The organism is Roseomonas alba (assembly GCF_019430885.1).
In the GTDB taxonomy this organism is placed as follows: domain Bacteria; phylum Pseudomonadota; class Alphaproteobacteria; order Acetobacterales; family Acetobacteraceae; genus Neoroseomonas; species Neoroseomonas alba.
This window is the reverse complement of record NZ_JAHYBZ010000009.1, coordinates 1-110572: the sequence shown is the minus strand read 5'-3', so window position 1 is coordinate 110572 and position 110572 is coordinate 1. Positions and strand designations below refer to the sequence as shown.

Here is a 110572-nt window from a genome sequence, read left to right as displayed (position 1 = left end):
CCAGCACCAGCCCCGGCAGCGTGTCCAACAGCCCGAGCACCCGCAGCACCTGGTACAGCGGCACGGCCAGCACGATCGGCGGGGTCAGCTTCACCAGCAGCACGAAGACCAGGAAGACGAGATCGAGCCGCCGCGGAAAGCGCAACCGCGCGAGCGCATAGGCCGCCGGATAGGCCGCGAGCAGCGCCAGCAACGTCGTGCCCGCCGTGACGATCAGGCTGTTCACCACCGCCCGCCCGACCCGCGCGCCGGCCACCGCCTCGTAATGCATCAGCGTCGGATGGCGCGGCCAGAGCGAGGCCGAGGCCGCCGCATACTCCCCCGGCGGCTTGAAGGACGTCCCGAGCATCCACAGCAGCGGCAGCGCGAAGATCGCCGCCGCGACGATGCCGCCCGCGATGCGCCAGGGGCCGGCCGGGCGATCCATCACGCCGGCGGCCGCATCAACTGCCGCGCATAAATGGCTGCGAGCCCGCCCGCGACCACCACCATCACCAGCGCCGCGGCACTCGCCATGCCGATGTCGAAGAAGCGGAAGGCCAGGCGCTGGACGAACATGGACAGCGTCTCGGTCGCATTGCCGGGCCCGCCGCCGGTCATGGCATAGACCTTGTCGAACAGCTTGAAGCTGTCGAGCGTCCGCATCAGCCCCGCGATCAGGATGTAGGGCCACAGCAACGGCAGGGTGATGTCGCGGAAGCGCGCCCAGGTGCCGGCGCCGTCGATGCGCGCCGCTTCATGCAGGTCGGGCGGGATGGACCGCAGCCCGGCATACAGGATCAGGAAGCAGAAGGGCGTCGCCTGCCAGAGATCGGCCAGCGCGATGGACGGCAGCGCGAGCACGGGGTCGAACAGCCAGGGCACACCCGGCAGCCCCACCCCGCGCAGCGCGGTATTGAGAAAACCGACATCGTAGTGGAACCAGGCCCGCCAGATGGCCCCCACCACGATGGTCGACAGCACATAGGGCGCGAGCAGCACCAGCGTGACCAGCCGCCGCCCGCGGAAGGCGCGGTCCAGCAGCAAGGCGAGGGCGAGGCCCAGCACCACCTCCCCCACCGTCGCCATCACCGCGAAGGCGACGGTGTTCCAGGCGGCACGGCGGAAACCCCGGCCCTCGGCCAGTTCCGCGAAGTTCGCCAGGCCGACGAAATCCGCGCCCTCGAAGCCGTAGTCGGAATCGGTGAAGGCCAGCAGCAGCACCCGCAGCAGCGGATACAGCGTCAGCAACGCGAACAGCACCAGCGATGGGGCCAGCAGCACGACGAGCAGGCGTGTGCTGGCCCGCATCGCCCGGTCAGCGCGCCAGCGCGCGCTGGATCTGGCGGTTCGCCTCGCGTAGCGCCTCGGCGGGCGTGGCCTGGCCGACCAGCGCGATCTGCAGCTGCTCGCCGAGGATCGCCTCCACCCGGTTCCACTGCGTGATGCGCGGGCGCGGCTGCGCGGCCTGCAACGCGGCAAGCTGCGCCGGATACCAGCGGAAGCGCTGCACCAGCTCCGGATCGTTGTAGAGCGCGGCCAGCGTCGGCGGATTGCCCGTCTCGAGCGCGATGCGCTTCTGGTTCTCGGCGGATACGACGAAGCGGATGAAATCCGCCGCGCGCGCCGCGTTCGGGCTGTCGGCGGCGACACCCAGCAGCCAGGCGCCCAGCATCGGCGCGGGGCCGCTGCGCTCGCCCGGCGGGGCGACCAGGGTCACCTGGCCCACCACGCGCGACCGCGCGGCATCATCCAGCGTGCCGGCCCAGCCGGGCCAGAATTCCAGGGCGATGGCGACGCGGCCCTGCTCCATGGCCTCACGCACCTCGGTCGCGTTCCAGGTCTCGACGCCGCGCGGCAGATAGGGCTTCAGCGACAGGAAGTATTCCAGCGCCGCGAGCGCCGCCGGGCTATCCAGCGCCGCACGCCCCTGCGCATCCACCACCGCGCCGCCGAAGGCGCCGAGCACCGGCATGAACCCGGTCACGATCGGGTTGCCACGCACGCCGCGGAAGGCGATCGGCGTGATCCCCGGGTCGCGCTCGCGCAGCGTGCGGGCCGCCGCGGCGACGGCGGTGAAGGTCGTGGGCGCCGGCAGGCCCGCCGCCCGGAACAGGTCGGCGCGATAGGCGAACATGGCCACATTCCCGACCATCGGCGCGGCCAGCCGCTGCCCGTTCGCCCCGCGCGACACGGCATCGGCCGGCCCGACGAAATCCCCCGGCACGCCACCCAGCGTGTCGAGATTGGCCAGCCAACCATTGGCCATGAACTCCGGCGCCCAGATGTCATCCAGCATCAGCACGTCGAGCGCCTTGGTGCGCTCCCGCGCATTCACCGCGATGCGCTCGTAGAGCGCACCGCCGGGCAGCTCGAGCCGCTCGATGCGCAGGCCCGGATTGCGGGCCTGATAGGCCTCGACCATGCGGGACAACGCATCGCCGAAGGCGGCATCGCGGCCGGCGATGACAAGGCGCTCCTCAGCGCGCGCAGGCAGGGCGGCAAGGGCAAGCATGGGGGCAACGAGGCACAGGCGGCGCAGGATGCGCATGCGGGAATCCTCCTCGGGGAGGCGCACTGCCTGCCGGGAGCACGTGACACCGGCATGTCGGTTTGGCTGCGGGGGCGTGAACACTATGGTGGGCACACCGGGAACGGCGCCGCCCCAAATGCGCGAAGACCATGGCAATCGCGGAGCGGGGAAGGGCTCTGCCCTCCCCCGGACCCCCACCCGCCAAAGGCCACAGGGCCTTTGGAAACCGATACCGGGTCTTGAGCAGCACGGGCTTTCCCGGCGTCGGCGCATGCGCCGGGCTCATCGGCTGGGCCGCCAGGCCCGAGGCGGGGCAGCGGAATCCGGGGGGCGTCAGCGCGCCTTGGGCAACAACGGCGCCAGCCGCCACATCGCCACCGCCCCAAGCAGCGGCCCGATGCCCAGCAGCGCGAAGGCCGGCCCCGGCCCCATCGCCGCCATCAGATAGGGCAGCACGCCAATGACGACCGCCGTGAGCAGAAACCCCATCGAGGTCTGCACCGTCAGCATCGTCCCCACATAGTCGGGCGGCGACAGGCTCACGACACAGGCCGAGAACTGCGCCGAATCCGCCACCACCGTGAACCCCCACAGGAAGGCGAGCCCCAACGCCAGCCCCGGCCAGGCGGAAGCCGCCCCGATCAGCAGCGCGCAGCCCCCCGACACCACCATGCACAGCGCCGCCACATGCGCGCGGCTCCAGCGATCCGCCGCCAGCCCCGCCAGCACACACCCCGCCGATCCCGCCGCCATGACGCCGAACACCCAGGCCCCGACCTGCGCCCGCCCCAGCACGCCGGACAGGAACACCCCGATCCAGGCCCACATGGCATAGAGCTCCCACATGTGCCCGAGATACCCCAGGTTCGCGAGGCGCAGCCCCCGGTTCCGCCACGCCTCCAGCATCTGGCTGGGATGGAAGGGCGGCCGCACCCCGATCGCCGGACCGGGCCGGAACCCCAGCACCATCAGCCCACCCAACGCGGCCAGCACCCCTGCCCCGCCATAAGCCACGCGCCAGTCCACCGAACCGACGAGCCCCGGCAGCAGATGCGGCAGCGCCGACCCTAGCGTCAGCGCCCCCACCACGATGCCGATCAGCAGCCCGAGATCCCCCTTCGCCCAGGATGCGGCGAGCTTCATCCCGACCGGATAGACGCCCACCATGGTCGCCCCCGCGACGAAGCGCAACAACAGCGCGGCCACGCCGGAGGGCGCGACCAGCGTCTGGGCCGCCGTCGCCACCGCGGCGACCAGGGAGCAGGCCAGGAACAGCCGCCGCCCATCGAGGCGGTCGGCAAGCGACAACGCCGCGCTCACCAGCGTGCCGACCACGAAGCCGAGTTGCACCGCCGCGGTCAACCAGGCCGCCCGGCCCGGCGTCACCAGCCCCGCGCGGATCAGCCCCGGCACGGCGACGGTTCCCGCGAACCAGACCGACAGGACCAGGACGAGCGCCGCGGCCAGCAGCGCCAGATACAGGCGCTTGCCGGCCGCGGCCCCGGTCATGCGCGCAACGTCGCGCCCGTCGCCTTCGCCACGGCGGCGACGACGCGGTCGGCGATGTCCTCGATCTGGGTGTCGGTCAGCGTCGCCTCCCGCGGCTGGATCGTGACCTGGATGGCGAGGCTCTTGGCCCCGTCCGGCACGCCCTTGCCACGATAGACGTCGAACAGCGCGACGTCCGTGATCAGCGTCTTGTCGGCACCGCGCGCGGCACGCAGCAGGGCTTCGGCCGCGACGGCATCGTCCACGATGAAGGCGAAGTCGCGGCGCAGCGGCTGGAAGGACGGCAGGTCGGGCGCGCCCTTCTTGCGGCGCTTGGGTTCGGGAACGGCATCGAGGAAGACCTCGAAGGCTACTGCTGGCCCGGGCAGGTCCAGCGCCTCCAGCACCTTGGGATGAATTTCCCCGAAGGTGGCGAGCACGACCTTCGGCCCCTGCCGCACCACGCCCGAACGGCCCGGATGGTAGAAGCCCGGTGCATCCGCGGTGACCTGCAACGCCGCCATCGGCACCCCGAGCGCGGCGAGCACCGCAATGGCATCACCCTTGGCATCCATGGCGTCTATGCCGCGTGCCGGTTCGGCCCAATGGCGCGACGTCGACCCATGCCGCACGCCGGCAGCGACGGCCGCCTGACCGTCCGGCGTGATGTCGCGATAGGCCGCGCCGAGTTCCGCCAGCGCCACATCCCCGAAGCCACGCGCCGCGTTGCGCGACGCTGCCAGCAGCAGGGACGCCACCGGCGTCGGGCGCATCTGGTCCAGATCCGCCGCGATGGGGTTCACGAGGCGCAGCGCCTCCGGCGTCGCACCGAACAGCGCGGCGGTCTTCGCTTCCATGAAGGCGAAGGTCACGCTCTCCTGCATGCCGCGCGCGGCCAGCACGCGACGCGCCAGAGCGGCACGCGACTGCTTCGCCGTGAAGGCGGCCGGCGGGATGATGGCCGTGGTCGGCAGCGAGACCGGCGGCACCGCATCCAGCCCGCCGAGCCGCAGCACTTCCTCGACCAGGTCGGCCTCCGGCTCGATGACCGCGCAGCCCTCCGCGGCCTTCGCGGCCTTGGCCGGATCCAGCCCCGCGAACTGCGTCAGCGCCCCGCCGCCGGCCCGATAGGCCGAGAGGTCCGACGCCACGTCGTTGCGCCAGGACGGCACCGCGACGGTGACCGACGCATCGTCACGCGCCTGCACCGCGAAGCCCAGCCGCTCCAGCCGTCCGACCGATTCCTCGGCCGGCAGGTCGAGCCCGCCATAGCTGCTCACGCGCTCGAAGCGCAGCGTCGCGCTGCGCGCCCAGGCGGGCTCGGCACCCGCCGCGCTGATCTCGCTCGCCTCGCCGCCGCACAGTTCGATGATCATGCGCGTCGCCGCTTCCAGCGCATCCGGCAGGAAGGCAGGATCGAGGCCACGCTCGAAGCGCGCCCGCGCATCGCTGCGCAGGTCGTGCCGCCGCCCGGACAGCGCGACGCGCACCGGGTCGAACAACGCGCATTCGATGAAGCACTCGGTGGTGGTCTCGTCGCAGCCCGACGGCTCGCCGCCCATCACGCCGCCCAGCGCCTCGGGCCCCGCCTCATCGGTGATGATGCCGTCCTCGGGCGTCAGCGCGTATTCCTTGCCGTTCAGCGCGTGCAGCGTCTCGCCTTCGCGCGCCATGCGCATCGCGAGCGTCTTGCCCTTCACCTTCGCCACGTCGAAGACATGCAGCGGCCGGCCGAGGTCGAAGGTGAAGTAGTTGGTGATGTCCACCAGCGCGCTGATCGGCCGCAGCCCGATCGCCGTCAGCCGATCCTGCATCCACTTGGGCGAGGGCCCGTTCTTCAGGCCCCGCACTGCGCGGCCCAGCACCCAGAGGCAGGCGCGCGGGTCCTCGATGGTCCAGGTCAGCGGCGAGGGATAGGCCGCCGCGGCCTTCGGCGCCGCCCACGGCTTCAGCGTGCCGAGCCCTGCCGCCGCCAGGTCCCGCGCCACGCCGCGCACCGACAGCGCATCGCCGCGGTTGGGCGTGATGCTGATCTCGATGATCGGATCATCCAACCCTGCCCACTTCACGTAAGACCCGCCGACCGGCGCATCCTCCGGCAGGTCGACGATGCCGCTATGGTCGTCGCCGAGGCCCATCTCCCGCATCGAGAGCATCATCGCCTCGGACTTCACGCCGCGGATCTCGCCGACCTTCAGCGTCACGCCCGTGCCCGGCACGAATTCGCCGGGCAGCGCGGCGACGCCGACCAGCCCCGTGCGCGCGTTCGGCGCGCCGCAGACGACCGAACGCTCGACGCCATCGCCGATATCGACGCGCAGTTGGCGCAGGCGATCGGCGTTGGGGTGCTGCACGGCCTCGATGACGCGGGCGATGCGGAAGTTGGCGAGGGCGGCGCCGCGATCCTCAATGCCTTCGACCTCGAGGCCGATGGCGTTCAGCGTGCGGGCGATCTCGTCGACGGAAGCGTCGGTGTCGAGATGGTCCTTGAGCCAGGAGAGCGTGAACTTCATCGCGGCAGCCTCGTGGGGCTTGGCCCCATTCGTGTCAGTTGAAGGTTGGAGGGGCTTTGCCCCTCCAAACCACCATCATTGTTCGAAGGGGCTCCGCCCCTCCGATCCACCCGGCAAAGGCCGAAAAGCCTTTGGAAACCATCACTTGGTGCGGTGCGCGGTATGCGGCGATCGTGTGTTCCGGTCGCGTCCCGCGCATCAGTCCAACGGACAAAAATAGAAGGGGGATTCGGGGGAATACTTTCCCCCGATGGGAGGGGTTTGGGGAGGGCGAAGCCCTCCCTGACCTCACACCCCGTCATGCAGCGTCGCCGGCGCCAGCGGGCTTGCCGCGTAATGCTTCAGCCAGCGGATATCTGCCTCGTAGAACGGCCGCAGGTCCGGGATGCCGTGCTTCAGCATGGTGATGCGTTCGATCCCCATGCCGAAGGCGAAGCCCTGCCACTCGCGCGGGTCGATGCCGCAATTCGCGAGCACCTTCGGGTGCACCATCCCCGAGCCCAGGATTTCCAGCCAATCCCCGCCCTTGCCGAGCTCGCCGGTCTTCTTCGACCAGCCGATGTCCACTTCCATCGAGGGCTCGGTGAAGGGGAAGTAGGAGGAGCGGAAGCGCACCGGCAGGTCGGCGATGCCGAAGAAGGCGCGCAGGAAATCGATCAGGCAGCCCTTGAGGTGGCCGAGGGTGATGCCGCGGTCGATCACCAGGCCTTCGACCTGGTGGAACATGGGCGAGTGGGTCGCGTCGTGGTCGGCGCGGTAGGTGCGGCCGGGGACGATGACGCGGATCGGCGGTTCCTGCCCCAGCATGGTGCGGATCTGCACGGGGGAGGTGTGGGTGCGCAGCACGGGGCGGCTGCCGCCGGCCTCGGGCAGGTAGAAGGTATCGTGGTCCTGGCGGGCAGGGTGGTGGTCGGGGATGTTGAGCGCCCCGAAGTTGAACCAGTCGCCTTCGATGTCGGGCCCTTCGGCGACCTTGAAGCCCATGGCGCCGAACAGGGCGGTGAGTTCCTCGGTCGTCCGCGCGATGGGGTGGATGCCGCCATCGGAAGCGGTGCCCGGGGCGGAAGCGCGCGGCGGCAGGGTCACGTCGATGCGCTCGGCGGCCAGGCGCGCATCCAGCGCAGCGGCGTCGAGCACGACGCGGCGGGCTTCCAGCGCGGCCTCGATGCTGCCCTTCAGCCGGTTCAGCGCGGCGCCGCGCTCCTTGCGCTGTTCGGCGGGCACGCCGCCCAGGCCCTTCAGCAGGCCGGTGAGGCTGCCGGACTTGCCGAGGACGCCGACCCGCACCGCGTCCAGCGCGCGCAGGTCGGTGGCGGCGGCCAGGGCCGTTTCGGTCTCGGCCTGCAGGGTGGCCAGATCGTCTGACATCAGTGTCTCGTCCGTCCCAGGATGTCGTCGATGAGAGGTCGTGTGTCGCGCTCGGCCGTCTCGGTCATGGGGTCGCCGAGATCGGCACCCTCGCCGGCCTCGAAGGCCTCGAAGACCGCGCAGAAGAGGTCCGGACGCCGATTTTCGTCGTCCCGATCCAGCCAGACATGCCAGATCACGGCGTTCACGACCCTGTCGCAGAAATCGAAGTCGAGCGTTCGCGACGCGAAGCCCCGCGCCAGGTGAAGCCCGAGCGCGTCCAGCACGTCCCCGCGGTCCAGGCCGCTCTCGGCCTGCCAGGCGTCGAGGTCGACGTCCTCGACCGCAAAGGCCTCGCCGTCATTGTCGAAGCGGATGCGCAGTTCATCGACGATCCTGGCAATGGTCATGGCGGTGTCTGGGCTTGGCTCAAGCACGAAGGGCCGCGCCCCGGTCACCCGGGATGCGGCCCTCTGCTAAACGCTGAAGCGGTCCGGGGGAACCCCCCGGGCCTGGGCGGTCAGGCCAGCTTGGCCTTCGCCTGCTCGACCAGCGCCGCGAAGGCCGCCGGTTCGTCAAAGGCGAGGGCCGCCATCACCTTGCGGTCCATCTCGATCCCCGCCGCCTTGATGCCGGCGATGAAGCGGGAATAGGTCAGGCCATGCTCACGGACCGCGGCGTTGATGCGCTGGATCCAGAGACCACGGAACTCCCGCTTCTTGTTGCGGCGGTCGCGATAGGCGTACTGCAGCGCCTTCTCGACGCGCTCGAGCGCGGGGCGATAGGCGGTCGAAGACCGGCCGACATAGCCCTCGGCGAGCTTGAGGACCTTCTTGTGACGGGCGTGCTTGGTAACGCCGCGCTTTACACGAGCCATTGCTGCGCCCCTTCCTTACCGGTCCAGCCCATAGGGCAGCCACTGCTTCACGGTATCGCCGTCCTGCTTGTCGAGGACGAACATGCCGCGGTTCTGGCGCTTCATGGTGGTGGTCTTGGCGGTCAGCATGTGGCGCTTGTTGCCGGCGCCGGCCTTCACCTTGCCCGTGGCGGTCAGTCGGAAGCGCTTCTTCACGCTCGACTTCGTCTTCATCTTGGACATTTGGCCCTCCTTGCGGGGTGGGTGCGTCCCGGATCGCCACACCATGCGGCGGGGACGCGTCTTCCCGGCCGGGCATGTCCATGGGGCCACGACGCGGGAGGCGGGCGTATAGACCCCTGCCCCGCCCATGGCAACCGGACCTTCACGCTTGCCGGTGTTTCCTGTCGTTTTCCCGCCGATCCGACGGAAGGCCATGCCCTTGGACACCGCCCCCGCCTTGCCGCCCGACAGCCTCGACCAGGCCCTGGCGCCGCATTTCGCCGCCCTGCGCGCCTTTGTCGACCGCCGGATCGCCGAACTCAGCGCCGAGGTCTCCGCCTCGGTCCAACTGATGGGCATGACCGAGGAGGCCCTCGGCAACCGCATCGCCGAGGTCCATGCCCAGATCGCCCGGCTGATCGCCATCCCGGCCAGCGGCGCCCGGAATTCCGGGCTGGAGCTGGAAGCCGTGGTCCAGGCCACGGAATCGGCCGCCGACACCATCCTCGAAGCCGCGGAGGCCATCCAGACCTGGCTCGACGACGGCGGCAACGACGCCACCGCCCTCGCCGCCCTGACCGAGCGGGTGAACACCATCTTCCAGGCCTGTTCCTTCCAGGACCTGACCGGCCAGCGCATCCGCCGCGCCATCAAGCAGCTCCAGCAGGTGGAAACCATGCTGGAAGGCCTGGTGCCAGGCATCGGCACGCCTGACGCGCCGCGCGTCGAGATCCTCGGCCACGCCCCCACGGTGGAACCGGCCGCCGCCGCAGGCCCGGACCTCGCCCAGGCCGAGATCGACCGGCTGCTGAACGGCTGAAGAATCGTTCGGAATGCACCGTTCGGCGCATTTCAGTGTCCGGCCCGCACGCCCACCAAGCCACCCAGTTCAGCATACTGTCCTTGGGTTGCCGGTCAGGGGTACAGGCCGTGCCACACGTTTCAATACGGTCCCTGACCCCTGGCAAATCCGGAACGGTCGCTCCAAAATACATCCCGCAACCGGAGGCAACGGCGCCGTCATGCGGGATTTCCAAGCCATCTTCGCCCTCGCGGCCGCACGCAAGGGCGGCCCCGCCGCGCTCGAGGCCATGCTCGCCGAAACCGCCCCGCGCAGCCCCGCCGAGATCGCCGCGACACCCGATGACCGCATCCTCGCCGAGATGACCCGGCGCATCTTCAACGCAGGCTTCTCCGCCAAGGTCATCGCCGACAAATGGCCGGCGTTCGAGGCCGCCTTCGAAGGCTTCGACCCCCGCCGCAACGCCTTCATGACCGAGGAGCAATTCGACGCCCTGCTCAAGGACCGCGGCATCGTGCGCAACGCGGCCAAGATCCGTGCGGTGCAGGTGAATGCGCAATTGCTGCTCGACCTCGCCGAGAAGCACGGCAGCGCCGCGCGCTTCTTCGCCGACTGGCCCGACAGCGACCATGTCGGCCTGCTGGACCTTCTCCGCAAACGCGGCGGCCACCTGGGCGGCGACGCCGCCGGGCGCTTCCTGCGCGGCATCGGCAAGCCCGCCTTCATCGCCACGCCTGACATGGTCGCCGCCCTGGTCCGCGAAGGCGTGATCGACAAGGCCCCCACCGCAAAGCGGGACTTCGCGGCGGTGCAGGCGGCGTTCAACACCTGGGCCGAGGAGTCCGGGCGGGACCTGACCGCAATCAGCCGCGTGCTCGCGATGAGCGTGGACAGCCCCGGGCATTGATGGCGGCCGGAGAGGGGCTTTTCCCCTCCCCGGAGCCCCCTAGGCCGAAGGGCCCTTGGAAGCCTCGACCAGGCGCCGTGCGCCGCTGGCAGAATGGTGCCGAAACACGCGTTCGCGCAGGAACGGCGCTTCAAGGGGACGGCGTACGCTCTCGGCCCATCGCCAGACGCCTGCGGCCCAGGTGCTCCAAGCACCTGGCAGGGGAGGACTGGAGGGGACAGCGTCCCCTCCAGTCCCGCGCTCCTCAGCCCCGCGCCCGCCAAGGGTTTCGGCCGGCCGGCCGTCGCTCTATATGCGCTGGTGAGATGATCCCCTTCCGCAAGATGCACGGCCTGGGCAACGACTTCGTCGTGCTGGACGGGCGCGCCGCCGCGCTGCCGGTCACGCCCGCGCGCGCCGCGGCCGTGGCCGACCGGCATTTCGGCATCGGCTGCGACCAGTTCATCGTCATGGAGCCCCCGCCGGCGGGTTCCGACGTCTTCATGCGCATCCTGAACCCGGACGGTTCCGAGGCCGGCGCCTGCGGCAACGCCACGCGCTGCATCGCCTCCCTGGTCGCCGAGGAGCGCGGCGCCGACCGTGTCGTGGTCCGCACCATCGCCGGCGAACTCCCGGTCGAACGCCTGCCCGGCGGACTGTGGCGCGCCGACATGGGCCCCGCCCGCCTCGGCTGGCGCGACGTGCCCCTGGCGCGCGAGGTCGACACGCTGCACGTGCCGCTCGCGCTCGGCCCGGTATCGGACGCCGCGGCCTGTTCCATGGGAAACCCGCACGCGACCTTCTTCGTGGACGACCTCGACGCCAGCGACGTCGCGACCATCGGTCCGAAGCTCGAACACGACCCGGTCTTCCCCGACCGCGCCAATATCGGCTTCGCCCAGGTGCTGGCCCCGGACCATATCCGCGTCGTCATCTGGGAACGCGGCGCGGGGATGACGCTCGCCTGCGGGTCGGGCGCCTGCGCGACCATCGTGAACGCGGTGCGCCGCGGCCTGACGGCGCGGCGCGCGACCGTCTCCATGCCCGGCGGTGACCTGACCATGGAATGGCGCGAGGCCGACGGCCACGTGCTCATGACCGGCCCCGTCGCGACCGCCTTCAGCGGCATGCTCGACCTCGAAAGCTACGCGGCGTGACGGTCGAAATCCTCACCTTCGGTTGCCGCCTCAACACCTATGAGTCCGAGGCAATGCGGGATCTGGCGACGAAGGCGGGCCATGCCGGCGCCATCGTCGTCAACACCTGCGCCGTTACCGCCGAGGCCGAACGCCAGGCCCGCCAGGCCATCCGCAAGGCCCATCGCGACAATCCGGGCGCGCGCATCATCGTCACCGGCTGCGCCGCCCAGATCGCCCCGGAGACGTGGGCCGCCATCCCCGGCGTCGAACGCGTCATCGGAAATGGCGACAAGCTGAAGCCCGAGACCTGGGCCGCCCTCGACGCGCCCCCCGCCCCCGTCACCGACATCATGGCGGCGACCGAGACGGCGGCACATCTGGTGACCGAATTCGCCGGCCGCGCCCGCGCCTTCGTGCAGGTCCAGCAGGGCTGCGACCATCGCTGCACCTTCTGCGTCATTCCCTACGGCCGCGGCCCGTCCCGCTCCGTGCCGATGGGCGCAATCGTCGAGCAGGTCCGCGCCCTGGTGCAGGCCGGCTACAGCGAGGTGGTGCTGACCGGTGTCGACATCACCTCCTACGGTCCCGACCTGCCGGGCCGGCCGACGCTCGGCCAGATGATCCGCCGGCTGCTCGCCCTGGTGCCGGAACTGCCGCGCCTGCGGCTATCCTCGCTGGATCCCGTGGAAGTCGATGACGACCTCTGGCGCCTGATCGCCGAGGAACCCCGCCTGATGCCGCACCTGCATCTCTCGCTGCAGCACGGCTCCGACATGATCCTCAAGCGCATGAAGCGGCGCCATCTGCGCGCGGACGCGATCGCGCTCGCCGACCGCGCGCGCAGGCTGCGCCCCGATGTCGTCTTCGGCGCCGACCTTATTGCGGGCTTCCCGACCGAGACGGACGAGCACTTCGCCGACACCCTCTCGTTGGTCGAGGCCTGCAACCTCTCCTTCCTGCACGTGTTCCCCTATTCCGAACGTCCCGGCACCCCGGCAGCGCGCATGCCGCAACTGCCGGTGCCCCTGCGCAAGGAACGCGCGGCCCGGCTGCGGGAAGCCGGGGCCAAGGCAGCCGCGCGCCTGTTCGCCGCGCGTATCGGAGCGGAGGAAACCGTGCTCTTCGAACATCCCGACCGAGGCCACACCGAACACTTCGCCCCCCTTCGCCTGGCCAGCGGCGCCGCGCGCCCCGGCGAGATCCGCCGCCTGCGCGTGACGGCGGCGACGAACGACGCCTTGCTGGCCGAGGCCGCCTGATGGCGCTGCGCGACCTGTGGACCCGCCTGCGCGGCGGGTCGGACCCGGTGCCGGACCAGCCAGGCCCACCGCCTGCCCCCCTGCCCGAGGCGCCGCCCCCCTCGCCCCCGCCCAGCCCGCCCCCGGAAAACCCGCCTCGCCCCCCCGAGCCGCCGGCCGAACCTCCGCCGCCGGTCGAGGAACCGATCCCGGAGCATCCCTCCGAGACGCCCCCGCCCTTCCGGGACCCGCCCATCGAGGCCCCGCCGGTCGAGCTGCCCCCGCCCGCGCAGCTTCCCCCCGCCGAGGCCCCGCCGCCGATGATGCAGGAGCCAGCCCGCCAGGGCTGGTTCTCCCGCCTCAAGGCCGGGCTGGCGCGCTCCACCGCGAAGCTCACCGACAGCGTCACCGGCATCTTCACCAAGCGGAAGCTGGACGATGCGGCGCTGGAGGAACTCGAGGAGACACTGATCGCCGCCGATCTCGGCGTCGCCGCGTCGCACCGCATCGTCGAGGCCTTCCGCCGCACCCGCTTCGGCAAGGAAGTCACCGATGAGGAGGTGAAGGCGACGCTGGCCGACGAGATCGCCGCCATCCTCGCCCCCGTCGCGCAGCCGCTCATGCTCGACACCTCGCGCGCACCACATGTCGTGCTGGTGGTTGGCGTGAACGGCACCGGCAAGACGACGACCATCGCCAAGCTCGGCAAGCAGTATCGCGACCAGGGGCTGAAGACCGGCTTCGTCGCCGGCGACACCTTCCGCGCCGCCGCCGTCGAGCAGCTTCAGGTCTGGGCCGACCGCACCGGCGCCCGCTTCTTCCCGCCTGCCAAGGCGGGCGCCGATGCGGCCGGCCTGGCCTTCGACGCGCTGACCACGGCGCGCGCGGAAGGCCTCGACGTGCTGCTGGTCGATACCGCCGGCCGGCTGCACAACAAGTCGGCGCTGATGGAAGAACTGCGCAAGGTCATCCGCGTCATCCGCCGCGTGGACGACACCGCACCGCATTCCGTGCTGCTCGTGCTCGATGCCACCACCGGCCAGAACGCCGTGCAGCAGGTGAAGGTGTTCAAGGAGATGGTGGATGTCTCCGGCCTCGCCGTGACGAAGCTGGACGGTTCCGCCAAGGGCGGCGTCGTCGTCGCGCTGGCGCAGGAATTCGGCCTGCCGGTCCACGTCGTCGGCGTCGGCGAGAAGGCCGAGGACCTCCGTCCCTTCGCCGCGCGCGACTATGCGCGGGGGTTGCTGGGTCTGGACTGACCCACGATTCCGGCGTCATGGTCCGCGCCTCTCATGAGGAACGCCATGACGAAGAAGCCAATCGCCCGCACGCCCATTCCTGACGTCAACACGCTGCCCGAGGACATCCGCACGCGCATCCTGACCGTGCAGGAGAAGTCCGGATTCATCCCCAACGTCTTCCTGATGCTCGCGCACCGGCCGGAAGAGTTCCGAGCCTTCATGGCCTATCACGACACCTTGATGGACAAGTCGGAGGGCCTGACCAAGGCGGAACGCGAGATGATCGTCGTTGCCGTCTCCGCGCTGAACCAGTGCCAGTATTGCGTCGTCGCGCACGGGGCGATCCTGCGCATCCGCGCGAAAAACGCGCTGATCGCCGACCAGGTCGCCGCCAACTGGCGCAAGGCCGACATCACCGACAAGCAGAAGGCGATGCTGGAATTCGCCATCAAGGTGACGCTGCGCGCCAATGAGGTGAACGAGGACGACCACAAGGCCCTGCGCAAATCGGGGTTCGATGACGAGGCGATCTGGGACATCGCCGCCATCGCCGCCTTCTTCGGTATGTCCAACCGTCTGGCCAACGTCACCAATCTGCGGCCCAATGACGAATTCTACGGCATGGGAAGAGGGTGAGATGACTGAAGTCCGCTGGGAACGCCTGACGGCGCCGCAATTGCGCGCGCTCGCCGAACGCGACGCCGTTGTGGTCGTGCCTGTCGCGAGTCTCGAACAGCATGGCCCGCACCTGCCGGTCTGGACCGACAGCTTCATCGGCCATTCCGTTTCCGTCCGCGCTGCGGAGCTCTGCGAGGACCTCCCGGCGGTCGTCCTGCCGCCGATGTGGCTCGGCCTGTCCGAGCATCACTTCCCCTTCGGCGGCACGATCAGCGTGGACTACGCGACCTTCGCCGGCATCCTGCGCTGCATCGTGCGCTCGCTGCTCGCGGACGGCTTCTCCAAGGTCATGCTGTTCAACAGCCATGGCGGCAACATCGATCCGCTTGCCGTCTCGGCGCGGGAACTCGCGCATGAATTCGGCATTCCCGTGCTGACCACGACCATCACCAAGGTCGCGCCCGCCGCCATCTCCGCAGCCCTCACCGCGCAGAAGGCGATCCACCACGCCTGCGAGGGCGAGACCAGCATCTGGATGCATCTCGACCCGTCGCAGGTGCGCATGGAGGAGATCGCGAACTCCGTCTCTCCCGGCAATTTCGACGCCGGCAGCCAGGCCTCCTCGCGCTTCTGGTCCTTCTCGGAACGCGCCCCGGTCACCGGCGTCCGCGGCGACGCCCGCGCCGCCACACCCGAAAAGGGCAAGGCCATCTTCGAAGCCATGGCCGAAGGCCTCGCGCGCGAGCTGCGCGACACCGCCAACTGGTCCCCGCCCGACGATGTCTGGCGGCGCGGCCGCGCGCAGGGACCGCGGTGATCCCACCCTTCCACGGGCAATGGGAATCGGCGGAACGTATCGGCGAGATCCTCGCCGGTACGCTCCGCGCGGCGGACGATCCGCTCTGGCCGCGTTCCGGCGCGGCCGGCGCGGCGGACTACGAACGCTGGGCGGACCATCTCTGCGGCGTGGCCTGTCTGCGCATGGCCCTCGCCGCCCAAGGCATCACCCCGCCCCGCGCCTTCGACCTGGCGCGGGAACTGACGCATCGCGGTGGCTACGTGCTGCGGCCCGACGGGGACATCCGCGGCCTGATCTACGCCCCGGCCGTCGCCTGGCTGCGCGACGCGCACGGCATCGCCGCCGAGGTGCGCGTGGACGTCGCCGCCGAGGCCATCCCGGAGATGCTCGCCGGCGGGGGCCTCTTCATCGCCTCGGTGCATCCGGCCATCCGCCGCGCGGGCGCGGGCGCGGAGCCGCCATCACAGGGCGGGCACCTCGTGCTAGTGTTCGGCGTGCAGGGCGGCCTGCTGCGGTTCCACAACCCGTCCGGGGACAGCAAGGAAACCCAGATGGATGCGCGGCTGCCACTGGCGGAATTCGCACGGTTCTACGCCGGGCGCGGCATCGCCCTGCGGTGACGGTGAGGGGCTTTGCCCCTCCCCGAACCCCACCCCACCAAAGGCCGCAAGGCCTTTGGAATCCTTGAGTTGGGCTGGCAGTCCGCTGGACAGGGGACGTCGTTCTTGATATGTTCCTAGATCAAGGCGGCGCAATTTGTCCAAAACAGCACACGCCGACGTGAGATCCACTTCGGCACCCGACAACGGATGACGGTTTCCAAAGGCCCTGTGGCCTTTGGTGGGCTTGGCGGCACTGCCGCCAAGGTCTGGAGAGGGGCAAAGCCCCTCTCCGGTCCGTACGCGCCAAATTTGGAGCAGAGCCCCGCCAACTTGCGCCCTTACCCCGACCGCGCCATGTCCACGCCCATGCCTGACCTCCTCCGCGTCCAGCCCGACCCGACCGATCCGCGCCTGACGCGCCGTGTCACTGGCATCGACCAGACCGGCGCGCCGATCGAGACGAGCGTCACGGTGGAACGCCCGCTCACGCTCTACCTGAACGGGCAGGAGATCGTGACGATGATGACGATCCTCGACCGGCCGGAGGATCTCGCCATCGGCTACCTGCTGAACCAGGGCATGCTGAAACCCGACGCCGAGGTGACGGGCGTCGACTACGACGACGACCTCGGCGTGGTGGTGGTGCGCACGCCGGAACGCACGGATTTCGAGGAGAAGCTGCGCAAGAAGACGCTGACCTCGGGCTGCGCGCAGGGCACGGCCTTCGGCGACCTGATGGAGGGCTTCGCCCAGGTCCGGCTGCCGAAGACGGAGCTGCGGACCTCGTGGCTTTATCGCCTGCTGCACCGGATCAACACGCTGCCGACGCTGTATCTGGAAGCCGGCGCGATCCATGGCTGCGCGCTGTGCTGGGAGGACCAGCCCGTCGTCTACATGGAGGATGTCGGCCGCCACAACGCGGTGGACAAGATCGCCGGCTGGATGTTCCGCAATGGCGAGACGGGCGGCGACAAGATCTTCTACACCACGGGGCGGCTGACCTCGGAGATGGTGATCAAGACGGTGCGCATGGGCATTCCGATCCTGGTCTCGCGATCGGGCTTCACCGCCTGGGGCGTGGAGCTGGCGCGCGAGGCCGGGCTGACCGTCATCGGCCGCTGCAAGGGCAAGCGCTTCATCGCCCTGTCGGGCGAGGACCGCATCGTCTTCGATGCTGACCTGCACTACGTCGAGGAGGAATCCGCGAAGCATTGGCGCAAGAACAGCGCCGAGGCGATGGCTGCGGGCGACGATGCGGGCTGACACGCTGGGCGTGGTGCTGGCCGGCGGGCTCGCACGCCGCATGGGTGGCGGCGACAAGCCGCTGCGCATGCTGGGCGGCCGGCCGATGCTGGACCATGCGCTGGACCGCCTGGCGCCGCAGGCGGCCGCGGTGATCCTGAACGCCAATGGCGATCCGGCACGCTTCGCACCCTATGGCCTGCCGGTGGTCGCGGATGGGCTGCCCGATCATCCCGGTCCTCTGGCGGGAATCCTCGCCGCGCTCGACTGGGCAGCGGAACAGCGACCCGACCTGCCCTGGGTGATCTCGGTCCCGGGCGATTCCCCCTTCATCCCGGCCGACCTGGTCGCGCGCCTGCACAGCACGCGGGAGGCTGCCGGCCTCCCCCTCGCCTGTGCCCGGTCCGGCGGCCAGACGCATCCGCCGGTCGGCCTCTGGCCGGTCTCGCTGCGCCGCGACTTGCGTGCGGCGCTGATAGCCGGCGAGCGCAAGATCGACCGCTGGACCGCCCGCCATGGCTGCACCCATGCCGACTGGCCCGACACGCCGGTCGACCCGTTCTTCAACGCCAATGCCCCCGAGGACCTGGCGGAAGCCGAGCGCCTGCTACCGCTGTTGCAAAGCGCCGACCCGATCGCCATAGACAAAGCGTGAATTGAACGCGGGAAGCGCCAGTCATGAAGGCCATTCTGTTCGGGATCGTCATCGCGGCCCTGGTCGCCGTCGGTGCGGCCTATGTGCTCGACACCAAGGTGCAGGAAACCGCGGCGGTCGCCTTCACCTCCAACGCCGCGCGCCTCTGACGCGGCCGGGCGTCAGCGCAGCGCCTGCGCGGCGCCTAGGCCCAGCAGACCCAGCCCGACCACGAAGGGCAGTCCGGGTCGGGTCGGCAGATCGATGCGCGTGGGCTCGGACGGATCGTAGAGCAGCGGCACCGCGCCCTCCCCTTCCCGCCGCGCGATCAGGCGGAGATCGGTGGTGACGATCTCGATCGTGCCGCCGGCCGGCAGGGTGAAATCGATCCGCCAGGACGGCCCGGAGGCCGTCGGCAGGAAGACGATCCGACCGATGGCGCGCCGCCAGGTCAGCCGCCGCACCAGCCCGTCCAGATCCCGCCGCAGCAGCACCAGACCGAGCACGCACAGCAGCAGCGCGGAGGCCGTCCCGTCGATCACAACAGGCCGGCGAAGGGCAGCACCATGATGCGATCGCCGGGCGCGACGGCGGTCACGTCCTCGGGCAGTTCGGCGAAGCCGTCGGACTCCGTCAGGGAGGAGAGCAGCCCGGCCCCTTCGCGCGGGAACTTGCGCGCCTGCGTCACGCCATCTGCCTCCGCCAGCGTCACCCGCACATATTCCCGCCGCCCCGGCTTCTTGCGGTAGGCGAAATCCGCCACGGCGCCGAAGCGCGCCAGGGGCGTGCCGGCCGCGCCGGCCAGGCGCAGCAGCAGCGGCCGCGCCAGGTGCAGGAAGCAGACGACCGCCGCCACCGGGTTGCCCGGCAGCCCGACGACCGGCGTGCCGCCCACCATGCCCATCGCTGCCGGCCGGCCCGGCTTCACCGCCAGGCGCCAGAAGACCAGCGTCCCGCCGGCCTCGATGGCGGCGCGGACATGGTCCTCCTCCCCGGTCGAGACGCCGCCGCTGGTCAGCAGCAGGTCATGGGTGCGCGCGGCCTCGGCGAGCGCCGCCGCCGTGCGGCCAGGATCGTCCGGCAGGATGCCGAGGTCGCTCGCCGCGCAGGGCAGCCCGCCCAGCAGCGCCAGCAGCGTGAAGCGGTTGCTGTCGTAGGTCTGTGCCGGGCCCAGCGCCGCGCCGGGCTCGGCCAGTTCATCCCCGGTCGAGAAGACCCCCACGCGCGGCAGAGGACGCACCGCGAGATGCGTCCGCCCAAGCGCCGCGGCGAGTCCGATCTCCGCCGGCCCGATCCGCCGCCCGGCCTCGAGCGCGACCGCGCCCTGCGCCACATCCTCCCCCGCCGGCCGCGCATTGGCGCCACGCTTCAGCCCGGGCGGCACGAGGATGGCGCCGCCGTCGCGCGAGACGTCTTCCTGCATCACGCAGGTCTCGGCGCCCGGGGGCATGGGCGCGCCGGTGAAGACGCGCACCGCCTGGCCCGGCGCGACGGGCGCGGCCGCCACATGGCCTGCGGCCACCCGTCCGGCTTCGACGAGCCGCGTCGGACCATCCTCGCGCAGATCGGCATGGCGGAAGGCCCAGCCATCGACGGCAGCGTTGGCGAAAGGCGGCAGCGGCAGCGGCGCAACCAGCTCACGCGCCAGCACCCGCCCGCGCGCGGCGGCCAGCGCGACCAGTTCCTCGCCCTCGGCCGGCGGAATGCGCGCGGCGATCAGCGCCTGCGCTTCCTCCACCGCCATCAGCGCGCCGCCGAAGGCAAAGCAGTCGTCGCTGAGCTGCGCCACTCAGGCCTCCTGCCGCTCGGCCCAGGCGATGGCGTCGAGCGGCTGCGCATGCGCCATCACCAGGCCGGCGATGGCCTCGATGTCGTCCAGCGCCGCGCGCGGCAGGTCATAGGGTGGCGGCACGTCGGACGCGACCGCCACGATCCCCGGCATGTCCGGTCGCATCCAGGGCTTGCCGTTCGCCACGCGGTGCACCTCGATCTTGGGGTGGGCGTCGCGCTTGTAGCCTTCGACGATGATCAGATCCGCCGGGTCCATGCGCGCGACGAGTTCGGGCAGGGTCGGCTCGCGGGCCGTGCGGAGTTCGGTCATCAGCGCCCAGCGCGCGCCGGAGGCAACCATCACCTGCTGCGCGCCCGCCTGCCGGTGCTCCCAGGAATCCTTGCCCGGCTGATCCACGTCGAAGCGATGATGCGCGTGCTTCAGCGTGGAGACGGACAGCCCGCGCCCGATCAGGCAGGGCAGCAGCTTGACCATCAGCGTCGTCTTGCCTGCCCCGCTCCAGCCGGCGAGGCCGATGATGCGCGTCACGTCAGAACTCCCGGAAATACGACGGGCGCATGACAACCGCCATGCGCCCGTTCCATCTGCGTCCGGTGCGGCCCAGGGTCAATCGCCGCCGGTCGGTTTCGCCCGCACCGGCGGGGTGGCGCCGCGTCCCTTGGCGAGTTCCTGCTCGACCCAGAGGTTGTGGTGCTGCTTCGCCCAGTTGAGGTCCACCTGGCCGGTGGTCATCGCCTCCACCGCGCCGTCCATGCCGATCGTGCCGATGTAGATATGGGCCAGCATCACCGCGATCAGCAGCACCGCCGGGATGCTGTGCAGCATGTGGCTGAGCTGCATGCCCTGGATATCGGTGAAGAAGAACGGGAAGATCAGCATGTAGCCGCTGGCCGCGACCAGCGCGCCGCCCAGCACGGTGATCCAGAAGATCCCCTTCTGGCCGGCGTTGAAGCGGCCGCTCGGCGGTTCGCCATGCCCGACCAAGCCACCACCCGCCTTCAGCCAGCGGATGTCATTGCCGTTCGGGATGTTGTCCTTCGCCCAGAGCAGCAGCATGAACAGCAGGCCGAGGGTGAAGGGGAAGGCCAGGAAGTTGTGGGCGTACTTGCCGATCTCGGTGACGGTGGTGAAGGCCGAAGGCCCGATCAGCGGCAGCAGCACATGCCGCCCGAAGGTCAGGTTGAGGCCCGACAGCGCCAGCACGATGAAGCAGGAGGCGACCATCCAGTGGTTCGTGCGCTCGAACAGGTCGAAGCGCAGGATGGTGCGGCCCGAACGGCCACCCTGGATCGGGATGCGCCCGCGAATCAGGTAGAAGGCGGTCAGCAGCACCAGCATGCCGACCACCGCGATGCCGCCCACCCAGGCCAGGGTGACGTTGTGGAATTCGCGCCATTCCCGCCCCTGCGGCTGGATCAGATTGGCGGCGCGCTGGTCTGGAATGGTCACCCGCCCGTGCACGGTATTGCCCTGCAACAGCGCCTGGATGGCGAGTTCATCGGCGAGCGGCGGCGTGCCCGATGGCTGTTGCTGCGCGAAGGCAGGCGTACCGGCCAGCAGCGCGGCGAACAGGAGGAGGATGCGGATCGACATGGCGTGCCTCCTCAGATCGTCACGGTTTCACGATAGGCGGTGCGCCAGCCCCAGGCGCCGGAGCCATAGCCGCGCTTGACCACGCGTTCGCGATAGATCTGGGCGATCACCTCGCCATCGCCGGCGAGCAGCGCCTTGGTCGAGCACATCTCGGCACAGAGCGGCAGCTTGCCCTGCGCCAGGCGGTTCGACCCGTACTGGATGAACTCGGCTTCCGAATTGTCCTCCTGCGGGCCGCCCGCGCAGAAGGTGCATTTGTCCATCTTGCCGCGGGTGCCGAAATTGCCGATGCGCGGATACTGCGGCGCGCCGAAGGGGCAGGCGTAGAAGCAGTAGCCGCAGCCGATGCACAGATCCTTGTCGTGCAGCACCACCGCATCCGCCGTGGTGTAGAAGCACGACACCGGGCAGACCGCCTGGCAGGGCGCATCCGTGCAGTGCATGCAGGCCATGGAGACGGAACGCTCCCCCGGCTTGCCGTCATTCAGCGTGACGACGCGCCGGCGGTTGATGCCCCAGGGCACCTCGTTCTCGTTCTTGCAGGCGGTGACGCAGGCGTTGCATTCGATGCAGCGGTCCGAGTCGAGAAGGAACTTCATGCGGGCCATGGTCGTGTCCCTCCCTTACGCCGCACGGATCTGACAGAGGGTGACCTTGGTTTCCTGCATGAAGGTCACCGGGTCGTAGCCGTAGGTCGTGACGGTATTCACGGATTCGCCGAGGACGATCGGGTCCGTCCCCTGCGGGTATTTGCTGCGCTGGTCTTCCTGCATGAACCAGCCGGCGAAGTGGAAGGGCATGAAGGCGACACCCGGGCCGACACGCTCGGTCACCAGCGCCTTCACCTTCGTCCACTTGTCACGCGGCATTTCTGGGCCGGCCACCAGCACCCACTGCCCATCGCTGATGTTGCGCGACGCGGCATCCGCCGGGTTGATCTCGACGAACATCTCCTGCTGAAGCTCGGCGAGCCAGCGGTTGGAGCGCGTCTCTTCGCCGCCGCCCTCATATTCGACCAGACGGCCGGAGGTGAGGATGATCGGGAAGTTGGGCGCCAGCTCCTTTGCCCGGTTCTGCACCGACTGGCCGAGATGCGGCAGACGGAAGCCGCGCCGGTCGGGCAGCGTCGGGTACTGCGCGATCAGGTCGGTGCGCGGGGTGTAGATCGGTTCGCGATGCACCGGGATCGGATCGGGCAGGTTCCAGGCATTGGCGCGTGCCTTGCCGTTGCCGAACGGAATGCAGCCATGCGCGATGGCCACGCGCTGGATGCCGCCCGACAGATCGGTGGACCAGGACACGCTGTCGATGTTCTCGCCGAAATAGCGGCGGATGTTCGCGAGTTCGTCGGCGGTCAGTTCCTCGAACCAGCCGAGCCGCTTGAGCACCGCGATGGTGAATTCCGGATAGCCGTCGGTCAGCGCGCTGTCCTTGGAATAGGACCCGTCGGCGAGCAGCGAGACGCCATTGCGTTCCACGCCGAAGCGGGCGCGGAAGGTGCCGCCGCCATCCTTCACCGCAAGGTTGGTGTTGTAGAGGATATGCGTGCCCGGATGCCGGAACTCCGGTGTGCCCCAGCAGGGCCAGGGCAGGCCGTAAAAGTCGTTGGCGATCTCGGCCGGCGCATCCGCCTTGGCGCGCAGCGTCACCAGGTCGAATTTGTCCTGGTGCTGCATGTGCAGCTTCAGCCGCTCCGGCGACTGCCCGCAATAGCCGGTGGACCAGCCGCCGCGGTTGATCTCGCGCAGGATGCTCTCGGGGCTGGGCTCCTGGCCCTTCACCTCGATATTCCTGAACATCTCGGCCTGGAAGCGGATCGGCATGTTCCGCTTCTCGGCCGCGCGGTCGAGCGCGCCGCAGAGGCGATACATCGCCTCGTAGTCCGTCTTGCTCTCGAAGATCGGGTCGACGATCTTGTAGCCCCATTGCAGCGAGCGGTTCGACGCCGTGCGGCTGCCATCCGTCTCGAAGTTGGTGCAGATCGGCAGCAGGTAGGTGTTGTCCTTGCGCCCCGACAGAACCGAGAAGGTCGTCGGATGCGGGTCGCACACCACCAGCAGGTCGAGCTTCTCGAGCCCCTTCACTGCGTCCGGCATGCGCGTGACGGTGTTGCCGCCATGCCCCATGACGAACATGGCCTTGAAGTTGTCGCGCTGCTCGACTTGGTCCTTCGGCAGCGTCACCGCGTCGAAGTACCGCGTGGTCGGGATGCCCGGCGTCTCCATCATCGCCTTGCTGTCGAAGCGCGCGACCATGCTTTCGTAGGAGACATCCCAGACGCGGGCCCAATGCTTCCAGGCCCCGTCGGCCAGGCCATAGTAGAGCGGCAGCGACGTCACATCGAGGCCGAGATCCGTCGCCCCCTGCACATTGGTGTGGCCGCGGAAGATGTTGGCCCCCGTGCCCGCCGCGCCGACATTGCCGGTCGCCAGCAGCAGGATCGAGTAGGCGCGGACATTCGCCGTGCCGACGGTCTTCTGCGTGGCGCCCATGCACCAGATCAGCGTCGAAGGCTTCTGCGTCGCGAAGAGTTCCGCGACCTTGCGAAGCTGCGCGCCGGGCACGCCGGAGACACGCTCGACCTCCGCCGGCGGCCATTTCGCGACCTCGGCCCGGACCTCATCCATGCCGTAGACACGCTGGCGGATGAATTCCTTGTCCTCCCAGCCATTCTGGAAGATGTGCCACAGGATGCCCCAGATCACCGGAATGTCGGTGCCCGGGCGCAGCCGGACGTATTCGGTCGCGTGCGCCGCCGTCCGCGTGAAGCGCGGATCGATGACGATCATGTTGGCGCGGTTGATCTCCTTGCCCGACAGCACGTGCTGCAGGCTGACCGGATGCGCCTCTGCCGGGTTGCCGCCCATGATGATCATGGTCTTGGCGTTGCGGATGTCGTTGTAGGAGTTGGTCATCGCGCCGTAGCCCCAGGTATTGGCTACGCCCGCGACGGTCGTCGAATGGCAGATGCGCGCCTGGTGGTCGACGTTGTTCGTCCCCCAGAAGGCCGCGAATTTGCGGAACAGATACGATGCCTCGTTGGTGTATTTCGCGCTGCCCAGCAGGAACACCGAATCAGGGCCCGAGGCCTGGCGGACGGCCATCAGCTTGTCGCCGATCTCCTCCATCGCCTGGTCCCAGCTCATGCGCTGCCATTGGCCGCCCACGAGCTTCATCGGATATTTCAGACGCCGGTCGCCATGCACCAGCTCGCGCACCGACGCGCCCTTGGCGCAGTGGGTGCCGCGGTTGATCGGGCTGTCCCAGGACGGTTCCTGCCCGACCCAGACGCCGTGTTGCACCTCGGCGGTGACCGTGCAGCCCACCGAGCAATGGGTGCAGACATTCTTGATGCGGGTGACCGGCTCGGCATGGTTCACCGGCCCGGCCGCGGCGGGGCGCACGGTGGTCAGCGGAATGGCCCCGAGGGCCGAGAGGCCCACGCCCGTCACTCCGGCCTGCTTCAGGAAGGCGCGGCGGTCGAGGCCGCCTGAGGACAGCCCGGCATAGGCCGCTGCGAGGCGCTGTTTCCCGGCGCGCGCTTCGGAACGCTTGATCAGCATGGGGTTTCGCTCCCTCGTCTCGCCGCGCTCAATCGCCGTAGCGGTTGGTGCGGTAGAAGGCCTGCACATCGGCCGCATTGGCCTGGTAGCGGGCCTTCACACGTTCGGCTTCGTTCTCCTTGCGGGCGAGGCCGGATGGCACGGAATCGGCACGCTGGTAGCCCGCCGGCTCGGCCGCTTCCGCGACGCCCACGGCCGCCGCAGCGGCAACGCCACCGAGGCCGAGCGTCCTCAGAAAGCCTCGGCGTTCCGCCGCGCTCTTGTCTGTCCTGCTCATGGTTCAGCCACTCCCGGTCCCATCATGCCGGCAGCCCGGAGGCTGCCTGTTCGATCTCGATCGCCGTGCGGCCGAGCCGCCCGACTGCGCGGTAGAAGCGCGCGGCCTGCGCCGATTCGAGATCGGTGAAGAAGCGCCCCGCCCAGGGGCGGAGATGCGTGTCGAAGAAGGATGCAGCTGCGTCCGGCCCGCCGTCGAAGCTGCCCGAAAGCAGCCCGGCATAGACCTCGCAGACCGACCCGATCTGGTCCTCCGGCTCCGCCACGCCCGCCGCGCGCTCCAGCCCCAGCCGCGCGAGGGTCGCGCGCAGCTCGGCGAGCGGGCGTTCATGCAGGAAGCCGGTCAGGTAGTAGGAGGCGAAGGGCAGCAATTCGCCGCGCGCGACGCCGATGAAGAGGTCGTGGAACTCGCGCTCGACCGCCACGCTGTCGGTCTCGATGGCGGCCTCGGCGACCACGCCATAGGCCTCGCCGAGCGGGGTGCGATCACCGCGCAGCGCGGCGAGCGCGAGGAGCAGCCGCGCATCCGGCGCAGCCACCAGAAGACGCCCGAGCAGCGCGAAAAGCCGCGCGCGCTCGGTCGTCATGGCCTGGTCCTCGATGTCGGCGACGCCCGGTGCGGACATGCCGAACGCTCTCCCTGCTCCCAATCCCGAGGATTCTACTCTGGATCGCAATCGCAAAACAACGCATTGAAATCATTGCGTTTTGTTGCGAGTCATTCTCAACTCGGAAGGGCGGAGCCGTGGCGGCGGGGGATGGGGTCTTCGCTGCGTACGGGGGCGGATTCCAGGGCCTCCGGTGCGGGGATCGGCACAGGAGCCTCGGCAAGCACGATCGGTGTCTCGTCGCCGGTCGGCAAGCCCGCGTCCGGTGCCTCCGCTTCGGGCGCCGGCTGTTCCACCTCAGCCGGCGGCCTCTCGGCATCGGCGAAAAGCCGCGCGACCATCTGCTTCACATCACCCGACAGGTGCAGCGCCCCGCCCGGCACGCCATCCGACGCGTTGTAGTCCCAGGCGTAATCCGCCAGGCCGATGAAATCCCGGATCGCCGGATCAAGCGTCCAGGCCTTGCGCAGCGCGGCGCGCTTCAGCGCCTCGGGCACCGCCTTGTGCAGGAAGGCGGCGAAATCGCTCTCGGCGGTCAGGCTTTCGATGGATGGCAGCGAGGCGAGGTCGAAGGGGGGCTCCTCGACCTCCTGCGGCGCAGCCGGCGCGGGCGCTTCGGCGGGCGCGGGGGTCTCGACCGGCGCGGCCTGCGGTTCCTCGACCGGGATGCCGGCCTCGGCGGCGCGCTTGCGGCGCGACCAGCGCGACAGGAAGCCTTCGTCGCTCATGGCTCCTCCACCGGCGCCCGGCGGCCCAACGCCTCGGTATCGGCGCGGTCGCGGCGGCGCTTGTGGAAGGTACGCTCACGATGGTGCTCGGCGATGAAGCGTTCGAGGATCAGGCGCAGACCGCGCGGCAGGGGCAGGGCCTCGACCAGGTCGTCGCCGGCCTCGGTGAAGATCTGCGCCTCCCCCGCATCGAGGGTTGCGGCCTGGAGGCGGTAGCCGGGGGCTTCCTCGACCGGGCGCAGCACCACCCAGATGTTCGGCGCCGCCTGCTGGAGGTTGTGGATGTAGTTGTCGGTGTCGCTCGGATAGAGCGCGATCTCGGCCACCCCGGCGAAGAACAGGGTGCGGCCGGCATCCTCCCGCAGGACCGACCAGGGGGCGACCGGGGGGATGTCCTCCAGCACATCCACCGCCGCCCAGGCATGTTCGGCCCAGGGAGTCACGCCGGGCCGGCGTTCCGCCAGCACGGCGACAGGGATGCGGATGCTGCCCGGAACGTCGAGGGTCATGCCGCGTCCTCCTTCGCTCGCAAGGGCAGGCCGGCGACCAGGTTCTGCGGCTTCATCCGCAGCCGGTTCGCCGCATCCATCGCCAACGCCAGATAGACCGGCCGCCCGGCGACGCGCGGCAGCACGCGCGCAGTGTCGGCGAATTCCAGCACGCCGAGCCAGAGGATGCGGGCCAGCCGTTCCTGCTTCACGCTGCGCCCGTTCCACAGGTCGTTGGCGATGGCGGTGGCCTCGGCATCCAGGCCGACATGCCAGGTCCAGGCGGCGTCGTCGATCACAGGCACGGCGCGGATGGTCACCACCTCGCCGAAGAGATGCGCGATGAAGCGTTCCAGCGCGCGGGCCAGGCCACGCTGGCCGTCGCGGCCCTCTGCGATGTCGAGGGCGAAGTCGTGCCCGTCGGAGCGCCCGTGATAGAGATGCGCATTCTCCGCGGCGAGCACGTCGAGTTCGACCTCGCGCGGCGGCGCGCCGGCCTCCACCAGCAATTGCCCGAGCGCGCCGAAGCCGCCGTCGCGGCCGCGCATCTCCACCACTTCCTCATCGGCCAGCAGCATCGCGCCCTGGTGGATGCCGACGCGCTGGGTGCGGAAGAACAGTTCGCCGGCGCGCAGGGCGAAGGGATCGCCCTCCCCTTCCAGCGCCGCGCGGGTGACGAGGTGGGTGAGCATCTGCAGCAAAATCGGCGGAATGCCGGCCACGCCGTCGCGATACAGCGCGATCCAGGCGGCCTCCAGCGAGGGCTCCGCCATCACGCGGTCGCGGAAGGCGAGGAAATGGCCGAAATTCTCCCGCGCATCCGGGTCGGCGAGGGCCGTGAGGCGGTCGGCGACCACCGCCTGCACGGGGTCGTCCATCAGCGCGGCATGCAGCGCGCGCTCGGCGTCGCAGGCTTCCTCGGGCGGGATCAGCTCCGGCCGGGCGAGGAAGGCGCGCCACAGATCGGGCGTCGCCGCCAGCCGCCCATGCTCCACCACGTCACAGAGGTGATGGCCGGAGGCGACCCAGAAATCGCCGGGGGAAAGCAGGTCGTTCATGGCGTGCGCCGCGCCATGCGGGCGAGGTCGGGGCGGATGGGTTCCTCCTCCTCACCCACCACTTCGACCGTGGCGAAGACCGGCAGGGTCTCGACGCGCTGCGGCGCGCGATCGTGCAGGGTGCGGAAGCGTTCGCGCAGTTCGCCGGCCTCGATGCTGCGGGACAGGGCGACGATGGTCCCCGGCGCGTGCTCGCAGAGCGATTCGGCGAAGGCGATCTCGTCCTCGGCCGCGGCGCGCGCGGCCGTGTCGTCGGGCGCGCCGTGGGTAGTCCGCAGATGCACCGCGAGAGCCGTCACCGCCGCCGCGCGGTCCTCGGCGCTGGCCTCCGCGACCGCGACCAGCGTCGACCAGCCGAAGGACCCGAGGCCCAGGAATCCCGCCCGGAAGGCCTGGCGCCGCTTGCCGGACAGCGTCGAAGGGTCCTCGTCCCAGAAGCAGAAGCCGCCCGGCACGGCCCATTCGCCGGGCTCGGCCGCCGCCGGGAAGACCACAGCATCGGAGGCATCGAGCCGAATGGTGCGCAGCAGCCGCGTCATGCCGGCACCGCCAAACGGAGCCGGCCCGCGTGCCACACCAAGTCCCCCGTGCCGGGATCGAGATGCGCCCCCGCCGCCAGCGTCGGATCGAGCCGCGCCAGGTAGCGATGCGCGAGCGCGTCGAAGCCGCCCGCCTGCCAATCGGCCAGCGTCGCCATCAGGTGCCGCGCCCAGGCGGCGGTGAGCTCGGCGGGCGTCGTTTCGACATAGCCTTCCTCATACAGCGTGGTGCGATCCGGGTCGCGACCGGGTTCGACCGCCAGCTTCGCCGCGAAGGCCAGTTCGATGCCGACGACCAGCCAGTCGGGCACGGCATCCTCGGCGCAGCCGGGCGGTGCCGCGAGCCGCGCCGCACCAACCGTGCCGCTGTTCACCCGGATGGTGGCGGGCCAGTCGAAGGTCAGCGGCATTTCCGGCGTGCCATGCGGCGACAACGCATCGGCCGCGGCCGACACGGCGGCGAGTAGCGCCGCCCGCGCCACGGCGAGCGGTTCTTCCGGTTCGAGCACGATCGCCGCCTCGACCCGCGCCCAGGACCGCACCCAGACCAGCGTGCCGGCGCCATGTTCCGGCGCCATGGCGATGGCGCGCGTCATCGCGTCCCCGCCCTCGCGCAGCGCGACGATGGGGGTGAAGACGCTCGGCAGGTGTGGCAGGCCCTCGGACACGCCGCTCCCTCGCAAGCTGCTGACAAGGGCCATATATGCGGCCCGCCCCACAGGTCCAATCGGGGCGCCGGGGAGAGTCGAGGGTTCATGAGCGGAACGGCTGGTCGGATTGCCCTGGTGTGCAGTTGCGAAGACACGATGCGCCTCGACGGGAAGGCGATCGCCCGCGGCTGCGGCGCCGAGTTGCGCACGGCCGAGCAGCTCTGCATGGCGCAGCTCGATCGTTTCATGGCCGCGCTCGCCACCGGCCGGCCGCTGACCGTCGCCTGCACCGCCCAGGCGCCGCTGTTTGCCCAGGAAGCCGCCGAGGCCGATGCCCCGACGCCGATTTTCGTCAATGTCCGCGAACATGCCGGCTGGTCCGCCGAGGGCCGCGCGGCCGGTCCCAAGATGGCCGCGCTGCTGGCCGCCGCGGCCGAACCCATGCCGGCCACGCCCCTGGTGCCGCTGGAAAGCAAGGGCGTCACGCTGGTGCTCGGCCGCGATGCCGTGGCGCTGGAGGCCGCGGCGAAGCTGCAGGACCGGCTGGACCTGACCGTGCTGCTGGCCGGCGCCGAGGAGGTCACGCCCCCGCGCGCGGCCCCCTTCCCGGTGATGAGGGGCCGGGCGCGGACCGCGACGGGCTGGCTCGGCGCCTTCGAGGTGACGGTGGATGGGGCGGCGGTACCACGCCCGTCATCCCGCGCGCGATACGAGTGGGGGCCGGGCAAGGATGGTGCGGTCAGCCGCGCCGACATCGTGCTGGACCTGACCGGGGCCGCGCCGCTGTTCCCGACGCCGGAGGTGCGGCAGGGCTATCTGCGCGCCGATCCGACCGACGCCGCCGCGGTCGAGCGCGCCATCACCGCCGCATCCGATCTGGTCGGCACCTTCGACAAGCCGCGCTTCATCGCCTTCGAGGGGTCGCTCTGCGCCCATGCGCGCAATCGCCGCAACGGCTGCACGCGCTGCATCGACCTCTGCCCCACCGGGGCCATCACGCCCGGCACCGGCAAGCTGCGCGACCAGGTGGTGATCAGCGCGGAAATCTGTGCCGGTTGCGGGGCCTGCGCCGCCGTCTGCCCGACCGGGGCGGCGACCTACACCCTGCCGCCGCCGGCCGCCCTGGCGCGGCGCCTGCGGCGGCTTCTGCTGGCCTATCGCGAGGCCGGCGGCGACGCGCCGGTGGTCCTGTTCCACGATGAGGCGCAGGGCGAGCCGCTGCTCGACGCCCTGGCGCGGCATGGCGATGGCCTGCCCGCCCGCGTGCTGCCCCTGCGGGTGAATGAGCCGACCGCGCTCGACCTGTCGCTGATCGCCGGCGCCTTCGCCTGGGGGGCGAGCGCCATCCGAGTGCTGCTGCCCGGCCGCCATCGCCATGGGGTCGAGGGCGTGGCGCGCAACATCGACTATGCCAATGCGGCGCTGGACGGTCTGGGCCTCGGTCACGCCACCCCGCGTGCGGGGATGATCGAGACCGACGATCCGTTCAGCCTCGGCGAGGCGCTGGCCGTCCTGCCCCGCGCACCGTTCGGCTTCGCGCCCTCCACCCATGAGGCGATCGGCAGGCCGCGCGAGATGGCGTTGCAGGCCCTCCGTGCCCTGCGCCACGCCGCCGCCGCGCCGGCCGAGACGGTCGCGATGCCGGCCCTCGCGCCGTTTGGTGTCGCGCAGGTGAATGCCGAGGGCTGCACGCTTTGCCTCGCCTGCACCGGCGTCTGCCCGACCTCAGCCTTCAGCGCGAATCCGGAGCGGCCGCAGCTTCGCTTCCTCGAGGATGCCTGCGTGCAATGCGGCCTGTGCGCGGCGACCTGCCCGGAGAAGGTCATCACCTTGGAGCCGCGGCTGAACTTCTCCCCCGCCGCGGCGAGCCCGCGCGTGGTGAAGGAGGAGGAGCCGGCGGCCTGCGCGCGCTGCGGCACGCTGTTCGGCACGAAATCCTCCATCGCGCGGGTGAAGGCGAAGCTGTCGGCGCATTGGATGTTCACCGACCCGGCGCGGATCGCGATCCTCGACCTGTGCGAGGCCTGCCGCATCGACCAGGCGACCTCGGGCGGGCTCGATCCCTATGCGGGACCGGCACGGCCGGTGACGAAGACCTCGGAAGACTATCTGCGCGAGGCCGAGCGCAAGCGGCGCGGCGAGGGGTAAGCCCCGCACACGCAAGGATGCGGGATTGGAGGCAGCTTTCTTGGAGGCGCCGGCCTGGCGCTCCTTTCATGCCTTTCGGAGGGCTGTGCCAGCGAAGCGGTGCCGCCCTCAGTTCCGGGGCAGCCGTGCGACGCTCGGCGCATCCGGGTTCTGCGCGCGATGCCGCAGCAGATGGTCGGCCAGGACGATGGCCAGCATCGCCTCCCCCACCGGCACGGCGCGGATGCCGACGCAGGGGTCGTGGCGGCCCTTGGTCTGGACCTCGACCTCCCGGCCCTGGCGGTCCACGGAGGCGCGCGGGGTCAGGATGGAGCTGGTCGGCTTCACGGCGAAGCGCGCGACGATGGCTTGGCCGGTGCTGATGCCGCCCAGGATGCCGCCCGCGTGGTTGGACTGGTAGGCGACCGTGCCATCGGGGTTCATGCGCATCTCGTCGGCATTCTCGGCGCCGGTCAGTGCGGCGGCGCCGAAGCCGTCGCCGATCTCCACACCCTTCACGGCGTTGATGGACATCAGCGCGGCGGCAAGGTCGGCATCGAGCTTGCCGTAGATGGGCGCACCGAGGCCGGGGGGGACGCCCTCGGCCGTGACCTCGATGACGGCGCCGACCGAGTTGCCGGATTTGCGGAGATCGAGGAGCTTCTCCTCCCAGCGCGCGGCCGCCGCCCGGTCGGGGCAGAAGAAGGCGTTGTCGTCCACCGCCGACCAGTCCCAGGCGGCGGGGTCGACCCAGTCGCCGCCGATGGCGACCAGGGCGCCGCGGATGCGGATGTCGGGGCCGAGCACCCTGCGCGCCACGGCGCCGGCGGCGACGCGCATGGCGGTCTCGCGCGCCGAGGACCTTCCGCCGCCGCGATAGTCGCGGATGCCGTATTTCAGCTCATAGGTGATGTCGGCATGGCCGGGGCGGAAGCGCTCGGCGATGTCGGAATAGTCCTTGGAGCGCTGGTCCGTGTTGTCGATGTGCAGCGCGATGGGCGTGCCGGTGGTCTGGCCCTCGAAGACACCCGACAGGATGCGGACCTGATCCGGTTCCTGCCGTTGCGTCACGAATTTCGACTGGCCGGGGCGGCGACGGTCGAGGAAGGGCTGGATATCGGCCTCAGTCAGGGCGAGGCGCGGAGGGACGCCGTCGACCACGCAGCCGATGGCCGGGCCGTGGGATTCGCCCCAGGTGGTGACGCGGAAGAGGTGGCCGAAGCTGTTGTGCGACATGGGGTGCTCAGGGCGCGGCGGGGGTGGTGGGGACGCCGGCGGCGCGCGAGGCGGGCGTCGTGGTCGGGACGGTCATGGCCTCAACGGTCCGGGCGGGGCGCGCCACGATAAACGCAGGTCAGCATGCCCAGCGGCGCGGTGGCCCCCGGATTGGCGGGCGAAGGCGCAACCTCTTCGGTCATCCGCTCGACCACCACCGATCGGGCGAGGTCGCAGTAGCGGGCGATGAAGGCACCGAAAGGCTGGCCGGTATCGGTCAGGAAGACCAGCGCATCGCCCTGCCGGCAGTGGATGCGCGCCCGCTCATCCGCTTCGCGCTCGCTGACCCGCATGGTCTCGGGGCCGGTGACGCGGATGGCAACCCAGCAGCGGGCTTCGTCGGGAAGCTGGGCGCGCGCCGGCAGCACCGCGCCGGCGCCGAGCAGGACAGCCAGAACGGCAAGGCGCAGCGCTGGCAGGCGGATCGTGGAAACCATCAGGCGCCGGGTTAGCCCGGACCGGCCGGCGCCTCAATGGGCGGGTCGTTGCTCAGGCGGAAATGCGGCCTGGCCGGCGGGTCAGCCCTTCTCCACCGTGATGTCCGGCGCGTCGGGGTTCTTCATGCCGACGATGTGGTAGCCGGAATCGACGTGGTGGACCTCCCCCGTCACGCCCTGGGACAGGTCGGAAAGCAGGTAGAGGCCCGAGCCGCCGACCTCCTCGATGGTGACGTTGCGGCGCAGCGGGGCATTGTACTGGTTCCACTTCAGGATGTAGCGGAAATCGCCGATGCCGCTCGCCGCCAGCGTCTTGATCGGGCCGGCCGAGATCGCATTCACCCGGATGCCGCGATCGCCGAGATCGGCCGCCATGTAGCGCACCGAGGCCTCGAGCGCCGCCTTGGCCACGCCCATCACGTTGTAGTGCGGCGTGACGCGCTCGGCCCCCAGATAGGACAGGGTCAGCAGCGACCCGCCTTCGGCCATCAGCGCGGCCGCCCGCTGTCCGACCGCAACGAAGGAGAAGCAGGAGATGTCCATCGCCTGCAGGAAGGCCGCCCGCGGTGTGTCGAGGTAGCGGCCGCGCAGGAACTGCTTGTCCGCATAGCCAATGGCATGGACCAGGAAGTCGATCCTGCCCCAGGCCTTCTCGACCGCCGCGAAGGCCGTGTCCATGGAGGCATCGTCCGCCACGTCGCAGGGCAGCAGCATGGTCGAGCCGACGCTCTCGGCGAGCGGCCGGACGCGCTTCTCCAGCGCCTCGCCCTGATAGGTGAAGGCGATCTCCCCGCCCTGGGCCGCGACGGCCTGGGCGATGCCCCAGGCGATCGAGCGATCATTCGCCACGCCCATGATCAGGCCCCGCTTGCCCTGCATCAGGGTGCCGGTGGCGATCCGGGGCTCTGGCGCGGCGTCATTCATTGTCTGGGGGCCCGTGCGATTGCTGAGAACGGGCGTGGTGCCATGGCAGGGGGTGGCGAGCAAGAGGTTCCCGCCCCTTGCCTGCCCCGCCCAGCCCCCCGATACAGGCGCGGCAAGGAGCAACCGCGCATGGCCGCCACCGAGGACCCGATCGCCGCCTTCCAGGCCTGGATGGAGGAAGCGGCGAAGACCGAACCGAATGACCCCAATGCCGTCTGCCTGGCGACCGCGACGCCGGAGGGCATTCCCTCCGCGCGGATGGTCCTGCTGAAGGGCGTCGATGCGCGGGGCTTCGTCTTCTACACCAACCTCGAAAGCCGCAAGGGCGGGGAACTCGCCGCCAACCCGAACGCCGCGCTGTGCTTCCACTGGAAGACGCTGGCGCGGTCCGTCCGCGTGGAAGGCGCGGTCGAGGCCGTCACGGGTGCGGAGGCGGATGCCTATTATGCGTCCCGCGCGCGCACCTCGCGCCTCGGGGCCTGGGCGTCGAAGCAGTCGCGGCCGCTGGAATCGCGCTTCGCGCTGGAAAAGGCGGTGGCGGAATACGGGCTGAAATACGCGGTCGGCGAGATCCCGCGGCCGCCCTTCTGGTCGGGGTTCCGGGTGCTGCCGCGACGCATCGAGCTGTGGCGGGACATGCCGTTCCGGCTGCATGAGCGGCGGGTGTTCCATCGCGAGGGGGACGGGTGGCGGTTGGAGACGCTGTATCCCTGATGAGGGGCAGCGCCCAGTTGGAGGGGCTCTGCCGCTCCAAACCACCCCGCCAACGGCCACAGGGCCTTTGGAAACCTCGACTTGGCGCCGTGCGCGGCGGTTCGGCCATCAAGGGGCTCGCGCGTTGTGGCGCACGCTGCGTTGCCCCGCTCCATTGGCGCCGGAATTGGAGGGGCCTTGCCCCTCCGGACCTCCCCGCCAAAGGCCAGAAGGCCTTTGGAAACCTCAAGGTGGCGCCTTGCCCCTTTGGCAAAGCGGTGCCGAAACCCGCCTTTGCGCACGAAGCGCGCTGGACAGGCGACGTGTGGCGGTTGTGCGAGGTACCAATGGATTGGGGCCCAGGCGCTCCAAGCACCAGGAGCACCCATTGGCGTTCTGAAGTAGCGTCAGGGGGACCCCGATGGCGGGGTGGTTTGGAAGGGCAGGGCCCCGCCGACCTCGTCGGCCCAGGTCGGGACCGATGATCCCGCCATCCCAGGCCGAGGCCGCCGCCTTCCTGTCGCGCCTGTCCGGCACCGCCCCGATCGAGACCCACATCTCCGCCGTCTTCGTCGGCCGCGACACGGTCTGGAAGATGAAGAAGGCGGTCTCGCTCGGCTTCCTCGACTTCACGCGGCTGGAGGATCGTGCGCGGTTCTGCGCGCGGGAGCTTGAACTGAACGGCCCGCATGCGCCCGGGATCTATCGCGATGTGGTGCCGCTGACGCGCGGCGCCGATGGCACGCTGCGGGAAGGCGGGGACGGACCGGCCGTGGAATGGGCGCTGCGCATGGCGCCGATCCCGCCGGGCGATTTCCTCGATCATGTGGTGCCGGATGCGTCGATGCTCGATGCCCTGGCGGACGCGGTCGCGGCGATGCATGGGGCCGCGCCGCGCGCGGATGTGGACACTCCAGCGGCAATGCGTGCGATTCTGGAGGGCAACGTGCCCTCGGCGCTGAATGCCGGTCTGCCGGCGGATCGGGTCGCAGCCTGGGCGGAGGCAGCGCGGGCGGAACTCGCGCGCATCGCGTCGATGCTCGCCCGGCGCGGTGCGAGCGGCTTCGTGCGGCGCTGCCACGGAGACCTGCATCTGGGAAATCTGTGCCTGTGGCAGGGCAAGCCGACACCCTTCGACGCGCTTGAGTTCGACGAGGCCCTGGCGCGCATCGATGTCGGCTACGACCTCGCCTTCCTGCTGATGGATCTCGATCTGCGGCACGGGCGCTGGGCGGCGAACCGCGTGCTGAACCGCTATGTCGCGCGGACCGGTGATGCGGGGCTGGTCGCGGGGCTGCCCTTCTGGCTGTCGCTGCGCGCGATGATCCGCGCGCATGTCGAGGCGCGTCGCGGCGGCGCCTGGGACGCGCTGCTCGCGACCGCAGAGGCGCATCTCGTTCCGATGCCGTCGCGCCTCGTCGCGATCGGCGGGCTGCAGGGCACCGGGAAATCGACGCTGGCGCGGGCTCTGGCGCCGGAGCTCGGCCGGTGCCCCGGCGCGCTGCTCCTGCGCAGCGACGAAGCCCGCAAGCGCCGCTTCGGGACCGCGCCGGAAGAACGCCTGCCCCAGGATGCCTATCGCGAGGAGGTCAGCCGCGCGGTGCATGCAGAGGTCTTCGCCATGGCCGCGACGGCGGTCGCGGGCGGCCAGGTCGTGGTGCTGGATGCGGTGTTCCTCGACCCCGCGCAGCGCGCGGCAGCGGAACAGGTGGCGCGCGAGGCAGGCCTGCCCTTCGACGGCATCTGGCTGGAAGCGCCGATCGAGGTGCTGCGCGCGCGCATCGCGGCGCGGCGCGGCGATGCCTCGGATGCCACGGAGGCGGTGCTGCTGCGCGCCGCAACCGCCGATCCCGGCACGATCACCTGGCATCGCATCGCGGCGGATGACCATGCTGTCATCGCCGCGCGCGGGGCACTTGGCATGGACCCCCCTGGCATGTGCTAGTGTGGTTGCGCTGCTCGATGCGGAGCGCAGCGTGGAAGGGATCTTCACGTCATGGCCTATCGTCGTCTCCTGCTGCCGCTGACCGGAACTGCCGCCGGGGAAGCTGCGCTCGCCACTGCGCTGATCGCCGCGCGCATCTGGGGCGCGCATGTCCACTGCCTCCACGTCCGCGTCGATGCGCGCGACGTCGCACCGCTCGCCGGCGAAGGGCTGTCGGGCGCGATGATCGAGGAGATGATGGCCGCGACCGAACGCGAGAGCGGGGAGCGCGCCGAGCGGGTGCGGTCGCTGTTCGAGCGGTTCACCTCGGGCCTCGGCGGCGTCTCGCTGGCCGACAATCCCGACACCGCGGCGAAGACGGGCGGGCCGACGCTGTCCTTCGAATCCATCGCCGGGCGCGAGGAGGACATCGTCGCCCAGCAGTCGCGCCTGTACGACATGGCGGTCGTGCCGCACCCGGAAGCCGGCGAGGACGTGTCGAGCAGCGACGCGCTGCACGCCATCCTGTTCGATTCCGGCCGGCCGGTGCTGATCGCCCCGCGCGTCGCGCCGCTCGACATCGGCAACCGCGTCTGCGTGGCCTGGAACGGCACGGCGGAGAGCGCGGCCGCGGTCGCCGCCGCCCTGCCCTGGCTGCACAAGGCGAGCGCGGTGCAGATCCTCTGCTCCGACGAATACCAGCGGCGCGGGCCGAGGGCGGAAGGCATCCAAGCCTATCTGCGGTGGCATTCCGTCCCGGCGGAGATCGTCCCTTTCAAGCCGCAGACCCGCGAAGTCGGCGCCGGACTGCTCGGCGCGGCGCGCGACTTCGGTGCCGACCTGCTGACCATGGGCGCCTATTCGCATTCGCGGCTGCGGCAGCTCATCCTGGGCGGCGTCACGCGGCACGTGCTGGAGAATGCCGAGATTCCCGTGATGATGTGCCGCTGAACGCAGCGTCATCACGCGTCTGAATGGGCGCCATCCGGCGCGCTGCGTGGCGCGCCGGAATCGCGATCGCTATGTCCGTCTGCGAACAGAAGGTCCGCCCGCGGACCGCAGACGGAGCAGACGACATGATCGAGATCCGCCCCTTCGCCAGCCTCGGCAAGGCGAGTTTCGGCTGGCTCAACGCCAACCACCATTTCTCCTTCGGCCATTACCGCAACCCCGATCGCGACCAGTGGGGCCGGCTGCGCGTGTGGAACGACGACGAGATCGCGCCGGGCACCGGCTTCGACCCGCATCCCCACCGCGACATGGAAATCATCACCTATGTCCGCGAGGGCGCGATCACCCATCGCGACAATCTCGGCAATGAGGGCCGCACCGAAGCGGGCGACGTGCAGGTGATGAGCGCCGGCACCGGCGTCGTGCATGCCGAATACAACCTGGAACCAGGCAAGACGACGCTGTTCCAGATCTGGATCATGCCCGACCGCCGCGGTGTGAAGCCATCCTGGGGTGCGAAGAAGTTCCCCAAGGAGCAGCGCGAAGCGCGCTTCGAGGTGCTCGCCTCCGGCCGGCCGCAGGATGCGGGCAACGGCGCCCTGCCGATCAACGTGGACGGCGCGGTGCTGGCGACGACGCTGAAGAAGGGGCAGACGCTGGTGCAGGGCCTCGGCGCGGGCCGCGCGGCCTATATCGTGCCGGCGCGCGGCGCGGTGACCGTGAACGGCGCGGCGGCACAGGCGCGGGACGGCATCGCGGTGCAGGACGAACGCGAATTTAGCATCACGGCGACGGAGGATGCGGAGCTCGTGATGGTGGAGGTTGCGGCGGCGTGACGCGCGCTCGGGGAGGGGCTTTGTCCTGAACGCGCGAAGAGTGCGGCGCTGGCGGATCGGGGAAGGGCTCTGCCCTCCCCCGATCCCCCACCTGCCAAAGGCCACAGGGCCTTTGGGAACCGATACTTGGCTCCGGGCGCCCCGGCAGGAATAAGGGCCGAGACCGCTCTTGCGCACGAAGGGCGCCTGGCGAGAACAGCATACCGGCTGCGCCCAGCGCCAAGAAATTGCGTTCCAAGTGCTCCAAGCACTTGGCGGGGTGAGGCTTGGAGAGGGGCCGCGCCCCTCTCCAATACCCGGCCGCGCTCCATCTTTCCTCGTATGGGGTTTCGCCCTCTCCGATCGCTCCGGTCAGTGCAGGGCCATCGGCGCTCGCCGCCGCCGGAACTGCCACCCTTCCTCCCGCATGCGCCCCGCCAGGCCGATCAGCGGCGGGTCGAGGAAGATCAGCGCGGCCTCCCGCACGAAGGATGACAGCACCAGGGACGGGTCTTCGGCACCCAACGCCGCCTGGGTGACGGCGTGAAGGATCAGCGCCTCATCGTCTGAGACATGGGAACAGTGCGGGCAGCCGACATCGACCACGCGCGTCGCCTGGACCGCGATGCCATGCATCAGCGCATGGGTCGACAATGCCAGCGTTGCGGCGCCGCCGGCAGCTTCCAGCGTGGCAAGCACGGCCGGCAACGGGTCTTCCTTCTGCCGCACGGCGGCCACCCAGGGGCGCAATCCGTTCAGCAGCAGCCAGGTCGGCGCGGGATCGAGTTGCGCGACCAGACCGGGCCAGGCGGGCGCCTGGCGCGTGAAGGCGAGGATCTGTCCCATGGGTTGGTCCCGTGTGGCGGCGGCTTGCTTCTGGCATTTTTGCGAATGCCTCGCAATCTCAAAACTCTGTCACGGAACCGTCGTTGGATGACCCGACATGCCCCGGCGATACCGCTGCGGCACGCAGCCCCTGGGGATCACCATGGAATATTCGCGCCGCTTCAAGTTCCTGCTCTGCGCCCCGGCCTTCGACGAGGCCGGCGACCTGGAAGGCGAGCGCCTGGCTCACATCACGCGGGAGATCGAGCAGGACGGTTACCAGAGGGTCCGCGCCCGGCGCGACGATGATGCGGAACTGGTCGTGCGTACCGATGCGGCGATCGGCTGCCTGATCGTCGACTGGGGCAAGAAGGGGCTGCAGGGCAAGGCGGCGCAACTGATCTCCCTGACGCGCAAGCGCGGCCTCGATGTGCCGGTCATCCTGCTGGTCCGCCGTCATCGGCTGGAAGACATCCCGGTCGAGGTGCTGGACGACGTGGACGGCTTTGTCTTCCTGGCCGAGGAGACGCCGGACTTCATCGCGAAGAACCTCGTCTCCCGCCTGCGGCAATATGCCGAGAGCCTGAAGACACCCTTCTTCGGCGCGCTGGTCGATTATGCCGAACAGGGCAACATGCTGTGGACCTGCCCGGGGCATAATGGCGGTGTGTTCTACCGCCGGTCGCCGATCGGGCGGATCTTCGTTGAGCATCTCGGCGAGGCGGTGTTCCGCGACGACCTCGACAATTCGGTGCTGCAACTGGGCGACCTGCTGACGCATGAGGGGCCGGCGGCGGCGGCTGAACGCGCGGCGGCGGAGATCTTCGGCGCCGAGCGCACCTATTTCGTGCTGAACGGCACTTCCACCTCGAACAAGGTCGTCCTGTCGGCGCTGCTGGCACAGGACGACCTGGTCTTGTTCGACCGCAACAACCACAAGGCCGCGCATCACGGCGCGCTGTTCCTGGGCCAGGCGATCCCCGTCTATCTCGAAACCGACCGCAATCTGCATGGCCTGATCGGCCCGATCTGCCCGGAAGCCTTCGACGAGGCGCGCATCCGCCAGGCGATCCGCGACAATCCGCTGGTGACGGACAAGTCCCGCGCCGATGCCCCCCGCCCCTTCCGCGCCGCCGTGGTCGAGCAATGCACCTATGACGGCACGATCCTGTCGGCCGAGCAGGTCATCGCCCGCATCGGGCACCTTTGCGACTATATCCTCTTCGACGAAGCGTGGGCCGGCTTCATGAAGTTCCACCCGCTCTATCGCGGACGCTTCGGCATGGGGCTGAAGGATCTCGGGCCGGACAGCCCGGGCATCATCGTCACGCAGTCCACGCACAAGCAGTTGGCGAGCTTCTCCCAGGCCAGCCAGATCCATGTGAAGGACAGCCACCTGGGCGACCAGCGCCGACGCGTCGAGCATCGCCGTTTCAACGAGTTCTTCCTGCTGCACGCCTCCACCAGCCCCTTCTATCCGCTGTTCGCGTCCCTGGATGTCGGCGCGCAGATGATGAAGGGACGGTCGGGCGAGGTGCTGTGGGACGACACGGTGCGGCTCGGGATCGAGCTGCGGAAGAAGATGCGCATGACGGCGCGCGACTTCGCCGGCGCGCAGGACGCCGCGAAGCGCTGGTTCTTCGATCCCTTCGTGCCGGACCACGTCACCGTCGATCGGCGCGAGGTGCGCTGGGAGGAGGTGCCGACGGATCTGCTCGCCACCGATCCCGGCCTGTGGGAACTCCGCGAGGGCGAGGCCTGGCATGGCTTCCGCCACGTCGCGCCGGGCTGGGCCATCACCGACCCCAACAAGCTGACCGTGCTGACGCCGGGCTTCGACCGCGCTGCGGGCACCTATACCGAGCACGGCATTCCCGCGCCCATCGTCGCCGAATACCTGCGCCAGAACCGCATCGTCTGCGAGAAGAACGACCTCAACTCGCTGCTGTTCCTGCTGACGCCGGGCGTCGAGAGCAGCAAGGCCGGCACGCTGCTGTCGCATCTCGTCTCCTTCAAGATGCTGCATGATGCGAATGCGCCGCTGGACGAGGTGATCCCCGACTTCGTCGCGCGCCGGCCCGCGCGCTATGGGAAGATGCGGCTGCGTGATCTCTGCGCCGGCATGCATGCGCTGCTTCGTGAGGCAGGGGTCTCCGCGCTGCAAGGCGCGCAGTTCCGCGCGGAGCACCTGCCCGAGATCGCGCTGCCGCCGCATGAGGCGGTCCGCGCGCTGACGCGCAACACCGTGGACTACCTGCCGCTGGATCAGCTCGAAGGCCGCATCGCGACGACGCTGTGGGTGGTCTATCCGCCCGGTATCGCGACCATCGTCCCGGGCGAACGCCTGACCGCGCGGGCCAAGCCGATGATCGACTACCTGCGCGCGTTCGAGCAGGCGGCCAACACCTTCCCCGGCTTCGAAAGCGAGGTGCAGGGCCTGCATCGCGAAACGCAGCCGGATGGCAGCGTGCGCTTCTTCACCTACGTTGTGCGGGAGTAGCCATCTCGGGAGAGACCGCCATGCCGACATTGCCGGACGGCACCGCCATCCCCGCCCTGGGCCAGGGCACCTGGCACATGGGCGAGAACCGCCGCGCGCGGGACGCCGAGGCCGACGCGCTGCGCCTCGGCCTCGATCTGGGCATGACGCTGATCGACACGGCGGAAATGTATGGCGAAGGCGGCGCCGAGGAAGTCGTCGGCGATGCCATCACGGGACGGCGCGAGGAGGTCTTCCTCGTCTCCAAGGTCTATCCGCACAACGCCTCCCGCCGCGGCACCGTCGCGGCCTGCGAACGCAGCCTGAAGCGGATGCGCGTCGAGACCATCGACCTGTATCTGCTGCACTGGCGCGGGTCCGTGCCGCTGGACGAAACCGTCGAGGCCTTCGAGGCGCTGCGCGAGGCCGGGAAGATCCGCCATTGGGGCGTGTCCAATTGCGATGTGGACGATCTGGAGGAGCTGGGCACCGCGCTGGCCGACTGCGCGACGGACCAGGTGCTCTACAGCCTGGAGCATCGCGGCGTGGAATTCGACCTGCTGCCCTTCTGCGAGCGGCATCGCATGCCGGTGATGGCCTATTCGCCGGTCGGCCAGGGCGGGCGGATGCTGCGCAACGCGGCGCTGATCGAGGTCGCGCAGCGGCATGATGCGACGCCCGCGCAGATCGCCATCGCCTGGACACTGCGCAGTGGGAAGGTCATCTCCATCCCGAAGGCGGCGAAGGCGGAGCATGTGCGGCTGAATGCCGCAGCAGGCGGGATCGCACTGACGGCGGAGGATCTCGCGACGCTGGATGAAGGATTTGCACCACCGACGCGGAAGCGGTCGCTCGCGATGCTGTAGGCCGAGATGCCTTGCCGGCGGCGGCACGGATAGGCGGTCTGCGTCCCCGCTCCTGTCGCCCCAGCATACCGAGACTCTGGTTCTCGGTGAGCCCTGAGACGCGCCTCGTCCGTTTCGATAGTCAACGGACTCCGCTCACGTCTGGAGGAGGATCATCTGCGGCGGAGCCGCGGACGCCGAAAGGCCGATCGGTCCGCTTGCCAGAAAAAACCCGCGACTATTAGCTTTCCACGCCTCACCTGATCCGGGAAACAATCGCCCGGCGGATCGGGCCGAACGCCATCCATCCCATCAGAGTTCGCCCACGATGATCGAACTTTTCCTCCTTCTGGTCGGCGGCCCGGTCGTGCGGCGACGATGGCGCGTCCTCATGGCACTCGGCCTCGTTTGGATGGCGGTGGGCGCCTTGCTGTTCGTGAATGCGGCGATGGAGGATCTTCGCATCCCGCCGATCTACTTCACGATACCGCTCCTGATCGACGCGGCGGTGTCGCTCATCGCCGGTCTCGGCGGGGTGGGCGCCTATCGCGGCTTGCGTTTCGGCAAGGCGACGCTTCTGGTCGCGGTGTCGCTGCTCATCGTGCTGCGCCCCGGCGGTTCGGACATTGCGATCGGCCTTCTCGTCGGCGTCATCCTCGTGGTGGATTCGATCTGGCGCGCCACAAGCGCCTATGTGGTGCGCTTTGCGGCGTGGCGCCGGTCCCTCGTGGCTGCGGGTTTCGAGTTCCTCCTGGGCATCTGGTCCTTCGTTCCCTGGCCGACGCAGTGGCAGGGCGAGGTCGGGCTCGATGTCGGCACGCTGATGATGGTGACGGGCGCCAGCGTGGCCGGCCTGGCGCTGAAGCTGCGACGGTTGCCGCCGGGCCTGCCCATATCCCGCGTCCTGAGCAATGGTTGGCCCCGCCAGAAAGTCGACGATGCCGGATCCGACGCCCTGGCCCCGCAGCGCTCCGGCAGCCTCACCGTCCATGTCTGGACGCCGACCGGCTCCATGGCGCCGCTCAGCCGCGGCGTGGCGCGCTACGTGGCGGCGCTGGACGAACACGGTGTCATCTCCACCGGCCACGCGGCCCTGGAAGCACCACCCGACATCTATGTCAGCCACTATCCGGCGGTCGAAATCAGCCGCGATCAGGCTAATTTCGCCAACGCGCTCAAGGCGACGGCCGAGAACGACGTCCCCGGGAAGTTCCAGCCGAGCTACGCCGTCGAAAGCCAGGACTGGTGTCCCTCGACCCGGCAGATCGACCTGCACAACATGAATATCGGCGCGTTGCAGGCGTTCTGGACCGAATACCGGCAGGACGGGACCTACAATCTCACCAATCGAAACTGCTCGAGCGTCGTCGCGAAATCACTCGACGCCGCGGTCGAGGGCATCTTCGCCGACCACTCCCGCTCGCCGTGGTTCCTGCTGCGCCTGTTCCTTCTCCCGGAGCTGTGGGCCGCAGGTGTCATGCGCCGGCGCGCCGCGGCGATGGCCTGGACCCCGGGCATGGTGCTTGATTACGCGCGGGCGCTGTCCTCCGTCCTCGCGCTGCCCGCGCGACTCAACCTCACGAGGCCGGGCACTTGACCGGCGCAGTTCCGGGCCGCCGCGCCCACGGCGCCGCCTTCGCGAAGAGCACCAACCTCGGAGCAAGAGCTTGCCGCAGGTAGCCCCCGGCGGCGCCCTGGCCGCACGCACCGCCATTGTCGCGGTCGCCACGATCTTCGGCCTCACCTACAGCCTCGCTGCGGCGCTGATCGCGCTCGACCTGTCCGAACGCGGGCTGAGCGAGACGCTGATCGGCGCGAATGCCGCCATGCACGCCCTCGGCGTGCTCATGATGGCGTTCCTGCTGCCGAGACTTGCCGCATTCCTCGGCCTCAAGCGGGCGGTGATCGGCGCGCTGCTGGCGGCGTCGGGGCTGTTGTGCCTCTTCCCGCTCCTGCCCGTCATCTGGATCTGGTTCGTGCTGCGCATCTTCCTCGGCGCGGCGTCGGAGACCCTGTTCGTCCTGTCCGAAACCTGGCTGAACGCGGTCAGCGCCGAATCGAGCCGCGCCCGCACGATGGCCGCCTATACGGCCGCGCTGTCGGTCGGCTTCGCGCTTGGCCCGCTCATCCTCTCCTGGGTGGGATCGGACGGCTTCGCACCCTATGGCGTCGGCGCCGCGCTGGCAGCCGGGGCAGCGCTTATCGTCATGTCGCCAGCCGTCGCCTCGGTGCGCTTCGAAGCGCCGCAGCACGCCAATCCACTGCGTTACATGCGCCTCGCCCCGATCGCGATGGCGGCGACCGCGCTGAATGCGGCGGTCGAGACCTCCGGCCTCACCTTCCTCACGCTCTACGCCATGGCAGTGGGTTGGCAGGAATCGGACGCCACGCAGCTCATGGCCTGCATGATGTTCGGCGCCATCGTGCTGCAACTGCCGCTGGGCTGGATCGGCGACAAGGTCGACCGGGAGCGGCTCATTGTCGCTCTGGCGATGCTCGCCGCGCTCGGCGCCCTGGCCTGGCCGTGGGCGCTGGGCTCGCAATGGGCCACCTATGCGATTCTGTTCGTCTGGGGCGGCATTTTCGTCGGCATCTACACGATGATGCTTGCCCTTGTCGGCAGCCGCTTTTCCGGCAGCGACATCGTCGGAATCTACGCCGCCATGGGGCTGTTCTGGGGGGCCGGCGCCCTGGTGGGGCCTTCGCTGGCCGGCATGGCGATGCAGTCATCGACCCACGGGCTGGTCTTCTTCATCGCCTTGGCGTGCGCCGCTTTCGCACTCTGTGCCGCTGCGTTCCGCGGCACGCGGAAAGGGGCGAAAGAAGGCGCCGCCGCGCTGTAGGGTCCGCGAGCATGTGATCACCGGGCTGTAGTTCCGGGCACCGGGGATACGCCATTACAGGAAGGTCGGCAGGGGCGCCTCTCTTTCGATGTCACTCGATCTTCCCCAGCGCCCGCACCACCCGCACCAGCCGTGCCGCATCCTCCGCATAGAACTGCGCGAAGGCGTCCCCGTCGCGGAAGTCCAGCGTGTTCCCGCTCGCCGCCATGGCCTTGCGGAATTCGCTGTCCGCGGCGACCAGCCGCGACGATTCCCGCACGCGGTCGATCACCGCTGCCGGCGTGCCGGTGGGGGCGAAGAGGCCGACCCAGATGTAGAACTCGCAGTCCGGGTAGCCTTTCTCGATCAGCGTCGGGACGTCCTCGAAGCCGGCGAGGCGCGTGCGGCCCCAGGTCGCCAGCGGTCGCAGCGCGCCGCTGCGGATATGGGGCGCGATCGGGCCGGGGCCGGAGGCCATGCAGTTCACCTGGCCGCCGAGCAGCGCCGTCAGCGCCGGACCGCCGCCCTGGAAGGGGACGTGCAGCATGTCGAGCTGCGCGGCCTGGGCGAGCTGCGCCATGGGCACGTGCAGCGCGGAGTAATTGCCGGCCGAGGAATAGGAGACCTGGCCCGGCCGCGTGCGGACCTCGGTGACGAAGTCCTCAAGGCTGCGGATGTGGCTGGCGGCGGGAACAACCAGTACGGTCGGATCGGCGGAGAAGAGCGCGATGGGCGCCAGTTGGTCAGGTTCGTAGGCCGGGGTGCGGCCGTTGACCCGCGCGGCCTCGGGCAGCAGGGCCATGGAGGAGAGCGCCATCAGCAACGTGTAGCCATCCGGCGCCGCGCGGGCGACGGCAGCGTTGCCAATCTCGCCGGCCGCACCGGGCCGGTTCAGGATGGGAACGGCGATGCGCCAGATACGTTCGAAGGCCGCGGCGACGGGGCGGCCCACCACATCGGCCTGGCCGCCCGGCGGGAAGGCGACGACAAGCGTCACGGGGCGGGCGGGGAATCCTTCCTGCGCGCGGGCCGTCCCCACGGCGAGGGCAGCGGCGGTCCCGGCGATCAGGGCGCGTCTTTGCATGACGTTTCTCCTCCTTGTTGTTCAGTGCAGCGTGCGATACCCCTCGAACCACTTCATCGCATCGTCCATCGCGTCGTCGGAGGTACCGCAGACGCCCGCGACCAGCGAGTGTTCGTCCACCACCCACCCCTGCGGCCCAGCCGCCTCGGCCAGGCCGCCCCGAAGCTCCTCCTCGATGACGGTGTAGAGCCCGTCCTCACGCATCAGCAGCACGAGCCGGCGCCGGCCCTCGGGATGCTCGACGATGCGCAGGCGGATATACATGTCAGGCGACCGGATTCTCCAGGACGCCGATGCCCGGCACCTCGATGCGGACGGTGTCGCCGGGCTTCAGGAAGCGCGGCGGGGTGAAGCCGATGCCCACCCCCGCCGGCGTGCCGGTCGCGATGATGTCGCCCGGTTCCAGCGTGATGGCCGCGCTGATGGTGGCGATCAGGGTGGGGATGCCGAAGATCAGGTCGTCGATGGCGGCGCGCTGGCGGAGTTCGCCATTCACCCAGGTCGAGATCGCAAGGCGCGGCGGCATGCCGGCAGCGTCCGCCGTGACGATGGCCGGGCCCATGGGGCAGAAGCCGTCGATGCCCTTGCCCAGGATCCATTGGCGATGCTTGTGCTGCAGCGTCCGCGCGGTGACGTCGTTGACAATGGTGTAGCCGAAGATGTGGGCATGGGCCTCGGCGGCGGGGATGCCGCGGCCGGGCTTGCCGATCACCACCGCGATCTCGCCCTCGTAATCCGTGCTGTTCGAGGAATCGAGGTAGGAGGGGATCGGGTCGTGCGGGCCGATCACGCTGGTGGGTGGTTTGGTGAAGACCACGGGCGCCTCGGGCACGACCTCCTTCGCCGTGGCGTCGAAGCCGCTGGAGGCGAATTCCTTGGCGTGCTCGTGGTAGTTCTTGCCGACGCAGAAGATGTTCTTCGCCGGGCGCGGGATGGGGGCGAGGAGGGTCGCGCCCTCCGCCACCGGGGCGCTGTCCGCCGCGGCGCGGGCCGCAGCAAGCGCCGCCGGGCCGCCGGCGATCAGGCCCAGCATGTCGCGCGGCAGGGCAGGATCGGCGGCGACGAGGTCGAGCACTTGCCCGGCCCCATCCAGCGCCCCGATGCGCGTGCCCCGCGCGTCCTTGAAGGTCACCAGCCGCATCGTTTTCGTTCCCTCCCCCGGCGTCCCGGGCCTTATCGCTTGCGCACGAACTCCGTGCGCAGGACCAGCCCCTTGATGGTGTCGTGGCGGCAGTCGATTTCCTCGGGATCCTCGGTCAGGCGGATCGAGCGGATCACCGTACCCTGCTTCAGGGTCTGGCTGGTGCCCTTCACCTTCAGGTCCTTGATCAGCGTGACCGAATCGCCATCGGCCAGCACATTGCCGGAGGCATCGCGCACCACCACCTTCGCGGCTTCGGCGGCTGCGGCCTTCACTTCGGAGGCCGGGCGCCATTCGCCGGTGGCCTCGTCATAGACGTAGTCATCGTCGTCGCTGGCCATGTCAGGCTCCCGGTGCGGTCGCGGCCGGATCGGCCAAGGGGACGGTTGCGGCACGTTCCAACGCGCGGGCGCCACGGAAGGCGAGATCATCGCGATAGAGCGCGGCAACGATCTGCACGGCACGCGGCATCCCCTCCCCGTCCAGGGCCACCGGCACGCTGATGGCGGGCTGGCGGGTCAGGTTGAAGGCGAAGGTCCAGGGTGCCCAGTCGCGCCACAGGGACATTTCCGGCTGCGTCGTCGGCTGGTCGGCGGCGAAGGCAGCCGTCGGCGTGCAGGCGGTCAGCACCAGGTCATAGCGCTGGTGGAAACGCGCCATGGCGTTAGCGGCCTCGAGCCGCATCGCCTCGGCGGCGAGGTAGTCCACCGCGGTCATGTCGCCGTTCTTGCGCGCGACCTCGACGATACCGGGGTCGAGAAGCTCATGCTTCTCCGCCGGGATGGTGGCGAGGACGCGGGACAGCGCGACACCCCAGACGCGGCCGAAGATGGCGCGGGTATCGGGCAGGCCGGGATCGGCGTCCTCGACGATCGCGCCCTGTTCGGCGAGCAGCGCCGCCGCGCCATCCAGCACAGCCGCGCCCTCGGCGTCGAGCGGCGGCTCGAAGCCCATGCGGCGCACCACGGCGACACGCAGGCCGGCGACGCCGTCCTCGATCCCCTGGCGCCAGTCGCGCGGTTCATCCGGCAGGCAATAGGGGTCGCGCAGGTCGAAGCGCGCCATGGCCGAGAACATCAGCGCCGCATCGCGCACGGTCCGCGTCATCGGCCCGGCCACGGCGACATGGCCGAAGGCGCCAAGCGGCCATTGCGGAATGCGGCCGAAGGACGGCTTCACGCCGACCAGCCCGCAGAAGGCCGCCGGGATGCGGATAGACCCGCCGGCATCCGTGCCGATATGCAGCGGGCCGAAGCAGGCCGCGCCGGCCGCACCGGCGCCGGAGGAGGAGCCGCCCACCGTGCGCTGCGGGTTCCAGGGGTTGCGGGTGATGCCGTTCAACGGGCAGTCGCCCGGCGACTTCCAGCCGAATTCGGTGGTGGTCGTCTTGCCGATGATGACGGCGCCCGATTCCTTCAGGCCCATCACCGCCGGCGCATCCTCGGTGGCCGGGGTGGCGTCGGTGGCGCGGCTGCCGCGCCGGGTCGGGAAGCCCGCCAGGTTCAGCAGGTCCTTCACCGTGGCCGGCACGCCGTCCAGCGGGCCGATCGGGCGGCCCGCAGCCCAGCGAGCCTCGCTCTCGCCGGCGGCCTGCAGGGCGCGGGGGTTCATGGCCGCGAAGGCGTTGACCCACGGGTTGTAGCGGGCGACGCGCTCCATCACGGCCTTGAGCACCTCGACCGGCGAGAGCGCGCGGCGGGCGTAGAGGCCGAGAAGGGTCTCGGCCGACATCAGGGCGGGGTCGGTGTCGCTCATGGGAGGCGCGGGTCGGGGGTGTGCATGGGGCCACCATGTCGCCCCGACCCGCGCGGTTCAAGTCAGCCGGAATGTCATTCCGCCGCGAGCGGCAGTCGGTCCTTGCGGCATTCCATCAGCGGCTGGATGCGCGTGCCGAATTTGTCCAGGCCTTCGAGGAAGTCGTCGAAGGTCAGCATGATGCCCTTCACGCCGGGCATGGTCGCGACCTCGTCCATCATCTTCGCGACATTGGCGTAGGACCCGACGAGCGTGCCCATGTTCCAGTTCACCGGGGTGGGGGACCGCAGCACGGCCGCGGCCATCGAGGTGTCGGCCGCCGTCGTGTCCTCGGCCGCCTTGCCATGGAGATAGGCGAGCGCCTCCTGGTCCGCGCCGTCGATGTAGGACTTCCACTTGGCCCAGGCTTCCTCGTCGGTCTCCTCGGCGATGATCATGTAGAGCATGTAGGCGCCGAGATCGCGGCCGGTCTTTTTCCCGGCTTCCAGCACGCGGGCCGGGACCGAGGCTGCCTTGGTCGGCTCGTTCACGCCCTCGCCGAGGCAGAAATTGTAGTCGCAGAGCTGGGCGGCGAATTCCATGCCGCGGTCCGATTGCCCCGCTGCGACGACCTTCACCGGCTCCTTCGGGCGGGGGGACAGGACGCATTCGTCCATCTGGAAGTATTCGCCCTTGAAGTCGGAGACGCCCGTCTCCCAGAGCTGGCGCATGATGGTCACGTATTCTGTGCTGTAGTCATAGCGCTTGGCAAAATGCTGGTCGCCGGGCCACAGGCCCATCTGGCTGTATTCCTTCGAATGCCAGCCCGAGACGATGTTCACGCCGAAACGGCCATGGGAGATGGAATCGATCGTGCTCGTCATGCGGGCGATGATGGCCGGCGGGACGGTCAGCACCGCGACCGAGGCGAAGAGCCTGATCTTCGTCGTCACCGCGGCCAGGCCGGCCATGAGCGTGAAGCTCTCCAGCCCATGGTCCCAGTATTCCGTCTTGCCGCCGAATCCGTGCAGCTTGATCATCGAAAGGGCAAAGTCGAAGCCGTAGCCCTCGGCCTTCTGCACCACCGCCTTGTTGAGATCGAAGCTCGGCATGTATTGCGGCGAGGTGGCTGAAATGATCCAGCCATTGTTGTTGATCGGGATGAAGACGCCGATATCCATGGCTCGCTCCGCTGGAGACTGCGCCACGCCGGGCCCGGCGCGACGGATTGACCCCGGTAAACTCGCAACTATCGTGCCAGCGACCTGACAGGCGGAGATCACGCATGAGCGACGGCAAGGCGAAGCCCTGGGAATGGAGCGAGCCGGAATGGCGGCGGATCGTGGGGCGCGCCCGCGGCGGCCGCTCGCTCGCGCCGGCCGCCTGGCCGGGCGGAGCGCGCTGCGCGGTCGCGCTGTCCTTCGATGCGGATCACGAGACGATCCCGCTGCGCGACGCCGATGAAAGCCCGATGCGCATCAGCCAGGGGCAGTACGGGTCCCGCCAAGGCGTGAAGCGCATCCGGGCGCTGCTCGACCGCCACGGCGTGCGGGCATCCTTCTTCTACCCCGCCGTCGCCGGCCTGCTGCATCCGGAGGAGATCCGCGCCGTGGCCGATGAGGGCCACGAAATCGGCATCCATTCCTGGATCCACGAGGCCAACACGCAATTGCCGCCCGGCGTCGAGCGCGACCTGACCCTGCGCGCCGCCGACACGCTGGAAAAGCTGTCCGGGCGCCGGCCCGTCGGCATCCGCACGGCGTCCTGGGACTTCTCCGTCGATACGATGGACATCATCCGGGAGCTGGGGCTTCTCTACGATTCCTCGCTCATGGCGGATGACGATCCCTATGAGCTGGAAGTGCAGGGCGAACCCACCGGCATCGTCGAGCTGCCGCCCGAATGGATCCGCGACGACGCGGTGTATTTCAACATGGTGCGCTTCTCGGCCCTGCGTCCCTACACGCCCCCCTCGGCCGTCGAGGAGATCTTCCGCGCGGAGTTCGAGGGCGCGCTGGCGGAAGGCGGGCTGTTCCTGCTGACCATGCACCCGCACGTCATCGGCCATCGCAGCCGCATCGCGATGCTCGATCGGCTGGTGACGCTGATGAAGGGGACGCCCGGCGTGTGGTTCGGCACGCATGAGGAAGTCGCGCGCTGGTGCGCCGAACAGGGCGGGCTGCGCTGAAGGGTTGGAGGCGTCCCGTCTCTTACGCCGGTAGCGCGGGAGAGGGGCTCTCCCCTCTCCCATGCGATACGGGACACGCGGCAAGGTCTCAGGTGCCGCCGCGCAGGGGCGGCAGGAACCTCCGGGGTGAACAGTCCCCTCCTGGGGCGGGACTTCCGCTTCGTCATTCCGATGAACCCGGACCGTCGCCTGGCCTCCTGGCGGCACCTGCTCGAAACCTCCGCCGCCAAAGGCCGGGAGGCCTTCGGCAACCATCACTCCGCGCCGAGGACGAAGGGCGCGGTCACCCTGCCTGAGGCAGGCTGACCGCCAGCCAGCCGCGGCCATCCATCTCGGCCTCGTCGCCGGCGAGCAGCAGCACGGTCGTCGTGTCGCTCTCGACGATGGCGGGGCCGCTGATCATCTGGCCCGGCGCCAGGGCGCCGAAATCATAGACCGGCACCTCGGTGTCCTGCGCCGCCAGCCGCGCGCGGCGCGTCGCCATCGGCGCCGCCTCGTGCCTGCCGGCGGCGGCCTCCGGCACCGGCATGGGCGGCAGGCGACCGATGACCGCCAGTCGCGCATTCACCAGCACCACCTCCTCCTCATGCAGCGCATAGGTGAAGAGGGATTCGTGGCGTCCATGGAAGGCCTCGATGACGCGGCCGGCGAGGCCCGGGGCCTCCCATTCCACAGCCTCCAGCGGCACGGCGATCTCGAAGACCTGCTCGCCGTAGCGCATGTCGGCGGCACGCTTCGTCTCGACCTCGCCGCCGAACCAGGAGGCGACGCGGGCACGCCCCTCGGCCTCCAGCCCCGCCCAGATGGTCCGCAGCGCGTCGTCTGCCGGCACGCCGCCGGTGCCGAGCTCGCTGCGCGCCATCTCGTAGCGCAGATCGGTGTGCAGCATGCCCCAGGCGGACAGGCCGGCCGCAAAGACCGGCACGGCCACGCGCCGCATGCCGAGTTCCCGCGCCACCGCGCTGGCATGCAGCCCCGCCGCGCCGCCGAAGGCGAGCAGCGTGAAGTCGCGCGGATCGACGCCGCGCCGCACCGTCGCGACGCGGATGCCATCGGCCATGCGGACATTGGCCAGGTGATGCACGCCTTCCGCCGCCGCCATCGGCGCGATGCCGAGCGACGCGCCCAGCCTCCCGAAGGCCGCGAAGGCGCCGTCGCGATCCAGCTTGCGCGCGCCCCCCAGGAAGTTGTCCGGATCGAGATAGCCCAGCACGAGATTGGCGTCGGTCACGGCGGGTTCCGTGCCGCCCTGGCCATAGGCGACCGGCCCCGGCACCGCCCCGGCGCTGCGCGGCCCCACCTGCAGCGTGCCCCCGGCGCCAACATGGCCGATCGACCCACCACCGGCGCCCAACGTCACGATGTCGAGGCTTTCGAGCGCAATGCGCTCACCCCCCACCGTCCGACCGCGGCCCAGCGCCGCCTCGCCATCCTGGACCAGCGCGATGTCGGTCGATGTACCGCCAACATCGAAGGTGATCAGGTCCTTGCCCAACCCGCGTTCCGCCAGCGCGACACCCGCCGCGACGCCGCCTGCCGGCCCGGACAGCGCGGTGCCCGCGGCGAGCCGCGCCGCTTCCTCAACCGGTGCAACGCCGCCATGCGACAGGATGACGAAGACCGGGCCGGTATAGCCCGCCTCCGCCAGCCGCCCGCGTAGCCGTGCGAGATACCGCGACACGATCGGCCCGACATAGGCGTTCACGCAGGCCGTCGAGAAACGCTCGAACTCCTTGATCTGCGGCAGCACTTCCGCCGAGGTCGTGACGAAGACACCCGGCAGCGCCGCGCGCACCGCCTCGGCCGCCGCACGTTCATGCGTGTCATCGCGCCAGGCATGCAGGAAGCAGACGGCGACCGCCTCCACCCCTTCCGCCTTCAGCGTCGCAATCGCCGCATCCAGTGACGCGCGATCCAGTGGCACCTCGACGCTGCCATCGGGGCGGATGCGCTCGACGACCGGCAGGCGCAGCCGGCGCGGCACCAGCGCCGGCGCGGCCGGCATGCGCAGATTGTAGCGGTCGGGCTTCAACCCCTCGCGCATTTCGATGACGTCGCGATGGCCCTCGGTGGTGAGCATCGCGACCTTCGCGCCCTTGCGCTCCAGCAGAGCGTTGGTCGCGACTGTGGTGCCGTGCACGATGCGCTCGGTGCGGGAGAGCAGCCCGGAGAGCGGCAGGCCGAGGCGCTCGGCGAGCACGGCGAGGCCATTGACCACGCCCTCGCTCTGGTCAGCGGGCGTGGACGACGCCTTGGCGAGCGTCGTCACGCCATCGGAGGCGACGCAGACCACGTCGGTGAAGGTGCCGCCGACATCGACGCCGATGCGGAAGGTGGCGCTCATCGGCCGAACTCCAAAGCATGAAAGGTCGGGGGAGAGAACTCCCCCGAGCCCCCTCCTTCTTTTGGATATTCGGAAAGGACCGCGGGGGCCGGTGCCAGGACATCAGAAAAGCGAGGGGGGTTCGGGGGGAGTTCGTCCCCCCCGACCTTCGGCGCGTGCATCACAGTAGCCCCTCTTCGGCATCCCGCGCACGAGCCGCCGGGTCGCGCTTCTCCGGCGGTCCCCATCCGCCACCGCCGCCCGCGCGGACATGCAGCGTGTCGCCGGGCGCGAGGGGAATGCCGACCTCCTTCGTCCGCAGGTCGCGCGATGTCCCGTCGGCCCGGTCCAGCGTGTAGTGGTGCGGCGCGCCATCGTGGCCGCCGAGCATCCCCGCCGCGCCATAGCGCACACCGTCGCCCGCGCTGTTCGCCACCGCCGGCCCGTCCGTCTCCAGCCGCATCACCAGCTCGCCGCCGAGCCCGCCGCGATAGGTTCCATCGCCGGCACTGCCGGGGCGGAATTCGTGCTTCGCGAAGAACAGCGGGAAGCGCGCCTCGGCCATCTCGACGCTGCCGAATTTCAGCCCGCCAGCGGAATGCCACTCGCCCGCGCTGGACCAGCCATCGCCCTGCGACGACCCGCCGCCACCGGGGCGCGCATGGAACAGGTGCCAGACGAAGGACCGCCCCGGACGTCGTGCATCGCTGCCCTTGATCGCCACGCGGAAGCGCCGGCCCCAGCCGCCCATCGCGCGGTCAGGGCAGGCATGGGACAGTGCCTTGATCACGGCCTCGACGATCTCGTTGGAGCAGTGGGAGGTGCACATGGTCACCGGCGCGCCTTCGCGCGGCAGGACGATGGTGCCTTCCTTGGCGATGATCTCGATCGGGCGGAAGCAGCCATCGTTCTTGGCAACCTCCGGGTCCAACAGATAGGCGATCGCCATGCGCACGGCGCTCGCCGTATTGGGCCAGGAGGAGTTGAGGAAGGAGGGCACCTGCGGGTCGGATTCCGTCAGGTCCACTGTGATTGCATCGCCCTGCTTCGTCACCGTCGCCCGGATCGCTATGTCGTCATGGCCGAAGCCGTCATCGTCGAGGAAAGCCTCGCCCTTCCAGGTCCCGTCCTGCCAGGTCGCGATGATGCGGCGCGCATGCGCCTCGGTCAGCGACAGGATCGCCGTGATCGCGGCCTGGGTTTCCACCGCGCCGTATTTCTCCATCACCGTCAGCAGGCGCTTCTCGCCCAGATGGGCGGCGCCGATCATCGCCATCAGGTCGCCGCGCACCTCCCTCGGCAGGCGCGAATTCGTGGTGATGAGCCGCACCAGGTCGGGCCGCGCGACGCGGTCCTGGCCCAACAGGAAGGGTGGCAGGCGCAGCCCTTCCTGGAAGATCTCGGTGGCCGCAGGATTGTAGGCGCCATGCGTGCCGCCGCCGATATCCGTGTGATGCGCGCGCACCACCGAATAGAAGACCGGCCGCCCGCCGCCGAAGACCGGCACGATGATGGTCAGGTCCGGCAGGTGCGACCCGCCGTGATAGGGATCGTTGAGCAGGTAGATGTCGCCATCCGCGATGGTGTCGCCGAAGGCCTCCAGCACCGCCTGCACCGCGAAAGGCATCGCACCCACATGCACCGGAATGTGGTCCGCCTGCGCCAGCAGCCGCGCATTCCCGTCGCAGATCGCGATGGAGAAGTCGCGCGAGGAATTCAGGATCTGGGAATAGGCGGTGCGCAGCATCGCCTCCCCCATTTCCTCGACGATCGCGCGGAAGCGGTTGTCGAGGACGGAGAGCGTGACGGGATCGGGTGCGGTCATGACAGGGCAGCGTCTTTTGCGTCGCAGCATCCGTCAAGCCTTGCGGCCCGCGCCCGTCTCGGCATCATCGCGCGCAACGTCCAAGGAAAGCCGTGCCCATGACCGTGACCATCGAATCCCCCGACCTGCGCATCGTCACCGATGGCCTGCGCTTCCCCGAAGGCCCGGTCTGCATGCCCGATGGCAGCATCGCGCTGGTCGAGATCGAATCCCGCCGCATCACCCGCGTGACCGAGAACGGCGCGAAATCCACCATTGCCACTGTCGCCGGCGCGCCGAACGGCCTGGCGCTCGGGCCGAAGGGGCTGCTCTACCTCTGCAACAATGGCGGCTTTTCCTGGCATGAGGAGCCGGGCCTGCTGCGGCCGATGGGTCAGTCGCCCGACTACTCCGGCGGCCGGATCGAGACGATCGCCCCTGCGACAGGCGCTGTCTCCACCCTTTACAGCGCCGTGAACGGCATGCCCCTGCGCGGGCCCAACGACCTGATGTTCGACGGCAGGGGCGGGTTCTGGTTTTCCGACCTCGGCAAGGTGCGCGCGCGCGACCGCGACCATGGCGGCGCCTATTGGGGTGCCGAGGACGGATCGAAGGTCGTCGAGGCCGCCTTCCCCATCTTCGGCGGCGCCAACGGCATCGGCATCAGCCCTGACGGGAAGACCGTCTATGTCGCGGAGACCGAGACCGGCCGGCTCTGGGCCTGGGATGTCGAAGCCCCGGGCGTGCTGAAGAAAGAACCCTGGCCGTCGTCGAATGGCGGGCGGATGATCTGCCAGTTCCCCGGCTATCGCCGCCTCGACAGCCTGGCCATCGCGGCATCGGGCAACATCATCGTCGCGACCCTCGTCTCCGGCGAGATCACCACCGTGTCCCCCGCCGGGGAGATCCTGCGCGTGGTGAAGATGCCCGAACGCATGCCGACGAATATCTGCTTCGGCGGGGCGGATATGCGCACCGCCTACATCACGCTTTCGACCAGCGGAAAGCTTGCCGCGATGCAATGGGACGAGCCCGGCCTGCGCCTGCCGCACGGTTGACAGCGCGAAGCGCGAAGCCGAAACCTGGCCTCAATCAAGCAAGCCCCATCGGGAGTATCGTTCATGACCGGTCCGCAGATCGCGCGCCGCGCCCTTCTGGGCACGGCGCTGGCAGCACCTATCATCCGTCCGTCCTTCGCGCAGGGTTCCGATCCCTACATCATCGGCACGCTGTTCCCGATGAGCGGCCCCAACGCCGAATACGGCTCGCTGTTCACCAATGGCGCGGCACTCGCGATCGAGCATGCGGCCGCGGACAACATGCTGCGCCGGCCGATGCGCATCCAGGCCGAGGACACGCAGGCCCTGCCGCAGCAGGGCGTGATCGGCATGACCAAGCTGATCAATGTCGACAAGGCGCATTACGTGCTGGTCGGCTTCACCTCCGTTTCCAAGGCGGTTGCGCCGGTCGCCGACCGCGGCAAGACCGTCACAGTCAATGGCGGCGCGGTGGGCCCGGACCTCGCCGGCCTGTCGCCCTATTTCTGGAACGTCATCCCGCTCGCGCATCTGGAAACCCAGGCCTTCATTCCCTTCCTGATGCAGCGGAACCTCAAGCGCATCGCGCTGGTCTACGTGGATGATCCGCTGGGTGACGCGATCCTCGGCCTGCTGCGGACCGAACTGCCCAAGGCAGGCGGGACGCTGGCCGGCACCTTCTCCATCCCGCGCACCGCGCAGCAATTCGGCCCGGTCGCGGCGCGCATCCGCCAGGCGCGCCCCGATGCGGTCTACATCGCCTCCTTCGGCGCGCAGCAGGCGCAGATCATCAAGGGGCTGCGCGACAACGGCATCCGCACGCCGCTGGTCGGCTACTCCGCGCTGTCCATCCCGACCGTGACCGCCATGCCGGAAGCCGAGGGCGTGATCTTCACCAGCCAGAAGTTCGACTACACCGGCGGGTCCGAGATCACCCGCCGCTTCGCCGCCGACTTCAAGGCGAAGTACGGCTCCGAGCCCGGCGCATACAACGCGAACTACTACAACGCCGTCCGCCTCTTCGCCCTGCTGGCGAAGGAGCTTGAGGCCGAGAACGCCACGGTGGATGGCGAGAATCTCCGCCGCACCCTGCTGCGCGTGCGGGAATTCGACCTGGTCGGCGGCAAGGGCCGCTTCGACGACCAGGGCAACATGTCCGCCGACATCCAGGTGAACGAGATCCGCGGCGGACGCGTCGTCCCGATCGCCTGAGCCTGACGTGCTGTTCCTCCAGCTCCTGCTGCAGGGCATCCAGACGGGTGCCCTGTACGCGCTGACCGCCGCCGGCTTCGCGCTGATCTTCGGCGCGACGCGCATCTTCCACTTCGCCCATGGGACCGCCTTCACCATCGCGGGCTACGTGTTCCTGGCCTGCTGGCGGATCGACCAGCCCGTGCTCGGTGCGCTCGCGGCCATCGCTGCCGCGGTGCTGTTCGGCCTCGGCATGGAACGCTTCGTCTATCGGCCGATCCAGCGGCATGAAGGGTCGTTCTTCACCGTCTTCGTCGCGGCCTTCGGCGTGGCAGTGGTGGTGCAGAACCTGGTCGGCATGATCGCGGGGCGCGGCTTCGCCTCGGTCGATACCTCCCTGTCCATGGCCGAGGAGGTGCTGCCCGAGATCTTCCTCGCGCCGATCTTCTGGGTCGCGATCTCGGTCGCCGTGGTGCTGTTCGCTGCCCTGTCCGCCTTCCTCACCCGCACCCATGCCGGTGTCGCCCTGCGCGCCCTGGCGCAGAACCCGGACCTGCTACGCGCCTATGGGCTGTCGTCGAACCGGCTCTCCATGCTGGCCTTCGCCGTGGGGTCCGCCATGGTCGCCCCCGCCGCGATCCTGACCGCCATGACCACCGGCCTGAACGAGGCCGTCGGCCATCACGTCATGCTCATCTCCATGGCCGCGACCATCGTGGGCGGCGTGGGATCGCTGCGCGGTGCGGCGCTGGCCGGGCTGATGCTGGGCGTGGCGGAATCCGTCGCGCTGCAATTCGTCGATACGCAATGGGCCGAGGGCGTGTCCTTCCTCGTGCTCTTCGCCTTCATCATCTTCCGCCCGAGCGGAATCTTCGGGGTGGCCCAGACGCGATGATCGCCTATGCCGCCAATCTCGCGACCATCGTCGCGATCTTCGCGATCCTCGCCGCGACGCTGAACTTCATCGTCGGCTATGCGGGGATCTTTTCGGTCGCCCATGCGGTGTTCTTCGGCCTCGGCGCCTATGCCGGCGCTCAGGTTGCGCTGCTGCTGATGCCCGATGCGCTGCTCGCCTGCATCGCCGGTGCCATCGTCGCGGGCGGGCTGTCGCTGTGTCTCGCCCTGCCGGCCCTGCGCGTGCGCGGCGAGTATTTCGTCGCGGCCTCGCTCGGCCTGCAGATGATGGCGACCACGCTGTTCTCCGAGGCCAAGGCCTTCACGGGCGGCATCGGCGGCCTGGTCGGCATTCCGCGCCCGACGCTGTTCGGCATCGAGGTCGGCGTGCTGCCGCTCGCCCTCGTCGCGCTGGCGCTGATCCTGTTCCTCACGGCCAGGCTGCAGCGCGGCGCCTTCGGCCGCACGCTGCAATCCGTCCGCGACGCGGAAAGTGCCGCGGAGGCGCTGGGCAAGAATGTCGCCGCGGCGAAGACGCTCGCCATGGCCTTCGCCTGTGCGGGCGCCGGCATCGCGGGCGCGCTGTTCGCGCTGCACCTGTCCTTCGTGAATGTCGAATCCTTCACCATGGACCAGTCGGTGCTGGTGATGGCCATGGTCATCATCGGTGGCACGGGCACGCTATGGGGGCCGGTCGTGGGCGCGATCATCCTGCTCTCGCTGCCTTCGGGCCTCGCCTTCCTGCCCTTCATCCCGCCAACCGAGGTCGGTGCGGTGCAGCAGATCATCTACGGCCTCGCGATGACGCTGCTGATGATCTTCCGGCCGGCCGGACTGGTCGGCGACCTCTCCAAGGGGAGGGCCACGTCGTGACCCAGGAAGTCCTGCGCACGGAAAGCCTCGCCCGCGCCTTCGGCGGCGTGCAGGCGGTCGCCGGCGTGTCGCTCAGCCTCTATGCCGGCGCGGTCACCGCGCTGGTGGGGCCGAACGGCGCCGGCAAGACGACGACCTTCAACCTCATCACCGGCAATCTGCGCGCCGATTCCGGCACGGCGCAGATCCGCGGCAAGCCGATCATGGGGCTGAAGCCCTGGCAGGTCGCGCGGCTCGGCGTCGCACGGTCCTTCCAGGACCTGCGGCTGTTCACGCATATGACGGTGCGGGAGAATGTGCTGGCCGCGACCGAGACCGCGTCCTGGTTCTGGCAGCCGGGCGGCCGCGTCGCGCGGCGGCAGCGCGAGACACGGGCCGATGCCGCGCTCGATGCAACCGGCCTGACGGCACTGGCCGATGCGCGCGCCGTCGACCTCGCCTATGCCGAGCGTAAATTCCTCTCCATGGCGCGCATCCTCGCCGCGCAGGCGGATATCTGGCTGCTCGACGAACCGGCCTCGGGGCTCGATCTCGCCTCCCGAATCCGGTTCGGGCAATTGCTGAAGGATGCGCAGGCGCGCGGCGTGGCGATCTGCCTCATCGAACACAATCTCGACGTGGTGGTGGAACTGTCCAACCGCATCGCCTTCCTCGACCAGGGCAAGGTGCTCGCCGAAGGCGACCCGCAGACCATCCTCAAGGACCCGGCGCTGGCCGCGATCTATTTCGGCGACCGGCCGCAGGAGGCAGCGTGAACGATACCGCCATCCAGGCCCTGGGCCTGTCCGCCGGCTATGGCGGGCGCGAGGTGCTGCAGGACGTCTCACTGTCGCTGAAGGCCGGCGAGATTCTGTGCCTGATCGGCCATAACGGCGCGGGCAAGTCGACGCTGCTGCGCGTGCTGTTCGGGCTGCACCGGCCTTCGGCCGGCAACATGCGCGTCTTCGGGCAGATGCCGGCGAACTACACGCCCGCAGCGCTTGGTGCGGCCGGCGTCGCGCTGGTTCCCGAAGGCCGTGGCGTCTTCCCCGACCTGACGGTCGATGAGATCTTCGGCCTCGCCCTATGGTCGGCCGGCGTCGCGAAGTCCGCGCAGCGCGAGCGCATCGAGGAAGTCCTCGAGGTCCTGCCGCGCATCAGGGAATTCCGCACCCGCCGCGCCGGCACGCTGTCCGGCGGTCAGCAGCAGATGGTCTCCATCGGCCGCGCGCTGCTGACACGGCCCAAGGTGCTGCTGCTGGACGAACCCTCGATCGGCCTGGCCCCGAAGCTCTTCCAGGACCTGATCCGCCCCATCGCCACACTGCGCGAGACCCGCGGCATGGCGATCCTGCTGGTGGAACAGAATGTCCGCGAGGCCTTCGCCATTTCCGACCGCGTGCTGGTCATGCGGTCCGGGAAGTTCATCTTCGAGGGCGCGCCGAGCGACCTCGACGACCACGCGAAGCTGATGGAGCTGTTCTAGAGCATTTCCGGCGAACTTCCGTTCACCTGCAATGCTCCAGGTGTTTGTTTTTGCAGCCATCTTCACCTGTCCAGATGAGCTCATCCGGACAGGATCTGCCCTAGAACCGTTCCTGCTCGCCCCGGCTCGCGGCAACTTTCCTGGACCCTTGTTCCTGCGAGCCTCTTCACCCGATCAGGTTAGTCCATCGGATCGGGCTCTGCTCTAGCCCTGGTGCCCCGACACCTCGGCCCCTGCATCGCGGGCCAGCCGCATGTGCAGCGGCACCGAGAGCAGCACCACCAGCCCGGCGACCAGGAAGCCGCGCGAGAAATCCACCGGCAGCAGATCCGCCCGTCCGGAAAGCTGCTGCGAGACTTCCAGCGTCGCCGTCGCCAGCACCACGCCGAGCGCCGGCGTCAATTGCTGCACCGTGCCGTAGAGCGCCGTCGCCGCCGACATCCGCTCATGCGGCACATCGGCAAAGGCGAGCGTGTTCAACGCCGTGAATTGCAGCGACCGCGCCAGCCCGCCCAAGGCCAGCAGCACGAAGATGGCGAAGGATGGCCAACCCGGCCCCACCAGGGCCAGCGCCGCCACGCCGAGGGCCGCGATCACGCCATTCGCGACGAGCGTCGCGCGGAAGCCCGTGCGCTTCAGCAGCGGCCGCACCAGTGGCTTCATCGCGAAGGCCCCGAGCGCGGTGGCGAAGGACACGAAGCCGCTCTGCGCCGCGCTCATCCCAAAACCGATCTGCAGCATCACCGGGATCAGGAAGGGCACCGCACCGGCGCCGGTGCGGAACATGCTGCCGGCCACCGCCGGGTCCCGGAAGGTCGCGATCGAGAACAGCGACAGGTCGAGCGCGGGGCGCTTCACGCTCCGGCAATGCCGCACCGCGAGCGCCCCGGTCGCCAGCCCCGCCAGCAGCCCCAGCCAGGACATCCAGCCCGGCACGACATGCCGGCCCACCGTCTCCAGCCCGAACATGACCAGCGCCAGCGCCGACCCGGTCAGCGCCAGCCCCACCAGGTCCGGTGGTCCGGGCTTCGTCGGCTCCACATGCGGAATCTTCCAGGCCACCAGCCCGAGGCCAATGATCCCGATCGGCACGTTGATCCAGAACACCGCCCGCCAGGAGAACAGGTCCGTCAGCACGCCCCCCAGCGGTGGTCCAGTCACTGGCCCCAGCAGCGCCGGCATGGTCAGCCAGGCCATGGCGGAGAGCATGTCCTTCTTCGCCACCCCCCGCAGCAGCAACAGGCGCCCCACCGGCACCATCATCGCCCCGCCCATGCCCTGGAAGATGCGGAACAGGACGAGCTCGCCGAGCCCCTGCGATCGCCCGCACAGCACCGAGGCCACCACGAAGGTCGCGATCGCCATCATGAAGACGCGCTTCGCCCCGAAGCGGTCGGCGATCCATGCGGAGAAGGGAATGAAGACCGTCAGCGCCACCAGGTAGGAGGTAATGGCCGCGCCCAGCCGCGCCGGGTCCTCGTTCAGGTCCCGCGCCATGGACGGCAGGGCGGTGGCGAGCACCGCACTGTCGAGATTCTGCATGAACAACGCCGAGGCGACGATCAGCGCAATGCCGCGATGGTCGCGGTGTCGCTCGGCGGCGCCACTCATCGCGATCGTCCCAGGACGCCGGAATGCATGATGATGAATGAGCCGGGATTGCGCATCAGTCTGACCGATCGGCCGTGCGGACAGGTGTCGGCCATGGCGCACATTGTCGGGAAGACGCCCTGACTTGGCAAATGCGGCCCCATCGGGTCAGGGCCGCAGCACCACCCTGCCGGCGCTGCGCCGTGCCCGGACCTCGGCCATGGCTTCGCGGAAGCGATCGAGCGGGAAGGCGGCATGGACTTCCGGCTTCAGCGCCCCGTCCCGCCACCAGCCCATGAGCTGCGCCCACAAGGCCCGCGCCCGCGGCGCGTAGAGACGCCGGTTGTCGCCCGGCGACCAGCCGACATAGGTGCCCCAATTCACTCCGGCGACCGCGATGTTCTTCAGCAGCAGGATATTCGCCGCGACCGTCGGGATACCGCCGCCGGCGAAGCCGACCACCACCAGCGTGCCGCCGTCCCCGAGGCAGCGCAGCGATTCGTCGAAGGCATCGCCGCCGATGGTGTCGAGCACGCAGGCCACGCCCTGCCCGCCGGTCGCCTCCCGCACCGCATCCCGGAACGGCGCGGCGCTGTCGAGCACGACATCCGCCCCGCGCGCACGCAGCAGCGCGTGCTTGGCCGCGCCGGCCCGCGCGATCACCCGCGCACCGACGGCCTTGGCGATCTCGACGCCGGCAAGCCCCACGCCGCCCGTCGCGCCGTGCACGAGCACCCAATCCCCGGCCGCGATGCGCCCGCGCCAGAGCAACCCCGCCCCCGCCGTCGGATAGGAGATCGGAAAGGCCACCGCGGGTTCGGCCGGCAGACCGTCGGGGATCGGCACGACATGGATGTCGTCCGCGACCGCCTCCTCGGCATAGCCACCCCAGTCGAGCACGGCGAAGACGCGCGTGCCGGGGGACGGCGCGTCCGCGTCCAGCGCCGCCTCGATCACCGTCCCGACCACTTCGGTGCCCGGCACGAAGGGCAAAGGCGGCCGGCGCTGATACTTCCCCGCGACGACGAGTTGCGTCGCGAAGGACACGCCCACAGCCTCGACCCGGATGCGCACGCCATGCGGGCGCATCGGCGGCGGCGGGATGTCCTTCACCTCGAGGTCATCGAAGTCCCGCCAGGATTCGCACAGGATCGCCCGCATCATTCCATCCGGATATTGGCCGCGCGCACGATGGCGCCGAACTTGTCGTATTCGCTGAGGCAGAAGGTCGCAAAATCCGCGGGGCTGTCCGCCACGGGGTCGGCGCCCAGCGTCGCCATGCGCGCCCGCACATCGGTGTCATTCACGGCGACCGCCACGGCACGCTGCATGCGCTCGGTTATCGCCGCGGGCAGGCGCGGCGGCGCCCAGACACCATACCAGGTCGAAATGACAAGGCTCGGGAAGCCCGCTTCCGCCGAGGTCGGCAGGTCGGGAAAGGCGGCGATGCGCCGGGCCGTCGTTGTTGCCAGTGCCCGCAGAAGCCCCTGTCGCACCGCGCCGGCGCCGGCCGGCACACTGTCGAACATCACCTGGATATTGCCCGCGATCAGGTCCTGGATGGCCGGCCCCGCGCCGCGATAGGGCACATGGGTCATGTCCACGCCCGCGGTCTGCTTGAACATCTCGCCCGCCAAATGCTGTGCCGCGCCAATGCCCGAGGAGCCATAGGACAGCTTGCCCGGATTGGCCTTGGCGTGGTCGGCGAGTTCCCGGAGCGAGCGTACCGGCAGGGTCGGGGTCACCAGCGCGACCAGCGGCACCATCGCCATGTTCGTCACCGGTGTGAAGTCAGCCAGCGCGTCATAGGGAATCGACCGGTTGAGATGCGGGATGATCACATGGATCGACGCATTCATCAGGAAGGTCTGCCCATCCGGCACTGCGCGCGAAACCTCCGCCGCGCCGATGGTGCCGGAGGCACCGGCCTTGTTCTCGATCACCAGCGGCTGGCCAAGCTCCTGCTGCGCGCGCTGGGCGACCACGCGCCCGACCAGGTCGGTCGGGCCGCCCGGCGGGTAGGGAATCACCACCCGCACCGGCCGCGAGGGCCAATCCTGCGCCAGCGCAGGCGTGGCCAGCACCGTGCCCAGCACGACGCGCCGCGTCATCCTCATTCCGTCCCCTTCCCTTCGCACATCTTCGCGTCAGGATAGGCGGGGACGTCCAAGGAGGAAATGCGATGGATGAGGCGATGCGGCCCTACAAGGGCCTGCGCGTGCTGGATGCGGGCCAGGGCATCGCCGGGCCCTATTGCGGCATGATGCTCGCCGCCTGCGGGGCCGACGTCATCAAGCTCGAACCGGCCGAAGGCGACTGGTCGCGCGGCCTCGGCACGGCAAAGGACGGTGTCTCGGTGATGACCGTCTGCTTCAACCGCGGCAAGCGATCCGTGGTGCTGGACCTGAAGTCGCCCGAGGGCCGCGCGGCGGCGTCGCAGCTCGCCTCCCGCGCCGATGTGCTGATCGAGGCCTTCCGCCCCGGCGTCGCTGCGCGAATCGGCCTCGGCCCCGACAATGCCAAGGCGGATGCCGTGTGCCTGTCCATTTCAGGATTCGGCCAGACCGGCCCCTATGCCGAGCGCCCCTGCACGGATTCCGTGGCACAGGCCTTCACCGGCTTCGTCGCGCTGAACCCCGGCGCGGACGGGTCCCCGCACAAGGCCGGCTGCTTCGTCGCCGACATGGCGACCGGCATCTACGCCTTCTCCGCCGTGCAAACCGCACTCGCCGCGCGCGCCCAGGACAGCACGCCGCGCCGCCGCGTGATCGACATGTCGCTGATGGCCGCGACGACGAACCTCATGACGCACCAGATCGCGGAATGGGGGTACCAGGGCAAATCCGCCGCGCCGCCCAACGTGCCCGCCGGTGCCTACCAGGCCGCGGATGGCATCTGGGTGATGGTGACGCTGGTGCGGGAGGCCGAATGGCTCGCCATCTGCGACACGCTCGGCATTCCGCATGTCGCGCGCGACCCTCGCTTCATCGACTTCGCGCAGCGCTTTGAGAATCGCGAAGCCCTCTACGCCATCTTCCGCGAGACCTTCGCCACCCGCCCTTCGGCCGAATGGGTCGCGTTGCTGCAGGGCGCGCGGCTGCTTGCCGATCGCGTGAACTCCCCGCTCGACTGGCTGGCGAACGAGCACGTCGTCGCCTACGGCGCGGCGTCGCGCGTGGCGCAGGCGCAGCTCGGCGAGGTGCCGCTGCCGATGCTGCCGGGGCTCGGGCACTGGCAGGCGCAGGCGCCGGGGCTCGGGGAACACACGGCCGAGGTGCTGGCGGAGCTGGAGCACTGACAGCCTGACGTGAGGATGCGGTGCGGGCGGCGTCGGCGACGTAAGGAACACGGCCTTTCGCGCAGGTATCGTGCACTTCGGCCGATGGCTGTGACGCGACAGGCGGGAAGAGAGGCTATGCGCTGCAGGCGAGCATCGGCGTTTCGTCCCGCCGGAGTGTCAGGACTTCGAAGCCATCGCCGGTCACCGCAACCGTGTGCTCGAACTGGGCGGAGAGCTTCCGGTCATTGGTCACGACCGTCCAGCCATCGTCCTGGGTGGAGACCTTGTGGGTGCCCTGGTTGATCATGGGCTCGACCGTGAAGACCATGCCCTCGCGCAGCCGGATCCCGGTCCGGGGCCGGCCGAAATTCATGACCTGCGGCTCCTCGTGCATCTCACGGCCGATGCCGTGCCCGCAGAACTCCCGGACGACGGTATAGCCGTTCTTCCGGGCGTGCCGTTCGATCGCGAAGCCGATGTCGCCGATGTGGGCGCCGGGGCGCACCTGGCTGATGCCCTTCCACATCGCCTCATGCGCGACACGCACGAGCCGCTTCGCGGCGGGCGAAGCGCTGCCGACCATGTAGGTCTTGCTCGAATCCGCGATGAATCCGTTCTTCTCGAGCGTGATGTCCAGGTTGATGATGTCGCCGTCCCGGATGATCTCGTCCGCATCCGGCACCCCGTGGCAGACGACGTGATTGATCGAGCCGTTGAGGACGAATTTGAAGCCATACTGGCCCTTGCTCGCCGGGCGCGCCGCGAGGTCCACGGTGATGAAGCGCTCGACCAGATCATTGACCTGCAACGTCGACATGCCCGCGAGATCCTGCCCATCAAGCATCTCGAAGACGGAAGCCAGCAGCTTGCCGGAGATGCGCATGAGCGCCAGTTCGTCCCGGGTCTTCACCATGTCAGGGCGCCGCGGCTTCGGGAAAGCGGACATGCGCAGCGGCAAACCGTGCCTTGACGATGTCATTGAAGGTGAAGGTGGGGTTGGCCTCGGCGAACATGCCGATCTTCATCCAGAACTCGGCCTGCGCATTGATCGACCGGCACATCACCGTGCTGGCGCGACGGATTTCCTCATGCAGAGCGTCGTCGATCTTCACGATGCCCATGAACAAGCCCCCAATTCGAGAATAAGCGCTTCGTATACGAATCGTATATCGCGCGCAATCCAGAGGCCGGGGACACGGCACGACGGCGCTGCCGGCGGAGCCGGACCGCAGCGCTGACATGGTGGGATGGAGGCGGAGGCTGCGCTCCCCACCAGGCACAGCCTCCGTACTCCGGCCCTACGGAGCCGGATCGGGCGCCGCGTGGCCGCGCGCCGCGAACGCCGCGCCCATCGGCGTCGTCATGGACCTTCCTCCACGAAGCCCGGTCACATCACGCCGGCTGCATCCCGATCCGTCGCACCAGCGCGCCATAGGTCTCCCGCTCCCGCGTCACCCGGTTCGCGAAGACCTCGCCCTGTTCGAAGGTCGGCGCCATCCCCATGGGCGCCATGCCGATCGCCGCGGCCGGCATCCGCAGTGCCTCTCCGACCGCGCCGGCCAGGCGATCGATCACGGCCCGCGGCGTGCCATTCGGTGCCGCGATCCCATACCAGGGCACCGCGAGTGCGTTCGGATGCCCGAGTTCCGCCAGCGTCGGCAGGTCCGGCACATCGGGGTTGCGCTGCTCGGCCAGGGTCGCGAGCCCCAGCACGCGGCCATCCTTCACCGCTGGCAGCGCCACCGGGTCGAACTGCAACTGCACGCGGCCGGCGAGCAGGTCGGTGAAGGCCGGGGCCGAGCCGCGATAAGGTACGTGTTCCAGCTTGATGCCCGTGGCATCGGCGAAGAGCTCTCCCGAAAGCTGGGTGATCGTCCCGTTACCCGCCGAGCTGAATCGCAATGCCCCCGGATTGGCCTTGGCATAGGCGATCAGCCCCGCCACGTCGCGGAAGGGCACCGAGGGATGCGCCGCGATCACGTTGTAGGCGATGGATGTCATCGCCACCGGCACCAGCGCGGTCGCGGGATCGAAGGGCAGCCGCATCACATGCTGGGCGATGACCAGCACCGCGCAGGGGAAGGCCAGGAAGGTGTGCCCGTCGCGCGACTGCACCACGGATTGCGCGCCGATCGTCCCGCCGGCGCCGGCCCGGTTCTCGACGACGATGGGCTGGCCAAGGCTGCGGCTCAGAGCCTCGACGATCGGGCGGATCGACAAGTCGGTCGTCCCCCCGGGCGGATAGGGCGCGACCATGGTGATGGGCCGGTTCGGCCAGGTCTCGGCCAGGGCGAGGCGCGGCGCGGCGAGCAGGGGCGCGGCCAGGAGCAGCCGCCGCCGCAGAGGCGTGGTGATGGTCATTCTTCCTCCCAATCCCGCCATCTCAGGCGGATTGGCCGCCACTCTAGCAGCCGGAGCCGCGATGGCGAGCCTGGAGGGCGCAGGCCCGGAGTGTTTCGCCGCACGGGCACGGTGACCAGGATCGCCGCGCCGCACGGCCGCCTGCGATAGGCCCCGGCCCGCCGTCACCACGCATCGGGACCTTTCGTGACCACCAAGACGCTTCTCGCCGCCCTGGGCCTCGCGGCCCTCTTCGCCGTGCCCTGCCGCGCCGCCAGCTTCGACTGCGCCGCCCCTGCCGATGCCTGGCAGCGCGCCATCTGCGCCGATCCGGCCCTGTCGCGCCTCGAAGGTGAGGTCGCGACATATTATGGGGACATGCAGGGCACGCCCTGGCTGCACGGGCTGCGCAGCCGGCACGAAGCCGCCATGGCCGTCCTGCGCAACCAGGCAGGAGACGCCGGCGCCCTGCGCCGCGGCCTCGAAGCCCGTCTCGCGGCGCTGCGGGAAGAAGCGGGCTGGTCGTCTGTGGAGGAGCTCGAAGGCACTCCCGACCGCCGTGTCCGCAGCCGATGCATCGGCCTCCTGCCCGAGGAGGATGACAGCCCCGCGCTGCGCCGCCGCGCCTGCCGTGTCGCGGAATTCGGCGTGCTCGGCAGCGTCGATGGCCGGCGTTACGCCTATGCCCTCTACGAATACACGCCCGATCCGCGCGGGGAGATGCCCCATGAAACCGGCGTTGTCGTCCTCGCCCCCAGCTCTCCGGGATCATGGACCGTCGAGATCGCCGAGCGCCTCGCCTATGCGGCCTGCCAGAAGCCGCGCCTGATCCCCCAGGGCGGCGAGACGCTGCTCTCGATACCCTGCGAAGAGGTCGGCACGGCCGGTGCCCCCCTGCCCCTGCTGTACCACCGCACCGGCCCGGCCTCCTTCCGCCGATGGCAGCCCATCGAGGCCGAGAGCTGGCGCGCAGCCCTCGACCGCCGGCTGCCGCCCGGCCTGGAGCCGCGCGGCTCCGGCAATCTCGATCTCGCCCGCATGATGGCGACCGTCACCCTCCAGCGCGAGACCGACCAGCCCTGCTGCCCGACCGGCGGCCGCGCCGAGGCACGCCTTGCCATCGAGAATGACCGCCTGGTGCTGCGCGACCTCGCCATCCTGCCTCCCCCGCCCCGGCGCTGAAGCATCGCGTCCCGCTCGGTGGCCGTCTCAGACGGCCGCCGATGTGAGCTTCTTCACACCGCCATCACCCCCCTGCTGCCGGATCGGCATGTCCCGTGCCATGCTGCCGCCAGCAACGCCAGAACCCGGGTCCATCATGCGCCAGCTCCTTCGCCTGCTGTTTCTCCTTGTCCTGGTCGTCCCGGGTTTCGCCTCGGCACAGAGCTTCGACCTGCCCGGCCTCGGCCGCGACTCCGGCCAATATCAACAGGAGATGCAGCGCCGCTTCCCCGCCGGCGCCTCCCCCCAGCAGCGCGCCGCCGCGGAGCAGCGCGCCATGCAGGCCGAACAGCGCAACGACTGGGCCGCGGCCGCGACAGCCTGGGAGGAGCGGATCGGGATGGGCCGCCCCGATGGCGACCAGTGGCTCGCCCTGGCCCGCGCCCAGCTCAACCGCCAGCCGCCGAGCAACCAGCGCGCCCTCCAGGCCGCCTGGCGCGCCTTCCAACTCGCCAATTACGGCGAGCCCGAGGTTCCCTCCCTGCTCGTCATCGCCGAGGCGCTGCGCCGCCTCGACCGCCCGGTGCAGCAGATCGAGGCGCTGGAAGCCGTCCTCGAACGCTCCGACAGCCCCGAATCCCGCCAGCGGCTTGAGGCCGCGCGCCGCGCCGCCGGCATGCTGGTCCGCCGCGTGACCACGGAACCCGAGGCGGAACCGGCCCGCGCCTGCCTCACCTTCACCAACCCGCCCGCGCGCCGCACCGACTGGAATCCGGGCGATTGGATTCGCGCCGACCCGCCGATCCCCTCCCTCGCGGTCGAGCGCGAAGGCGATCAGATCTGCGTCGCCGGCCTGCCCTGGGGGGCGTCCACCCGCCTGATCCTGCGCGCCGGCCTGCCGGGCGAGGACCGCCAGAACCTGCGCCAGGACACGCCGGTCGCGATCGCCATGCCGAACCGCGACCCGCGCATCGCCTTCGATACGCGCAGCTTCATCCTGCCGCGCGGCCAGGACCCGCGCCTCGGCATCGCGACCATCAACATCACCAATGTGAGGATGCGCCTGGTCCGCGTCGTCGAGCGCAACCTCGTCGCCCTCGGCCGCGACTGGACGCCGGGCGAGGCCCTGGAATCCTGGTCCGCCGACAGCATCAGCGACGATCTCGGCCGCATCCTGTGGGAGGGCCGCGCCGAGCTGCGCGGCGTGCAGCCCAACCGCACCCTGCGCTCCGCCCTGCCTCTGCCCGACGTGCTGCGCAATGCGACCCCCGGCGCCTATGTGCTGGTGCTGCGCGACGCCGATGCGCGGCGTGGCGGCGGCGAGACCGCGGTGCTGCCCTTCTTCGTCACCGACATCGCGCTGACCGCCTGGCGCGGGGCGGACGGCCTCGCCGTGCAGGCGCGCGGCTACCAGTCCGCCGCCGTCACGCCCGGCCTGCGCGTGATGCTGATGGCGCGCAACAACGAGGTCCTCGCCGAGACCCGCACGGATGCACAGGGCCTCGCCCGCTTCCCCATCGCGCTGCTGCGCGGCACCGGCCCGCTCGCCCCCGTCGCCGTGCATGCGGAGACGGATGACGACCTCGCCTCGCTGTCGCTTGAAGCCGCGTCCTTCGACCTGTCCGACCGAGGGGCGACCGGCCAGCCCCAACCGGGGCCGGTCGATGCCTTCCTGTGGCTCGACCGTGGCATCTTCCGGCCCGGCGAGACGGTGAACGCCAGCGCCCTGATCCGCGACCCGGCGGGCCGTCCGCTCGACCTGCCGATCCGGCTGCGCCTGCGCCGCCCCAACGGCCAGATCGCCGCCGAGACGGTGCCGCCGCGCCAGGATGATGGTTCGGTCTATTGGCCGCTGCGCCTGTCGGCCGGCGCGACCTTCGGCGTCTGGACGCTGGAGGCGCTGACCGACCCCGACGCGCCCCCGGTCGGCCGCACGACCTTCCGCGTCGAGGCCTTCCTGCCCGAACGCCTGGAAGTCACCGCCGGCCCGGTCCCTGGCCCGCTGGTGCCGGGCCCGAACGGCCTGCGCGTGCCGATCACCGCGCGCTTCCTCTACGGCGCCCCCGGTTCGGGCCTGACGGGCCAGGCCGAGATGCGCCTGCTGACCGATCCCGAACCCTTCGAGGCCTGGCGCGGCTGGCGCTTCGGCCTGGCGCAGGAGCAGTTCGCCCCCGACCTGATGACCTTCGAGATCCCCGAGACCGACGACCAGGGCCGCACCACCCTGACCCTCGACCTCCCCCAGGCGCCGGACACGACGCGCCCGGTGAAGGGCGAGGTCACCGTGTCGATGAGCGAGCCCGGCGGCCGCGAGACGCGCACCCGCTTCACCGTGCCGGTGCGCGCCCGCGGCACGCTGGTCGGCGTGAAGCCCGCCTTCGAGAACGACGCGATCGACGCCGGCGGCGAGGCCGCCTTCGACATCGCCGCCGTCTCGCCCGAAGGTCGCGCGACCAATGCCACGCTGCGCGTGCGTCTGGTGCGGGAACGCCCGAACTGGCGCATCGTCGTGCGCGGGTCCATCGCGCGCTGGGAGACGGTGTGGCGCGACGAATCGGTGGACGCGCAGGAAATCCGCGTCACCGCCCAACAGCCCGCCCGCTTCGCGCGGTCCCTGCAATTCGGCCGCTATCGGCTGGAGGTGTCTGACGCCAACGGGCTCGGCCTCACCTCCATCCGCTTCCGCTCCGGCTGGGCCGGGGTGGAATCGGCCGAGGTGCCCGACCGCGTGGATGTCGCTGCCGATCGCCGCGCCTACATGCCCGGCGACACGGCCCGCATCCGCATCACCCCGCCCTTCGCTGGCCGCGCATCCATCGCCGTGCTGACCGATCGCCTCGTCTCGCTGCGCGACATCGACGTCGCGCAGGGCGGCACCGAGGTCGAGGTCCCGGTCGATTCGGCCTGGGGTCCCGGCGCCTATGTCACCGTCAGCGTCTTCCGCCCCGGCGAGACCCGCAACGGCCAGCCGGCCCGCGCGCTCGGCCTCGCCTGGGTGGGCATCGACCCGGCGCCGCGCACCCTCGGCGTCGCCATCGACACGCCGCAACTGGTGCGCCCACGCCAGCGGGTCGATGTCCCGATCCGCGTGACCAATGCCTCCGGCCCGGTCTTCCTGACCCTCGCCGCGGTCGATGAGGGCATCCTGCGCCTGACCAACTTCGCCTCGCCCGATCCGGCGGCGCATTTCCTGGGCCGTCGTCGGCTCGGCGTCGATATCCGCGACGATTACGGCCGGCTGATCGCGCCGGCGGAAGGCGAACTCGCCGTACTGCGCCAGGGCGGCGACGAGGATGGTGGCGCGGATGCGCTGCAACCGCCGCAGCGCATCGTCTCGCTGTTCTCGGGCATCGTCCGCGCCGATGCGAATGGCGTGGCGACCGTCCCGCTCGACATCCCCGACTTCGCCGGCGAGCTGCGCCTGATGGCCGTCGCCTGGGAAGGCACACGCGTCGGCCAAGCGTCCAAGCCGGTCACCGTGCGCGACCAGGTGGTGGCCGAAGCGCTGCTGCCGCGCTTCCTCGCCCCTGGCGACGAGGCCCGCCTGTCCGTCCTGCTGCACAACATCGAATTGCCGCAGGGCGAGATCGTCGCGGAACTGACCACCAGCGGCGGCCTTTCCATCGTCGGGCCGACGCGCCTTGCAGCGACGCTCGCGACCGGCGCCCGTGCCCAGCCATTCACCACGCTGCGCGCGACGGAAGGTGGCACCGGCACGCTGCGCATGGCGGTGACCGGCCCGAACGGCTTCCGCGTCGAACGGGAGAGCCGCATCACCATCCGCTCCTCCCGCCCGCGTGTGACGGAAGTCGCGGGTATCGAGTTGCCGCCGGGCGTCGAGCTGCCGCTGCCCGTGCCGGCGGATCGCTTCGTCAACGGATCCTGGCGCGCCGCAGCGTCCTTCGGGGCGGCCGTGCGTTTCGACCCGGCGGCGATGCTGCGCGCGGTGGAGGACTTCCCCCTCGCCTGCCTCGAGCAGTCGGCCTCGCGCGCCCTTGCCCTGTCCGCCGGCATCGCCGAGGAAGCCGATCCCGACCGCGCCATCCGCCTGCAGCGCGCGGTGGACGCCATCCTCGACCGCCAGCGCTACGACGGGTCCTTCGGCATGTGGAGCGCGAGCGGTGAGACCCAGCAATGGCTCACCCCCTATGCCGTGGAGGCCCTGATCCGTGCCCGCACGGCCGGCGCGACGGTGCCCGATGGCGCGCTGCGCGAGGCGCTGCGCTTCCTCGACGACGCCATCGAGGACACCAGCGCCGACAACCCCGAGGAGCGTGCCGCGCAGGCCTATCGCCTCTATGCGCTCGCGCTCGCGGGCCAGCCGCGCCTCGGCGCCGCCCGCCGCCTGTTCGAGAGCCTGAACGACCTGCCGACGCAGATCTCCCGCGCCCAGCTCGCCGCCACCTTCGCGCGCGGCGGCGACACGGTGCGGGCGGAACAGGCCTTCACCGCGGCCCTCGCCGCGACCGGGCGGCGCTTCTGGTTCTTCGACTACGGCACGGCGTCGCGCGATGCGCTCGCCACCGCCGCGTTGCTGCGCGAAAGCGGCGTCATGGCCGATCGCCTGAACGCGGCCATGTCGGTGCTGCCCGGCGCCGACTTCACCCCGGCACGCAGCAGCACGCAGGAACAGGCCTGGGCGGTCTTCGCCGCACAGGTGCTCGGCCAGGGCCAGCGCAACGCCACCGTCGCGGTGAACGGGTCCGCCCTGCCGCCGCGGCCCGTGGTGATCACCGCCCTGACCGGCCCCGGCACCGCCCGCAACATGGGTGCCAACGCGGTCTGGCAGGCCGTGTCCATCACCGGCATCCCGCGCGACCCACTGCCCGCCGCGCGCAACGGCTTCCGCGTCACGCGCCGCTTCTTCGCGCTGGACGGCCAGCCGCTGAACCTGGATGCGCTGTCGCAGAACACCTCCTTCATCCTGCTGATGGAACTGCGCAGCGAGACCAACGACCGCCATGAGGCGATGATGATCCAGGGCCTGCCCGCGGGCTGGGAGATCGCCTCCCGCCTGCCGGCCGGCAACATCGCCGGCATGCCCTGGCTCGGCACGCTGACCGCCGTGGACAGCCAGCCCGCGCTCGACGACCGCTACGCCGCGGCGGTGACGATCACCCAGAGCCAGCCCTTCGCCCGCATCGCGGTGCGGCTGCGGGCGGTCACGCCGGGGGTGTTCGAACTGCCGGGCGCGGAAGTGCAGGACATGTACCGGCCAGGGGTTTTCGCGCGGCAGAATGCCGGGCGGATCACGGTGCAGCCGTGAGGGCGCTGATGGAGGGGGCCCTGCCCCCTCCAAACCTCCCCCACCACGGGATCCCATTGACGTTGCGTGCAACGTCAATGGGGACCCATCGGCCACAGGGCCTTTGGAAACCGTCACCTGGCGTCGGGCAGTACGGGCGCGCCCAAGAGCGAAAGCATGGTCGGTGCTCGACGCTTGGCCGTGATTCCGAACGCCGGGCTCGGCGCGCGTTGTCCTCGTCTGTCGAACCTTGGCGCCCGGCGCCAAGTCGAGGTTTCCAAAGGCCTTTCGTCCTTTGGCGGGGTGAGGTTTGGAGAGGGGCAGAGCCCCTCTCCAACAGCACCCCGTGAAATGGGCCTGCGCCCTCCTCGTCGCGTTGATCGGCGGTGCCTTCGCGCTCGACCGCGCCTGCCCGCCTGACCTCACGCGGCTTCAGGCCACGGGTGCCGAAGTGCTCGACCGCGACGGCCGCACCCTCACCGTCCTGCCCGCGCCGGGCGGCATCTGGCGCCTGCGCACCACCACCGCGGATGTGCCCACCGAACTGACAGACCTTCTCATCGCCGCCGAGGACCGCCGCTTCCGCAGCCACCCCGGCGTCGATCCCATCGCGCTGCTGCGCGCGTCGTTCCAATGGGTCCGCGCGGGGCGGGTCGTCTCGGGGGGTTCGACGCTGACGATGCAGGCGGCGCGGTTGCTGGAACCGCGGCCGCGCAATCTGCGCTCCAAGCTCATTGAGATCTTCCGTGCCGTGCAGCTCGAGGCGCGGTTCAGCAAGGACGAGATCCTCGGCATCTGGCTGACGCTGGCGCCGCAGGGCGGGAACATCGAAGGGGTGCGTGCCGGCAGCCTGGCCTGGTTCGGGCGGCCGCCGGCGCGGCTCGACGCTGCGGAATCGGCGCTGCTGATCGCGCTCGCGCGGCGCCCGACCTCGCTGCGGCCGGATCGTCATCCGCAGGCCGCGCGTGCGGCGCGCGATGCAGTGCTGGCACGGCGCGGCGGCCCGGCTTCCGGCATGTCGGCGTCGGATCGGGAGCTTGCGATGGCCGCCGAGATGCCGCATCGCCGCCGCGCCATGCCGAGCCTCGCGCCGCATCTGTCGCGGCAGATGGCACGGCCGGCGACCACGGTGACGCTGACGCTCGACGGCGCCTTGCAGCGCGCGACGGAACGCCTTGCCTGGGACACGCTGGACACGCTGCCCGAACGCACCGCGATCGCCATCGTCATCGCCGACATCGAAACGCGCGACATCCGCGCCCTGGTCGGCGGCGCCTGGGGCGAGGAATCGCGCGCCGGCATGTTGGACCTGACACGGGCGGTGCGTTCGCCCGGGTCCGCGCTGAAGCCGTTCCTCTATGCCATGGCGTTCGAGCGCGGCATCGCCACGCCGTCGACCATCGTCGCCGACCTGCCGCGCCGCTTCGGGACCTATGCGCCAGAGAATTTCTCGCGTGATTTCGCTGGGCGCGTGACGGCGGCCGATGCGCTGCGCATGTCGCTGAACCTGCCTGCGGTGGCGCTGCTCGACCAGGTGGGGGCGCTGCGCTTCGCCTCGGCGCTGAAGCTGGCCGGCGCGGCACCGCGGCTGCCGCGCGGGGCGGATGCCTCCCTGCCGCTCGCCTTGGGTGGCGCAGGGACGACACTGCGGGAGATGGTCGCGCTCTATGCGACGATCGCCGATGGCGGCCAGTCGCGCCCGCTGCGCCTGACGCCCGGCCCGGCCGAGGAACCGCAACAGGCCGTGGAACGCCGCGCGGCGGAGGCTGTCGCCGGTATCCTCGTGCAGAACTTCCCCGGCGGCGGCCGGACGGGCGTGGCGTGGAAGACCGGCACCTCCTGGGGCGGGCGCGATGTCTGGGCGATGGGCTTCGATGCGCGGCATATCGCCGGGGTGTGGATTGGCCGGCCCGACGGGACGGCGATGCCTGGTGCGACCGGGCGGCAGGGCGCCCTGCCCGTTCTGTCGCGCGTCTTTGCCTTGCTGCCTGAGGCGCCGCGCGAACGGCTGCGCGTGGTCGCCGACGCGCCACGCCAGCAGGCGCCGGCGGACAGGCTTCGCCTGCTTTTCCCGCCGCCCGGCGCTGCGCTCACCGCAGACGCTGGCCCGGTCACGCTGCGCGCGGCCGGCGGGCGGCGTCCCCTGGCTTTCCTGGTGGATGGCATACCCATCGAACATGAAGCGGCGCGGCGGGAAGTCGCCTGGACCCCGCCGGGCCCGGGCTTCTATCGCGTCACGGTGCTGGATGCCGAAGGGGCGGCGACCTCCGCCCAGGTGCGCGTGCGCGCCGCGGAAGAGCCGCCCCCGAACACCGTCGTGCTGACCCCGATTTCCGCCACGCCGTAACCGCGCGCCCGCGGGTCGGAACCGCCCGCCGCGCCCTCCACCAGACCCCCGGCATTCCAAAGTGCCCCGCACTGTGGCGGCGTTGGTTCGAAGGGGGCAAGGTCCCCTCCCTTCGTCCCTCAGATCACCAGTCCCAGCCCCCACATCGCCGCCACGCCCGCGAGAATTGCCGCGACCAGGCTCCCCGTGACCGCCTGTGCCGCCACCACGACCACCGCCGCGAGGAACCCCTTCGCCCCCTGGCTCGCCAGGGTCGGCGCGACATAGGCGACGAAGAGCGGCCCTGGCAGATGCTGCAGCGTCACCTCGACGTAGCGCGGCGGCCGGAAGGCACGGAACAGTGCGTAGCCGCCCGCGCGGCAGAGATAGGTCGCCAGCGCCATCCCCAGGATCGCCAGCAACACGTCGAGCCGCAGCGTCATCGCCGCCGCAGCTCCATCCAGGCGCCGAGCGCCGCCCCGGACAGCGCGCCCGCCAGCAGCGGCCAAGGCGCACCGAGCCCTATCTCCCACGCGCCCAGAGACACGGCGGCCGCCAGTATCCAGGGCAACAGGTCCCGCCGCACTCCTTGCCAGACCGGCACCAGCAGCGCGCAGAAGGTGGCGACCGCGGCGAAATACAGCGGATGTCCGGGCGGAAGCTGCACCACCGCCCCCAGCACATGGCCGAGCCCGACGGCGACCATCCAGAACATCCACAGGATCAGCGCGACGCCGAGCAGATAGCCCGCATCCCGCCCGCCGCGCCGGATCTCGGCAATCGAGAAGGCGTAGGAATGATCCACCAGCGTCGCCAGCGTCCCCCACAGCTTCCAGCCGCGCAGCCGATCCAGCCAGGGTGCCAGCGCCGCCCCCATCGGCGCGAGGCGAAGATTCACCACCAGGGCAGCGAGGCTCGCCGCCAGCACCGGCGCCGGATCGGTCCACAGTTCCAGCGCCAGCAATTGGGACGCCCCGGCGAAGACCACGCCGGACATCACCAGCGTCTCGAGCAGCGACAGCCCCTTGGCGCCGGAGATCACGCCCACCACCAGCCCGAAGGGAAAGGTCCCGATCACCAGAGGAATGCCGACCTGCATGCCCCGCAGCACCCCGGCGCTAGTGAAGGTCACGCCGCCGCCGCTCATGCCCGGCGTGCCGCGATCAGACGGTCCTCGGCCTCCGTCGGGTCCATGTCCAGGGCGCGGCGCGCCACTGGTTGCGCGAAACCGCCGCGTGCCAGTGCCGCCAGCGCCTTGCGCCGCGCTTCCACATCCGCCTCGACACGGGCGAAGGGGCCGATCCGGCGGCGGCGGCAATAGGCGAGCGCCGCGTTCAGCTCCGCCTCGGGGTCTTCAGGCAGGGCCGTCGCCGCGGTCTCGGCATCCACGCCCTTGGCGGAGAGGTGCGCCGCGATGGCCCGCCGCGACCGCCCTGCGCGGGCCAGGCGACGCGCCCGGCTCTCGGCGAAGGCGGCATCGTCGACCGCCCCGGCGGTGACCATGGCCTTCGCGACCTCCACCGCCGCGGTGCGGGCGCGGGCGGCGGCCATGGACACCTGCTCGTGCGGCTGGCCCTCCGCCTCGGCCGCGCGGGCCCAGCGATCGACACGGCGTTCCAGCACGCGGCGCAGCGCCACCTCGGTCGCGGCGAAGCGGGCCAAATGCGCGAGCGCGATCTCCCGCAGCCTGGCCTCGGTCGGGGCGTGGCCCGCCGGGCGCGGTGCCCGCCGGCCCCGCTTGTCCTGTTGTCCGTTTCCGTCGCCGGTCATGGGCGCCTTCTCGCACGGGGCGCGGCCGGGCGCCACGCAACCCCCGGGGCGCAGCGCCGTTCCCTTCCTGCCAAGACATTGCGCCGGGAGACCGCCATGCGACCGCTTCATCTGATGCCCGCGCTGCTGCTCGGCGCCGGGATCGCCACCGCCCAGCCCGTGACCCCTCCGCAGCAAGGCGGCCCGCAACCAGGCCAGGTCGATACGGTCGGCCGCGATGCCGGCCCCGCGACCCAGCCGCCGCGCACCGATTCCCCCCACGCGGTGAATCGCGGCACCGACGGGTCGGCGGCGGGACACGATAGGCCGGGTGCCACAGGCATCACGCCTCAGGGCATGATGGGCGACGCGACCGCCGGGTCGCATGATCCCGACAAGCCTGTGCCCCCGCCGCCGTCGCGGTAGCATCGCCGCCTGGACGGCTGCGCCGGGCCCGCCTATCCCGGATCATACCGATCACGGAGAGAGCGCCATGCCCCAGCCTGCCCATCCGGCCGCCATCAACGGTCTGACCCTCGCCCAGTCCGAAGCGATCGCCAATGCCGCACTTGCGAAGGGTCGCGCGCTCGGCCTGCTGCCGCTGACCGTGGTCGTGCTCGACGCCGGCGGCCAGCTCAAGGTCGCGAAGCGCGAGGACGGCGCTTCGATCCTCCGGCCGGAAGTGGCTACCGGCAAGGCGTTCGGCGCGCTGGCCATGGGCTTCGGCACGCGGGAACTCGCCCGCCGCGCCCAGGCCGTGCCGGGCTTCACCAACGCCCTGTCCGACCTGTCGGGCGGCAGGGCCGTGCCCGTGCAGGGCGGCGTGCTGGTGCGCGACGCCAACAACGTGCTGCTCGGGGCCGTCGGCATCAGCGGCGATGCCTCGGCGAAGGACGAGGAATGCTGCATCGCGGGCATCGAGGCGGCGGGTCTCCTCGCCGACCACGGCGACCCGGCCTGAATCCTGCAACCCACGGCATTGCGGGCACGTTGCGATGACATCGGATGACCACATGGGAGAGCCCCGATGTCTTTTCTGCCCCGCGCCGCCGTGGCGTTGCTTCTGATCGGCGGCCTCGCCGCCTGCGACCATCGCGGGAGCGATCCCGCGAATGTCGAGCCCGTGCGCGCCACCGACCGCGCGCTTGGCACCAACATGTCCGGCGCCTACCCGTCGCAGAGCGAGGGCACGGCGGCCAACCCGCCGGGTACGGCCGCTGGCCGCGCCGTCGACCGCGTCACGGGGACCAACATGTCGGGGGCCTATCCCTCGCAGAGTGACGGCACGCGCAGCAATCCGTCGGGCACCGCCGCGGAGCGCGCTCTCGGCACCAATCCGCCGACGCGGCGTAACCCGAACAATCCGGGTCTCTGACGCTCGTCGGCCATAGCAAGGTCAGGTCGGAGGGGCCCGCCCCTCCGAACCTCCCCGCCATCGGGGTCCCCATGACGTTGGCTCGCAACGTCATGGGGTGCACCTGGGGCCTGGAGCCCCTGATCCGCAATCTGCTGGCGTTTGGGCACCACAGTCGCACCAAACCCCTCAAGGCCCGCTTGGTGCGCCAATGCGGGTTTCGGTGTTCGTCCTGACCGCGGTGCCCGGCACCAAGTAACGGTTTCCAAAGGCCTCAGACCGGGTGGCACAGAGGGGTAAGGCCCCTCCAACGCTGTCCCGGAGGTGGCGCAACGCTGCCATGTAGAGCCAAATCATTAGGATCCTAATGATTTGTCTTAGAACGATCGTTCATGACCTCCCCCCGCCTGCGCTTCGGCCTCGCCTTCGTTCTGCTCGCCCGGCGCTGGCGACGCACGCTTGACCGCCATCTGGCCGACCTTGGCCTGACCGACGCCACCTGGGTGCCGCTCGTGCATCTCGAGGAAGCGGGCGAGCCCATCAGCCAGACCGAGCTCGCCGCGCGCGTCGGCGTCGAGGGATCGAGCCTCGTGCGCCTGATCGACATCCTGGTCGGACGCGGCCTGATCCTGCGCACCGTCGATCCGCTCGACCGGCGCACGCGCCGCATCAGCCTGACCGCCGCGGGGCGGGATTCGCTGCGCGACATCCGCCGCATCCTGGCCGAGGCCGAGGCCGAGATGCTCGCCGATGTCGGCGATGCCGAAGTCGCTGGTGCGCTCGACCTGTTTGCCCGCATCGACCGCCGGCTGCGCCTGATGGCGGAGACGCCGCGATGACCGGCGCGTCGCTCGCGCGCTGGGGCTTCGATCCGGCGCGGCTCGCCTTCGCCGGTCGCACGGCGGCGACGGCCTGCGTCGCGCTCGCCATCGCCTGGGCCATGGGGCTCGAGCATCCGCAATGGACGGCGATGACGGTCTGGGCCTCGGCCCAGCCGGTGCGCGGCATGCTGGTGGAGAAAAGCCTGTTCCGGGCGGCGGGCACGGCGATCGGCGTCGTCGCGGGGGTGGCGCTGCTGGTGCTGAGCGGCGGCGACCAGCGGCTGCTCGTGTTGGGAATCGCGCTGTGGATTGCAGCCTGCGCGGGGCTGGGCAACGTGCTGCACGGCTTCGTCTCCTATGGCGCGATCCTCGCGGGGTATTCGGCGGCCATGGTTGCGCTGCTTGAGGTCGGGCATCCGGGCCATCCTCTCGCGCTAGGGCTCGACCGGCTGCTCACCGTGCTGGTGGGCGTGGCGATCGGTGCGCTGTCCGGCCTGCTGTTCACCCCGCCCGAGGCCGAGGATGCAGTGCAAACCGCCCTGCGCGGCGAGGCCGCCCGGCTGCTGCGCGGCATGGCGCTTCGGCTGCACGGCAACGATCTTCCGACGGAGCAGATGCATGCCCTGCTCGGCGCCATGGCGGCGATCGATGAGGCGCTCGACCGGCACGGCGCGGGATCGCTGCGCAGCCGCCGCGCCGCCCGTCGCATGCGGGATCTGCTCGGCGCCCAGCTCGCCGGCTTCGCCTGGCTGGGCGACCCCGATGCGGATCGCCCCGATCCGCTCGCGGCCGAGGCCCTCGATCGCGCCGCCGCCGCGCTCGAGACCGCGGCGGAACCGGCGCTGACGCTTGCCGCGATCGACGCGGCGCTGGCGCGCGCCCAGGCGCGGCCGGCCCTGCGCGACGCGCTGATCGAGCTGCGCGCGACATTGGGACAGCGCCTGTCGCGCGCCGAGACCATGCCGCCCGCGCCGCATCTACTGCTGATCCTGCATCGCGACTGGGTGGCCGGCGGGCGTGCCGCGCTGCGCGCCGGCGTCACGCTGCTGCTGGTGGGCCTGGCCTGGCAGGTGAGCGGCTGGGCGGAGGGGCCCTATCTGATGCTCGGCACCGCGGTGATGATCTCGCTCTTCTCGACCGCGGAGAACCCGGTGCTGACGATGCGCCAGGTCGCGATCGGCCAGGCCTTCGGCGTGCTGGGCGCGCTGGCCTGCCGGTGGTTGGCCTGGCCACATGCGGGCACCGAGGCGCAGCTGATCCTGATGATGATGCCCTTCATCCTGCTGGGGGCGCTGGTCGTCGCGCACCGGCGCAGCATGGGCGGCGGGATGGACTTCAACATGGTGATGCTGCTGCTGCTGCAGCCACATCTGCCGCTGACGGGCACCGTTGCTGGATCGGTGCTGACCGGCATCGCGGTGATCCTGGCGCCGGTCATCGCCCTGGTCGCCTTCCGCCAGCTTTTCCCGGCCGATCCGGCGGACCGGATGCGGCGGCTGGTCGGCGCGATGGTGCATGACGTGCAGGGCATGGCGGCGGATGCGGAGGCACCAGGCCGCCGGCCGCTGTGGCGCGCGCGGCTGCGCCATCGGCTGCTGCGGCTCGTCCGGCTGGCGGAACGGCGTGGCATGCGTGGGGTGGCGATGGAGGGCGGCATGGCCGCGTTGCGGGTCGCCGCCGCCATCACCGGGCTGCAGGCCCGGCGCACCGAACCCGACCTGGCCCCGGGCACCCGGCGGGCCATCCTGGCGGCGCTGCAGCGGCTGCGCCGGGTCGGGGCGGATCCGCAGGCCGCCAGCCGCGCGCTGCTGGCCGCCGCGCGGCGGCTGCAGGCCAGCGCGCCGGAGGAGGCGCTGCGCCTGCGCAACGCCGCCGCCGGGCTTGCCGCGCACCCCACTTTCTTCCGTCTGGGCGGGTCCCACGGCGCAGCCTGACGCCCCGGGCGCATGTGACTTTCCCGGGACGCATGGGCGAAAGACCATCGCCGGCCTTCCGCCCGACCGGCTCTTGCGGTTAGTCTCCCGCCTTTCCTTCCGGCAGTGCCGCGATGGTCGCGGCCCTGCGCGTGGAGGAAAGACTGGAGAGTGGTTCCCCGTGATCCCCGCCCTGATGCCGACCTACAACCGTGCCGACCTTGCTTTCGAGCGGGGCGAGGGCGCGCGCCTGTGGACGGTGGATGGGCGACGATTCCTGGATTTCGGCGCCGGCATCGCCACCACCTCGCTCGGCCATTCCCACCCGCACCTGGTGAAGACCATCGCGGAGCAGGCCGCGAAGGTGATGCACGTCTCGAACCTGTATCGGGTGCCGCAGGCCGAACAGCTCGCTGCCCGCCATGTCGCCGCGTCCTTTGCGGATTCCGTCTTCTTCTGCAATTCGGGCGCCGAGGCGAACGAAGGCATGGTGAAGGCCGTCCGCAAGTACCACGCGGAGAACGGCCACCCCGAGCGGTTCCACATGATCTGCTTCGAGGGCGCCTTCCATGGCCGCACCCTCGCCATGCTGTCCGCGACCGGCAACGAGAAGTATCTCGCCGGCTTCGGCCCGCCGGTGCAGGGCTTCGAGCATGTGCCCTTCGACAACATGAATGCCGTGCGCGCGGCCATCAACAGCTCGACCGCGGGCATCATGATCGAGCCCATCCAGGGCGAGGGCGGCGTGCGACCCGCGCCGATCCGCTTCCTGCAGGAACTGCGCAAGGTCTGCGACGAGTACGGGCTGCTGCTCGCGCTCGACGAGGTGCAGACCGGCATGGGCCGGTCCGGCAAGCTCTGGGCCCATGAATGGGCCGGGATCGAGCCGGACGTCATGTCCTCGGCCAAGGGGATCGGCGGCGGCTTCCCGCTCGGCGCCATCCTGGCCAAGGAGCATGTCGCGAAGCACCTCAAGCCCGGCACCCATGGCACGACCTATGGCGGCGGTCCGCTGGCCTGTTCGGCCGGCAATGCCGTGCTGGACGTGATCCTGGCGCCGGGCTTCCTCGACGGCGTGGAGAAGGTGGCGCGCTATCTGTGGAATGCCATGGAAAGCCTCGCCGCCAACCACCCCGCCGTGGTCGAGCGCGTGCAGGGGGCCGGTCTGCTGGTCGGCCTGAAGCTGAAGCCCGAGGTCTCCAACGGCGAGATGCAGTCCGCGGCGGTCGCCGAGGGCCTGCTGACCGTCGCGGCGGGGATGAACGTGCTGCGCCTGGCGCCGCCGCTCATCATCACCGAGGCCGATGTGGATGAGGCCATCGAGATGCTCGACCGCGCCTGCCGTCGCCTGACGCCGTCCGCCGCCAAGGCGGCGGCAAAATGAGCGCCATGCTCAAGCCAGTCGGTGGGGGGCAGCCAGCCCCCCGCCACTTCCTCGAGATCATGGATTTCGACGCGCCGACCCTGCGGCGCATGCTGGATCTCGGGACGAAGACGAAGCGCGGGGAGGTCACCGACAAGCCGCTCGCCGGCAAGACCGTCGCGCTGATCTTCGAGAAGCCCTCGACCCGCACCCGCGTCTCCTTCGAGGTCGGGGTCCGCCAGCTCGGCGGCGATGTGGTGGTGCTGTCGTCGAAGGACATGCAGCTCGGCCGCGGCGAGACGCCGAAGGACACGGCGCGCGTGCTCTCGCGCTACGTGGACGCGATCATGCTGCGCACCGACGACGTGCGGAAGATCCGCGAGCTTGCGGAATACGCCACCATCCCGGTGATCAACGGCCTGACGGACGTCTCGCATCCCTGCCAGATCATGGCCGATGTGATGACCTTCGAGGAGCATTGCGGCCCGATCGCCGGCCAGGTCATCGCCTGGACAGGGGATGGCAACAACGTCGCGCAATCCTTCATCCAGGCCGCGGCGCGCTTCGGTTTCATCCTGCGCATCGCGACGCCGCCCGAACTCGCCCCCCCGGCGCAGCTCATCGACTGGGCGCGCGCGCAGGGGGCGAAGATCGAGCTGACCTCGGACCCCGAGGCGGCCGTGAAGGATGCGCGCTGCGTGGTGACGGATACCTGGGTGTCGATGTCGGACGAAAAGCCCGACGCCGGCACGATCAGCCGCCACAACCTGCTCGCGCCGTACCAGTTGAACGCCGCGCTGCTGAAGAAGGCCGCGCCGGACGCGATCGTCATGCATTGCCTGCCCGCCCATCGCGGGGAGGAGATCACCGACGAGGTGATCGACGGCCCGCAATCGGTGGTGTTCGACGAGGCGGAGAACCGGCTCCACGCGCAGAAGGGCGTGCTGCTGTGGGCGCTGGCGGGCAAGTGATCCGCCCCTGCGCCGCGCGCGTCATGCCGCGCGGCGCAGCCCGAGCCAGCCAAGGCCTGCCAGCACCCAAAGCAGGATGAGCAGGCCGACGGGAAAGCCGATCAACAGCACCAGGACCATGCCCTGGAAGCCCGCCAGGGTGATCAGCGCCGCCGCGATGACCCAGAGGCCGATCCGCAGGACAGGCCGCGCTCTCTGCAGCGCCGCCCCATGCAGCGCCATCGCCGCCCCGGCGAGCAGCCCCGCCGACAACAGCATTGCCCGCCAGAAGGCCAGCACCAGCAGCACCATGCCCCAGGCCCGGTCGGTGATGCCGCCCGCCCGGCGGAAGCCGATGGATGCGGGCTGCGTGTCGAATCCCGGGAAGGGCCCCGCCCAATCCCCGGCCAGGACCGGCGCCGGCGCCCGCGCATCCGGCGCATAGCCGGCGGAATCGGGGACCCAGACCGTCGGCCAGGGCGCCTGGCCGAAGACGAAGGCCCGGCAGGCGTCCGTCCGCGCCGCCTCAGGGCAGGACAATGCGGCCGCGACCCCCGCCGGCGTCCAGGCGAGAACCCGGCCCATCCTGTCGCGGACCTGTACCCGGACAGGGTCGGCGGCGATGAAACCGTCGCCATGCAGCAATTCGATGCGTCCGGGACTGCCATCGGGCAGCGCCAGCGGCCGAACCTCCGATACATGCGGCCGGCTGGCCGGTTCCGCCCGTGCCGCAGGCGCGGCGAGCAGGAGAAGGGCCAGCATCGCGGCCGGGAAACGCGCAGGCATCATGGCATGGCCATAGGGCGACAGCGGCGCCTCGTCGCTGAACCGCATCACGGCCCGACCCGTTTGAGGAGAAATCTTCAGATGCGCTGCGGCCGCACGCTTGGATCGCCCCCCCTGCCCGCCCTATCTAGGCGCGGTGTCCAGTCCCACCGAACCCTCCCGCACCCCTGACTTCCTCAATCATGACCGCCCGCCGGTGCCCGATCTCGTGGTGCCGCGCGGCGTGCAGCAGTTCCACCTGCGCGACAAGCCGGTGCGCGGGCGGCTCGTCCGCCTCGGCGCGCTCGCCGATGCGCTGCTGACGCGGCATGACAACCATCCGGCCGTCACCGCGCTCGCCGGCCAGGCGCTGGCACTGACCGCCGGGCTCGCCGCGGCGCTCAAGTTCCGCGGGTCCTTCAGCCTGCAGGCCAAGGGCGACGGGCCGGTGCCCATGCTGCTCGCCGACTGCACCGATGGCGGGGCACTGCGCGGCTATGCGCGGGCTGATGCCGACCGGCTCGCGGCGCTGGTTGCCGATGGCGCGACGCCCTCCGCGGCCGATCTGCTGGGCAAGGGCTACCTGGCCTTCACCTGCGACCAGGGCCCCGACATGGATCGCTACCAGGGCTTGGTCGCCATCGAGGGCGACAGCCTCACCGACATGACGGGAACCTATTTCCGCACCTCGGAACAGCTCGCGACCCATGTCCATCTCGCCTGCGCGAAGACCGATGCCGGCTGGCGCGCCGCGGCGCTGATCCTGGAGCGCGTGGCCGGCGCCGGCGGCCTCGGCCAGGCGATGGACGCGGAGGCGCAGGAGGAAGCCTGGCGCACCGCCGTCGCACTCGCCGCGACGCTGACCGATGCCGAGATGCTGGACGACGCCCTGCCCGGCGATCGCCTGCTTCATCGACTCTTCGCCCTCGAGGGGCTTGCGCTTGATCGCGCCCGCGCCCTCTCCTACGGCTGCCGCTGCTCGCGCGCGCGCCTTGCCGGCGTGCTGGCGGGATTCGGGCCGGAGGATCTCGACCACATGGCCGAGGAGGGGACGATCACGATGACCTGCGAATTCTGCAACCTTGGATTCCGCTTCGACCGTGCCGAGATCCGCGGCGCGGTGCAGGGCTGATGCCGGGGCTGGACCGCCGCGGAGCACTCGCCGCGCTTCTGGTGACCGCTGCCTGCGGCGGGCGGCGGGAGGAACCGCCACCCGCGCCGGTGGGGCCGCCTTCCTATTCCTACCTGCTGCCGCTGCGCCTCGCCGTGGCGCGGATCGAGGTGCAGCCGGCGACCGATCCCTCGGCCACGCGGACCATGCCACCGGCGCCGCTCTCGCCCGCCCAGGTGGTGCTGGCCATGGCGCAGGACCGGCTCTCGGCGACGGGCGGGCCGGGGGCGGCGCGCTTCCGCGTCCAGATCGCCACGCTGACGCGCGAAAGCGCCGGGTCGGGCGGCGTCTTCACCGATGCGACCGAGCGCCTGACCTGTGTGATGCGCTGCCGGCTCGAGGTCCTGGGCGATGACGGGGCGCCGGCCGGCTTCGCCGAGGCCGAGGTCCGACGCACCGCGACGCGCCCGGCCGGCAATGCGGGAGAACGCGGCCGCTCCGCCGAGGAGATCGTCCGCCAGACGGGTGCCGACCTGAATGTCGAGTTCGAATATCAGGTGCGTCGCAACCTGCGGTCCCTGCTGCGCGGCCCCGCCCCGGCAACGCCACCGGCCGGCGAGGCCCCGGCGGCCACGTCGCCCGGTGGCACTGGCACCGCCCCGCCGGTAATCGAGCCGGGCCCCGGCCTACGACCCCCGACACCGAGGAGCTGAACGCCCATTTGGACATGCGCCATGCGGCACATGTCCGTGTCCGGCACGGCCCACCAGCCGGCCACCCGATTCCAGCTTGCTGTCGTTGGGTGGCCGGCCGGGGGGCGAGCCCGTGCCGCATTTTCAGACTGGAGCTGAAGCATGGCGAACGTCACCTTCTCCAACCCGGCCGGCGCGCCGGTGCCAGCCTCGCGCTACTCCCAGGCCGCGCTGATCGAGGGCCCGGGCCGGCGCCTGGTCATCTCCGGCCAGATCGGCGTGCTGCCTGACGGCACGCCCGTCAGCGGGCCGGAGGCGCAGATCGGACAGGCGCTCGGCAACCTCTCCGCGGTGCTGGCGGGGCACGGCATGACTGTCGCCAATCTCGTGAAGATGACGGTCTTCCTGACCGATCCGACGCTGATCCCGCATTGGCGACGCCACCGCGACGCCTTCCTGGGCGGCCATGCGCCGACCAGCACGTTGCTGATCGTCGCAGGCCTCGCCAGCCCCGATTTCGTGGTGGAGGTCGAGGCCGAGGCCGTCGCCTGACGGCATGCGCCGCCCCGCAGGGCGGCGCGGCACCATCAATAGGGCACGCGGTCGGCCTTGTTCTTGTACTTCTTCCAGACCTCGACCGCTTCCTCCTGCATGATCTGAACGCAGGTGATGGAACGCTGCGCAATCGGCTTGCGCAGTTCGCCATAGATCATGCTGTCGTCGAAATCGCCGTATTCCAGCGCGTCCTCATTGGTCGAGGCGTAGAAGACGCGGGTGATGCCGGCCCAGTAGCTCGCGGCCATGCACATCGGGCAGGGTTCGGCGCTGGTGTAGAGCGTGGCCCCGGTCAGCTTGAAGCTGCCCACCTTCTTGCAGCCGTTGCGGATGGCCTCGATCTCGCCATGCCAGGTCGGATCGTTCTCGGCGACGACGCGGTTCGCGCCCTCCCCGATGATCTCGCCGTCGCGGACGATGACGGTGCCGAACACCCCGCCCGCGCTGTCGATCAGCGATGTCTTCTCCGACAGCGCGATGGCGCGCCGCATGAACTTCTCGTCGTCGCTGGTCATCATGGTTCCCTTATCCGGGGTTGGCGGACCGCACCGGCGGTGCGGCCGTTTATGCATCGGTCAGAACAGCCGGGAGAGCACCCCCATCTCGACCGCATAGAGGGCGACCATGACGAGCGCGCCGAGCAGCTCGCACCGCCCGCGATGGGCGGCCGGGGGATCGAGCCACCACGCCATGGCCCGCTGCGCGAGCCCGACCAGCGGCCAGGACACCAGGGCAACACTCAGCGCATTGCCGATGAAGGTCGCGACCGCGATCGGCAGGCCCGCGAGGATGGGGCTGAGGAAGCGCATCTCGAGCATCACGACGGGGAACAGGACGAGCAGCACGAGGGCGGTCTGCTTCCATGCCGGCGGTCGCCGTCCCGACTCATCCGCCGCGAACCAGGCGCCGAACCCGCCGGCGAGGCGCCGGCTGGACCAGTGCGACATGGTCGGGTCGGCGCGGTCGAGCAGCGCCCGGCGCTCGCCGGAGGCGAGCCAGGCATCGAGCTGCTGCGGCTTCGCGAAGCGCACCAGCGCCGCCCAGCGCGGCGGGTCGCCCGTGACCGGCGCCTGGACGAAGGTGCCCATGTAGCCGGGGAAGCGCGACTGGGCGGCCTGCACGCTCTCGCTCCAGGCGAGGAACTCCGCCTCGCGGCCCGGTTCCACGGCGGTGGTGATGACCTCGGCCACGGCACCGAAGGCGTGGTGGTCAGGGGCGGCTTCCTCTGTGGGATCGGGCGCGCCGGCCGCCTTCATGGCGATCAGTTCGGCCATCAGCGCCCGCCGCGGCGGATGCGCCAGCCACCCCTCCAGCGCGGCCGGCCCGGCGAAGCGTTGGATGACCTGCCATTCGGGGGAAGTGTCGTAGGTCGGCAGGATCTCCACGCTGACGAAGCCGGGCTGGGCGGAGATCAACCGCGTCAGCGCCGCCTGCCACATGGCGAAGGCGGCGACGGCGCCGGCATCGAGCCGAACACGTGTCACGATGGCGCTGATCCTCGCCTCGTCTGGTCCGATCTTCACCCTGGCCCATTCGCTCCCATCGACCGCATGCAGCTTCACGGACAATCGAGCCCGCGAGAAGGCCATAATTGCAGAGCCGGACCCAATCTCACCCGATGGTTGCGGCCTGCCGATCCACGCGTCATGACAGGGTCGACGCCCCGCGCTAGCCTGTCCGCAACGACAATGCGGGAGGAGGCCAGGATGCAGCGACGCATGGTCCTGACGGGCATGGTGGCACTGGCGGCGGCGCGCATCGCCCGCGCGCAGGAGGTCTATCCCAGCCGCCCGGTCCGCATGGTGGTGCCCTTCGCGCCCGGCGCTTCCTCGGACACGCTGGCGCGGCTGATCACGGCCAAGGCCGGCGGACCGCTCGGCGGGTCCTTCGTGGTCGAGAACCGCGCCGGGGCGGGCGGGCTGATCGCGGCCCAGGCCGTCGCGCGCGCGGCGCCGGATGGCTACACGCTGCTCTGGGGCGGCGGGACGGCGGTGACCCATGCGGTGATGCAGGCCAATCCCGGCTACGACATCTTCCGCGACTTCACCCCGGTCACCGAGATCGCCGAGAACCCGGCGGTGCTTGGCGTGCGGACGGCCTCCCCACTGCGCGACATGGCCGGGCTGATCGAGGCCGCGAAGCGGCCGCCCGGATTGCGCTACGGGTCGGGCGGCGTGGGCACGCCCGCGCACATGGCCGCGGCGGCGCTGCTGAAGGTGATCGGCGCCGAGGGCACGCATGTCCCCTATCGCGGTGCCAACCAGGCGACGCTGGCGGTCGAGCAGGGCGAGGTCGATTTCGCCTTCGCCATCAGCAACATCGCCCTGCCGCGGCAGCAGCAGGGGGCGGTGCGCGTCCTCTGCACCGCCGGATCGCGGCGCATGACCGCCCTGCCCCAGGTGCCGACGCTGGCCGAGGTCGCGCCCGGCATCCCGGCGGTGACAAGCACCTCCTCGGTCGTCGGCCCGGCCGGGTTGCCGCCGGAGGTGACGGCGAAGCTGCATGCCGCCTTCCGCGACGCGGTGCAGGGCGATCCGACTCTGCGGGCCTCCCTGGAAGCCGAGGGCGGCGAGATCATCCTGTCGGAGAGCCCGGCCGCCTATGCCGCCGCCTGGCCCGCCGAGGTGCAGCGGCTGCGCGACCTGGTGCGCATTTCGGGAGCGACCATCGAATGAACCCGGCTGCCTTCTTCGCCGATTACGACGCCTTCGGGGAACGCCGCACGGGCAGCGAAGGCGATCTCGCCGCCGCCGCCTGGCTGCGCGACCAGGCCGAAGCCATGGGTGCCGAGGCAAGGCTGCTCGACGCCCCGTTCACGCGCCTGACGCCCGGCCGCGCGGCGCTGGAGGGCACGGGATTCAGCTTCGAGGGTCTGCCGCTGTTCGATGGCGGCCTGACCGGGGAGGACGGTATCGCCGGAGTGCTCGGTCCGCTGGGTTCGGATGCGCCCATCGGCGTGGCGGAGATGGACCCCGCCGCGGCCAGCCTGCCCGGCAATGCCTTCGCCCGGGCGCGCGCCGAGAGCCGCCATGCCGGCATCGTCATCGCCCTGCGGACCAAGCCGGATGGGCTCGCGCCCCTGAACGCCCATGACGTGGAGACACCTTTCGGCCCGCCGGTGCTGCAGGTTGCAGGGCGGGACGGTGCGCGACTGCTGGAACTGGCCGAGGCGGGCATCGCCGCGCGACTGGTCCTGACCGGCCGGCGCGGGCCGTCGGTGTCGCAGTCGGTCCGCGCGGAATTGCCAGGCTCCGCGCCGCCTCTGGTGCTGCTGACGCCGCGCACCTCGTGGTGGACCAGCACCGCGGAACGTGGCGGCGGCATCCTCGCCTGGCTGACGGCGTTGAAGGCGCTGGCGGCGGCGCCGCGCGGCCGCGGGGTGGTGGGGCTCGCCACCTGCGGGCATGAGCTCGGCCATATCGGGGCACACCAGGCCTTCGCGGCGGAACCGCATCTGGCAGCCGGCGCGCCGCTGGTCATCCATCTCGGCGCCAATCTCGGCGCGGCAGAGGATGAACGGCTGACCGTCCGCTCGAACGTACCGGGGCTCGCGGACCGCATGGCGGCACTGCTCAAGGCCGCCGGCCATCCGCGCGCACCGCTCGAGGTGGTGACTGGCGGCAAGGCGAATGGCGAGGCGCATGAGATCGAGGAACGCGGCGGCCATTACCTGTCGCTGATCGGCAAGAACCCGTGGTTCCATGCACCCGAGGATCGTTGGCCCGTCAGCGTGGATTGCGGACGGGCCGGGAGCATCGCCCGCGCCGTGGCGGCCATGGCGATCGAGGCGGCAGGCTGACACGAAAGCGTTCCGCCGCACCATGAAACCCTGCCTTCGTGCGTGCGGCCTCGGGTAGGCATGATGCCCCTTCGGGCACAGAGGAGCGGGCCGTGGGCACCATCAGGACGATGCAGATGTTCGGCCCCTACACACGGCCGGACTGGGCGGGGCCGGTCACCATCTCGGACAACGACCCCTTCACGCTGTATGAGATCGCCGACGCCAATCCCCGCCGCGTCATGGGCATCATCATCCCGGTGACGACCAAGGGCCGGCCCTCGGCGCCGGTGCCGCTCAGCGGCTTCAGCACGGGCATGAACTGGGGGACGGACAAGGGGCACCTGATGGCCCTCGACCTCGGCGGGCCGGACATCTCGGCGAACATCGTCCCGCAGACCAGCCTGTGGCAGCAATCCGGCGGCTGGCGCGCGGTGGAGACCAATGCCCAGACGCTGGCCATGCAGTGGATGGGGATCGGCGGCGTCTATGACCCGGGCGAGGATATACCGATGCCGGCCGCCGCGGCCTTCCTCTCGGTCGCACCCTATTCCGAGGTGCAGGTCACGACCGGGCAGCCGCTGCAATACATCGGGACCGTGACCAAGGTGATCCCAACCGGGAATGGCTACAACGTCCACCCGGACGAGGAGACGCACATCTTCCAGATCGAGCCGGACGGCACCTGGTGGCCGCGCGGGGCGAAGGCCTGGTAGGGCCGTTGCCGAACGCCCGGCGTCGACGTCCAGGGCCATCCTGATCGCGAAGGTGGACATCGGAGGGGCTCAGCCCCTCCGAACCACCCCGCCAAGTGCTTGGAGCACTCGGAATGCAGGAACCTTGCGCTGAACGGGAAGGGCTTACCGCTCCCCCCGAAGCAGCTTGCGGGCGCAAAGGCGGGTCTCGACGCTCTTCCTGCCAGCAGCGCACCGCACCATGTATCGGTTTCCAAAGGCCTTGTGGCCTTTGGCGGGGTGGTTTGGAGGGGCAGAGCCCCTCCAATTCCGCAGCGAAAGCGGGCCGCGCGCCAGCAGCGCTCTTCAGCGATGACCGAGGTGAGGTGCGGCCCCGTCGAGCCGCCTACCCTTCCCCGGTGTGCCGGCTGCCCTGGATCATCGACAGGAATTCCCGCCGCGTCGAAGGATCGTCCCGGAAGGCGCCCAGCATGCGCGACGTCACCATGGACACGCCCGTCTTGTGCACGCCGCGCGTGGTCATGCACTGGTGCACCGCCTCGATCACCACGGCGACGCCCTTGGGCTGCAGCACGTCCTGCAGGGTATTGGCGATCTGCGCGGTCAGCTTCTCCTGGATCTGCAACCGCTTGCCATAGGCTTCCACCACGCGGGCAAGCTTGCTGATCCCCGTCACGCGCCCGTTCGGCAGATAGGCGACATGCGCCTTGCCGATGATCGGGCACATATGATGCTCGCACATGGATTCGAGGCGAATGTCGCGCAGGACGACCATTTCATCATAGCCCTCGACCTCCTCGAAGGAGCGGGCGAGAAGTTCGACGGGGTCGTCCTCATAGCCGCAGAACCATTCGCGATAGGCCTGGGCGACACGCTTCGGCGTGTCGATCAGGCCCTCGCGATCGGGGTCGTCGCCGGCCCAGCGGAGCAGGGTGCGGACGGCAGCCTCGGCGTCCTGCTGGGAGGGTCGCAGGGCGTCGGTGGCCTGGTCATCGGCGGCCGGAGCGGCGGGGCTCTGGATATTCACGGGCGGCAGTCTCTTACGCGCCGCCCCACGCCCGGGACGACTTCCTGTCACAGGGCAGATAAGCCTCTGTCGCCGTAACGCAACCCGCCGCGGTCAGTGCAGCCGGCCGGAGGGCTGGTGCGGGCTGTCCAGGCTGAAGGCCGGGATGGCGACGTCGAAGGCCTCCCCGCTGCTGGTCACCACCATGTGGTAGGCGCCCTGCATGAAGCCGGACGCCGTCGCGAGCGGCGTCCCGGAGGTGTATTCGAAGCGCCCGCCGGGTTCGAGCACCGGCTGTTCCCCGATCACGCCCGCCCCCTGGACCGTCTGGGTGCGGCCGAGCCCATCGGTGATGTGCCAGGTGCGGCGCAGGAGCTGCACCGTCTCCCGCCCCGTATTGGCGATGACGACGCGATAGGCCCAGACATACTGCCCCTCGTCGGGCTTCGACTGGTCAGCCAGATAGAAGGCGCGCACCGAGACGCGGATGTTGCGCGTGGTCGCGCTGTATTCGTCCTTGCTGGCCATCTGCGGGTCGCTCCCGACGTTCATTTGAAGCGTCGTCCTGGGGGTGTTGTCCACTGCGCTGCCATTCAGCGCAACACGGCGGCGCGCAACAGGGTTTCGAGCCAGGCCGCGAAGACCTGCAGCCGGCGCGAGAGATGCCGGCGATGCGGGTAGAGCAGCGCCATGGGCATGGGCTTGGCACGGTGGTCGGGCATGATTTCGACCAGCTCGCCGGCCGCGATGTGGCGGCGGATGTCGAATTCCGGGATCTGGATCAGGCCGAGCCCGGCGAGGCAGCAGGCGATGCTGCCCTCGGCGCTGTTCACCGTGACGCGGCTGCGCAGCGGCATGCGGTGCAAGCCGCCGGCTTCCATCCATTCCCAGGGTTCCACGCGGCCGGTGGAAGGCGAGGCATAGGCGACCGCCCAATGGACATCGAGGTCGCGGGGGCTGCGCGGCACGCCATGGCGGGCGAGATAGGCGGGGCTCGCGACATTGACCAGCGGCAGGGTGCCCAGCGGCCGCGCCACGAGGCCGGAATCCCCCAGCGTGCCGACGCGCAGGACGCAGTCGATGCCGTCCTCGATCATGTTCACCGCCCGGTCCGTCATGCCGAGGTCGAGCTCAATGCCCGGATAGCGGTCGAGGAATTCCGGCAGTGCGGGGGCGACGATCAGGCGGCCGATGCGGCCAGGCATGTCCACGCGCAGCCGGCCGACCGGCTGGGCGGGGGCCTGGCGGAACAGGGCCTCCGCTTCCTCGACATCGGCGATCAGGCGCTGGCAGCGGTCGTAGAAGGCAGCGCCATCCTGGGTGGGGGCGACGCGGCGGGTCGTGCGGTGCAGCAGCCGCGTCCCGAGCCGGCCTTCCAATTCCTGCACCGCGGCCGAGACCGAGGAGCGCGGCAGGCCAAGCGTATCGGCCGCACGGGTGAAGCTGGCGCTTTCCACCACGCGGGCGAAGATGCGGAAGAGGTCGATGCGGTCCAGGTTGCGCCCCGATTGTTCGGCAATTCCGACGAGTGATGCCAGGATGCGCGGCTTTATCCGTGAAATCCAGACGGCATGCTGCGCTTCGACACGCGGCCAGCCGGTGCGGCCGCACAGGACAGAAGGACGCTGGCCATGGCCGTTCACCGCATTGCAGGGAAGACCGTGCTGATCGCGGGCGGGGCGAAGAACCTCGGTGGGTTGCTGGCGCGCGACCTGGCCGCCCATGGCGCGAAGGCCATCGCCATCCACTACAACAGCGCCGCCGCGAAGGCGGATGCGGAGGCGACGCTCGCCGTATTGAGGGCCGACGGGGCCGAGGCCATCGCCTTCCAGGCCGACCTGACCCGCGCCGACGCGATGGAGAAGCTCTTCGCCGACACCGTCGCCGCCATCGGCCGGCCGGATATCGCGGTGAACACGGTCGGCAAGGTGCTGAAGAAGCCCATGCTCGACATCACCGAGGCCGAATACGACGCAATGAGCGCGGTGAACGCGAAGTCCGCCTTCTTCTTCCTGAAGGAGGCCGGGAAGCATGTGAACGACAACGGCAAGGTCTGCACGCTGGTGACCTCGCTGCTCGGCGCCTTCACGCCCTTCTATGCGAGCTATGCCGGCACCAAGGCGCCGGTCGAGCACTTCACCCGCGCCGCGGCGAAGGAATTCGGCGCGCGCGGCATCTCGGTGACCGCGATCGGGCCAGGGCCGATGGATACGCCCTTCTTCTATGGGCAGGAGGCGCCGGACGCGCAGGCCTATCACAAGGGCGCGGCGGCGCTGTCGGCCTTCACCAAGACAGGGCTGACCGACATCGCGGACATCGTGCCCTGGATCCGCTTCCTCGTCTCGGACGGGTGGTGGATGACGGGACAGACCATCCTGGTGAATGGCGGCTATACGACGAAGTGACGGGGGCATCCGGCAGGGGTTCGCGCATGCATATGGCGATGGTGATCGGGGGCGGGCTGGTGATGCTGGGCCTGTTCCTGCTGTTCGGCTGGTTGTGGGGGGCATCGACAGCGGCGATGGGGCTCGCCGCGCGGGCTTTCGTGCCGGCCTGGTTCATCGTGGCGGTGGTGAACCTGTGGGTCGGCGTGACCCGGGCGGGCTACACGGTGCGGGAGGAGTTGCCGATCCTGCTTCTCGTCTTCGCCGTGCCGGCGGCTGTCGCAGTGGTTGCCGCCTGGCGGCTGGCGCGATGAGCTCGGCCTCCGCGCGCCGCCCGCCGCTGCGCCACAGCAACGGCCACCACGCCCGCGTGACCTTCGAGGAACTGTTCTTCGACCTGGTCTATGTCTTCGCGGTGACGCAGCTCAGCCACGGGCTGCTGCACCATCTGAGCATCACCGGGCTGACCGAGACGCTGGTCCTGTGGTTCGCGGTCTGGCTCGGCTGGCAATACACCGGCTGGGTCACGAACTGGTTCGACCCGGAGCACCCGCGCATCCGCGGCCTGCTTTTCGCGACCATGCTCGTCGCGCTGGTCATGTCCGCCGCCATTCCGGGGGCCTTCGGGGATCGGGGGCTGGTCTTCGCCCTCGCCTATTCCGGCATGCAGGTGGGGCGCAGCGCCTGGGTGTTGTGGGAGCTGGGGCCGGATCATCCGCTGGCGGCGAATTACCGGCGCATTCTCGGCTGGCTGCTGATCGCCGCGGTGTTCTGGATCGCCGGCGGCTTGGTGGAGCATTGGGCGCGCATCGCATTCTGGGCGATTGCGGTGGCCTGCGAATATGTCTCGCCGATGTTCGGCTTTCCGCTGCCGTGGCTCGGCCGGTCGCGCACCAGCGACTGGACCATCGAGGGCGGGCATCTGGTCGAGCGCTGCGGGCTTTTCGTCATTGTGGCGCTGGGGGAGACGCTGCTCGCCACCGGGGCGAATTTGTCGCGCGCCGAGGTCTGGGACGGCGCATTGCTGTCGGCGATGCTGGCGACGTTCTTCGGGACCATCGCCATGTGGTGGCTCTATTTCGGCACATCGAGCCGCGACGCGACCGAGGTCATCACCCGCTCCGACGATCCGGGGCGGCTGGGGGCGTATCTGCACTACGTCCACGCCATCCTGCTCGCGGGCATCATCGCGACGGCGGTGGGCAACGACCTGGCGATGGCGCATCCGCATGATGTGCCGGGGATGGCGCAGCTCCTCGCCATGACGGGCGGGCCGGTGGTCTATCTGCTCGGCAGCGCGATCTACAAACGCGTGGTCTATGGCGTGGTGCCGCTGTCGCATGTCGTCGCGGCGGTGGCGGTGCTGCTCGTCCTGCCCTTGGGCGGAGGGATGGACCTGCTCGCTCTGTGCTGGATCACCACAGGGATCCTGCTGCTGGCAGGGTTCTGGGAGGGCCGCAGGCGGGCACGGCCGTGACGGTTGGCCATTGAAGGGGCGCGGACCGGCAAGCGCGAAGACGGGACTGTCGCGTCGGAGAGGGGCCTTTTGTCCCTCCCCTCACCGCGAAGCCGTGCTTCGCGCCCCAGCAAGGGCCGGAAGGCCTTTGTAAACATCACTCAGGCGCCGGGCATCGCTGCCAGAATGAAAAGCTGCGACCCGCACTTGCGCACCAAGCGCGCTTTGGGGGGCGCAACGTGACTGCTCCGCCGAGCACCAACAGATTGCGGTCCAGGGGATCCAATCCCCTGGCGGGGTGGTTCGGAGGGGCAGAGCCCCTCCGATCTCAACCTCGACTTACGCGCGACGCATCGCCGCCGTGGCGATCCCGGCCCCGATCAGCACGGTGCCGCCGCCGCGGTTGAAGGCGCGCCGCACCGACGGCCGTCGCACCGCGCCCGACAGCCGTGCCGCGAGCAGCGCATAGATCAGCGCGTTCAGCGCAGCGAGCGTCACGAAGCTGCCGACGAGCACCACCGCCTGCGCCAGGAAGGGCGCGCCGGCATCGACGAAGAGCGGCACGAAGGCGACAAAGAAGGCGATCGACTTCGGGTTCAGCGCGGTCACGACATAGGCGTCGCGGAAGGCGCGGCGGGCGGAGACGGGCGGCTGCGCACCTTCCTCCACCGGCGCGCGCCACAGCTTCACGCCGAGCCACACCAGATAGGCCGCGCCGGCGAACTTCAGCACCGTGAACAGCGCCGCCGAGGCCGCCATCAGCGCCCCCAGCCCGGCCAATGACAGCGTCATGGCCGTGAGGTCACCGAGCGCGACGCCGGCGACCAGCGGCAGCGCCGCGCGGCGCCCGGCACCGAGCGATTGGCCGATCACCAGCAGGATGGTGGGGCCGGGGATCGCCAGCATCACCGCGGTCGCGGCGAGGAAGGCCAGCCAGGTGTCGACTGCCATGCGACTACTCCGCTGCGCGGGCCGCCGGGGCGGCGGCCGCGTCGAGGGCTTCGGCCAGGTCGTCGATGATGTCCTCGACATCCTCGAGGCCGACCGACAGGCGCACCGTGCCATCGGTGATGCCGAGCCGCGCGCGTTCCTCGGCGCCCACGCGCATATGCGTGGTGGTCGCGGGGTGCGTTGCGAGCGACTTGGAATCGCCGAGGTTGTTCGAGATGTCGATCAGCCGCAGCGCGTCCATGAAGCGGAAGCACGCCTCCTTCCCGCCCTTGAGGTCGAAGGTGACGAGCGTGCCGCCGGCGGACATCTGCGCCTGGGCGAGCTTCTGCTGCGGATGGTCGGCGCGGAAGGGGTAGAGGACGCGGGCGATCTCGGCGCGTTCGGCCAGCATGTCGGCGACCGCGGCCGCGTTGCGGCACATGGCGGGCACGCGCAGGTGCAGGGTCTCCAGCCCCTTCAGGATGACCCAGGCGTTGAAGGCGCTGATGGACGGGCCGGTGTTGCGGATGAAGGGCTGCAGCGTGTCCTCGACCCACTTCTTGGGGCCGAGCACGGCGCCACCGAGCACGCGGCCCTGGCCGTCGAAATGCTTGGTCGCGGAATAGACGACGACGTCCGCGCCGAACTGCATCGGCTTCTGCAGCAGCGGCGTGGCGAAGACGTTGTCCACCACCACGATCGCGCCGGCGCGATGGGCGAGTTCGCTGACCGCGCGCAGGTCCACGATCTCCAGCATCGGGTTGGACGGGGTTTCGAGCAGCACCAGGCTCGCCGGGCGCGACAGCGCGGCCGCCCACTGGTCGAGGTCGGCGCCGTCCACGAATTCCGTCGCGATGCCGTAGCGCGGCAGCAGGGTCGAGACGATCCAGTGGCAGGACCCGAACAGCGCACGGGACGCGACGACACGATCGCCGGTCTTGAGGTGCGACAGCAGCGCGGCATGCACGGCGGCCATGCCGGTGGCGGTGACGCGGCAGGCCTCGGCCCCTTCCAGCGCGGCGATGCGGCCTTCCAGCATGGCGACGGTCGGGTTGCCGAAGCGGGAATACTGGTAGTGCTGCTCGGTGCCGGCGAAGGTCGCCTCGGCCTGGGCGGCGCTGTCATAGACGAAGCCGGAAGTGAGGAAGAGCGCCTCGCCGGTCTCGTCGAAGCCCGAGCGCATCAGCCCGCCGCGCACGAGCTGGGTGGCCGGGCGGAACGGGCGGTTCGGGGGCGACTTGGCCATGGGGCGGCACCTTCACGTCAACGGCGACGTCCGGCCCCTTCACGGGCGGCGGATGCGGGGCATCCGCACGGCCGTTTAGCGCGCTTGTTTTCCGCGTCCCGAAGGACACGCCCCGGAAGGGACCTCGCCGCAAGCTGGCCGGACAAATCGCGAGGGGCGTCACCGCCAAGGGGGTGGTTACGCCCGTGCGGGGCGAAGGGTCAAGCGGCCATCTTGCCCGACGCGGGCGGGCATGCCTATAGAAGGGCGGCTGCGGGCGTAGTTCAGAGGTAGAAACCCGGGATCGCGGTTTTCTGCGGCCTCCACTGTCAAAAATTCGGCGTGGATTTCGACCTTTGCCGGCGGGCTGGCAAAGGCGTTCTAACTTCGTTCCAGCCCATGGCACCCCTCCGCAGCACAAAAGTGTGTATCTAAACACACAATTTCTGTTGCCTGCATGCGCGATAGTGTGTATAAATGCGCACATGGACAGCAGGGCAGTCATAGCGGCTCTTAAGGCCGACGGGTGGGAGCAGGTGGCCCAGAAGGGCAGCCACTGCCAGTTCAAGCACCCCACCAAGCCGGGCCGCGTGACCGTCCCGCATCCGAAGCGCGATCTGCCGGTCGGCACGCTCCGGAGCATTGAGAAACAAGCCGGCATGAGGCTGAGTTGACCGATGGCTGAGTACATCGCCCTGATCCACAAGGACGCCGACAGCGATTTCGGCGTCTCGTTTCCGGACTTCCCGGGTTGCGTCACTGCCGGCGCCACCCTCGATGAGGCGCGAGCAATGGCAACCGAGGCTCTCGCCCTTCATATCGAGGGCATGGTCGCCGACGGTGAAGCGATCCCGGAGCCGAGCAGCCTCACTGCGGTGATGGCGGAGCGAGAGAACCGCGATGCCGTTGCGCTGCTGGTACCGGGCCCGGCCAAGGCGGTGAAGGCCGTGCGGGTGAACATCACGCTGCCGGAGGACACGCTGAAGGCGATCGACACTTTCGCCGAGAGCCAGGGCCTGACGCGGTCCGGCATGATTCTGGTGGCGACGAAGCGGATGATGGAAGCGGCCTAGCGCCGCTCTGCCGACCGAATCGGCCTCACCTCACCCCCTCGGCGCAAATGATGTTCTTGCGTTGTTCTCCCGGCTGGGGAATCAAATGGGGGCCATGGACGACCATCTCACCCCCGCGAACCCGGCTGACATCGAGGAGGCGATCCATTACGCGCTTCGGTTCGGCAGCTCGGGTAAGCCCCTGGCCAAGGGGACACGCGTCGATGCCAAGATCCTGGCGCGCAGTGTTACGGAGCAGCTCCTACGCTCGAATTTCCTGATCTTCCGCCGGCGCCATGAGCCTGGTCCGACGCCGGGACGGTGTGGCGAGCCGCCGAACCGATCATCCTGACGTTCAGCAAAGCGCCACCAGGGCGTAACCACTCGCCAGCAGTAAGTTGCGCTGCGCGGATTCGGGAGGACGGCATGTGCAACCTCTACTCAATCGTGTCGAACCAGCAGGCCATCCGCCAGCTTTCGATGGCGCTGCGGGACAGCACCGGCAACCTGCCGGCCATCCCCGGCGTCTTCCCCGACTATGCCGCGCCGATCGTGCGCAACATGCCGGAGGGGCGCGAGCTCGCCATGGCGCGCTGGGGGCTGCCCTCCCCGGCCTTCGCGCTGAAGGGGCGCACAACGGACCCTGGGGTCACCAACGTCCGGAACACCGCGTCCCCGCACTGGCGCCGCTGGCTGGGGGTCGAGCACCGCTGCCTGGTCCCGTTCACCAGCTTCAGCGAGCCCGAGCCACGGCCCGATGGCAAGCGCCCGCCGGCATGGTTCGCGCTGGCGGAGGACCGGCCGCTCGCCTTCTTCGCCGGGATCTGGGTGCCGCAATGGACATCGGTGCGGAAGGTGAAGGAGGGCGAGGTGACGACCGACCTGTTCGCCTTCCTGACCTGCGAGCCGAACCGCGAGGTCGGCGCGATCCACCCCAAGGCGATGCCGGTGATCCTGACCGAGGAGCATGAGCGCGAGACGTGGATGACAGCACCCTGGGCCGAGGCGAAGGCGCTGCAGCGTCCTCTGCCGGATGAATCGCTGGTGATCGTGGCCCGGGGCGAGAAGCGGGACGGGGCATGACGAGCAGCGCGGAACTGCCTTTGCCGGCCACGGTCGATCTGTCCCGCCGGCCGGAGCCGACGCCCACGAAGCCCGTCGGCCCTCTCGGCGGCCCGAGCTATGAGCACCGCGGCGCGGTCATCGACTGCCAGCCGGGTGGCTACATCTGCCGGCTGCTGCTGCCGGGATGCCCGCTGCACGGCCATTCATTCGGGGCGGCCGGGACGATCCCCTACCTGGTGGATCTGTGGCTCGACCATCAGCGACTGCCGCCCTGGATCAAGGCGGCGCGGCCGGCGCCAGGGCATCGCGACCCCTAAAACGACAAAAGGCGCCGCCGGGGTCTCCCCCGACGGCGCCACGCATAGCATCTGCATAATCTGGGCGGGATTTGCAGATCACCCCGTCACCCGCAGCGCCGCCTCGTACCGACGCTGCACGTCATCGAGGCCGGTCAGGCCGCCGTTGATCGCCCGCCGCCATCCCTCGACGTCGCCGGCGTCGGCGATGGGGTTGCACCCCTTCCAGCTCGCCCATGCCCAGCACGCCACCGCGGCGGCGCAGTTGGGCTGCGCGGCCAGGTCGGGCTGCTGTTCCAGCGGCAGGCCCGTCGCCGCACCCGCCTGGCGATATCCGTCCCGCCCGGTCACCTGAATCAGCCCGCGACCTCGATAGTTCCAGCCATCGCCGGACCCCTCCGGCCCGTTGCCCATGCGCCCGCCATAGGCCCGCTCGGCGATCGCGCGCTGGTCGGCGGTGCGGACGATGCGCCCGCCGACCTCCACACGCCCCATGCGCTCGGCATCGGCCGCGCTGAAGCGAGACGGCCACGTCGCCGTCAGCGCGTCCACCCTGTAGTTCAGGCTTTCGACAAGGGATGTCCCGCCGCCGCTTTCGTGTCCCACAGTCGCCGCGAAGGCCGCGACGCGCCGGCCGCCCCGGATCTCCCAGCGTTGCGCCGGCAGCGCCAAGTGCCCGGCCCACAGCTCCGGGTCCGCGAATCCGGCGGCGCGCAGGATTGCCGGCCAGTCGGGATCGCCCACAGCCTGGACCGGAATCGGCGTCGGGAACGGCACAGTGGCGGGTAGCAGCGGCGCCGGCGCTGGCGTCATGAGGCTGCGCAGCCATTCGATGAACGTCATGGAGCGACGATCTCCCTCACCGCCGAGAGCCGCGACCGGCAGTCCGCGCCGGCCTCGGCCAGATCCAGAATCCACCGCGCCAGCGCCGGATCATCGGGCGCCTCTGGCGGTATCGGTGCCGGCTGGCATCGCAGCAGGCTGGGTGGCACCACCAGGGGTGCTGGCATCCCCGCGCAGGCCGCGCAGCACAGCGCGCATGGCAGGGCTATCCACACAGGCGCGCGTGACCGGGGCGGCATCGACGGCTCTCCTGACGGTTTGCATGCGGGCGGCGCGCTCGGCGGCGTCGGTCGCCTGGCGCTCGAGCGCCGCGATGGCCAGGTCCCTGCCCTGCACCGCGGCCTCTGCCGCCGCGGTGCGCAGATCGGCGCTAATGCGTCCCGCGCGCTCGATCCAGCCCCATCCGGCCAGCCCGACGAGCACCACGCCAAGCGCGGCCCAGCGGGCGAGTGGGCTAAGCAGGAGGGCGAGCATCAGCGGCAGGCCGGCGGGATGCTGTCACCAATCAGCACGACGGCGCCGACGACCGCGCCGCACACCAGCAGGAACATCAGGCACAGAAGCGCGTGATCCCACCAGGACAACGCCGGAGTTGCCGCCGGCGGGATGAAGCCTCCGGGCGGTAGGGTGGGCGGAGGAACAATCGCCTTGACCATCACCCTGCCCCCGCCTGCACGCGCGCCAGCTCGGCCCCGCACATCGTCAGCAGCGTCTCCCGCGGCACCCGCAGTCGCGCGATAGCCGCCGGCAGGTTGTCCTGCGCATAGTCCGCCATGCGCCCGATCGCGGCCTCGACCCGCATCCCGCCGGCGATGTCCTGCACAGCCTGCTGCGCGGCATTGGCGATCGCGCCGCGCAGCAGCGTGTTGTCCGCCCCGTTGATACGCACCTCCAGGTAGCGCACCAGCAGCGGCAGCCGCGCCATCAGCAGGCCGGCCAGCGTCGTGACGGCGAGCGCAGCCGCGCCCACCGCCGCACCCGTGAGGGGCGATAGGTCGACCATCACAGCACCACCGCAATGCCATAGGCGGTCGCCAGCGCCGCAAGGGCCGGCCAGCCGGCATCGCGCAGCGCGCGCGGCTTCCAGATCCACGGCGGGATGCGGTTGCTGCCAGCCCATTCCTCGGACTGGCGGCGCTCTCGCCCGACATAGAATGCGATCGCGGCGGCGGCGCCGAGCCCGGCGGTGACGCCGAGCAGACGCGCCGGCACGCCGACAAGCAGCGTCAGCACGACGGCGATTGCCGCGTGCGCGAGGCCCGGGGGCATGGTGTCTCTCCGATGCGATGATGGTGCCGGCACCCCGCCGGCGGGCGCTCAGGTCACGCGCTTGCGCAACGCAGCCTCGAGCAGATCCAGCGCGCGGGTTCCCAGCGCGCCAGCAATGCCGGCTGCGCCGGCGACAATCAGCAGAGGCCATCCGGCGTCGCGCAGCGACGGGTCAACCCAGACCGCGATGCCCGCAGCCATGACACCGAGCGTCGCGCCGACAAATCCCTCGATCGCCAGGCGCCAGCCCCGCGATCCCCCGTGCATTGCGATCGCAATGCGGGCACTGCCACCCGCCGCAGCAGCAGCCGCGGCCATTTTCGCTACAGCCATCGTCGGTTCCTCTGCCATCAATGTCCCCTCGGAAATCACGAATCGTCAGGCCGTCGACGCGCTGTGGCGCTCATGGCTCAGGCATGGCCCAGCTCCCGCCCTGCCGGGCGGGAGGCTTGGTCAGATCGTGATCGCCCGCCGGCGCTGCATATACGACTTGACGGCGGCATAGACCGCCGTCTCCTCGGTGAGCGAGAGCGCGCGCGAGTAGATGCCGGCGAACGCCACGTGGATCGGCTCGCCCGTGGAGGCGTTGGCACCGATCCGATAGGTCTGCGCCGGATAGGGATATCGCGCGAGCGCCGAGGCCGTCGCGCCATCCTGCGCCGTGGTGCGATTGGCTACCCGCACGCCGACGCCGCCCTGCACGCGCGCGACGCACAGCGCCCACTGCGTCAGATCGGCGACCGGATAGATGTTGCGCTGGACCGTCTGCGCTGTGCCGCCATTGTTAAATGCGCCCCAACCGTAGATCGTCCCTTTCTCCGCCGGATCGCCCGCCAGCCCTTTCTGGAAATAGATCTGTGGCCCGTTGTTCGGCGCCTGCGTCGCGCTGAGCATGAATGCGAAATTCGTAACCCAGGCAAATCCCGGCGGCATCCGCGCCACCGCGATCAGCGTGCAATCCCCGGCGTCGGGCACTGCGGTTTGCAGATGGGCACTGCCGCTCAGCACCAGGTGCGTCGATGCGACCGTCGGCGTCCCGACGACCGTCGCGGCCGCCTTGCCTGGTGCGAGGTTCTTGACGGAGGCATCGAGGCTGCCGCCGAGGTAGTGCCACGCCTCCAGACCGTCCGCGACGGGCGGGATAAACGCATGCGGGACCGCCGAGAAATCAGCGCCGGGGACACGGATGATCGTTGCCACAGGGGCCTCCTCAATCGATGCTGACGGGCAGGTCGAACGCGCAGCACCAGTTGTGCAGCGGGTAGGGTTTGCCCACGAGGCTCGCGATATTCTCGCTCGCGTCCTGGCCGGAGCCCGGCGCGTAGACGTAGGTCAGCGCGGCGCGCCACGGGTCGCTGTCGCATAGGCACCCGTTGCCGTTCGCTGCTGATTTCGCGGCGTAGACCAGCGACAGAGCGCCCGACACGTCGCGGCCGAGCGTGATCATCACCGCGGTGTCGGACACGATCTCAACGTCCGCGATCCCGACCGCGCCGCCGGCGTCACGCGCCGAAAACCCCTTGCTGGCATAGTCGGTCGCCGTGGCGATCACGTAGGGCAGCGCGAATTGCAGCGGCGGCTCCGGCACGTGGAAATCGACCAGCACGCTGCGCCCACGGCGCGTGAGGCGTGTCGGATGCAATGGTCGCCAGCCCTCGTTGCGCAACAGCACCTTGGCCATGACCTTGCCGCACTGCTCGCCCCACCAGCGGTAGCCGTTGGCGGTAAGGTGGCCGTCCTTGTCGGTCATCGGATAGACTGGCCCGACCAGCCACCAGTGCGGTTCTTCCAGCGCCAATTCGAGCTGCGCCATGCCGACGGCCATCTGCTGCGCATCGGAGGTGAACCCACCACCAGTTTGATAGGTAAACACGCCGAACGGCCGCGCCTGCGCCGCAATGGCCGCCTGCACGTCGGCCCGGATATCCGCCACGAGTTGCTTGACCAGCGCCTTGTAGGCGGCGCGCGTCGTGCCGATCACATAGTCCTGCTCGCCCTGTAGGTAGATCAGCGCTGGGACGCAGTAGTCGCCGCCGGCCGTGGCCGCCACGGCCTTCGCGGCCGTCGCGCAATCCGTGACGCGCCCATAGTATCCGTTGCCTTTGCTCAGCGACGCTACCGACAGGCCAGGATAGCCGCAGGCCGAGACGACGATCTGCCGCGCCGCATCGTCGGCCGCACCCCACGCATTGTTTTGCGCGCGGCGGAACGCCAGCGAAGCCGCTTCAAGCGGCGTCTCGCCCCAATTGCCATCGCTGGGCGCCAGAGCCGCCTGCTCCGCTCCGCTCAGGAGTTCGAGGCGCCCCCCTTTGAGCACCTGCGCCGCCAGCGGCAGGAATGCCGAGGCGCCGAACGGTGCCCACGCATTGTTGCCCACGTTGCGGGTGTGCACGGACTGCCCCAGCGTCAGCAGGCCAGGATAGGGCTGCGCGGTGGTCAGCGCCGGGAACCCCTGCGCGCCCACGGACAGGCTCTGCCCGTAGCCGAGGACGTGGTTGTAGGCCGCAACGGGCCGCTGCACATCCTCGTCGCCGAGGCGTACGATCTGCGCGGAATAGGCCAGGGCGCGCGCATTGCGCTCGGCGATCTCGCTGGCCGAATAGGCCGCGTTGTCGGCGCTGGCGGCACCGCTGACCAGCGTGCCGTCCGGCAGCAGTGCGACGCCGATATAGCCCTCGTCGTCACGCCAGCCGACGACCAGATCGTCGCGGCCGACCGTCTCGTAGGACAGATCGCCCAGCGACGGGATCAGCGCATCGCCGCCAGGACCGCGCAGCGTGCCATCCGCCTCGATGCGCAGCGCGCCGATATGGCCAGAGCCGTCCTCCGCTACCGCAATCGCGGCGTAGTCGCTTTCGTCGACCACGCGAACTCCAGCAGGTCCTGCGGCCTCGGCCACCGCAGCCGCGCCGAGGTCGACGCCCTCGGCCGTCAGGTGCAGCGATCCGCCGATCGCATCAGCACGCCGCAGCAACACCGATGCATCGTCACCGCGCACCAGCTCGGCACCCGCGGTCGCGAGCACCGTGCCGTCGCCGGACAGCGTCAGCGCAGCGGCGCCCGTCTCATCCACTACCGCGAAGGCGATGCCGGCCACGTCCGGATCGCTGCGCACGGCCTCGGCCACCGCATCGACGCTGTCCACCAGGTCAGGGATCGTCGGCCCCTCGCGGGTCCATGCGCCGGACAGGTAGCGGTACTGCCCGCGATCGTCGCCGACACCATAGACCACGCCGAGCTGGCCCTCGGTGGCGCCCGTGACGGCCTGCATCTCCGCGAGCGTCGCGCGCTGGATGGCGGCATTGGTTACGGAGGCTGCGGTGCTGTCGGCTGCGGATCTGGCCAGCGCCGCGGCCGAACCTGCTTCCAATGCGTGCAGCACGGCGCGCATCGCATCGGCGCTCGCGCTCGCAGCGGCGTCCGTGGCCTGCGCACTGTCGACGATGATCGACGATACGCTGCCGGCGATCACATCCAGCGCGGCCTGCGTCGCGCCCACGACGCTGTCCTCGAAGCCAGCGACCAGCGCAGCGACCTCCCCGCGCGCCGCTTGCGTCGCCGTCTTGTCCTCCGCGATCACCGCCCCAGGCTGCACCAGGTAGATCCGCTTCAGCCCTTCGCCAAAGTCGATCCTCGCCCCGTCCGCACTGCTGTCGAAGGTGGCCCCACGCTCGATGACGCCGGCAGCGGACAGGGTGACGCGCACCGTCTCCCACGTCCTGGCCAGCGGGTCCTCGATGCAGACGTCGCAGGTGTCCCCCACCACCAGGCCGGCGGCGGCGAAGTCCTGAAATCCGGCCACAGCCTGGCCCAGGACCATGTCGCCGGTACCCACCGACGACGACAGCACCATCACCCGGTCCGCATAGCGATGCGTCATGGCTCACCTTCGGATTCACGATGGGAAAGAGCGCGGCGCCGGCACGGCGCCGTGACAGCTACAGCAGCGCGGCCGACCGGAAGGCGACGTCGATCGCTTCGGGCGTCTCAAGGCCGACGGCGGGGGCGAGCAGCGCGATCAGCGAGTGGCCTCGCTCGTAGCGCGTCGCATATTCCCATTCGACCTGTGCCGGTGCGCGGTCGGCCTCCGGCAGGGCGGCGATGGCAGCGTCCACGCTCGCCAGCGGAATGCCCTGCGCGAGCAGCCACAGCCGGAGCTGGCGGGCGGTGATATCCGGCACGGGGATGTCCTCGGGGCCAGATGGGGCCGGTGCGGCGAACGTCTCGCCATTCCATGTCCAGCCCTCGGTCACCTCGATCCCCTCGGGCACAGGCTCCAGGGTCGCGACCAGGTCGGGGTGAAACAGCTTCTCGACCTCGGGGCCATCGGACGGGATGCGGATCAGCTCCGCGACGATGCCGGCAGAGATGCGGGCGTAGGTCTTCATGATCAGCGCCCCTGGAATTGCAGGATGGCGCGACCCGGCGCGCCCGCGGAGCCCGCCGCGAATGTGGAACCTCCCGCACCGCCGCCACCACCGCCCGGGCTGGCGGCGCTGTTGCCAGTCGCGATGGAATAGCCACCCACCAGCGACACCATGAATGTCCCGCCGCCCGACCCGCCGATCGTCGAGCCCCCGATCGCGAGCCCGCCATTGCCCGGGTTGCCCGGAAGCATGAGCTGCCCGCCCGCACCCGCGCCACTGCTGGGCGTCGGCAGCGCGGCGCCGCCGCCGGAGGCCGACGCGCCGCCTGGGCCACCAGGTAGTGACATGTAGGTGCCGATCGAAGTGGTGCCGCCAGCGCCTCCATTCGTCGGCGCGCCGGTGCCAGCCGCGCCCCCGGCGCCAATCGTTACCGGGATAACCTGTCCCGGCACGACGTCGAACCAACCCTCACCATACCAACCACCGGCGCCACCCGCAGCTCCACCGCCGCCAGAGCCAACGCCGCCGCCTCCACCACCACCGGACCAGCCTTGGGCGCGCATGCGGAACATGCCCTGTTCCACCGTCACGTCGGTGGTCGCGCTGATGACCTGCATGCGGCTTCCGATGCCGCCCAACGTGTACCAGGTCACGTCGCCGTCACCGACGATCGACAGCCGCTGCCCGACGACAAGACGGACATTGTTGGTGCCGTCGACCGTGTCCGCAGTCGTCTTCCGCGCCACGAAAACCTGGGCAGCGGCCGTGTCGATCCGCACGAAGTCAAACTTCATCGGCCGGCCACTGGCCTCCGCCACACCCGGCAGCGTCAACGTCGTGGGACCGGAGGCATTGACGAGCACCAGGCCGGCATCATCGGGGGTGAGCGTCGTATTGCCCGTCACCATCCGGACGTTGCCGCCCGCGACGCGACGGATGTGCTTGCGGAGCTGGTCATGCAGGGCCGCGTCAGGCGTGATGCCGCTGTCCTCGAAGGCGAGCGCAACAGCCTCCTGCATGCCATTGTACCACTCGTAGCCAGGCACGGTGGCCGGCACGCCGCTGACGTTGTTGGGGCGCGCGAAATATCCCGGGGTGCCCGGCGAGGCCGGCGGCACCGGCAACGTCGCTGCGGCGGTAGCCCGTGTGACGCGTTGCATCAGGCGGTTTTCCTCATGCTGATGGATTGCAGGTGGCGCTCGCCCGCCGCGCGGGCCGCCGGCGGCCAGTTGAACTGCAGGCCCTGGCCGTAGGAGACGATGCGCGTCGCGGCATAGGCGATGCCCGCCGGGTTCACCGTCCCGCCCCGGATCGACAGGGCGTAGGTCCCGTCCGGGACATCGAGGGTGAGCTGGTCCTCGGCGGCGTAGGCCAGATCCACGGTGTCAACCGGCGGCAGGATGTCGCTGCCGCCGCCGCCCGGCTGGATCTGGGGTCCGCCCAGGCGCAGGATGAAATCGACATCGACGCCGGCCGGGAACACGATGCGGGCGCGGTGGCTCGCACTGACGGCGTCAGGGTCCGTCACCTGCCAGGTCAGCGGCACGCGCTGCGTCCGCAACGGTGCTCCGGTCGGCACCGCCGCCTGTTGCAGGAACGTCGATCCGATGCCGCCGGCGGCGTAGTGCCACAACGTCAGGCCCGAGAATGACGCGTCGGCCACGCTGCCCGCCAGCAGGCGCCAGCGGAACCAGCACGACCAGATG

Annotated in this window: 115 protein-coding genes (1 of these 115 cut by a window edge); 53 read left to right on the top strand and 62 right to left on the bottom strand. The window is 70.2% G+C overall.

Translation table 11 applies throughout. The features are described from left to right. From KPL78_RS23600 to rpmI, 9 genes are all read right to left on the bottom strand, one after another. Positions 1 to 427, bottom strand: the 5' portion of a protein-coding gene (locus KPL78_RS23600) for a carbohydrate ABC transporter permease (protein ID WP_255569395.1). The gene continues 398 nt to the left of window position 1, outside the view; 427 of the gene's 825 nt are visible here — the first part of the coding sequence; its start codon is at positions 425 to 427; its stop codon lies off the left edge, out of view. Further along, entirely contained in the window at positions 427 to 1290 is an 864-nt protein-coding gene (locus KPL78_RS23595) for a carbohydrate ABC transporter permease (RefSeq protein ID WP_219765430.1), read from the bottom strand. Before KPL78_RS23595 ends, KPL78_RS23600 begins: the two co-directional genes overlap by 1 nt. A 7-nt stretch (positions 1291 to 1297) precedes the next feature. Next, on the bottom strand, positions 1298 to 2530 hold the full coding sequence (locus tag KPL78_RS23590) for an extracellular solute-binding protein (RefSeq protein WP_219765429.1): 1233 nt from the start codon (positions 2528 to 2530) through the stop codon (positions 1298 to 1300). Between the two features lie 315 nt (positions 2531 to 2845). After that, a complete protein-coding gene (locus KPL78_RS23585; RefSeq protein ID WP_219765428.1) occupies positions 2846 to 4021 on the bottom strand; it encodes an MFS transporter in 1176 nt (391 codons plus the stop codon). Beyond that, positions 4018 to 6513: a phenylalanine--tRNA ligase subunit beta gene (gene pheT, locus KPL78_RS23580; RefSeq protein WP_219765427.1), complete on the bottom strand. Its 2496-nt coding sequence runs from the start codon at positions 6511 to 6513 to the stop codon at positions 4018 to 4020. Before pheT ends, KPL78_RS23585 begins: the two co-directional genes overlap by 4 nt. Positions 6514 to 6801: 288 nt before the next feature. Then, complete coding sequence (pheS, locus tag KPL78_RS23575; RefSeq protein ID WP_219765426.1) at positions 6802 to 7881, bottom strand: phenylalanine--tRNA ligase subunit alpha; 1080 nt, start codon at positions 7879 to 7881, stop codon at positions 6802 to 6804. Then, positions 7881 to 8270 carry a hypothetical protein gene (locus tag KPL78_RS23570; protein WP_219765425.1) on the bottom strand — a complete coding sequence of 130 codons (390 nt, stop codon included), beginning with the start codon at positions 8268 to 8270 and terminating at the stop codon, positions 7881 to 7883. The genes pheS and KPL78_RS23570 overlap by 1 nt, the downstream gene beginning before the upstream one ends. 110 nt (positions 8271 to 8380) lie before the next feature. Beyond that, a complete protein-coding gene (rplT, locus tag KPL78_RS23565) occupies positions 8381 to 8737 on the bottom strand; it encodes a 50S ribosomal protein L20 (protein WP_168040551.1) in 357 nt (118 codons plus the stop codon). Between the two features lie 15 nt (positions 8738 to 8752). Next, the gene (gene rpmI, locus KPL78_RS23560; RefSeq protein WP_219765424.1) at positions 8753 to 8959 is read right to left on the bottom strand and encodes a 50S ribosomal protein L35; all 207 of its coding nucleotides are present in this window, start codon (positions 8957 to 8959) and stop codon (positions 8753 to 8755) included. Positions 8960 to 9152: 193 nt separating this feature from the next. On the opposite strand from rpmI, the gene KPL78_RS23555 reads away from it, so the two are divergent. The 11 genes from KPL78_RS23555 (at position 9153) to KPL78_RS30435 (ending at position 18309) form a co-directional block, all read left to right on the top strand. Further along, on the top strand, positions 9153 to 9758 hold the full coding sequence (locus tag KPL78_RS23555; RefSeq protein WP_219765423.1) for a protein phosphatase CheZ: 606 nt from the start codon (positions 9153 to 9155) through the stop codon (positions 9756 to 9758). 202 nt (positions 9759 to 9960) lie between these two features. Next, positions 9961 to 10647 (top strand): DNA-3-methyladenine glycosylase I, encoded by a 687-nt coding sequence (locus tag KPL78_RS23550; RefSeq protein ID WP_219765422.1) that lies wholly within the window; start codon positions 9961 to 9963, stop codon positions 10645 to 10647. Positions 10648 to 10952: 305 nt separating this feature from the next. Beyond that, entirely contained in the window at positions 10953 to 11783 is an 831-nt protein-coding gene (gene dapF / locus KPL78_RS23545; RefSeq protein ID WP_219765421.1) for a diaminopimelate epimerase, read from the top strand. Then, positions 11780 to 13024, top strand: coding sequence for a tRNA (N(6)-L-threonylcarbamoyladenosine(37)-C(2))-methylthiotransferase MtaB (gene mtaB, locus KPL78_RS23540; RefSeq protein ID WP_432761292.1), 1245 nt, complete (start codon positions 11780 to 11782; stop codon positions 13022 to 13024). Before dapF ends, mtaB begins: the two co-directional genes overlap by 4 nt. Positions 13025 to 13326: 302 nt before the next feature. Then, positions 13327 to 14262: a signal recognition particle-docking protein FtsY gene (ftsY, locus tag KPL78_RS23535; protein ID WP_369412846.1), complete on the top strand. Its 936-nt coding sequence runs from the start codon at positions 13327 to 13329 to the stop codon at positions 14260 to 14262. Positions 14263 to 14307: 45 nt separating this feature from the next. Further along, positions 14308 to 14880 (top strand): peroxidase-related enzyme, encoded by a 573-nt coding sequence (locus tag KPL78_RS23530; protein ID WP_219765418.1) that lies wholly within the window; start codon positions 14308 to 14310, stop codon positions 14878 to 14880. Between the two features lies 1 nt (position 14881). Continuing rightward, entirely contained in the window at positions 14882 to 15679 is a 798-nt protein-coding gene (locus KPL78_RS23525) for a creatininase family protein (RefSeq protein WP_219765417.1), read from the top strand. Further along, on the top strand, positions 15676 to 16281 hold the full coding sequence (locus KPL78_RS23520) for a C39 family peptidase (protein ID WP_219765416.1): 606 nt from the start codon (positions 15676 to 15678) through the stop codon (positions 16279 to 16281). Before KPL78_RS23525 ends, KPL78_RS23520 begins: the two co-directional genes overlap by 4 nt. 348 nt (positions 16282 to 16629) lie before the next feature. After that, a complete protein-coding gene (gene fdhD / locus KPL78_RS23515) occupies positions 16630 to 17526 on the top strand; it encodes a formate dehydrogenase accessory sulfurtransferase FdhD (protein ID WP_219765415.1) in 897 nt (298 codons plus the stop codon). Beyond that, a complete protein-coding gene (mobA, locus tag KPL78_RS23510) occupies positions 17516 to 18160 on the top strand; it encodes a molybdenum cofactor guanylyltransferase MobA (RefSeq protein ID WP_219765414.1) in 645 nt (214 codons plus the stop codon). Before fdhD ends, mobA begins: the two co-directional genes overlap by 11 nt. A 23-nt stretch (positions 18161 to 18183) precedes the next feature. Then, positions 18184 to 18309: a hypothetical protein gene (locus KPL78_RS30435; protein ID WP_255569369.1), complete on the top strand. Its 126-nt coding sequence runs from the start codon at positions 18184 to 18186 to the stop codon at positions 18307 to 18309. Positions 18310 to 18321: 12 nt separating this feature from the next. Here the strand turns inward: KPL78_RS30435 and KPL78_RS23505 are convergent, their stop codons facing one another. From KPL78_RS23505 to KPL78_RS23445, 13 genes are all read right to left on the bottom strand, one after another. Next, positions 18322 to 18681 (bottom strand): hypothetical protein, encoded by a 360-nt coding sequence (locus tag KPL78_RS23505; protein WP_219765413.1) that lies wholly within the window; start codon positions 18679 to 18681, stop codon positions 18322 to 18324. After that, on the bottom strand, positions 18678 to 19928 hold the full coding sequence (locus KPL78_RS23500) for a molybdopterin molybdotransferase MoeA (RefSeq protein ID WP_219765412.1): 1251 nt from the start codon (positions 19926 to 19928) through the stop codon (positions 18678 to 18680). The genes KPL78_RS23505 and KPL78_RS23500 overlap by 4 nt, the downstream gene beginning before the upstream one ends. After that, positions 19929 to 20459 carry a molybdopterin-guanine dinucleotide biosynthesis protein B gene (gene mobB, locus KPL78_RS23495; RefSeq protein ID WP_369412837.1) on the bottom strand — a complete coding sequence of 177 codons (531 nt, stop codon included), beginning with the start codon at positions 20457 to 20459 and terminating at the stop codon, positions 19929 to 19931. Positions 20460 to 20537: 78 nt separating this feature from the next. After that, positions 20538 to 21524: a formate dehydrogenase subunit gamma gene (locus KPL78_RS23490; protein ID WP_219765411.1), complete on the bottom strand. Its 987-nt coding sequence runs from the start codon at positions 21522 to 21524 to the stop codon at positions 20538 to 20540. Positions 21525 to 21535: 11 nt separating this feature from the next. After that, the gene (fdh3B, locus tag KPL78_RS23485; protein ID WP_219765410.1) at positions 21536 to 22132 is read right to left on the bottom strand and encodes a formate dehydrogenase FDH3 subunit beta; all 597 of its coding nucleotides are present in this window, start codon (positions 22130 to 22132) and stop codon (positions 21536 to 21538) included. Positions 22133 to 22147: 15 nt separating this feature from the next. Then, on the bottom strand, positions 22148 to 25087 hold the full coding sequence (locus tag KPL78_RS23480) for a formate dehydrogenase subunit alpha (protein ID WP_219765409.1): 2940 nt from the start codon (positions 25085 to 25087) through the stop codon (positions 22148 to 22150). A gap of 28 nt (positions 25088 to 25115) precedes the next feature. Then, positions 25116 to 25364, bottom strand: a complete 249-nt coding sequence (locus tag KPL78_RS23475) for a twin-arginine translocation signal domain-containing protein (RefSeq protein WP_219765408.1) — start codon at positions 25362 to 25364, stop codon at positions 25116 to 25118. Between the two features lie 22 nt (positions 25365 to 25386). Further along, positions 25387 to 25989, bottom strand: a complete 603-nt coding sequence (locus tag KPL78_RS23470) for a TorD/DmsD family molecular chaperone (protein WP_219765407.1) — start codon at positions 25987 to 25989, stop codon at positions 25387 to 25389. A 98-nt stretch (positions 25990 to 26087) separates the two neighbouring features. After that, positions 26088 to 26699 carry a DUF3306 domain-containing protein gene (locus KPL78_RS23465; RefSeq protein ID WP_219765406.1) on the bottom strand — a complete coding sequence of 204 codons (612 nt, stop codon included), beginning with the start codon at positions 26697 to 26699 and terminating at the stop codon, positions 26088 to 26090. Then, entirely contained in the window at positions 26696 to 27208 is a 513-nt protein-coding gene (locus KPL78_RS23460) for a DUF3305 domain-containing protein (RefSeq protein WP_219765405.1), read from the bottom strand. The genes KPL78_RS23465 and KPL78_RS23460 overlap by 4 nt, the downstream gene beginning before the upstream one ends. Then, on the bottom strand, positions 27205 to 28245 hold the full coding sequence (locus KPL78_RS23455; protein ID WP_219765404.1) for a DUF6352 family protein: 1041 nt from the start codon (positions 28243 to 28245) through the stop codon (positions 27205 to 27207). The genes KPL78_RS23460 and KPL78_RS23455 overlap by 4 nt, the downstream gene beginning before the upstream one ends. Continuing rightward, positions 28242 to 28784, bottom strand: a complete 543-nt coding sequence (locus KPL78_RS23450) for a DUF6505 family protein (protein ID WP_219765403.1) — start codon at positions 28782 to 28784, stop codon at positions 28242 to 28244. Before KPL78_RS23450 ends, KPL78_RS23455 begins: the two co-directional genes overlap by 4 nt. Continuing rightward, the gene (locus KPL78_RS23445; RefSeq protein WP_219765402.1) at positions 28781 to 29452 is read right to left on the bottom strand and encodes a biotin/lipoate--protein ligase family protein; all 672 of its coding nucleotides are present in this window, start codon (positions 29450 to 29452) and stop codon (positions 28781 to 28783) included. Before KPL78_RS23445 ends, KPL78_RS23450 begins: the two co-directional genes overlap by 4 nt. A 138-nt stretch (positions 29453 to 29590) precedes the next feature. Between KPL78_RS23445 and KPL78_RS23440 the strand changes: the two genes are divergently transcribed. Then, positions 29591 to 31582, top strand: a complete 1992-nt coding sequence (locus KPL78_RS23440) for a 4Fe-4S dicluster domain-containing protein (protein WP_255569368.1) — start codon at positions 29591 to 29593, stop codon at positions 31580 to 31582. 108 nt (positions 31583 to 31690) lie between these two features. Here the strand turns inward: KPL78_RS23440 and aroC are convergent, their stop codons facing one another. From aroC to fabI, 3 genes are all read right to left on the bottom strand, one after another. Next, entirely contained in the window at positions 31691 to 32797 is a 1107-nt protein-coding gene (aroC, locus tag KPL78_RS23435) for a chorismate synthase (protein WP_219765400.1), read from the bottom strand. Positions 32798 to 32877: 80 nt separating this feature from the next. After that, positions 32878 to 33273: a hypothetical protein gene (locus tag KPL78_RS23430; RefSeq protein WP_219765399.1), complete on the bottom strand. Its 396-nt coding sequence runs from the start codon at positions 33271 to 33273 to the stop codon at positions 32878 to 32880. An 81-nt stretch (positions 33274 to 33354) separates the two neighbouring features. Then, on the bottom strand, positions 33355 to 34197 hold the full coding sequence (gene fabI, locus KPL78_RS23425; RefSeq protein ID WP_219765398.1) for an enoyl-ACP reductase FabI: 843 nt from the start codon (positions 34195 to 34197) through the stop codon (positions 33355 to 33357). Between the two features lie 129 nt (positions 34198 to 34326). Between fabI and pdxH the strand changes: the two genes are divergently transcribed. The 4 genes from pdxH to KPL78_RS23405 all read left to right on the top strand — a co-directional run bounded on the left by pdxH (position 34327) and on the right by KPL78_RS23405 (position 38601). Then, positions 34327 to 34911 carry a pyridoxamine 5'-phosphate oxidase gene (gene pdxH, locus KPL78_RS23420; RefSeq protein WP_219765397.1) on the top strand — a complete coding sequence of 195 codons (585 nt, stop codon included), beginning with the start codon at positions 34327 to 34329 and terminating at the stop codon, positions 34909 to 34911. Positions 34912 to 35371: 460 nt separating this feature from the next. Beyond that, positions 35372 to 36835, top strand: a complete 1464-nt coding sequence (locus KPL78_RS23415; RefSeq protein ID WP_219765396.1) for a bifunctional aminoglycoside phosphotransferase/ATP-binding protein — start codon at positions 35372 to 35374, stop codon at positions 36833 to 36835. Between the two features lie 51 nt (positions 36836 to 36886). Further along, on the top strand, positions 36887 to 37765 hold the full coding sequence (locus KPL78_RS23410) for a universal stress protein (protein WP_219765395.1): 879 nt from the start codon (positions 36887 to 36889) through the stop codon (positions 37763 to 37765). 125 nt (positions 37766 to 37890) lie between these two features. Beyond that, complete coding sequence (locus KPL78_RS23405; protein WP_219765394.1) at positions 37891 to 38601, top strand: pirin family protein; 711 nt, start codon at positions 37891 to 37893, stop codon at positions 38599 to 38601. A 351-nt stretch (positions 38602 to 38952) separates the two neighbouring features. Here KPL78_RS23405 and KPL78_RS23400 read toward each other — a convergent pair whose 3' ends face one another. Beyond that, a complete protein-coding gene (locus KPL78_RS23400) occupies positions 38953 to 39426 on the bottom strand; it encodes a hypothetical protein (protein ID WP_219765393.1) in 474 nt (157 codons plus the stop codon). 97 nt (positions 39427 to 39523) lie between these two features. On the opposite strand from KPL78_RS23400, the gene KPL78_RS23395 reads away from it, so the two are divergent. The 4 genes from KPL78_RS23395 to KPL78_RS23380 all read left to right on the top strand — a co-directional run bounded on the left by KPL78_RS23395 (position 39524) and on the right by KPL78_RS23380 (position 45572). Further along, entirely contained in the window at positions 39524 to 41905 is a 2382-nt protein-coding gene (locus KPL78_RS23395; protein WP_369412836.1) for an Orn/Lys/Arg family decarboxylase, read from the top strand. Between the two features lie 20 nt (positions 41906 to 41925). Beyond that, the gene (locus tag KPL78_RS23390; protein ID WP_219765392.1) at positions 41926 to 42750 is read left to right on the top strand and encodes an aldo/keto reductase; all 825 of its coding nucleotides are present in this window, start codon (positions 41926 to 41928) and stop codon (positions 42748 to 42750) included. A 370-nt stretch (positions 42751 to 43120) separates the two neighbouring features. After that, the gene (locus KPL78_RS23385; protein ID WP_255569367.1) at positions 43121 to 44326 is read left to right on the top strand and encodes an HdeD family acid-resistance protein; all 1206 of its coding nucleotides are present in this window, start codon (positions 43121 to 43123) and stop codon (positions 44324 to 44326) included. Between the two features lie 70 nt (positions 44327 to 44396). Beyond that, the gene (locus KPL78_RS23380; RefSeq protein ID WP_219765390.1) at positions 44397 to 45572 is read left to right on the top strand and encodes an MFS transporter; all 1176 of its coding nucleotides are present in this window, start codon (positions 44397 to 44399) and stop codon (positions 45570 to 45572) included. 91 nt (positions 45573 to 45663) lie between these two features. Here the strand turns inward: KPL78_RS23380 and KPL78_RS23375 are convergent, their stop codons facing one another. The 6 genes from KPL78_RS23375 to rutA all read right to left on the bottom strand — a co-directional run bounded on the left by KPL78_RS23375 (position 45664) and on the right by rutA (position 50691). After that, positions 45664 to 46635 (bottom strand): Bug family tripartite tricarboxylate transporter substrate binding protein, encoded by a 972-nt coding sequence (locus KPL78_RS23375; protein ID WP_219765389.1) that lies wholly within the window; start codon positions 46633 to 46635, stop codon positions 45664 to 45666. A gap of 21 nt (positions 46636 to 46656) precedes the next feature. After that, positions 46657 to 46899, bottom strand: a complete 243-nt coding sequence (locus KPL78_RS23370) for a hypothetical protein (RefSeq protein ID WP_219765388.1) — start codon at positions 46897 to 46899, stop codon at positions 46657 to 46659. Position 46900: 1 nt separating this feature from the next. After that, positions 46901 to 47776 carry a fumarylacetoacetate hydrolase family protein gene (locus KPL78_RS23365; RefSeq protein WP_219765387.1) on the bottom strand — a complete coding sequence of 292 codons (876 nt, stop codon included), beginning with the start codon at positions 47774 to 47776 and terminating at the stop codon, positions 46901 to 46903. 32 nt (positions 47777 to 47808) lie between these two features. Continuing rightward, a complete protein-coding gene (locus tag KPL78_RS23360) occupies positions 47809 to 48117 on the bottom strand; it encodes a zinc ribbon domain-containing protein YjdM (RefSeq protein WP_219765386.1) in 309 nt (102 codons plus the stop codon). Between the two features lies 1 nt (position 48118). Continuing rightward, on the bottom strand, positions 48119 to 49531 hold the full coding sequence (locus KPL78_RS23355) for an amidase (protein WP_219765385.1): 1413 nt from the start codon (positions 49529 to 49531) through the stop codon (positions 48119 to 48121). Between the two features lie 74 nt (positions 49532 to 49605). Then, positions 49606 to 50691: a pyrimidine utilization protein A gene (gene rutA / locus KPL78_RS23350; RefSeq protein ID WP_219765384.1), complete on the bottom strand. Its 1086-nt coding sequence runs from the start codon at positions 50689 to 50691 to the stop codon at positions 49606 to 49608. A gap of 104 nt (positions 50692 to 50795) precedes the next feature. Here rutA and KPL78_RS23345 point away from each other — a divergent pair, with 104 nt between their 5' ends. Together KPL78_RS23345 and KPL78_RS23340 are read left to right on the top strand one after the other, a co-directional pair. After that, the gene (locus tag KPL78_RS23345) at positions 50796 to 51698 is read left to right on the top strand and encodes a polysaccharide deacetylase family protein (protein WP_219765383.1); all 903 of its coding nucleotides are present in this window, start codon (positions 50796 to 50798) and stop codon (positions 51696 to 51698) included. A 126-nt stretch (positions 51699 to 51824) separates the two neighbouring features. Beyond that, positions 51825 to 52004 carry a hypothetical protein gene (locus KPL78_RS23340; RefSeq protein ID WP_219765382.1) on the top strand — a complete coding sequence of 60 codons (180 nt, stop codon included), beginning with the start codon at positions 51825 to 51827 and terminating at the stop codon, positions 52002 to 52004. Here the strand turns inward: KPL78_RS23340 and KPL78_RS23335 are convergent. Then, on the bottom strand, positions 51982 to 54042 hold the full coding sequence (locus KPL78_RS23335) for a hydantoinase/oxoprolinase family protein (protein WP_219765381.1): 2061 nt from the start codon (positions 54040 to 54042) through the stop codon (positions 51982 to 51984). The two genes, KPL78_RS23340 and KPL78_RS23335, sit on opposite strands and share 23 nt — an antisense overlap. A gap of 160 nt (positions 54043 to 54202) precedes the next feature. Further along, the gene (locus KPL78_RS23330) at positions 54203 to 55846 is read right to left on the bottom strand and encodes a hydantoinase B/oxoprolinase family protein (RefSeq protein ID WP_219765380.1); all 1644 of its coding nucleotides are present in this window, start codon (positions 55844 to 55846) and stop codon (positions 54203 to 54205) included. 98 nt (positions 55847 to 55944) lie between these two features. Between KPL78_RS23330 and KPL78_RS23325 the strand changes: the two genes are divergently transcribed. From KPL78_RS23325 to KPL78_RS23300, 6 genes are all read left to right on the top strand, one after another. Then, a complete protein-coding gene (locus KPL78_RS23325) occupies positions 55945 to 56883 on the top strand; it encodes an SMP-30/gluconolactonase/LRE family protein (RefSeq protein ID WP_219765379.1) in 939 nt (312 codons plus the stop codon). 63 nt (positions 56884 to 56946) lie between these two features. Next, entirely contained in the window at positions 56947 to 58074 is a 1128-nt protein-coding gene (locus KPL78_RS23320) for an ABC transporter substrate-binding protein (RefSeq protein ID WP_219765378.1), read from the top strand. A 7-nt stretch (positions 58075 to 58081) separates the two neighbouring features. Beyond that, positions 58082 to 58948, top strand: a complete 867-nt coding sequence (locus KPL78_RS23315) for a branched-chain amino acid ABC transporter permease (protein ID WP_219765377.1) — start codon at positions 58082 to 58084, stop codon at positions 58946 to 58948. Then, positions 58945 to 59820 carry a branched-chain amino acid ABC transporter permease gene (locus KPL78_RS23310; protein WP_219765376.1) on the top strand — a complete coding sequence of 292 codons (876 nt, stop codon included), beginning with the start codon at positions 58945 to 58947 and terminating at the stop codon, positions 59818 to 59820. The genes KPL78_RS23315 and KPL78_RS23310 overlap by 4 nt, the downstream gene beginning before the upstream one ends. Next, complete coding sequence (locus KPL78_RS23305) at positions 59817 to 60575, top strand: ABC transporter ATP-binding protein (RefSeq protein WP_219765375.1); 759 nt, start codon at positions 59817 to 59819, stop codon at positions 60573 to 60575. Before KPL78_RS23310 ends, KPL78_RS23305 begins: the two co-directional genes overlap by 4 nt. Continuing rightward, positions 60572 to 61285 (top strand): ABC transporter ATP-binding protein, encoded by a 714-nt coding sequence (locus KPL78_RS23300; protein ID WP_219765374.1) that lies wholly within the window; start codon positions 60572 to 60574, stop codon positions 61283 to 61285. Before KPL78_RS23305 ends, KPL78_RS23300 begins: the two co-directional genes overlap by 4 nt. Positions 61286 to 61489: 204 nt before the next feature. Here the strand turns inward: KPL78_RS23300 and KPL78_RS23295 are convergent, their stop codons facing one another. From KPL78_RS23295 to KPL78_RS23285, 3 genes are all read right to left on the bottom strand, one after another. Beyond that, the gene (locus KPL78_RS23295; protein WP_219765373.1) at positions 61490 to 62896 is read right to left on the bottom strand and encodes an MDR family MFS transporter; all 1407 of its coding nucleotides are present in this window, start codon (positions 62894 to 62896) and stop codon (positions 61490 to 61492) included. 147 nt (positions 62897 to 63043) lie between these two features. Further along, positions 63044 to 64039, bottom strand: a complete 996-nt coding sequence (locus KPL78_RS23290; RefSeq protein WP_219765372.1) for an NADPH:quinone oxidoreductase family protein — start codon at positions 64037 to 64039, stop codon at positions 63044 to 63046. Continuing rightward, positions 64036 to 64986 (bottom strand): Bug family tripartite tricarboxylate transporter substrate binding protein, encoded by a 951-nt coding sequence (locus tag KPL78_RS23285; RefSeq protein WP_219765371.1) that lies wholly within the window; start codon positions 64984 to 64986, stop codon positions 64036 to 64038. The genes KPL78_RS23290 and KPL78_RS23285 overlap by 4 nt, the downstream gene beginning before the upstream one ends. 71 nt (positions 64987 to 65057) lie before the next feature. On the opposite strand from KPL78_RS23285, the gene KPL78_RS23280 reads away from it, so the two are divergent. Continuing rightward, a complete protein-coding gene (locus KPL78_RS23280) occupies positions 65058 to 66173 on the top strand; it encodes a CaiB/BaiF CoA transferase family protein (RefSeq protein ID WP_219765370.1) in 1116 nt (371 codons plus the stop codon). A 115-nt stretch (positions 66174 to 66288) separates the two neighbouring features. Here the strand turns inward: KPL78_RS23280 and map are convergent, their stop codons facing one another. The 3 genes from map to KPL78_RS23265 form a co-directional block, all read right to left on the bottom strand. Next, positions 66289 to 67068: a type I methionyl aminopeptidase gene (map, locus tag KPL78_RS23275; RefSeq protein ID WP_219765369.1), complete on the bottom strand. Its 780-nt coding sequence runs from the start codon at positions 67066 to 67068 to the stop codon at positions 66289 to 66291. A 1-nt stretch (position 67069) separates the two neighbouring features. Further along, the gene (locus KPL78_RS23270; RefSeq protein ID WP_219765368.1) at positions 67070 to 67276 is read right to left on the bottom strand and encodes a ParD-like family protein; all 207 of its coding nucleotides are present in this window, start codon (positions 67274 to 67276) and stop codon (positions 67070 to 67072) included. Between the two features lie 271 nt (positions 67277 to 67547). After that, entirely contained in the window at positions 67548 to 68516 is a 969-nt protein-coding gene (locus KPL78_RS23265; RefSeq protein ID WP_219765367.1) for a Bug family tripartite tricarboxylate transporter substrate binding protein, read from the bottom strand. Between the two features lie 186 nt (positions 68517 to 68702). Here KPL78_RS23265 and KPL78_RS23260 point away from each other — a divergent pair, with 186 nt between their 5' ends. From KPL78_RS23260 to pbpC, 3 genes are all read left to right on the top strand, one after another. Further along, positions 68703 to 69677, top strand: a complete 975-nt coding sequence (locus tag KPL78_RS23260; RefSeq protein ID WP_219765366.1) for a lysozyme inhibitor LprI family protein — start codon at positions 68703 to 68705, stop codon at positions 69675 to 69677. Between the two features lie 136 nt (positions 69678 to 69813). Continuing rightward, on the top strand, positions 69814 to 74922 hold the full coding sequence (locus tag KPL78_RS23255) for an alpha-2-macroglobulin family protein (protein WP_219765365.1): 5109 nt from the start codon (positions 69814 to 69816) through the stop codon (positions 74920 to 74922). Positions 74923 to 75247: 325 nt separating this feature from the next. After that, positions 75248 to 77248: a penicillin-binding protein 1C gene (pbpC, locus tag KPL78_RS23250; protein WP_219765364.1), complete on the top strand. Its 2001-nt coding sequence runs from the start codon at positions 75248 to 75250 to the stop codon at positions 77246 to 77248. A 119-nt stretch (positions 77249 to 77367) separates the two neighbouring features. Here pbpC and KPL78_RS23245 read toward each other — a convergent pair whose 3' ends face one another. From KPL78_RS23245 to KPL78_RS23235, 3 genes are read right to left on the bottom strand one after another with little or no spacing between them, the layout of a single operon-like run. Next, entirely contained in the window at positions 77368 to 77670 is a 303-nt protein-coding gene (locus KPL78_RS23245) for an AzlD family protein (protein ID WP_219765363.1), read from the bottom strand. Continuing rightward, positions 77667 to 78359 (bottom strand): AzlC family ABC transporter permease, encoded by a 693-nt coding sequence (locus KPL78_RS23240; protein WP_369412830.1) that lies wholly within the window; start codon positions 78357 to 78359, stop codon positions 77667 to 77669. The genes KPL78_RS23245 and KPL78_RS23240 overlap by 4 nt, the downstream gene beginning before the upstream one ends. An 11-nt stretch (positions 78360 to 78370) precedes the next feature. Then, entirely contained in the window at positions 78371 to 78997 is a 627-nt protein-coding gene (locus KPL78_RS23235; RefSeq protein WP_219765361.1) for a RecX family transcriptional regulator, read from the bottom strand. A gap of 96 nt (positions 78998 to 79093) precedes the next feature. Here KPL78_RS23235 and KPL78_RS23230 point away from each other — a divergent pair, with 96 nt between their 5' ends. The 7 genes from KPL78_RS23230 to argF all read left to right on the top strand — a co-directional run bounded on the left by KPL78_RS23230 (position 79094) and on the right by argF (position 85398). Further along, on the top strand, positions 79094 to 79402 hold the full coding sequence (locus KPL78_RS23230) for a hypothetical protein (protein ID WP_219765360.1): 309 nt from the start codon (positions 79094 to 79096) through the stop codon (positions 79400 to 79402). A gap of 67 nt (positions 79403 to 79469) precedes the next feature. Further along, positions 79470 to 79937 carry a GlcG/HbpS family heme-binding protein gene (locus KPL78_RS23225; RefSeq protein WP_219765359.1) on the top strand — a complete coding sequence of 156 codons (468 nt, stop codon included), beginning with the start codon at positions 79470 to 79472 and terminating at the stop codon, positions 79935 to 79937. A gap of 66 nt (positions 79938 to 80003) precedes the next feature. Beyond that, entirely contained in the window at positions 80004 to 80351 is a 348-nt protein-coding gene (locus KPL78_RS23220; RefSeq protein WP_219765358.1) for a hypothetical protein, read from the top strand. A gap of 371 nt (positions 80352 to 80722) precedes the next feature. Then, on the top strand, positions 80723 to 81169 hold the full coding sequence (locus KPL78_RS23215) for a MarR family winged helix-turn-helix transcriptional regulator (protein WP_219765357.1): 447 nt from the start codon (positions 80723 to 80725) through the stop codon (positions 81167 to 81169). Next, positions 81166 to 83085, top strand: coding sequence for an FUSC family protein (locus tag KPL78_RS23210; protein WP_219765356.1), 1920 nt, complete (start codon positions 81166 to 81168; stop codon positions 83083 to 83085). The genes KPL78_RS23215 and KPL78_RS23210 overlap by 4 nt, the downstream gene beginning before the upstream one ends. A gap of 160 nt (positions 83086 to 83245) precedes the next feature. Continuing rightward, a complete protein-coding gene (locus tag KPL78_RS23205) occupies positions 83246 to 84448 on the top strand; it encodes an aspartate aminotransferase family protein (protein ID WP_219765355.1) in 1203 nt (400 codons plus the stop codon). Further along, complete coding sequence (gene argF, locus KPL78_RS23200) at positions 84445 to 85398, top strand: ornithine carbamoyltransferase (RefSeq protein WP_219765354.1); 954 nt, start codon at positions 84445 to 84447, stop codon at positions 85396 to 85398. The genes KPL78_RS23205 and argF overlap by 4 nt, the downstream gene beginning before the upstream one ends. A 21-nt stretch (positions 85399 to 85419) precedes the next feature. On the opposite strand, the gene KPL78_RS23195 is transcribed toward argF, so the two are convergent. After that, positions 85420 to 86211 (bottom strand): hypothetical protein, encoded by a 792-nt coding sequence (locus tag KPL78_RS23195; RefSeq protein ID WP_219765353.1) that lies wholly within the window; start codon positions 86209 to 86211, stop codon positions 85420 to 85422. A gap of 148 nt (positions 86212 to 86359) precedes the next feature. Between KPL78_RS23195 and hslO the strand changes: the two genes are divergently transcribed. From hslO to KPL78_RS23180, 3 genes are all read left to right on the top strand, one after another. Beyond that, positions 86360 to 87274, top strand: a complete 915-nt coding sequence (hslO, locus tag KPL78_RS23190) for an Hsp33 family molecular chaperone HslO (RefSeq protein WP_408904494.1) — start codon at positions 86360 to 86362, stop codon at positions 87272 to 87274. Beyond that, entirely contained in the window at positions 87274 to 87966 is a 693-nt protein-coding gene (locus KPL78_RS23185; RefSeq protein ID WP_219765351.1) for a hypothetical protein, read from the top strand. The genes hslO and KPL78_RS23185 overlap by 1 nt, the downstream gene beginning before the upstream one ends. A 141-nt stretch (positions 87967 to 88107) precedes the next feature. Next, positions 88108 to 88497: a RidA family protein gene (locus tag KPL78_RS23180; RefSeq protein WP_219765350.1), complete on the top strand. Its 390-nt coding sequence runs from the start codon at positions 88108 to 88110 to the stop codon at positions 88495 to 88497. A gap of 35 nt (positions 88498 to 88532) precedes the next feature. On the opposite strand, the gene KPL78_RS23175 is transcribed toward KPL78_RS23180, so the two are convergent. Both KPL78_RS23175 and KPL78_RS23170 read right to left on the bottom strand, forming a co-directional pair. Continuing rightward, positions 88533 to 89018: a nucleoside deaminase gene (locus tag KPL78_RS23175; RefSeq protein ID WP_255569365.1), complete on the bottom strand. Its 486-nt coding sequence runs from the start codon at positions 89016 to 89018 to the stop codon at positions 88533 to 88535. A 57-nt stretch (positions 89019 to 89075) separates the two neighbouring features. Next, positions 89076 to 89984 carry an antibiotic biosynthesis monooxygenase gene (locus KPL78_RS23170; RefSeq protein ID WP_219765349.1) on the bottom strand — a complete coding sequence of 303 codons (909 nt, stop codon included), beginning with the start codon at positions 89982 to 89984 and terminating at the stop codon, positions 89076 to 89078. A gap of 222 nt (positions 89985 to 90206) precedes the next feature. Between KPL78_RS23170 and KPL78_RS23165 the strand changes: the two genes are divergently transcribed. The 3 genes from KPL78_RS23165 (at position 90207) to KPL78_RS23155 (ending at position 92994) form a co-directional block, all read left to right on the top strand. Continuing rightward, a complete protein-coding gene (locus tag KPL78_RS23165; protein ID WP_219765348.1) occupies positions 90207 to 91175 on the top strand; it encodes a Bug family tripartite tricarboxylate transporter substrate binding protein in 969 nt (322 codons plus the stop codon). Then, complete coding sequence (locus KPL78_RS23160; RefSeq protein WP_219765347.1) at positions 91172 to 92299, top strand: hypothetical protein; 1128 nt, start codon at positions 91172 to 91174, stop codon at positions 92297 to 92299. Before KPL78_RS23165 ends, KPL78_RS23160 begins: the two co-directional genes overlap by 4 nt. Positions 92300 to 92391: 92 nt before the next feature. After that, a complete protein-coding gene (locus KPL78_RS23155) occupies positions 92392 to 92994 on the top strand; it encodes a hypothetical protein (RefSeq protein ID WP_219765346.1) in 603 nt (200 codons plus the stop codon). 364 nt (positions 92995 to 93358) lie between these two features. Here KPL78_RS23155 and folE read toward each other — a convergent pair whose 3' ends face one another. From folE to KPL78_RS23140, 3 genes are all read right to left on the bottom strand, one after another. After that, entirely contained in the window at positions 93359 to 94000 is a 642-nt protein-coding gene (gene folE / locus KPL78_RS23150) for a GTP cyclohydrolase I FolE (protein ID WP_219765345.1), read from the bottom strand. A gap of 93 nt (positions 94001 to 94093) precedes the next feature. Beyond that, the gene (gene apaG, locus KPL78_RS23145) at positions 94094 to 94531 is read right to left on the bottom strand and encodes a Co2+/Mg2+ efflux protein ApaG (RefSeq protein ID WP_255569364.1); all 438 of its coding nucleotides are present in this window, start codon (positions 94529 to 94531) and stop codon (positions 94094 to 94096) included. Between the two features lie 41 nt (positions 94532 to 94572). After that, complete coding sequence (locus tag KPL78_RS23140; RefSeq protein WP_219765628.1) at positions 94573 to 95475, bottom strand: LysR family transcriptional regulator; 903 nt, start codon at positions 95473 to 95475, stop codon at positions 94573 to 94575. Between the two features lie 135 nt (positions 95476 to 95610). Between KPL78_RS23140 and KPL78_RS23135 the strand changes: the two genes are divergently transcribed. The 3 genes from KPL78_RS23135 to KPL78_RS23125 are packed head-to-tail and all read left to right on the top strand — an operon-like array spanning position 95611 to position 97840. Beyond that, positions 95611 to 96384, top strand: coding sequence for an SDR family oxidoreductase (locus KPL78_RS23135; protein ID WP_219765344.1), 774 nt, complete (start codon positions 95611 to 95613; stop codon positions 96382 to 96384). A 26-nt stretch (positions 96385 to 96410) separates the two neighbouring features. Then, positions 96411 to 96677: a hypothetical protein gene (locus KPL78_RS23130; protein ID WP_219765343.1), complete on the top strand. Its 267-nt coding sequence runs from the start codon at positions 96411 to 96413 to the stop codon at positions 96675 to 96677. Beyond that, positions 96674 to 97840 (top strand): low temperature requirement protein A, encoded by a 1167-nt coding sequence (locus KPL78_RS23125; RefSeq protein ID WP_219765342.1) that lies wholly within the window; start codon positions 96674 to 96676, stop codon positions 97838 to 97840. The genes KPL78_RS23130 and KPL78_RS23125 overlap by 4 nt, the downstream gene beginning before the upstream one ends. Positions 97841 to 98158: 318 nt before the next feature. On the opposite strand, the gene KPL78_RS23120 is transcribed toward KPL78_RS23125, so the two are convergent. Together KPL78_RS23120 and metZ are read right to left on the bottom strand one after the other, a co-directional pair. Then, entirely contained in the window at positions 98159 to 98770 is a 612-nt protein-coding gene (locus KPL78_RS23120; RefSeq protein ID WP_219765341.1) for a LysE family translocator, read from the bottom strand. Positions 98771 to 98774: 4 nt separating this feature from the next. Then, on the bottom strand, positions 98775 to 99995 hold the full coding sequence (gene metZ / locus KPL78_RS23115) for an O-succinylhomoserine sulfhydrylase (RefSeq protein WP_219765340.1): 1221 nt from the start codon (positions 99993 to 99995) through the stop codon (positions 98775 to 98777). 464 nt (positions 99996 to 100459) lie between these two features. Between metZ and KPL78_RS23110 the strand changes: the two genes are divergently transcribed. The 5 genes from KPL78_RS23110 to KPL78_RS23090 all read left to right on the top strand — a co-directional run bounded on the left by KPL78_RS23110 (position 100460) and on the right by KPL78_RS23090 (position 102408). After that, the gene (locus KPL78_RS23110; RefSeq protein ID WP_219765339.1) at positions 100460 to 100648 is read left to right on the top strand and encodes a type II toxin-antitoxin system HicA family toxin; all 189 of its coding nucleotides are present in this window, start codon (positions 100460 to 100462) and stop codon (positions 100646 to 100648) included. 3 nt (positions 100649 to 100651) lie between these two features. Continuing rightward, on the top strand, positions 100652 to 101047 hold the full coding sequence (locus KPL78_RS23105; protein WP_219765338.1) for a type II toxin-antitoxin system HicB family antitoxin: 396 nt from the start codon (positions 100652 to 100654) through the stop codon (positions 101045 to 101047). Positions 101048 to 101141: 94 nt separating this feature from the next. Next, the gene (locus KPL78_RS23100) at positions 101142 to 101378 is read left to right on the top strand and encodes a hypothetical protein (RefSeq protein WP_219765337.1); all 237 of its coding nucleotides are present in this window, start codon (positions 101142 to 101144) and stop codon (positions 101376 to 101378) included. Between the two features lie 74 nt (positions 101379 to 101452). Further along, complete coding sequence (locus tag KPL78_RS23095) at positions 101453 to 102109, top strand: SOS response-associated peptidase (RefSeq protein ID WP_219765336.1); 657 nt, start codon at positions 101453 to 101455, stop codon at positions 102107 to 102109. After that, complete coding sequence (locus KPL78_RS23090) at positions 102106 to 102408, top strand: hypothetical protein (protein ID WP_219765335.1); 303 nt, start codon at positions 102106 to 102108, stop codon at positions 102406 to 102408. The genes KPL78_RS23095 and KPL78_RS23090 overlap by 4 nt, the downstream gene beginning before the upstream one ends. A gap of 78 nt (positions 102409 to 102486) precedes the next feature. On the opposite strand, the gene KPL78_RS23085 is transcribed toward KPL78_RS23090, so the two are convergent. The 11 genes from KPL78_RS23085 to KPL78_RS23035 form a co-directional block, all read right to left on the bottom strand. Then, positions 102487 to 103230: a glycoside hydrolase family 19 protein gene (locus KPL78_RS23085; RefSeq protein ID WP_219765334.1), complete on the bottom strand. Its 744-nt coding sequence runs from the start codon at positions 103228 to 103230 to the stop codon at positions 102487 to 102489. A gap of 90 nt (positions 103231 to 103320) precedes the next feature. Then, on the bottom strand, positions 103321 to 103704 hold the full coding sequence (locus tag KPL78_RS23080) for a hypothetical protein (RefSeq protein ID WP_219765333.1): 384 nt from the start codon (positions 103702 to 103704) through the stop codon (positions 103321 to 103323). After that, positions 103704 to 103886, bottom strand: a complete 183-nt coding sequence (locus tag KPL78_RS23075; RefSeq protein ID WP_219765332.1) for a hypothetical protein — start codon at positions 103884 to 103886, stop codon at positions 103704 to 103706. The genes KPL78_RS23080 and KPL78_RS23075 overlap by 1 nt, the downstream gene beginning before the upstream one ends. Continuing rightward, the gene (locus tag KPL78_RS23070) at positions 103886 to 104233 is read right to left on the bottom strand and encodes a hypothetical protein (protein WP_219765331.1); all 348 of its coding nucleotides are present in this window, start codon (positions 104231 to 104233) and stop codon (positions 103886 to 103888) included. Before KPL78_RS23070 ends, KPL78_RS23075 begins: the two co-directional genes overlap by 1 nt. After that, positions 104233 to 104499, bottom strand: coding sequence for a hypothetical protein (locus tag KPL78_RS23065; protein ID WP_219765330.1), 267 nt, complete (start codon positions 104497 to 104499; stop codon positions 104233 to 104235). The genes KPL78_RS23070 and KPL78_RS23065 overlap by 1 nt, the downstream gene beginning before the upstream one ends. Before the next feature lie 48 nt (positions 104500 to 104547). Further along, entirely contained in the window at positions 104548 to 104850 is a 303-nt protein-coding gene (locus KPL78_RS23060) for a hypothetical protein (protein ID WP_219765329.1), read from the bottom strand. Positions 104851 to 104952: 102 nt separating this feature from the next. Beyond that, positions 104953 to 105699: a hypothetical protein gene (locus KPL78_RS23055; RefSeq protein ID WP_219765328.1), complete on the bottom strand. Its 747-nt coding sequence runs from the start codon at positions 105697 to 105699 to the stop codon at positions 104953 to 104955. A 10-nt stretch (positions 105700 to 105709) separates the two neighbouring features. Further along, positions 105710 to 108379, bottom strand: a complete 2670-nt coding sequence (locus KPL78_RS23050) for a hypothetical protein (RefSeq protein WP_219765327.1) — start codon at positions 108377 to 108379, stop codon at positions 105710 to 105712. Positions 108380 to 108437: 58 nt separating this feature from the next. After that, complete coding sequence (locus KPL78_RS23045; RefSeq protein WP_219765326.1) at positions 108438 to 108887, bottom strand: hypothetical protein; 450 nt, start codon at positions 108885 to 108887, stop codon at positions 108438 to 108440. Positions 108888 to 108889: 2 nt separating this feature from the next. Further along, positions 108890 to 110026, bottom strand: a complete 1137-nt coding sequence (locus KPL78_RS23040) for a glycine-rich domain-containing protein (protein ID WP_219765325.1) — start codon at positions 110024 to 110026, stop codon at positions 108890 to 108892. Beyond that, on the bottom strand, positions 110026 to 110572 hold a 547-nt coding region (locus KPL78_RS23035), incomplete at its 5' end, for a hypothetical protein (protein ID WP_432761291.1). The genes KPL78_RS23035 and KPL78_RS23040, both read right to left, overlap by 1 nt.

Excerpts from the sequence above, each read along its gene's own strand:
- KPL78_RS23595 (WP_219765430.1), bottom strand. The coding sequence starts at position 1,290 with ATGCGGGCCAGCACACGCCTGCTCGTCGTGCTGCTGGCCCCATCGCTG.
- KPL78_RS23590 (WP_219765429.1), bottom strand. The coding sequence starts at position 2,530 with ATGCGCATCCTGCGCCGCCTGTGCCTCGTTGCCCCCATGCTTGCCCTT.
- KPL78_RS23585 (WP_219765428.1), bottom strand. The coding sequence starts at position 4,021 with ATGACCGGGGCCGCGGCCGGCAAGCGCCTGTATCTGGCGCTGCTGGCC.
- pheT (WP_219765427.1), bottom strand. The coding sequence starts at position 6,513 with ATGAAGTTCACGCTCTCCTGGCTCAAGGACCATCTCGACACCGACGCT.
- pheS (WP_219765426.1), bottom strand. The coding sequence starts at position 7,881 with ATGTCAGACGATCTGGCCACCCTGCAGGCCGAGACCGAAACGGCCCTG.
- KPL78_RS23570 (WP_219765425.1), bottom strand. The coding sequence starts at position 8,270 with ATGACCATTGCCAGGATCGTCGATGAACTGCGCATCCGCTTCGACAAT.
- rplT (WP_168040551.1), bottom strand. The coding sequence starts at position 8,737 with ATGGCTCGTGTAAAGCGCGGCGTTACCAAGCACGCCCGTCACAAGAAG.
- rpmI (WP_219765424.1), bottom strand. The coding sequence starts at position 8,959 with ATGTCCAAGATGAAGACGAAGTCGAGCGTGAAGAAGCGCTTCCGACTG.
- KPL78_RS23555 (WP_219765423.1), top strand. The coding sequence starts at position 9,153 with ATGCCCTTGGACACCGCCCCCGCCTTGCCGCCCGACAGCCTCGACCAG.
- KPL78_RS23550 (WP_219765422.1), top strand. The coding sequence starts at position 9,961 with ATGCGGGATTTCCAAGCCATCTTCGCCCTCGCGGCCGCACGCAAGGGC.
- dapF (WP_219765421.1), top strand. The coding sequence starts at position 10,953 with ATGATCCCCTTCCGCAAGATGCACGGCCTGGGCAACGACTTCGTCGTG.
- ftsY (WP_369412846.1), top strand. The coding sequence starts at position 13,327 with ATGCAGGAGCCAGCCCGCCAGGGCTGGTTCTCCCGCCTCAAGGCCGGG.
- KPL78_RS23530 (WP_219765418.1), top strand. The coding sequence starts at position 14,308 with ATGACGAAGAAGCCAATCGCCCGCACGCCCATTCCTGACGTCAACACG.
- KPL78_RS23525 (WP_219765417.1), top strand. The coding sequence starts at position 14,882 with ATGACTGAAGTCCGCTGGGAACGCCTGACGGCGCCGCAATTGCGCGCG.
- fdhD (WP_219765415.1), top strand. The coding sequence starts at position 16,630 with ATGCCTGACCTCCTCCGCGTCCAGCCCGACCCGACCGATCCGCGCCTG.
- mobA (WP_219765414.1), top strand. The coding sequence starts at position 17,516 with ATGCGGGCTGACACGCTGGGCGTGGTGCTGGCCGGCGGGCTCGCACGC.
- KPL78_RS30435 (WP_255569369.1), top strand. The coding sequence starts at position 18,184 with ATGAAGGCCATTCTGTTCGGGATCGTCATCGCGGCCCTGGTCGCCGTC.
- KPL78_RS23490 (WP_219765411.1), bottom strand. The coding sequence starts at position 21,524 with ATGTCGATCCGCATCCTCCTCCTGTTCGCCGCGCTGCTGGCCGGTACG.
- fdh3B (WP_219765410.1), bottom strand. The coding sequence starts at position 22,132 with ATGGCCCGCATGAAGTTCCTTCTCGACTCGGACCGCTGCATCGAATGC.
- KPL78_RS23480 (WP_219765409.1), bottom strand. The coding sequence starts at position 25,087 with ATGCTGATCAAGCGTTCCGAAGCGCGCGCCGGGAAACAGCGCCTCGCA.
- KPL78_RS23475 (WP_219765408.1), bottom strand. The coding sequence starts at position 25,364 with ATGAGCAGGACAGACAAGAGCGCGGCGGAACGCCGAGGCTTTCTGAGG.
- KPL78_RS23470 (WP_219765407.1), bottom strand. The coding sequence starts at position 25,989 with ATGTCCGCACCGGGCGTCGCCGACATCGAGGACCAGGCCATGACGACC.
- KPL78_RS23465 (WP_219765406.1), bottom strand. The coding sequence starts at position 26,699 with ATGAGCGACGAAGGCTTCCTGTCGCGCTGGTCGCGCCGCAAGCGCGCC.
- KPL78_RS23460 (WP_219765405.1), bottom strand. The coding sequence starts at position 27,208 with ATGACCCTCGACGTTCCGGGCAGCATCCGCATCCCTGTCGCCGTGCTG.
- KPL78_RS23455 (WP_219765404.1), bottom strand. The coding sequence starts at position 28,245 with ATGAACGACCTGCTTTCCCCCGGCGATTTCTGGGTCGCCTCCGGCCAT.
- KPL78_RS23450 (WP_219765403.1), bottom strand. The coding sequence starts at position 28,784 with ATGACGCGGCTGCTGCGCACCATTCGGCTCGATGCCTCCGATGCTGTG.
- KPL78_RS23440 (WP_255569368.1), top strand. The coding sequence starts at position 29,591 with ATGCGCCTCGACGGGAAGGCGATCGCCCGCGGCTGCGGCGCCGAGTTG.
- aroC (WP_219765400.1), bottom strand. The coding sequence starts at position 32,797 with ATGTCGCACAACAGCTTCGGCCACCTCTTCCGCGTCACCACCTGGGGC.
- KPL78_RS23430 (WP_219765399.1), bottom strand. The coding sequence starts at position 33,273 with ATGGTTTCCACGATCCGCCTGCCAGCGCTGCGCCTTGCCGTTCTGGCT.
- fabI (WP_219765398.1), bottom strand. The coding sequence starts at position 34,197 with ATGAATGACGCCGCGCCAGAGCCCCGGATCGCCACCGGCACCCTGATG.
- pdxH (WP_219765397.1), top strand. The coding sequence starts at position 34,327 with ATGGCCGCCACCGAGGACCCGATCGCCGCCTTCCAGGCCTGGATGGAG.
- KPL78_RS23415 (WP_219765396.1), top strand. The coding sequence starts at position 35,372 with ATGATCCCGCCATCCCAGGCCGAGGCCGCCGCCTTCCTGTCGCGCCTG.
- KPL78_RS23410 (WP_219765395.1), top strand. The coding sequence starts at position 36,887 with ATGGCCTATCGTCGTCTCCTGCTGCCGCTGACCGGAACTGCCGCCGGG.
- KPL78_RS23405 (WP_219765394.1), top strand. The coding sequence starts at position 37,891 with ATGATCGAGATCCGCCCCTTCGCCAGCCTCGGCAAGGCGAGTTTCGGC.
- KPL78_RS23400 (WP_219765393.1), bottom strand. The coding sequence starts at position 39,426 with ATGGGACAGATCCTCGCCTTCACGCGCCAGGCGCCCGCCTGGCCCGGT.
- KPL78_RS23395 (WP_369412836.1), top strand. The coding sequence starts at position 39,524 with ATGCCCCGGCGATACCGCTGCGGCACGCAGCCCCTGGGGATCACCATG.
- KPL78_RS23390 (WP_219765392.1), top strand. The coding sequence starts at position 41,926 with ATGCCGACATTGCCGGACGGCACCGCCATCCCCGCCCTGGGCCAGGGC.
- KPL78_RS23385 (WP_255569367.1), top strand. The coding sequence starts at position 43,121 with ATGGCACTCGGCCTCGTTTGGATGGCGGTGGGCGCCTTGCTGTTCGTG.
- KPL78_RS23375 (WP_219765389.1), bottom strand. The coding sequence starts at position 46,635 with ATGCAAAGACGCGCCCTGATCGCCGGGACCGCCGCTGCCCTCGCCGTG.
- KPL78_RS23370 (WP_219765388.1), bottom strand. The coding sequence starts at position 46,899 with ATGTATATCCGCCTGCGCATCGTCGAGCATCCCGAGGGCCGGCGCCGG.
- KPL78_RS23365 (WP_219765387.1), bottom strand. The coding sequence starts at position 47,776 with ATGCGGCTGGTGACCTTCAAGGACGCGCGGGGCACGCGCATCGGGGCG.
- KPL78_RS23360 (WP_219765386.1), bottom strand. The coding sequence starts at position 48,117 with ATGGCCAGCGACGACGATGACTACGTCTATGACGAGGCCACCGGCGAA.
- KPL78_RS23355 (WP_219765385.1), bottom strand. The coding sequence starts at position 49,531 with ATGAGCGACACCGACCCCGCCCTGATGTCGGCCGAGACCCTTCTCGGC.
- rutA (WP_219765384.1), bottom strand. The coding sequence starts at position 50,691 with ATGGATATCGGCGTCTTCATCCCGATCAACAACAATGGCTGGATCATT.
- KPL78_RS23345 (WP_219765383.1), top strand. The coding sequence starts at position 50,796 with ATGAGCGACGGCAAGGCGAAGCCCTGGGAATGGAGCGAGCCGGAATGG.
- KPL78_RS23335 (WP_219765381.1), bottom strand. The coding sequence starts at position 54,042 with ATGAGCGCCACCTTCCGCATCGGCGTCGATGTCGGCGGCACCTTCACC.
- KPL78_RS23330 (WP_219765380.1), bottom strand. The coding sequence starts at position 55,846 with ATGACCGCACCCGATCCCGTCACGCTCTCCGTCCTCGACAACCGCTTC.
- KPL78_RS23325 (WP_219765379.1), top strand. The coding sequence starts at position 55,945 with ATGACCGTGACCATCGAATCCCCCGACCTGCGCATCGTCACCGATGGC.
- KPL78_RS23320 (WP_219765378.1), top strand. The coding sequence starts at position 56,947 with ATGACCGGTCCGCAGATCGCGCGCCGCGCCCTTCTGGGCACGGCGCTG.
- KPL78_RS23310 (WP_219765376.1), top strand. The coding sequence starts at position 58,945 with ATGATCGCCTATGCCGCCAATCTCGCGACCATCGTCGCGATCTTCGCG.
- KPL78_RS23295 (WP_219765373.1), bottom strand. The coding sequence starts at position 62,896 with ATGAGTGGCGCCGCCGAGCGACACCGCGACCATCGCGGCATTGCGCTG.
- KPL78_RS23290 (WP_219765372.1), bottom strand. The coding sequence starts at position 64,039 with ATGATGCGGGCGATCCTGTGCGAATCCTGGCGGGACTTCGATGACCTC.
- KPL78_RS23285 (WP_219765371.1), bottom strand. The coding sequence starts at position 64,986 with ATGACGCGGCGCGTCGTGCTGGGCACGGTGCTGGCCACGCCTGCGCTG.
- KPL78_RS23280 (WP_219765370.1), top strand. The coding sequence starts at position 65,058 with ATGGATGAGGCGATGCGGCCCTACAAGGGCCTGCGCGTGCTGGATGCG.
- map (WP_219765369.1), bottom strand. The coding sequence starts at position 67,068 with ATGGTGAAGACCCGGGACGAACTGGCGCTCATGCGCATCTCCGGCAAG.
- KPL78_RS23270 (WP_219765368.1), bottom strand. The coding sequence starts at position 67,276 with ATGGGCATCGTGAAGATCGACGACGCTCTGCATGAGGAAATCCGTCGC.
- KPL78_RS23265 (WP_219765367.1), bottom strand. The coding sequence starts at position 68,516 with ATGACCATCACCACGCCTCTGCGGCGGCGGCTGCTCCTGGCCGCGCCC.
- KPL78_RS23255 (WP_219765365.1), top strand. The coding sequence starts at position 69,814 with ATGCGCCAGCTCCTTCGCCTGCTGTTTCTCCTTGTCCTGGTCGTCCCG.
- KPL78_RS23245 (WP_219765363.1), bottom strand. The coding sequence starts at position 77,670 with ATGACGCTGCGGCTCGACGTGTTGCTGGCGATCCTGGGGATGGCGCTG.
- KPL78_RS23235 (WP_219765361.1), bottom strand. The coding sequence starts at position 78,997 with ATGACCGGCGACGGAAACGGACAACAGGACAAGCGGGGCCGGCGGGCA.
- KPL78_RS23230 (WP_219765360.1), top strand. The coding sequence starts at position 79,094 with ATGCGACCGCTTCATCTGATGCCCGCGCTGCTGCTCGGCGCCGGGATC.
- KPL78_RS23225 (WP_219765359.1), top strand. The coding sequence starts at position 79,470 with ATGCCCCAGCCTGCCCATCCGGCCGCCATCAACGGTCTGACCCTCGCC.
- KPL78_RS23220 (WP_219765358.1), top strand. The coding sequence starts at position 80,004 with ATGTCTTTTCTGCCCCGCGCCGCCGTGGCGTTGCTTCTGATCGGCGGC.
- KPL78_RS23215 (WP_219765357.1), top strand. The coding sequence starts at position 80,723 with ATGACCTCCCCCCGCCTGCGCTTCGGCCTCGCCTTCGTTCTGCTCGCC.
- KPL78_RS23210 (WP_219765356.1), top strand. The coding sequence starts at position 81,166 with ATGACCGGCGCGTCGCTCGCGCGCTGGGGCTTCGATCCGGCGCGGCTC.
- argF (WP_219765354.1), top strand. The coding sequence starts at position 84,445 with ATGAGCGCCATGCTCAAGCCAGTCGGTGGGGGGCAGCCAGCCCCCCGC.
- KPL78_RS23195 (WP_219765353.1), bottom strand. The coding sequence starts at position 86,211 with ATGCGGTTCAGCGACGAGGCGCCGCTGTCGCCCTATGGCCATGCCATG.
- KPL78_RS23185 (WP_219765351.1), top strand. The coding sequence starts at position 87,274 with ATGCCGGGGCTGGACCGCCGCGGAGCACTCGCCGCGCTTCTGGTGACC.
- KPL78_RS23180 (WP_219765350.1), top strand. The coding sequence starts at position 88,108 with ATGGCGAACGTCACCTTCTCCAACCCGGCCGGCGCGCCGGTGCCAGCC.
- KPL78_RS23175 (WP_255569365.1), bottom strand. The coding sequence starts at position 89,018 with ATGATGACCAGCGACGACGAGAAGTTCATGCGGCGCGCCATCGCGCTG.
- KPL78_RS23165 (WP_219765348.1), top strand. The coding sequence starts at position 90,207 with ATGCAGCGACGCATGGTCCTGACGGGCATGGTGGCACTGGCGGCGGCG.
- KPL78_RS23160 (WP_219765347.1), top strand. The coding sequence starts at position 91,172 with ATGAACCCGGCTGCCTTCTTCGCCGATTACGACGCCTTCGGGGAACGC.
- apaG (WP_255569364.1), bottom strand. The coding sequence starts at position 94,531 with ATGAACGTCGGGAGCGACCCGCAGATGGCCAGCAAGGACGAATACAGC.
- KPL78_RS23135 (WP_219765344.1), top strand. The coding sequence starts at position 95,611 with ATGGCCGTTCACCGCATTGCAGGGAAGACCGTGCTGATCGCGGGCGGG.
- KPL78_RS23130 (WP_219765343.1), top strand. The coding sequence starts at position 96,411 with ATGCATATGGCGATGGTGATCGGGGGCGGGCTGGTGATGCTGGGCCTG.
- KPL78_RS23125 (WP_219765342.1), top strand. The coding sequence starts at position 96,674 with ATGAGCTCGGCCTCCGCGCGCCGCCCGCCGCTGCGCCACAGCAACGGC.
- KPL78_RS23120 (WP_219765341.1), bottom strand. The coding sequence starts at position 98,770 with ATGGCAGTCGACACCTGGCTGGCCTTCCTCGCCGCGACCGCGGTGATG.
- metZ (WP_219765340.1), bottom strand. The coding sequence starts at position 99,995 with ATGGCCAAGTCGCCCCCGAACCGCCCGTTCCGCCCGGCCACCCAGCTC.
- KPL78_RS23110 (WP_219765339.1), top strand. The coding sequence starts at position 100,460 with ATGGACAGCAGGGCAGTCATAGCGGCTCTTAAGGCCGACGGGTGGGAG.
- KPL78_RS23105 (WP_219765338.1), top strand. The coding sequence starts at position 100,652 with ATGGCTGAGTACATCGCCCTGATCCACAAGGACGCCGACAGCGATTTC.
- KPL78_RS23100 (WP_219765337.1), top strand. The coding sequence starts at position 101,142 with ATGGACGACCATCTCACCCCCGCGAACCCGGCTGACATCGAGGAGGCG.
- KPL78_RS23095 (WP_219765336.1), top strand. The coding sequence starts at position 101,453 with ATGTGCAACCTCTACTCAATCGTGTCGAACCAGCAGGCCATCCGCCAG.
- KPL78_RS23090 (WP_219765335.1), top strand. The coding sequence starts at position 102,106 with ATGACGAGCAGCGCGGAACTGCCTTTGCCGGCCACGGTCGATCTGTCC.
- KPL78_RS23085 (WP_219765334.1), bottom strand. The coding sequence starts at position 103,230 with ATGACGTTCATCGAATGGCTGCGCAGCCTCATGACGCCAGCGCCGGCG.
- KPL78_RS23080 (WP_219765333.1), bottom strand. The coding sequence starts at position 103,704 with ATGCTCGCCCTCCTGCTTAGCCCACTCGCCCGCTGGGCCGCGCTTGGC.
- KPL78_RS23075 (WP_219765332.1), bottom strand. The coding sequence starts at position 103,886 with ATGGTCAAGGCGATTGTTCCTCCGCCCACCCTACCGCCCGGAGGCTTC.
- KPL78_RS23070 (WP_219765331.1), bottom strand. The coding sequence starts at position 104,233 with ATGGTCGACCTATCGCCCCTCACGGGTGCGGCGGTGGGCGCGGCTGCG.
- KPL78_RS23065 (WP_219765330.1), bottom strand. The coding sequence starts at position 104,499 with ATGCCCCCGGGCCTCGCGCACGCGGCAATCGCCGTCGTGCTGACGCTG.
- KPL78_RS23060 (WP_219765329.1), bottom strand. The coding sequence starts at position 104,850 with ATGGCAGAGGAACCGACGATGGCTGTAGCGAAAATGGCCGCGGCTGCT.
- KPL78_RS23050 (WP_219765327.1), bottom strand. The coding sequence starts at position 108,379 with ATGACGCATCGCTATGCGGACCGGGTGATGGTGCTGTCGTCGTCGGTG.
- KPL78_RS23045 (WP_219765326.1), bottom strand. The coding sequence starts at position 108,887 with ATGAAGACCTACGCCCGCATCTCTGCCGGCATCGTCGCGGAGCTGATC.
- KPL78_RS23040 (WP_219765325.1), bottom strand. The coding sequence starts at position 110,026 with ATGCAACGCGTCACACGGGCTACCGCCGCAGCGACGTTGCCGGTGCCG.